We start from the raw sequence: 111,050 nt of genomic DNA, 5'->3' as shown, positions 1-111,050 counted from the left end.
CAGGGCGAGCGGTGAGATAGCCATCGTTAGCCTCTGGCTCCGTATTTCTTTTTCCACAGCACGACCAGAGAGCCGATCAGGCCGAAGACCAGCAGCACAACGGGCAGCAGCATCAGGCAGGACATCAGCTGGTCTTCATATTTCATAAAGACCGGCGTTTTACCCAGGGCATAGCCGAGCGTTGTCAGAATAAGCACCCATAACAGACCGCTCATCCAGTTAAAGAACTGGAAGCGCGCGCTACTCAGCCCCGACAGACCGGCAATGGTCGGCAACAGGGTACGTACAAACGCGATAAAGCGGCCAATCAGCAGGGCGGAAAGCCCGTGCTTATGGAAAAGGTGGTGCGCCCGCTGATGATAATGTGCAGGCAGGTGCGAGAGCCAGTTCTGGACGATCCGGGTATTGCCCAGCCATCTTCCCTGGATGTAACTCACCCAGCAGCCGAGGCTGGCCGCGACGGTCAGTAATAAAATGGTGTGCGGAAACGCCATCGCCCCTTTGGCACACAGCACGCCGACGAGCACCAGCAAACTGTCACCGGGCAGGAAGGCTGCAGGCAGCAAACCGTTCTCAAGGAACAGGATCATAAACAAGACGAAATAGAGCATGCCAATCATGGAAGGGTTGGCCAGCGTTTCAAAGTCCTGCGCCCAGAGGGCATGCAGTAGTTGGGTCAAAAGTTCCATTCAGTGTTCCTGGAAATCGGTTAACGTCACGCCTGTTATCCGGGGCAAACAGCACGGCGACATTGTTGTGATTTCATTATGGTCGCTCGCGGACACATTGCGGTGTGGCCAACACGGTTCCCTGTTAATTGGCTGGTTAGCAAGCACTAACTTACAAAATAACGAAGTGAATCCAATTGTAACAAAGCCCAACGTTCTGCGTCACAGAATTTGCAGGCGTGAGTTGATTTTGGCGTAAGCCCAGGAAGTGAGCGAGGGGATTTACAAAGGCTGACACTATATATGTTTTGCTTACCCACTGAAGCCAGAAGGCGCAGTGAGGCGCCTGCCAGCGGGAAGGTCATCTATTTTGCGGCACTGGGGGCCGTATCGAGATGAACAACGGGATTATCTGCGAAAAGATAGCGGTCAGCGTTAAATTCGAAGTCATCGCTGGTTTCATTGAACAGCATCTGCTTGGTGTTTTCCAGGTGCTGCCACATCGCCAGCTTAGCGGCATGCGGGTCTTTACGAATCAGCGCTTTAAGGATTTGGTCGTGATCGTCACACCAGTTGTCGACGGTACGGGAATCGATATGGTCGTGCAGTTTTTTCCAGTACGGGTTGTGAACGCGCTGAGTCCACATTTTCTCAACGATTGCCGCCAGCGCCGTATTCTGGGTTGCCAGGGCGACCTGGACGTGGAACTGCAGATCCCACTCTGAATCGCGGAAACATTTTTCCTTACGGGCATTCTCCTGGATTTCCATCAGCTTCATGATGTCCTGCTTGGTCACCTGCGTCGCCGCAAATTCGGCAATGTTGCTTTCAATCAGCTGGCGAGCCTGGAGCAGCTCAAACGGACCATAGCTGGCAAATTCCAGACTTTCGTCCGCGACGGGCGAGTGTTTCGGCAGATTGGAAATGACGTGAATGCCGGAGCCTTTGCGTACCTCAACGTAGCCTTCCACTTCCAGCATGATGATCGCTTCGCGCACCACGGTGCGGCTGACGCTTTTTTCATCCGCGATGAAGCGCTCGGCGGGCAGTTTATCACCGACAAGATAGACCCCTTGCTCGATGCGATCTTTCAGCTCCGCAGCAAGTTGTTGATATAAACGACGTGGTTCGGTGATTTCCATATGCGCTCCAGGCAGGGTACGGCAGATGATTTGTTATACCACTTTTGCGTGCCACTCTCCAGATTTGCCATTAAAAAAGCCGCTACTGAGCGGCCTTTAAATGCCCGGCGGCGCTTCGCTTGCACGGGCCTACGGGTTTTGTAGGCCGGGTAAGCGTAGCGCCACCCGGCGGAAAAATGGTTGCTAACTCTGCGTCGCCGGTTTCCCGAGCGACTCTTTCGCCAGCTCCTCTGCCGATTTGCTCTTCAGCACCGTCCAGATCACCACCGCGCCCAGCAGGTCGAAGATAGCCAGCACGGCGAACAGCGGGCTGAAGCCGATGGTATCTGCCAGCGCGCCGACGACCAGCGCAAACATCGTACTCGCGGTCCAGGCGGCCATCCCGGTCAGGCCGTTGGCGGTGGCCACTTCGTTACGACCAAAGACGTCAGACGAGAGCGTAATCAGCGCGCCGGACAGGGACTGGTGCGCAAAGCCACCGATGCACAGCAGGGCAATGGCGACGTACGGGCTGGTGAACAGGCCGATCATGCCCGGGCCAATCATCAGCAGGGCGCCCATGGTGACTACCATCTTACGGGAAACAATCAGGTTCACCCCAAACCAGCGCTGGAACAGCGGTGGCAGGTAGCCGCCCACGATACAGCCCAGGTCAGCGAACAGCATGGGCATCCAGGCGAACATCGCGATCTCTTTCAGGTTAAAGCCGTAGACTTTAAACATGAACAGCGGGATCCACGCGTTAAAGGTCCCCCAGGCCGGTTCTGCCAGGAAGCGCGGCAGGGCGATACCCCAGAACTGACGGGTGCCCAGGATCTGCCAGACGGTCATTTTCTTGCCGTTGTTGGTCTGATGCTGTGCTTCCTGACCACCAATGATGTACTCGCGTTCTTCTTCGGAAAGTTTTTTCTGATCGCGTGGGTGCTTATAGAAAACCAGCCACGCGATTGCCCAGGCGAAGCTCAGCACGCCGGAGATGATGAAGGCCATCTGCCAGCTGTGCATCACGATAGCCCACACCACCAGCGGTGGCGCAATCATTGCCCCGATGGACGAGCCCACGTTGAAGTAGCCAACAGCGATAGAGCGCTCTTTTGCCGGGAACCACTCGGAGCTGGCTTTCAGGCCCGCCGGGATCATCGCAGCTTCTGCCGCACCGACCGCACCGCGCGCCAGCGCCAGGCCGCCCCAGCTTCCCGCCAGCGCGGTAGCTCCGCAGAACACCGCCCAGGCGATGGCGAAGAAGGCATAACCGATTTTGGTACCGAGGATATCCAGCACATAGCCTGCAACTGGCTGCATGATGGTATACGCCGCGGAATAGGCGGCAATGATGTAGGAGTATTGCTGTGTGGAGATATGCAGCTCTTCCATTAACGTCGGCGCTGCGGCTGCCACGGTGTTACGTGTCAGGTAGCCCAGCACGGTGCCTAACGTCACCAGTGCGATCATATACCAACGTAACCCTTTAATTTTACGCATCTAAAACCTCATCGTTATGTTATGTCCGCGCCAGAGCACGGCAACTTCTCAACCGTTTCCGGGAGCAGTTGTGTAACGGGAGGGGCGTAGCCGGAAGCATGTCCCGGAACGGCCCGAACCTTGCCATAAGTAAGCGTGCATAAGTCGGTATCCGTACCGTTAAACCCGATGCCTCTCACACCGGTAATGCATTCCGTCGGCTTAGCGTTTGCGACGGCGAAAAGATAACTTGTCATACAACTTTAAAAGGTGAGTGACATCACAAATGTATGATTCTTTGTAGGGACATTAATCGCTGCACGCAAAGCCAGTAATGGCGCGGTCTGTAGAAGGGTTTACGTCTTAGAGGGTAATTTATTTGTTAGCGTTTATTGATCTCACTCACGAAAAAAGCTTCGGTGGCTGGAAATTGGTGTGATAACTTTGCAGCATATGAACATACGCTTTCTGACGCTCCCGTAATGAGGAAGACGATAATGACGCCGTTTATGACCGACGATTTTCTGTTAGATACCGAATTTGCTCGCCGCCTGTACCACGACTACGCAAAAGACCAGCCAATTTTCGACTACCACTGCCATCTGCCGCCGCAGCAGGTTGCCGAAAATTATCGCTTCAAAAACCTGTATGATATCTGGCTGAAGGGTGACCACTACAAATGGCGTGCCATGCGCACCAACGGTGTGGCGGAACGCCTGTGTACCGGTGACGCCACCGACCGCGAGAAGTTTGATGCCTGGGCGGCGACCGTCCCGCACACCATCGGTAACCCGCTCTACCACTGGACGCACCTTGAGCTGCGTCGCCCGTTTGGCATCACCGGCAAACTGCTCTCCCCAACGACCGCCGATGAAATCTGGGAGCGGTGCAATGCGCTGCTGGCGCAGGAGAACTTCTCCGCGCGCGGCATCATGAAGCAGATGAACGTGAAGATGGTAGGCACCACCGACGACCCGATCGACTCCCTGGAGCATCATGCCGTTGTCGCCAAAGACACTTCTTTTGATATCAAAGTGCTGCCAAGCTGGCGCCCGGACAAAGCTTTCAACATTGAGCAGGCCACGTTTAACGACTATATGGCGAAGCTAGCGGAAGTGTCCGATACCGACATCCGTCGTTTCGCCGATCTGCAAGCCGCGCTGACCAAACGTCTGGATCACTTCGCGGCGCACGGCTGTAAAGTCTCTGACCACGCGCTGGACGTCGTGCTGTTCGCGGAATCAAACGAGGCCGAGCTGGACAGCATTCTGGCGCGTCGCCTGTCCGGTGAATCGCTTAGCGAGCACGAAGTGGCGCAGTTCAAAACGGCGGTACTGGTGTTCCTCGGCGCGGAATACGCACGTCGCGGCTGGGTACAGCAGTACCACATCGGTGCGCTGCGCAATAACAACCAGCGCCAGTTCAAACTGATTGGTGCGGACGTGGGCTTTGACTCCATCAACGACCGTCCGCTGGCGGAAGAGCTGTCAAAACTGCTGAGCAAACAGAATGAGCAAAACCTGCTGCCGAAAACCATTCTCTACTGCCTGAACCCGCGCGATAACGAAGTGCTGGGCACGATGGTGGGCAACTTCCAGGGCGAAGGGATGCCGGGCAAGATGCAGTTCGGTTCCGGCTGGTGGTTCAACGATCAGAAAGACGGCATGGAGCGTCAGATGACGCAGCTGGCGCAGCTTGGTCTGTTGAGCCGCTTTGTCGGCATGCTGACCGACAGCCGCAGCTTCCTGTCCTATACCCGTCATGAATATTTCCGCCGCATTCTGTGCCAGATGATTGGCCGCTGGGTGTACGCAGGCGAAGCGCCGGCGGATATCCAGCTGCTGGGCGACATGGTGAGAAACATCTGCTTTAACAATGCGCGTGACTACTTCGGCATTGAACTGAACTAAGGCCGTTTGAGGTTGATATGCAATACATCAAAATCCATTCGCTGGATAACGTGGCCGTCGCGCTGACGGATCTCGCTGAAGGCGACGTGGTGACCGTTGATAACCAGAGCGTCACCCTGCGTCAGGCGATTGCACGCGGACACAAGTTTGCCGTGAAGCCTCTCGCGAAAGGGGACAACGTCATTAAGTACGGTCTTCCGATTGGGCATGCGCTGGCGGATATCGTGCCGGGTGAACATCTTCATTCCCATAATACCCGCACCAATCTGAGCGATCTGGACGAGTACAGCTATCAACCTGATTTACCCGGAGCACAAGAGCAGGCGGCGGATCGTGACGTGCAGATCTACCGCCGCGCCAGCGGCGACGTGGGGATCCGCAACGAGCTGTGGATCCTCCCGACCGTCGGCTGCGTGAACGGGATTGCGCGTCAGATCCAGACGCGCTTCCTGAAAGAGACCCACGATGCCGAAGGCACCGACGGCGTGCATCTGTTCAGCCACACCTACGGCTGCTCCCAGCTGGGGGATGACCACATTAACACCCGCACCATGCTGCAAAACATGGTGCGTCACCCGAACGCGGGCGCGGTGCTGGTGATTGGCCTGGGCTGCGAGAACAACCAGGTTGATGCCTTCCGCGACACGCTGGGCGAGTTTGATCCTGAGCGCGTGCATTTTATGGTGTGTCAGCACCAGGATGACGAAGTGGAGGCGGGCGTTGAACAGCTTCACCAGCTGTATAACGTGATGCGCCACGACAAGCGCGAGCCGGGCAAACTGAGCGAGCTGAAGTTTGGGCTGGAGTGCGGCGGGTCTGACGGCCTGTCCGGTATCACCGCCAACCCGATGCTGGGTCGCTTCTCGGACTATGTGATCGCTAACGGCGGCACGACGGTGTTGACCGAGGTGCCGGAGATGTTCGGCGCGGAACGTATTCTGATGAGCCACTGCCGCGACGAGGAGACGTTTGAAAAAACCGTCACCATGGTGAACGACTTCAAACAGTACTTCATTGCCCACAATCAGCCCATTTATGAGAACCCGTCTCCGGGTAACAAAGCGGGTGGGATCACCACGCTGGAAGAGAAATCCCTCGGCTGCACCCAGAAAGCGGGCGCGAGCCAGGTGGTTGACGTTCTGCGCTACGGTGAGCGCCTAAAAACGCACGGTCTGAACCTGCTGAGCGCGCCGGGTAACGATGCGGTCGCCACCAGCGCGCTGGCGGGAGCTGGCTGCCATATGGTGCTGTTCAGCACCGGTCGCGGCACGCCGTACGGCGGTTTTGTGCCGACGGTGAAAATCGCCACCAACAGCGAGCTGGCGGCGAAGAAAAAACACTGGATTGACTTTGATGCCGGGCAGCTTATCCACGGCAAGGCGATGCCGCAGCTGCTGACGGAATTCGTGGACGCGATTGTGGAATTTGCCAACGGCAGGCAGACCTGCAACGAGAAGAACGATTTCCGCGAGCTGGCGATCTTTAAGAGCGGTGTGACGCTTTAATCGGTGCGCCCTGATGCCCTCACCCTGGCCCTCTCCCACAGGGAGAGGGTACAAACACTAAAAACGGCAACCTCAGGGTTGCCGTTTTGCTGTTAACCTCGCAGGGCGTTCTTCGCTAAACGCGCGTCTTCCGCCTGGCACACGGCGGCGGTAAACATCACGTCGGTGGAGGAGTTGATCGCGGTTTCGCAGGAATCCTGCAGCACGCCGATGATAAAGCCTACCGCAACCACCTGCATGGCGATCTCGTTCGGGATGCCGAACATATTACATGCCAGCGGGATCAGCAGCAGGGAACCGCCCGCCACGCCGGATGCGCCGCAGGCACACAGCGAGGCTACCACGCTCAGCAGCAGCGCGGTTGGCAGATCCACCGGAATACCCAGCGTATGCACCGCGGCCAGCGTCAGCACCGTGATGGTGATGGCCGCTCCCGCCATATTGACGGTCGCACCCAGCGGAATGGATACGGAGTAGGTATCGCGGTCCAGATTCAGCTTCTCACACAGGGACATGTTGACCGGAATGTTTGCCGCCGAGCTGCGGGTGAAGAAGGCGGTCACGCCGCTTTCGCGCAGGCACATCAGCACCAGGGGGTACGGGTTACGACGGGTCTGCAGAAACACCAGCAGCGGATTAATCACCAGTGCCACGACAGCCATACAGCCAATCAGCACCAGCAGCAGCTGCGCATAGCCCCAGAGTGCGCCGAAACCGGTGGTTGCCAGCGTGGATGCCACGAGGCCAAAAATACCAATCGGCGCAAAGCGGATGACCACCGTCACGATAAAGGTCACGGCGTGAGAAAGGTCGTTAACCAGGTTTTTGGTCGTGTCGTTGCTGTGGCGCAGAGCGAAGCCCAGACCGACGGCCCATACCAGAATCCCGATGTAGTTCGCGTTAATCAGCGCATGGATCGGGTTGGCGACAATGCTCATCAGCAGGCCGTGCATCACCTCAACAATACCCGCGGGTGGCGTAATGTCGGTCGCGCCAGTGGTCAGTTGCAGCGTGGACGGGAAGATAAAGCTCACGACAACCGCCGTCAGCGCGGCCGAGAACGTCCCCAGCAGATACATCCACAGAATCGGGCGAATATTGGTTTTCTGCCCCTGCTGGTGGTTGGCGATTGAGGCCATCACCAGCGTCAAAACCAGAACCGGCGCGACCGCTTTCAGTGCGCCGACGAACAGTGTGCCGAGCAGGCCAGTGGCCTCGGCGGCAGGTTTTGAGATCAGTGCCAGCGCCACGCCGAGCACCAGTCCAACCAGTATTTGCTTAACAAGGCTGCCGCGCGACAGGCGCGCAAGCAGGCCCGATGAGGTTGTCGTCATGAGTGTTCCTTAAGTGAAATTGCGTTCCATCCCGGATGTGCTCTTAGTCACATTTATGTCCGGATGTAAGTAAATGTTTGCCTGGTCGAGTATAGGGAAAGCGTCTGCGGAGGGAAGCGTAAAATGCTGGATTTTACGTGTTGCGTCATGTTTTTTAACTATTGATTAACGAAAGTGCCGGGTGGCGCTGTGCTTACCCGGCCCACGAGGTGTCGTTGTAGGCCCGGTAAGCACAGCGCCACCGGGCAAAACGTACTAAGCCTGCTGCTTCTTATCGTGCTGGCGGTTAACCCAGGTATTGATAATCAGCGTCACGATCAGAATGCCAAACACCACGCCGAGCGAAATGGCGATCGGGATATGGTAGAAATCGACGATCAGCATTTTGATACCGATAAACACCAGGATCACCGACAGGCCGTACTTCAGCATTGAGAAGCGCTCCGCCGCGCCTGCCAGCAGGAAGTACATGGCGCGCAGGCCGAGGATGGCGAACAGGTTAGAGGTCAGGACGATGAACGGGTCGGTGGTCACCGCAAAAATGGCCGGAATGCTGTCCACGGCGAAAATCACGTCGCTCAGCTCAACCAGGATCAGCACCAGCAGCAGCGGTGTGGCAAACAGCAGGCCGTTCTTGCGTACGAAGAAGTGCTCGCTCTCGATCTTGTCGGTCATGCGCAGATGGCCGCGGATCCACTTCACCAGCGGGCGATCGCCTATCGCAGAGCCGTCCTCTTTCGCCAGCGCCATTTTGACCCCGGTGAACAGCAGGAACGCGCCGAAGACGTACAGCAGCCATTCGAACTGGGTAATCAGCCAGCTGCCGGCGAAGATCATGATGGTACGCAGGATAATCGCCCCCAGCACGCCGTAGACCAGCACGCGGCGCTGCAGGGCCGCAGGCACGGCGAAATAGCTGAACAGCATCAGCCAGACGAAGACGTTATCGACCGCCAGGGCTTTTTCAATCAGATAGCCGGTGAGGAAGGCGAGGGCCTGAGGATCGGCCACCGCACGGCCTTCGGTCGAAGCCAGATACCACCAGAAGGCGGCACAGAAGAGCAGGGAGAGGGTGACCCACACCAGCGACCAGGCCGCAGCCTGTTTCATGGTCATGCCGTGCGCGCCGCGACGCCCCTGTAAAAAGAGGTCGATCGCCAGCATGATGAGCACGACAACCGCGAATCCGCCCCACAACATGGGAGTGCCGACAGAATGCATACTATTTTCCTTACACATAAAAAACAAAAACGGCCATGGTCAGAAGACGATAGCCGTTAGCTTTTTATGCATAGACCTCGCCTTCCGGCAAGGTCTCACTTACAACCACGAGGGTTGCCCGGCGACCGGATGCGGTATTGCACGCATCGTAATGACGATCCACCGACGAAGAAGTTACTCCCCTTTGCAGGTAACAAAATATGTCAGACCATTGGTTTCGTCAATGGTCTGCGCCGTTTCATTACACAGCTTTACGCGTTAACTTCCGCGCTCACGCCGTCTGCCGGGAACACCACGCCGGTCTGACGGCGGATCTCCGTTTGCAGCTTCGCCGTGGTGCGGCTCACCGCAAGGCCTGGGTGATTCACTTCGTTGTCTTCCACCAGACGGGCGAAGACCTCTGCCTCATAGAGCATAGTGTTTATATGCTGAGGCTGCGTCAGCTCCTGAGCTTTGCCGCCGCGCGGCACAAAGCTCACCTTCTGGCACTCGGAGATCTTCTCGATAACCAGCGAGCCCGCTTCGCCCTGAATTTCGCTCGGCAGGACAGAGTCGCTCACCTTAGAGTGCTGCAGCGTGACGCTGAAATCACCGTAATCCAGCACCGCGACACCGTGCGCATCCACGCCGCTCTCCAGCAGGCTGGCGGTGGCCGTGACGCCGTGCGGCTCGCCCCACAGGGCCACGGCAGAGGCCAGGCAATAGAAACCGATATCCATAATCGAGCCGTTAGAGAAGGCCGGATTAAAGGTGTTCGGGTTCTCGCCGTCGAGATAGCGCTGGTAGCGCGACGAGTACTGGCAGTAGTTGATAAAGGCTTTACGCACTTTGCCCACCTTCGGCAGGGACTGCTGCAGCAGCAGGAAGTTCGGCAGGCTGGCGGTTTTGAAGGCTTCGAACAGCACCACCTGGTTTTCGCGGGCAAGCGCAATGGCGGCTTCGACTTCTTCGATGTTCGACGCCAGCGGCTTCTCGCAAATCACATGCTTTTTATGGCTGAGGAATAGCTTCGTTTGCGGGAAGTGCAGGGAGTTCGGGCTGGCGATATAGACCGCGTCAATGGCGTCGCTTTGCGCCATCTCATCAAGCGAGGTGAAGAGATGCTCGACGAGGTAGTCGTTGGCAAAACTCTGCGCCTGCTCAAGGCTGCGGGAATAGACTGCGGTAAGTTTCAGTTTGCCGGTTTCGTGGGCGGCGTCGACGAACTGGCGCGTAATCCAGTTCGTTCCAATGACTGCGAAACGTATCATAAACGTTTACGTACTCCGTAGCGGGGAACCTTTAGCCACTGTAGCACGTCATCATGACAATTCGCGTGCGCTATTCCGCATTACCTTTTAACGATAAATGCGTAAGCCACAGACGGGTATCAAACTCCAGCTGGTGGTATTGCGGCTCCATATGGCAGCACAGGGAATAGAACGCTTTGTCGTGCTCTTTTTCTTTCAGGTGTGCCAGCTCATGGACGACGATCATCCGCAGAAAGGCTTCCGGCGCGTTGCGGAAAACCGTCGCGACGCGGATTTCGGCCTTTGACTTCAGCTTGCCGCCTTGCACGCGGGAGACGGCGGTGTGCAGGCCGAGCGCGTTTTTCAGCACGTGGATCTTGTTGTCGTACATCACCTTGTTGATCGGCGGGGCGCTCTTCAGATACCGGTTTTTCAGATCCTGCGTATACTGCCAGAGGGCCTTATCGGTCGCGAAATCGTGGGTGCCGGGGTAGCGTTTTTCCAGCACCGCGCCCAGCTTCTGCTCAGCAATCAGGCTGCGAACCTGAGTCAGTAAATGTTCCGGGTAGCCCTGGAGATAAGTAAGTTGGTTCATCAACGCCCCAAATCGACAATAAAACGGGTATACTCACGCACCCTTTTCAGGGATACGCCAAATTTTACCATTCAGGAGGGCCGATGAGCCACTTAGACAACGGTTTCCGTTCACTCAACCTTAAACGTTTCCCGGAGACGGACGACGTTAACCCGCTTCAGGCGTGGGAAGCTGCGGATGAATATCTGCTGCAGCAGTTGGATGACACTGAAATCCGCGGCCCGGTTTTGATCCTGAATGACGCGTTTGGCGCCCTGGGCTGTGCGCTGGCGGAACACACGCCGTACAGTATCGGCGACTCCTACCTGAGCGAGCTGGCGACGCGTGAAAACCTTCGCCATAACGACATCGAAGAGTCCAGCGTGAAGTTCCTCGACAGCACCGCGGACTACCCGCAGGCGCCGGGCGTGGTGCTGATCAAAGTGCCAAAAACCATGGCGCTGCTGGAGCAGCAGCTGCGCGCGCTGCGTAAGGTCGTCACGCCAGAAACCCGCATCATCGCGGGTGCCAAAGCGCGCGATATTCATACTTCGACGCTGGAGCTGTTCGAGAAAGTCCTTGGCCCGACCACCACCACGCTGGCCTGGAAAAAAGCGCGCCTGATCAACTGTACGTTCGCCGCCCCTGAGCTGGCTGACGCGCCAGAAACGCTGAGCTGGAAGCTGGAAGGGACCGACTGGACCATCCATAACCACGCGAACGTCTTCTCCCGCACCGGTCTGGATATCGGCGCGCGCTTCTTTATGGAACATTTGCCGGAAAATCTGGAAGGTGAGATTGTCGATCTTGGCTGCGGCAACGGCGTGATTGGCCTGACGCTACTGGCGAAGAACCCGGAAGCCAGCGTGGTGTTCAGCGACGAGTCGCCGATGGCGGTGGCCTCCAGCCGTCTGAACGTAGAAACCAACCTGCCGGACGCGCTGGACCGCTGCGAGTTTATGATCAACAACGCGCTGTCGGGGGTAGAGCCGTTCCGCTTCAACGCCGTGTTCTGCAACCCGCCGTTCCACCAGAAGCACGCCCTGACGGATAACGTCGCGTGGGAGATGTTCCACCACGCGCGCCGCTGCCTGAAAATCAACGGCGAGCTGTACATCGTGGCGAATCGCCACCTGGACTACTTCCACAAGCTGAAGAAGATTTTCGGTAACTGCGTCACCATTGCGACGAACAATAAGTTTGTGGTGCTGAAGTCGGTGAAGCTGGGACGTCGTCGTTAAGATTGTTTTGCCCGGTGGCGCTTCGCTTACCGGGCCTACAATGGCCTCGGACCCGTAGGCCGTGCAAGCGCAGCGCCGCCCGGCAATGTTCTAGATCATCAGAGCTAATTTCGTCCCCTGCGCAATCGCGCGCCGCGCATCCAGCTCCATCGCCACGTCACACCCGCCAATCAGATGCACCGTTTTACCGGCCTCGCGCAGCGGATCCGCCAGATCGCGCTTTGGCTCCTGCCCGGCACATAAAATCACATGATCCACGCGCAGCAGCTGCGGCTCGCCGCCGATCGTGACGTGCAGCCCCTCGTCGTCGATCTTCTGATAGCTGACCGCCGGGATCATCTTCACCCCGCGTGAGAGCAAGGTAGCGCGGTGGATCCAGCCGGTGGTTTTGCCCAGCCCTTCGCCCGGCTTGCTGGCTTTACGCTGCAGCATCACGATCTGGCGCGGGCTTTTCGGCAGCTGCGGCCCTTCGGGGCGCAGGCCGCCGGACTGGCTGAGGCTGGTATCAATGCCCCATTCGACGCAAAACTCAGCAATGTTCTGGCTGGTCGCCTCGCCCGGCTGGCTCAAATACATAGCGGTATCAAAGCCGATCCCGCCGCAGCCGATAATCGCCACCTTCTCGCCAACCGGTACTTTGTCACGCAGCACGTCGAGATAGCTCAGCACTTTTGGATGATCGATACCCTCGATCGCAGGCGTGCGCGGTACGATCCCGCTCGCCAGGATCACCTCATCGAAATCAGTCAGATCCGCCGCGTGGACAAACTGGTTAAGCCGCAGCTCGACGCCCGTCAGCTCGATCATCCGGCGGTAGTAGCGCAGCGTTTCGTAGAACTCCTCTTTGCCGGGGATCTGTTTGGCGATATTAAACTGCCCGCCAATCTCCCCCAGCGCATCAAACAGCGTCACGCTGTGGCCGCGCGAGGCGGCATTGACCGCAAACGCCAGGCCCGCAGGCCCTGCGCCGACAACCGCCAGGCGTTTTTTCGCTGTCGCCGGGATCACCGGCATTTTGGTTTCGTGGCAGGCGCGCGGGTTGACGAGGCAGGAGGTCACTTTCCCGACGAAGATCTGATCCAGGCATGCCTGATTACAGCCGATGCAGGTGTTTATCTCATCCGCACGGCCGCTTTGCGCTTTGGACAGCAGCTCGGCATCGGCCAGGAACGGGCGCGCCATCGAGACCATGTCAGCATCGCCGCGTGAAATCACATCGTCCGCCACCTGCGGATCGTTAATGCGGTTGGTGGTGACCAGCGGAACAGACACTTTCCCTTTCAGCCTGCGCGTCACCCAACTGAACGCCGCGCGCGGCACCGGCGTGGCGATGGTCGGAATGCGCGCCTCGTGCCAGCCGATGCCGGTGTTGATAATGGTGGCCCCCGCGGTTTCTATCGCCTGCGCCAGCTGCACGGTTTCGTCAAACGTGCCGCCGCCCTCCACCAGGTCGAGCATCGACAGGCGGAAGATGATAATAAAATCCGCGCCCGCGCGTTCGCGCACGGCGCGCACGACTTCTACAGCAAAGCGCATCCGGCGGGCATAGTCGCCGCCCCATTCGTCGTCGCGCTGGTTGGTGCGGGCGGCCAGAAACTCGTTAATCAGATAGCCTTCAGACCCCATCACCTCAACGCCGTCGTAGCCCGCTTCACGCGCCAGCGCCGCGCAGCGGGCGAAGTCGTCAATCAGCGCCAGGATCTCGTCGTGGCTCAGGGCATGCGGAGTGAAGCGGTTAATCGGCGCCTGAATGGCCGATGGCGCGACCAGATTCGGCTGATAGCTGTAGCGTCCGGTGTGCAGAATTTGCAGGGCGATTTTACCGCCCTCGTTGTGTACCGCGTCGGTCACAATGCGGTGGTGTGGCAGCTGTGACGCATCGTTCAGCACCGCGCCGCCCTCCATGCCGACGCCGGAAGGGGCAGGGGCCACGCCGCCGGTGACTATCAGCGCTACCCCATGGCGGGCGCGTTCGGCATAGAAGGCTGCCAGACGCTCGGCTCCGTCCGGATGCTCCTCAAGCCCGGTGTGCATCGAGCCCATCAACACGCGGTTTTTGAGTGTGGTGAACCCCAGATCGAGGGGGGCGAATAACGACGGGTAGCGGCTCATAGTCTCTTCCAGTGTAAAATTATTGTTATGTGGTCGGATGAGTTACTAATTTAGCCAGCGGCAGCGGAAAGGTAAAAGCGGGATCGAATGATTGTGATAGATCTCAAAGAACTTCCCCTCACCCTAACCCTCTCCCCGGAGGGGAGAGGGGACTGGCCGGTGCGGCCTTAAAGAATCAACTCGATCTGGTTTTTTCCCTCTCCCCTATGGGGAGAGGGGGATGGGTTTTTACTAACCCCGGCGCCTGCCACATCGACGTCGTCAACCCGCTGTCCACCAGCCCGAGCTGGTCTGCATATACCGCCTGCCATTTCTGCATCATGCCGTCGTAAAGCTCGCGGTGCTGCGGGTTCGGCGTGAACTCTCGGCTCCACTTCACCAGCCGCTCGCCCGTCGAGGCCATATCGGCAAACAGCCCCGCGCCAGCGCCTGCCGCAATCGCGCAGCCCAGCGCCGTGGCCTCTTTCACTTCCGGCACGCGCACCGGCAGCCCGGTAACGTCGCTTAAGATTTGACTCCACAGCGCACCTTTCGAGCCCCCGCCCGCAAAGACCAGGCTTTCAAACGTCACGCCGGAGAAGTGGGAAATCTGCGCCAGGTTACAGGCCGAGACGATCGCCGCGTTCTCCTCCAGGGCGCGGAACAGCGTCGCTTTATTGCATTTTTCCGGGTCGATGGAGAGATTAATAAACGACGGCGCGGCGTGGTACCACTGCTTAAAATGCATGGCGTCGGAGAAGATTGGCATCACCCCGTGGGAGCCCGCCGGCACCCGGCTGGCCATCTCTTCCAGCAGAGAATAGGTATCCATCCCCATCCGCTCGGCAATCAGCTTTTCCTCGGCGCAGAAGGCGTCGCGGAACCAGCGCATGGTCAGCCCGGTAAAGAAGCTGATCGACTCCGCCTGCGCCATGCCAGGAATCACGTGCGGGTTCACCCGAATGTTCATGCCAGGGTCGGTGCGCACCTGCGGCAGGTTCACCACCTGCTGCCAGAAGGTCCCGCCCAGCACCGCCGTTTGTCCGGCGCGGACTACCCCCAGACCCAGAGAGCCCAGCTGCACGTCGCCGCCGCCCATGACGACCGGCGTGCCTTCGCGCAGGCCGCTTTGCTGTGCGGCCTCTCGGGTGATAGCGCCCAGCACGGTGCCGGTCTCTTTTACCGGGGAGAGAATATCGGCGCGCAGCCCGGCCATGTCCAGCAGCGCCGGACGCCAGTCGCGGGAGAAGAGATCCAGCATGCCGGTGGTGCCCGCGTTAGACGGGTCGACCGCCAGCTCGCCGGAGAGCTTCGCTGCCAGCCAGTCGCTGATCATGGTGATGGTGGCGGCGCTGCGGTAAATATCCGGACGATGGTGTGCCAGCCACAGCAGGCGCGGCATCGCGCTCAGCGCCAGCGTCTGGCCGGAGACGTCATACACTTCGGATTCAAAATGGTTGTCGTGGATCTCTTTGAGTTCGGCCACCTCGCGGCTGGCGCGGGCGTCAACGTTGGCGCAGGCCCAGATGGCCTCGCCGTTGCGGTCGTAAAGCACTATCCCTTCGCGCATGGAGCAGCAGGCGACGGACTGAATATCCGCCGCGCCCAGATTCGCGCGCGTCAGCGCCTGATGAATGCACTGGCAGGCCAGCCGCCAGTTGGTCTCGAGGTCGAACTCCATCGAGCCCGGCACGTTTTCCACGCTCAGGTGCTTCCACTCGGCCTGGCCGACGGCAATCTGGTTGCCCTGCAAATCGAAAATCACGGCGCGAACGCTGCCGGTCCCTGCATCTAACGCTAAAAGGTAACTCATGAGCTTGCCTCGCTGTTAGCGCAGGGCGGGCTCTTACTTGGCCAGAGCCAGCACCGCGCGGGCTGTCGTCTCCTCCGTCACCAGGCCATTGATACGGCGACCCTTCAGTGCGGCATAAATCGCATCGGCTTTCTCTTCCCCTCCGGCCACGCCAACGATGGTGGGCAGCTGCGCCAGCTCATCAAGCGAGACGCCGAGTAATTCTTTATGGATCTCCAGCTCCTCGACGCACTCCCCTTCGGCATTGAGGAAATAACCGAGAATATCGCCGACCGCGCCTTTGCGGGCGTACATCAGTTGTTCACCTTCGCTGATGTAGCCGGAGCGCAGGATCGTGGCATCGCGGCGCTGGTTCACTGAACCAATACCCACCACCGCGACGTCGGCGGCGGTGGCTGCGAGGATCACGTCCCGCACGCTGGTTTCGCGTTTTAAGATCCCGGCCACCTCTGCGGATGACACGCGAAGCGGGGCAGGGATCATGCTGACGCTGCAGGCCGCATCCAGCTGGCCGATACCGGTCATGTACGGCCCGACGCCGCCGGACAGCGTCACGAGGCGGATCTGCTGTGAGCTGATAAAACCGCTCAGGTGCTGCAGGCTGCTCATGGTGGTTTCACCGAACCCCACCGCCAGCAGCTGGCCGGGTTCCAGCACGCCCATCAGCGACTGCGCTGCGCCAATGCCCAGCCGCACGTTCATCGGCGGCGTATTTAAGGCAGGCATCACGCGCACCAGCTTCAGGCCAAAGCGCTGCTGCAGCTCGGTTTCCAGCGCCAGACAGCCCTCGTAGCGGGAGTTGATCTGCACGCGGATCACCCCGGACTGACGGCCTTTCTCCAGCAGACGGGAGATTTTTAATCGCGGCAGCCCGAGGCGTTCGCCGATATCGTTCTGGGTCAGCCCGTCGTGGTAGTAACACCAGGCCACGCGCGCCACCAGCTCCTCTTCCGCCAGCGCCAGCCCGGCAAACCGTCCTTCTTCCGCAGTGCGTTTATCGCTCATAGTTGAACTCTTATAAAAATTTAGATCATATGTTCGTAATGGCGCGAAGGGAAAGTGTGAGCCACGCGACAAAACGGATCATTTCGATCGTTTCTGGTTTATCTGAATCTCAATCGATAAAACTGTGATCCCTGCACGGTTGTAAATATAGTTCACCGTCTACGCTTTTGAACATTATTAAATCTAAAAATCATTTGTTCAATAGCGGAGCGATGATGACCTCACTTCTCGACGCGCGGAATATCAGCAAGCAGTTCTCAGGCGTGCCGGTTCTAAAAGGCATTGATTTCACGCTGCTTGCGGGCCAGGTGCACGCGCTGATGGGCGGAAACGGCGCGGGAAAATCGACGCTGATGAAGATCATCGCCGGGGTCGAGACGCCGGACGGCGGTGAACTTTCTGTCGAGGGGCAGTCATATGCGCGGCTGACGCCCGTGCAGGCGCACAGGCTCGGCATTTACCTCGTGCCGCAGGAGCCGCTGCTGTTCCCTAACCTGACGGTGCGGGAAAATATCCTGTTCCGCCTGCCGCGCGAACGCGATCGGGAAAAGCGGCTGGCGGAAAAACTTGAGCAGCTGCAGTGCCAGCTCAACCTCGACGCCGCCGCCAGCACCCTGGAAGTGGCGGATCAGCAGATGGTGGAGATCCTGCGCGGATTAATGCGCAACGCCCGGATCCTGATCCTCGACGAACCTACGGCCTCCCTCACGCCGGGCGAAACCGAACGGCTGTTCCGCCAGATCCGCGCCCTGCAGGCACTCGGCGTCGGGATCGTGTTTATCTCGCATAAGCTGCCGGAAATTCGCGTGCTGTCGAGCCACGTCTCGGTGATGCGCGACGGCGCGGTGGTGCTGAGCGGTGAAACCGCGCAGTTCGACGATAACGCCCTGATTGCCGCCATGACGCCGGTGAGCCGGGAGAAATCCCTGAGCGATACGCAAAAGCTGTGGCTGGCGCTGCCAGGCAACCGTCGCACCCAGCCGCAGGATTTCCCGGTGCTGCGGGTGGAGGATCTCACCGGGGAAGGGTTTATCGATCTGAGCCTTGAGATCTACGCCGGTGAGATCGTCGGCCTGGCCGGGCTGGTGGGATCCGGGCGCACCGAGTTTGCGGAAACCCTCTACGGCCTGCGGCCGGTACGCGGGGGACGCATCTGGCTGGAGAACCAGGAGATCGCCAACGAGCCGGTGCGCTCGCGACTAAACAGAGGCCTGGTCTACCTGCCGGAAGACAGGCAGGTGTCCGGCCTGTTCCTCGACGCGCCGATCCGCTGGAACACCGTGGCGCTGAACGAGCCGTCGCTCTGGCAGCAGCGCAAGCGGGAGTCTGCGGTCGTGGAGCGCTATCACCGGGCGCTGGGGATCAAGCTCAACCATGCGGATCAAACCGTGCGCACGCTCTCCGGCGGCAACCAGCAGAAAGTGCTGCTGGCGCGCTGTCTGGAGGCCAATCCTTTACTGCTGATCGTCGATGAACCGACGCGCGGCGTGGACGTCTCGGCGCGCGCCGATATCTACCAGCTCATCAAAAGCGTGGCGGCGCAGAACGTGGCGGTACTGATGATCTCAAGCGATCTTGATGAGTTTCCGGGCCTCGCGGACCGCGTGTTGGTGATGCACCAGGGCGTGCTCAGCGGCGAGCTGCCGCGCCATGCCGTCAGCCTCGATCGCATGATGGCGCTGGCGTTTGGAGGGCAAGCATGAAGATCTTACTGAAAAACCGCGAGCTGAGCGCGTTTCTCGCCATTCTGGCGCTGTTCGCCGTGCTGGTGGCGCTTAATCCCTCTTACTTCAGCCTGCAAACGCTGGGGATGATTTTCGCCAGCTCGCAGATCCTGATCCTGCTGGCTATCGGCGCGTCGCTGGTAATGCTGACCCGCAATATCGACGTCTCCGTGGGTTCAACCGTCGGGCTGTCCGCCATTGCCGTCGGCGTGGCGCTCAACAGCGGCTACAGCCTGCCCGTTTCCATTCTCTTCGCGCTCATGGTTGGCGCGCTGGCCGGGGCGTTCAACGGGTTGCTGGTGGTGGGGCTGCGCATCCCGGCGATTGTCGCCACCCTCGGCACGCTGGGGCTGTACCGTGGAGCGATGCTGCTCTGGACCGGCGGGAAGTGGATTGAGGGGCTGCCGCCGGGGCTGAAATCGCTCTCTGAGCCTGCGGCCATCGGCGTGTCGCCCCTTGGCATGGTGGTGTTGATGATCGTGGTCACCGGCGCGTGGACGCTGTCGCGCACCGCGTTCGGGCGTGATTTCTACGCGGTGGGGGATAACCTCGCCGCCGCGCGGCAGCTGGGCGTAGCGGTGAACCGCACCCGCATGATCGCCTTTACCCTCAACGGCATGCTGGCGGCCTGCGCCGGGATTGTCTTTGCCGCACAGATTGGTTTTGTGCCCAACCAGACCGGCAGCGGGCTGGAGATGAAGGCCATCGCCGCCTGCGTCCTCGGCGGTATTTCGCTGCTGGGCGGCACGGGCACGCTGATTGGCGCGTTGCTCGGTGCGTTCTTCCTCACCCAAATCGACACCGTGCTGGTGCTGTTCAGGCTTCCGGCCTGGTGGAACGACTTTATCGCCGGGCTGGTGCTGCTGGGCGTGCTGGTGCTCGACGGGCGTCTGCGCCAGGCGCTGGCGCGGCATCAGCGGGCGCTGAAGTATGGTCGCTTCCAGCCGGGTAACAAAGGGGGAAAGCACGTCACCCCCTTTCCCAAACGCAAAAAAGAGGTGGCGTAAATGAGGCTTAACTGGGAAAGCGCGCTGCTCATTTTGCTGGTGCTGGAGATCCTGCTTTTCGGCGCCATCAACCCGCGCATGCTCGACATCAACATGCTGCTGTTCAGCACCAGCGATTTTATCTGCATTGGCATCGTGGCGCTGCCGCTGACGCTGGTGATTATCAGCGGCGGGATCGACATCTCCCTCGGCTCGACCATCGGCCTGTGCGCGATTGCGCTGGGGGTGATGATGCAGGCCGGGTGGCCGATGGCGGTCGCCGTTCCACTGACGCTGCTGCTGGGACTGCTGTGCGGGCTGGTAAACGCGGCACTGATCCACTACACCGGCATCAGCCCGCTGGTGATTACCCTCGGCACGCTCTACCTCTACGGCGGTGGGGCGCTGCTGCTCTCCGGCATGGCGGGGGCCACGGGCTACGAGGGCATCGGCGGCTTCCCGGACAGCTTTACCGCCTTCGCTAACCTCACGGTATTTGGCCTGCCGATCCCATTGGTCTTGTTCGCGGCTATCACCTTCTTCTTCTGGCTCATTACCCACCGCGGGCGCTTTGGGCGCCATCTGTTCCTGATTGGGCAGAACCCGCGCGCGGCGCGCTATGCGGCGCTGTCGGTGAACGGCATGCCCTACGTGCTGTACGGCCTGGTAGGCGTAGCCTCGGCGATTGCCGCGCTGGTAATGGTCTCCTATTTCGGCTCCGCGCGTTCGGATCTGGGGCGCGATTTACTGATGCCTGCGCTCACCGCCGCCGTGCTCGGCGGGGCCAATATCTACGGCGGGTCAGGTTCGGTTGTCGGTACGGCGCTGGCGGCGCTGCTGGTGGGGTATCTGCAGCAGGGTTTACAGATGGTCGGCATCCCCAACCAGGTGTCGAGCGCGCTGTCAGGGGCGCTGCTGGTTGTGGTGGTGATGGGACGTTCGCTGAGTCTGCACCGCGAATGGGTGCGATCTCTCTTTAGAAAACTATCCGGAGCGTAAGATGAAAACAAAACTGTTCGTCCTGGCAATGGCCCTCAGCTTCGCCTCGGCGCAGGCGGCGGACCGCATTGCCTTTATCCCGAAGCTGGTGGGCGTCGGCTTCTTCACCAGCGGCGGCAACGGCGCGAAAGAGGCGGGGAAAGATCTTGGCGTGGACGTCACCTATGACGGTCCGACCGAGCCGAGCGTCTCCGGCCAGGTGCAGCTCATCAATAACTTCGTCAACCAGGGCTATAACGCCATTATCGTCTCCGCCGTGTCGCCGGACGGGTTGTGTCCGGCGCTGAAGCGCGCGATGCAGCGCGGCGTTAAGGTTCTGACCTGGGACTCAGACACCAAACCGGAGTGCCGCAGCATCTACATCAACCAGGGGACGCCGGAACAGCTGGGCGGCCTGCTGGTGGACATGGCGGGCAAGCAGGTCACTAAACCGAATGCCAAAGTGGCGTTCTTCTACTCCAGCCCGACCGTCACCGACCAGAACCAGTGGGTGAAAGAGGCGAAGGCTAAAATCGAGAAAGATCATCCGCAGTGGCAGGTCGTCACCACCCAGTTTGGCTATAACGACGCCACCAAATCGTTGCAAACCGCCGAGGGGATCTTAAAAGCGTATCCGGATCTGGATGCGATCATCGCCCCGGACGCCAACGCCCTGCCGGCCGCGGCGCAGGCGGCGGAAAACCTGAAGCGGGAAGGGGTGGCGATTGTCGGCTTCAGCACGCCAAACGTGATGCGTCCGTACGTTGAGCGCGGCACGGTGAAGGCCTTTGGCCTGTGGGACGTGGTGCAACAGGGCAAAATTGCGGTCAATGTCGCCGATCGTTTGCTGAAAAAAGGCGATCTTAACGTCGGCGACAGCGTGGACGTAAAAAACATCGGGGCGCTGAAGGTCGAGCCGAACAGCGTGCAGGGCTACCAGTATGAGGCGAAGGGCAACGGCATCGTGCTGCTGCCGGAGCGGGTGGTGTTCACCAAAGAGAACATCAACAAATACGATTTCTGACGGGGGAGCAAATGGCTGATTTAGACGATATCAAAGACGGTAAGGATTTTGGCATCGGCACGCCGCAGCAGAATGTGCCGTTCACGCTGAAGGGCTGTGGCTCGCTGGACTGGGGCATGCAGTCCCGCCTGGCGCGCATCTTTAACCCGCAGAGTAACCGTACGGTGATGCTGGCCTTTGACCATGGCTACTTTCAGGGGCCGACCACCGGCCTTGAGCGTATCGATCTCTCCATTGCGCCGCTGTTTGGTGAAACCGACGTGCTGATGTGTACCCGCGGCATCCTCAGGAGCCAGGTGCCTGCTGCGACCAATAAACCGGTCGTGCTGCGCGCCTCCGGCGGTAACTCAATCCTGGGGGAACTGTCCAACGAGTGCGTGGCGGTGGCGATGGAAGATGCCCTGCGCCTGAACGTCTGCGCGGTGGCGGCGCAGGTCTATATCGGCAGCGAGTTTGAGCATCAGTCGATTAATAACATCATCAAGCTGGTGGACGCGGGGGCGCGCTACGGCATGCCGACGCTGGCGGTGACGGGCGTGGGGAAAGAGATGGCGCGGGACGCGCGCTATTTCTCGCTGGCCAGCCGCATCGCCGCCGAAATGGGGGCGCAGTTCGTCAAAACCTACTACGTGGATGAAGGCTTTGAAAAAGTGACCGCCAGCTGTCCGGTGCCGATTGTCATCGCCGGGGGCAAAAAGCTGCCGGAGCACGAGGTGCTGGAGATGTGCTGGCGGGCGATTGACCAGGGCGCGTCGGGCGTGGACATGGGGCGCAACATCTTCCAGTCCAGCGCGCCGCTCGCCATGCTGAAGGCGGTGAAAAAAGTGGTTCACGAGAACTGGAATGCCCGCGATGCGTTCCAGTTCTGGCAGGAAGAGAAACAGGGAGAAGCAAAATGAATGTGACGCTGGTGGAGATCAACATTAAGCCCGAGCGGGTAGACGAGTTTCTGGAGGTGTTTCGCGCCAACCACGAAGGCGCAATCAAGGAGCCGGGGAACCTGCGCTTTGACGTGCTGCAGGACCCACGCGTGAAAACCCGGTTCTTTATCTACGAGGCCTACAAAGACGAAGAGGCGGTGCTGGCGCATAAGCAAACCCCGCACTACCTGGCGTGCGTGGACAAGCTTGAGGAGCTGATGTCGGAGCCGCGCAAAAAACGCAGCTTCGTCGGGCTGTTGCCGGAGTAACCTCGTGTCCGATGACGTGCTTTTGCGCGTCATCGGAAAGAAAAGCGTTCGGGCTATCCTTTGGCTTTCTGAATCGCCATGATTAATGCATCAGCAGAAACATTGCCGGACATAACGCTAATGCGCTGAATGACGGGATCTTTTTCCTGAGGCAAAACGACAAACGCTGGCATGTTGGTAAAACCGATCTGCTTCACTAGCGTCACGTTTTCCTGTAATGCTTTGTTTGCCGACCCGGCTGAAGGCAATTTTTTAAAGATAAAACGCACATCCGGATTGGCATGGATAAGCTCTTGTGTGATGTTGCAGTTCACACAGTTTTCCTCCACAAAAGCCACCACGGCGGCTTTTGCGTCAACGGGGCCGACGACGGGATCGCCGGCGGCAAGTAACCGATCGCGATGGATCACGGCATTTTGTACCATGGCTTGCTGCTGGGCTATCTGTTGACGTTGGCGAAGGCTTTCGCCCGCCGCAACCAAAAACTCAGGATGCTCGGCAAGATAGGTCGAGACAATTTCCCCTATTTTTTCAGGGTGTGCAGCGAAATAGGCTTCTGCCGCTTTTCCTGTTTGCTCGATCTGCTGGGGCGTGGCGGGCTCTGCCTGCGTTGCGGTGGAGAAAACAAGTGCCGCAGCAAGGGGGACTGAAAGGCGACAAAGGATGGTAGGGACTTTCATACTATTATTCCGTAAAAAGAGTAAGAACTGGACTACGGCAAAAGTGTTTGCATTCGAACAGGCATAATGCGGCCATAGTCATTAATCGTTTGCCAGCGTACCTGGCACAGCGCGGCGTCTTTACAGCCTTCGAGCTCGCGCTTGCTAAAAGGGGCGACAACGCCGCCGTCGGGTATGTTCTTCCCCCCGAGGCTGAGCTGATAAAGCGTGATGTAATAAGGCGTCGGGTTATACACGACGACCTTACTTTTGCTTCGCGACCAGCGTAGAGCCTGATAAGCATCATCAGGATTACCGGTGAGCCCGGCGGGGCGATAAAAAAGTTTAAAGCGTGAACGCACTGCAGTCTGAACGCCTGCGGAGTGCTTGTTCGCAGAAGGAATGGCCGAAACGCTTAACGTGAACAGCGTTTCGCGATCTTCAGGTATGACGCCTCCCGTAAATATCAGGCGAACCGTGTTTTCACGTTCAGGATGCAATGAAAACAGCTGTGGCGTGGCGACAAATGCCGATTGCAACCCGGGCGGGGTTTCAGAGCCTGCCCAGAGGCCGCCTGGCTCGACTTTGGTGTAGATCAGGTAAGAAGCGTCAGAAGGGTTACGGACAGAAAAACTGATTGATTTCTCTCGTTCCGGATAGACAAAACGTGTTCCACCGATCGTGACCCCAGCCCTTGCCTGGGGCACGGTCATCGAGAATAAAAAGAGAAGCAGCATCGTCGCCGGGAATAAACGTTCACGCATAATTAAGAATAAATGTCGTCGTCGCATTTGCCGTCCCCGTGGTGACGGTACTGGCAGTGGCAATGTAGCGGGCGTAAAAATGCAGAATGGCGTCGCTTTGATGAGGGATAATCAAGACGTCCTGGCTTTTACTTCCGATGGAAATCAGCGATTTGTCCTGATTGTAAATACCTACACCGATGCCCGTCGCATAGCCTTCACCGCCGATGAGCGTGAGCAAATCGGGGTTTACCGTGTCGGGTGTGCCATCAAAGGTAATACTGACGGAGCCTTCTGTTCCGGCACAGTTTTCCACATTAATGGCAAACGGGTGATAATCGGCCCCCATACCCGGTTGGGTGAAGTAGAGGCTTTGAACGCTGTCCATTGGGACCGTCAGCGTCTGTGAGTCAGGCGCGATAGTGCACGTCTTTTTATGGATAACGCCAGTGATATAAATTGTACCGTCGTGCGCCAGTGTACATTCAGAAAACAATGCCACCAGAAAAAGCGCGGTGAATATCATTGTTAATTTTTTTTTCATTTCCGCATCCTACTGATAGAGCAAATCAAAATACATAATGGCCGTTGCATTCCCAGGCGTAACCGCTGGCAGAGTGGATTTATACCGTAAATTAAACGTCAGGCTATTATCGCCTTGCTTTAACGGATAGATTGCTGATTCCACATTATTTATCTTGATTGGATTCAGTTCGGCATTGAGAAGCTCTACGCCAACGCCGGTCGCCATTTCGGTGGCCGTGCCTTTACCCGTGTCGCTCAGGGCTAACAGATCGGGATTATTACTATCGGGCGTACCGCTGAACCAGACTTTTGTTCCCTGGATGGCACGTGAACAATTATTCAGGTCGATGGTAAACGCTTTTTCTGGCGACGTTGTTCCCAGTACTGGAAATTCCGATGCGTCAAAGTCGCCCAGATCAACCGTTTGTTCTTTACTGTTCACATCAACATCACAAGACTCACCAATAATGGTGCCGAATATCTGGAGGTTAATTGACGCGCCATCATCCGCATAGGTGACCGGCATTCCGGAAAACAGCATCGCCAGCGGGAAAAAATAAACGATTTTCATTATTCACCCCTTACGCAAAATCGATACGTAAACATGCCAGAGCTGTGAAAACACCTTCTGCTGGAGCATTGCCTGTGGTGCTGATAGGGTAGGTTTTTAACGTTACATCGGCATGGCCCGTATCATCAGTAATAAAATCAGCGACACTGGACGTGTCGTTAGGGATCATGACGGTGCCATTTTCGTTGGTTACCACGACGCCAACATCTTTATTATCGGTTGCAAGCGCCTGGCTAACGTGCGTGTCTGCTGTTGCCACCAGTCGAAGCGTGAGATGCGCGGGTGATATCACGTCCGCATTACATTCGACAGGAACGTTAAAGGTTTTTACCGGCGCGTTATACGGCTTCTCACCGACGGTCGTGAAGGAAGAACTGTTTAGTTTTCCCAGGTCAACAGTGATCACCTGTCCCGCATTAATGACGCAGTTTTGCGGCACGGTTACGGCGCCGTTGTACGTAATTTGATAAACAATAGTATTCAGCGGGTCAGTGTTCGTTGTTGTAACATAAACATTGAACATCACTTTATTGGGGATAATCACCGTGCCAATAAACGGTTTGACAATTTTTATTCTGAACACCAGATTGGAATCATATACTGAAAAGGGTTCGTTAAGATCTTCTTTATCGACCCTCCAGTCTTTCCCCATATGGATGTAATCCGCAGGGGGATAATAATCACCAATATCAGAGTCGGTAATGCGCATCGCCCCCGCGATATAGGTTGGGTCGAGGCTCATATATTTCCACTGATCTTCTGTAAAGATAACCGGAAAGGGGCTTCGGTATGAACGATAGGTTCGAGAATCCCCGTCAGGGTGTTGCGCGCAAATGGCTTCGACGCCCACATCCTGTGACTTAATCAGTTCAACAGCCTTTCCCAGCTGGTTTTCTTCTTTGGTCAACGTCGTTGACAGATCGTAATTTACAATCGTAATGCTATTTGAAAAATTATGGCAGATCACCGCCAGGCTTTTCGCTGACGTGACAAGACTCAGTAATAAAATAAAAATACGTAATTTCACCTATCGGCACTCCGCTTTTAAACGCACGAGGGACTGCTTTGTTTCAGTTAGCTTATAGATCGCAATACACTTTTTATCGCGGGTGTCGCCCCATTGCGCCGTCAGGGTGCCTGTTGAGCCCAGCCCTGACAGATAAGCTTCGCCGTTCTCGCCTACAATCGTGTCTCCCCCTTCATCACCGCGCGTGACAATGGCACCAAAGGGCACCGGTTGACCGTTATGAATTAATGAGATCATGGCACGATTGCCGGATCGGGCTTTGAAGGTCGCGCGTACAAGGGCACCCTGGGTGGGAACAACCTGGGTAACGGCCTCGTCAATGTCCAGGTCGTCGCTCAGGGAGTTGGTATTCAGCGCCATACGGTTACGGTGGTATGCGCTGGCGTACGGCACAACGGCATAGCCTCGCCAGTCAGTGTGGATCCCGGGTCCGTCTTCAACCTTAACGTTGCTTGCGCCTGGCGCTGCGATCAGGACATTGGTATCGCCTAACGGCTGGCTCAAGGTAATGCCATTGCGGTGGGCGACAATACCGCCGCTGAGGCCATAGTTTATCTGTTGGTAGTCGCCGTTATTACTGTAGTTGTACCCCAGGTTTGCATTACCGTAGGCGCTATCATATTCCGTACTGACGCTACCGCTGGCACCGGCATGCTGATTTTGATAACCCTGCTGAACGCTGTAGCTCAGGTTATTATCCTCAAGCAGCGTTCCGTTAATGCCCGCTGTGTTGGTAACCCTACCATTATCATCGGCGCTCATGCCGTAAGTGGTATAAATGCTGTTTAAACGTTTGGTCACGTCTCCACCCGGGTGGAGCCAGAGATTAAGCGGGAATGAGAGCGTTAACGAATAAATGCGATCGCTGTTGCTCATGCCTGGCGCTTTATTGTAGTTATACGTCAGGTTATAGCTCACGCCTGCTGCCGTTCCGCTATAGCCTAGCTGCAGAAGCGTGTTTTTTTCATCGGTATGCCAGTATGTTTGCTGACTGCCGTTGAGGAAAATCGACCCGGCCTGACCCAATTGCTGGGAAATATTGGCCTGTAACTTACCGCGTTTGGTGTAGTAGAGATTGTAATAATCATTCCACACGGGCTCATGGTCTTCGGTGCCGTTATTCGGATCGTCCTGGCCGATATACCCTTTCATCTGCTTATAGGTGGTTTCATCCAGCGTATAAAAACCGGATGTTGAGTAGCGATAACCTAACAGCTGAAAGTTGGTTCCAACGTTGTTCAGCGATTTTGCATATAAAAAACGTATTGATTGCCCGCTGTGTGAGCTACCGTCGCTCAGTTCGCTTTGGGCATGGGTGAAATCGGCCGAGACAGCACCAAAGTTACCCAGGTTTACGCCGGAACCGGCGGCAAAGGCGGCGTATTTTTCCGTCAGCTGAGAACCGCCATAAACCGTAAACCCTTTGGGTAAACCCCAGATGAGCGTTCCCTGGACAAAGTTCACGTCCTCTTGCTGATCGCTGCTACTGCGATAACGGGCAGCGGTAGCGGAATATTTTACGCTACCTTCACGCTGTAAAACCGGAACCGCAGAATAGGGTACGGAGTAACTGTTGATCGTTCCGTCAGATTCTTTTACCTCGACATTCAAATCGCCGCTGGATGAGGTGGGGTAAAGATCGGTAATCGCAAATGCGCCTGGCGGGACATAGCTTTGATAGATGGTGTAACCGTTTTGTTTAACCGTCACCTGCGCATTGGATTTCGCGATCCCGCGAATGGTGGGGGCAAAACCCTTCATGCTATCCGGCAGCATGTTTTCATCCGAATTGATCTGCACTCCCCGAAACGGCAGGCTATCGAAAATATCCGACGTTGTGTAATTTTCACCTATTGTGAGCTTGCTCTTCAGTGGGATAACGGCACGTTCGACGTAGGTTTTAATGTGCTGCCAGTCTGTGTAAGTCTCTGAACCGCTGCTGCTGTAGTTCCATGTGGAAAAATCCCGCAGTCGCCAGGGACCCAGGTTAAACCCGCTGTTCATTCCTAAAAAGTAGTTGTCGGTTGTCGAACCATGATCGCCGCTATTACGGCTGTGTGAACCCGTAAAGTCGTAATTCAGCAACAGGGCATTGATCCCTTCATCCCATTGTTCTGGAGGAATATAACCACGTGCGTTATTACGCAGCGCAGCTTGCGGGATGCTGATATCCAGGCGTTGCCGTTCAAAATCAAAAAGGGTGCTGGCCGCAGGGATGGCAGAAGGTAAGTCCGCACACTGGCTCTCTTTTTCGTCTTTCAAGCCTGGAAATGCATCGACATTAACGCCCATTGCATCCAGTGATTTGAGCGATAAACAGGGCGCGAGCCCCGTATCATCATCTGTGGGTTTTGACACCTTACGAATATTAAAGGTGATGTCGCGCGTGGCGATAAAATTGTCATTCAGCCAGACGTCTACGCGGTAAACCCCGGGCGCCTGACCTGAAGTACTAAAACGGGATAAATCCGCAACCGCAGCAGGATCGCTTGAGAGGAAGGCAGGGTTGAAATAATAGTTTGCATCCGCGCTAACGGATGATAAGGCACCGAGCATGGCCAGTGTGAGAGGGGCCAAACGATGAATGACAATCCTTGTCTGATACTTACGACACTTCATTTTTCCTGCCTGCTTCAACGCGCTATGTTCGTGTTTTTTCGGGAACGTTATGCTCCAGGGCATGACTGAACAGGTGTGGTAGCACCAAAATCATTAACCGTCTGGAAACTCACCTGGCTCCCGCTTCCTGCCGGGAGATCAATGACCAGACTGTTCATGGGCGAAACCATTGTGTTTGTTAATTTCGCGCTTCCGACTTTGAGTTGAACCAGAGAAACGTAATAAGGCGATGGGTTTTTGATGGTCAGTTTGCCGTTAGCCAGCGCGCAACGCAGCGTCTTTGGCGCATCAATGGACGGCGTCGGTAACTTTTTAGGACGAATAAAAAGCTTAATAACGCTTTGGGTCGCAATCTGCAGCGTATTTCCCTGCAACTTGCTTTTATCGACCGCCGGGATGGCTTTACTGTTGAAAAAAAAGACGCTTTCTCTGTCCGTAGGCAGATCCGGTCCAGCGTACATTATTCGCACAGTGTTTTCTTTTTTTGGATGCATCACAAAAAGTGGGGGAGTAACAATAAAATCCTGAGATTTAGACTGGTCAGCATTTGCTACCCAGGATTGCACTAAAAAGGCATTGTTCTCGGAAGTATTCGTAACAGGCAACGAAATCTGCTTATCACCCTGCGGATAAATGATTCGCGTTGCGCCAAGGCCGATACCACCAGCGTGAGCCATAGTCAGCATTGAAGCGGCTAATAAGAAACAATGAGTAATCAGCTGGCTGATAAAAGTTGCTGGAGTAATTCGTGTCATTTATATTTCACTTTCTTAAATATATAACTGAATACACAGGACACCGTATTTCGTTTAATCCTCTGTATTCAATACATATAAAAATGCGTGTTTACATTGAAAAAACCTCCTTCACACCGGGGTGTGAAGGAGGTTCAACAACCTTCCGTCCAGATCAGGAATAAACCATCTGGAAAGTTGCCGTAGACGCTACGTTACCCGGTGTTGCCGCGCCAGTCGCGATATAGTCAACGCTCAGTGGAATGATATTTTCACCGTTAATCAGACCGATCGCTGAAGACGTGGTTCCCAGGTCAAGTTTTTTACCGTCAGGGCCAAACAGTTGCAGAGCAACGTTCAGCGCAGACCCTGCACCCGCAGTATTCGCCATCGCACCCGGCTGAGTGGCATCCTGCTGGGCGTTAAAAATGACGGCTGCATTTTGGCTCACGGACGTGTCGCAGTCTTCCAGCTTGATGTGGAAATCTTCTTTCTGATTGGCCAGCATTCCGCTTTCAGTCAGTTTTACGGTACGAACCTGGCTAAGAATTACGGTCTGGTCGACGGAGTCTGCAGCGACTGAACACGCTGCATTCACAACCTGACCTACGAAGTTAACGGTACCACCACTTACCGTTACCGTTGTGCTTTCCGCTTGTGCATTCATGGTTACAGCGCTTGCCATTGTGGCCGCAACAACCATTGCTAAGACATGCTTTTTCATACAAATCCTTTTAAATAAACAGTTCTCTGTCAAGTTGAAACAAAATTGTAAATACCTGAATCAAATAATGCTGGTTTAAAAGCCTTGATATACAGCATTATACAATAAATATGTTTCGCACATTCTCATGATGTTCCGGGGAATTATTTTATGCGCTGATAAATATTATATCAATCTGTTGGTTTCTCATTTTAAATTAGAAATTCTAAATGTATTTTTAACTTTATCTTTATTAATTTTTAGTATGAATTAGTACAGTAAACACTCGCCGCGGTGAAATTTTGCGGGTTTGTATCGCTGAGATTGATAATTGGAGTGTATTATTAAGTGTTGTCTTACAGTAAAGATTAAATATTTAATTTCGGGCTGAAATTACACGTCAAGGGAAGAGGCTATTCATTTTCATTATGGAATACTTGATTACAAATTGAAATGATTCGCGTCGGCGCTAAAGTCACCTCTTCTTGCGAAAGCTGTACGGTCCGGGAATGAAGTCAATATCTGTCAACTCTGTTCCCGGACCGTACAAAAGAAAAGAGGAATAATTATATTTCTTCCACTTTTACCCGCAGCGCCACCAGCGCTTTACGCGCCGCTTTCAGCACCTGCTCACACTGCTCAATCGTCAACGTCAGCGGGGGTTCCACGCGGATGGTTTTTGAGTTGTTGAGCGTGCCGGCCACCAGCACCCGCTGGCGGAACATCTCGCTCGCGAAGCTGTAGCCGATTTCGTTGTCAACAAACTCAATGGCCATCAGCAACCCTTTGCCGCGCGCATCCTGGATCAAATCCGGGAATTCACGGCCCAGCTGGCGGAAGCCATCCAGCAGCATGTCGCCTTTTTGCTCCGCCTGCGCAGGCAGGTTTTGCTCCAGCAGCACGTTGATGGTCGCCAGCGCCGCCGCACAGGCCAGCGGGTTACCGCCAAAGGTGGTGGTATGCAGGAACGGATTGTCGAACAGCACCGAGAACACCTCTTCGGTAGCCACCGTTGCGCCAATCGGCATGACGCCGCCGCCCAACGCTTTCGCCAGGCACAGAATGTCCGGTTGAACGTTCTCGTGCTCGCAGGCAAACATCTTGCCGGTACGCCCCATCCCGGTCTGGACTTCGTCGAGGATCAGCAGCGCGCCAAACTCATCGCACAGCTGACGCACGGCAGGCAGATAGCCCTGCGGAGGGAGGATGACGCCGCCTTCACCCTGAATCGGCTCCAGGATCACCGCCGCCACGTCATCGCCGGTTTTACGGCATTCGCTCAGTGCGGTGCGCATGGCGTGAATGTCACCGAACGGCACGTGGCGGAAGCCCGGCAGCAGTGGCATAAACGGTTTGCGGAAGGTGGATTTCGCGGTCGCCGACAGTGCGCCCAGGGATTTACCGTGGAACGCGCCGCTGGTGGCGATGAAAGTGAATTTCCCGCGCGGCGACTGGTACGCTTTGGCGAGCTTAATCGCCGCTTCGACCGATTCCGTGCCGCTGTTGCTAAAGAAGCTGTATTTCAGTTTGCCGGGCGTTAAGGCCGCCAGCGTTTTCGCGAGCATGGCGCGAAGCGGGTCGAGCAGTTCCTGGCTATGGAGAGGTTGTTTCGCAAGTTGATTCTGTACGGCGGAAACCACAACTGGATTACGGTGCCCCACGTTGAAAATTCCAAAACCTCCCAGGCAATCGATAAACTCCTGTCCCTGGGTGTCGACAAGCGTGTTCAGACTTCCCGCTTGCCACTCTACGGCTCCGTAATCCCCGCCGGCGGTAACAGATTTGCGATACTCCAGAAACCCTGGATTGACATGCTCTTTAAAGTAATCGATGACCTCTCGGTTAAGTTGTTTCATCTCCTCATGATCAAGCGTTCGCTTCTCAATGAGATTCAGTGCGTGCGCGGTACAGGCAAGAGCCGAGGCGCTGGAAGGTAACCTGTTCAAAATGTGCTCCCGGGGATCGCGTATCACATGATACTGGTTTAAGTATTGCAGGGATTACGCCACTTCAGATGCCTTAACGAAAATCGGGATAAACGCCAGGTTAAAATAATGTTGCACAATATTTAATCATGCCGATAGAAGCCAAACGAGATTTAGCGGTACGGGGCAGAGAGTATAAGGAAGGGGGTAAAAGCGCCGCTGCACTAAAGAAGTGCATACGCTGCGACTTAAGCGGGCATTAACGAGTCATGCTTTGTGGGTAATTTCTCTGCGAAAGTATTTGAAATCAATGGATTAAAAAATCGCACAAAAAGTATGGTTTAAGTCAAATCTGCGATCTCCATCAAGTTTAACAACTAAAGATAAATTGTTTACCGCCGAAAAAACAATGACCCACAAAATTAACATTCAAATAACCTGCAAGGGATGCACGCCATGTCCTCTCCAACCTATGTCACCCAGAATGAATATCCTCTGGACGATGACACCACCTTAATGTCTACCACAGACATCCACAGCTACATTACCCACGCCAACGACACCTTTGTGCAGGTGAGCGGTTACCAGCTCGATGAGCTGACGGGCCAGCCGCACAATATGGTGCGCCATCCCGATATGCCAAAAGCCGCGTTTGCCGATATGTGGTACACGCTGCAGCAGGGCGAGCCGTGGAGCGGGATTGTCAAAAACCGGCGCAAAAACGGTGACCACTACTGGGTGCGTGCTAACGCGGTGCCGATGGTGCGCCGTGGGCAGGTGACGGGCTATATGTCGATTCGCACCAGAGCCACAGCGGAAGAGATCGCCGCCGTGGAGCCGCTCTACCGGGCGCTGAACGACGGGCGCTGTAAAAAACGTATTCACAAAGGGCTGGTGGTGGGAAAGGGCTGGCTGGGTAAACTGCCGGCCATGCCGCTGCGCTGGCGCGTGCGCAGCGTGATGGCGGTGCTCTTTGCCGTACTCGCCGCCACGCTGGCCGCGACCTCCGCAGGCTGGACGCCGCTCGCCGCGGCCGCGGTGGTGATGCTGCTGGGAACGCTGCTGTTTGAGCAACAGATTGTCCGCCCGATCGAGAATGTGGCTCGACAGGCGCTGAAGGTCGCCACCGGCGAGCGCAATAGCGTGCAGCACCTGAACCGCAGCGACGAGCTGGGCCTGACGCTGCGCGCGGTAGGGCAGCTTGGCCTGATGTGCCGCTGGTTGATCAATGACGTGTCGAGCCAGGTGGTGAGCGTCCGTGACGGCAGCGACAGGCTGGCGCAGGGAAATGAAGATCTGAACGATCGTACGCGTCAGACCGTCGCGAACGTGCAGCAGACCGTCGCGACAATGAACCAGATGGCCGCGTCCGTTCAGAGTAACTCCGAAACCGCCGCCGAGGTGGACAAACTCTCCGTGGCCGCGAGCAGCGCGGCAACGAAAGGGGGCAATGCGATGCAGACCGTCGTTAAAACGATGGATGACATTGCCGACAGCACGCAGCGAATTGGCTCGATTACCTCTCTGATTAACGATATCGCTTTCCAGACCAATATTCTGGCGCTGAACGCGGCGGTTGAAGCGGCAAGGGCAGGCGAGCAGGGTAAAGGGTTTGCCGTGGTCGCGGGCGAAGTCCGCCATCTTGCCAGCCGCAGCGCCAGTGCGGCTAATGATATTCGTAAACTCATTGATGCCAGCGCCAGCAAGGTGCAGTCCGGCTCTGAGCAGGTACACGCTGCGGGCCGTACGATGGATGATATCGTTGTGCAGGTGAAAAACGTGACGCAGCTTATCGCCCAGATCAGCCACGCGACCTCCGAGCAGGCAACCGGATTATCAGAGTTAACCCGTGCGGTGGCTGAACTTGACAGCATCACGCAGAAAAACGCCGATCTGGTGGAGGAGAGCGCGCACATTTCTGCCATGGTGAAGCATCGCGCCGGACGTCTTAAGGATGCGGTGACCGTGCTCCATTGAGTCAGTCATGTTCCAAAAAAGCCGTTTATACCATAAGGAATAAACGGCTTTTTATTTTTCCTATTGTGACTATTAATGTGGTTTATTGTTAATTTAATATTAAATAACTAAAGAAAGTGCCTCAGTTATTTATTCCTGCCTAAGTCAGTTCTTCAGAATCCTGTTTCAAAAATACCCCGTTTGACGGTCTGGTAACGATCGATGAAGCAATATTAATAGCCTACACCTATGCATTGTGAGGGTTATGAAATAAAAAAACGATCAAAGTCATAAAGTTAGCCAATCCGTTACCGATAACAGCGATCGTCTGAGAAATAATCACATCGATGGAGTAAATATGTTCTTACATGACGTAAAGATCGGCACGAAATTATTTCTGGCGTTTGGGTTCTTTATTGTCCTGATGGCGATCAGCGCAAGTGTGTCTTTGCTGAGTCTGAACCGGGCAAATAATGGGATGCAATCCATTATTACCCATGACTATCCGACCACGGTAAAAGCGAACCAGTTAATCGATAACTTCCAGGAATTTATTAGCACTCAACAGCTGATGCTGCTGGACGAGCAGGGTACTTACACGGGGCAATCTCAGCAGCGCCTGAAAGAGATCAGCGAGCATATTACGGTGATTCTGGGCGAGCTGAACAACGCCTTGCAGGATCAAAAGTCTCAGCAGGTGCTGGCGGATATCCGCAGCGTGCGCCAGCAGTATCTGGATTCGCGCTATCGTATTTTGCAGGCAGTGCAGAACAACAACCGTGCGGGCGCCATTCAGGAGATGATGACCACCACCCTTGCCGTGCAGCAGGCTTATAAAGCGAAGGTGAAGGAGTTGATTGCCATTCAGAACAGCGAGATGCAGCGTGCGGGTACGCAGGTGGAAGGGGATTTCAGGTCTAACCGTCTACTGCTGATCCTGCTCACGCTCTTTAGCGTTGCGGCAGGCAGCCTGATTGGCTGGTTTATCGTGCGCGCTATCACCCGCCCGCTCGGTGAGGCGGTGAATTTCGCAAAAGCGATTTCAGAGGGCGATCTGACGGGCAGCATCACGCCACACGGCAAAGACGAAACGGGCCTGTTGCTGCATGCGCTGATGGAGATGAAGACGCGTCTGCTGGACATTGTGCAGCAGGTGCAGACCGGCTCGGAGAATATCTCCAGCGCAGCCGCGCAGATTGTCGCCGGTAACCAGGATCTGGCCGCACGCACGGAAGAGCAGGCCAGCTCCGTTGAACAGACTGCCGCCTCGATGGAGCAGATCACCGCGACGGTGAAAAATACCGCCTCGCATACCGGTGAAGCGACCAATCTTTCTGCCGATGCCGCCACGGTGGTCAAAAACAACGGTGAGATGATGAAGCAGGTGACCAGTAAAATGCGCCTGATTAACGAGACCTCCAACCGGATGTCCGACATTATCGACCTGATCGATGCCATTGCATTCCAGACCAACATTCTGGCGCTGAACGCGGCGGTGGAAGCGGCGCGCGCCGGTGAGCATGGCCGCGGCTTTGCGGTGGTCGCCGGGGAGGTGCGCCAGCTTGCCCAGAAGAGCGCGTCGTCTGCCAGCGAAATCCGGGAGCTGATTGAGAGCTCCACCAGCCAGACCCAGGACGGGATGAACCTGGTCGAAAAAGCGAGTGGGCTGATTAACGGCATGGTCGGCAACGTGGAGGAGATGGATGCGATCCTGCGTGAGATCCGTCAGGCCAGCCATGAGCAGACGGAGGGGATCTCGCAGATTAACAGCGCGATTGGCCTGATTGACGCCACCACCCAGCAAAACTCCGCGCTGGTGGAGGAGTCCGTCGCGGCGGCGGCATCGCTTAATGAACAGGCGATGCACCTTAAAGAGCTGGTACGCGTCTTCCGCGTGAGCGAGCACGCACCGGCTTAATCCAGTTGGGAGATCTCCAGCGCCGCGCGGTCAATCACGCCGATAATCTGCTTAAGCTGCGCGTCGCTGAGCTCTCCCTGATTTACCTTCAGGTCCAGTACCGCTTTGAAGTTATCCAGAGCCCGCTTCATCTGCGGGTTTTTGCGTAGCTGAAAGCCGACGCTGCGCGCTTTGATACGCACCTGGATCTGTTCCAGCTGTTCCTGGTTTTCATCCAGCCAGCGTTGTCCTTCAGCGGTAATCGCAATGCGCTTACGCCCGTTTTCTTCTTCCGTAATGGTGATAAATGTCTGATCCTGCAGATAATCCAGGGTTGGATAGATGACGCCCGGGCTCGGGGTGTAGTTTCCCTGCGTCAGGTTCTCGATCTCTTTGATCAGCTCGTAGCCGTGGCTTGCGCTACGGGTCAGGATATCCAGAATCACCAGCCGCAGATCGCCGTGGCCAAAAAAGCGCGGCCGACGCCCGCCGCCATCGTGTTCGTGTCGCATAATATGCCCTTCATTTTGATATATCTAAACTATATCTAAGATATATTCAGATGCAATCTAAAAGATCTTGCATTTTTCCTTATTAGTAATCATTATCATTTGAAAATTGATTTAGATATATCGTATTCACCAGAAAAGGGTCTAAAAATGGCATCTACCCGTTATCCACAGCGTGTTCGTAATGACCTGCGTTTTCGCGAACTGACGGTGCTCCGCGTTGAGCGCGTCAGCGCGGGTTTCCAGCGTATTGTGCTAGGCGGCGAGGCGCTGGAGGGCTTTAGCTCCCGCGGTTTCGACGACCATACCAAAGTCTTTTTCCCGGCACCCGGGACGACGTTTACGCCGCCGGTGGTCACCGATGAAGGCATCGACTGGGGTGACGGCGTGCGTCCGCAGGCGCGCGACTATACGCCGCTCTACGATGAGGCCCGTCATGAACTGGCGTTGGATTTCTTCATTCATGACGGCGGCATAGCCAGCGGATGGGCGCTACAAGCGAAGGTAGGCGATAAGCTGACCATCGGCGGCCCGCGCGGTTCGCTGGTGGTGCCGGAGGATTACGCCTGGCAGCTGTACGTGTGCGACGAGTCCGGCATGCCCGCGCTGCGTCGACGCTTAGAGAGCATTGCGCAACTGCCGGTTCGCCCGGACGTGCAGGCGATCGTGACGGTTGGGGATGAATCGTATAAGGACTATCTGGCGCACCTGAGCGCGTTCAACATCACCTGGGTGGTGGGCCACAGCGAGCAGGCAGTCGCGGACCATCTGGCGACGCTGACCGTTCCGGGGGACGATTACTTTATCTGGCTGACCGGGGAAGGGAAGGTGGTGAAAAGCCTGAGCCGTCAGTTTGAAGCCGACGCCATTGACCCGCAGCTGGTGCATGCCAGCGCATACTGGCACGCCAAATAATCAGGCTGCCGAATCCAGCTGCGCTTCGCTCACCTGATGTTCGAGCGAGGCGCGGACCTCGTGCAGCGCTTTCTCCTGCTGAGCAAAGTACGCTTCCATATTGCTCAGCGAGGAGACCAGCAGCCAGGACTCCTCTTTCTCCAGCTCCGCCAGCTCGTTCACTAAGGTGTCGATCTGCTCGCGGACCTGCGCCATTTTTTTGCGGATACGTTCCAGATCGTTCAGCCTGTCGCTGGCCATCAATGGCTCGAAGCCCTGCTGCAGGCGGGCCACCAGCGAGCGAATGGCTTTCACATCGCCGCGCTGCTTCGCCTGGTTAAGCTGCACCATCATGTTGTTGGCTTCTTCTTTCAGATCGTCCGCCACCAGATCCGGGTGGCAGAGCTTGCTCGCCTGCCGCCAGAGACGCTTGAGTTCGTTCTGGTCCTCTTGCGAAAGATGCTTACCTTTGCGCAGCCGCACTTCGGCATCGTGATGCTGTTCGCGATACTTCTCGTACTCTTCGTTGGCCTCGTCGCGAGCCTGACGCGCAGGCTCCTCTTCGCGCGTTAAGCCGCTCTCCAGCTCCTGCGCTTCGGCCAACAGGTTGGCAATCAGATTGCTTTGCTGCTCCAGATGCTTACGTGCCTCGGCGGCCTGGACGGAGTCAGCCGGGAGATCGCGCCAGCGCTGGGTGAGCGTCGCCAGCACCTCTACCGCCTGGGCCATATAGTGCTGGCAGCGACGGTAATCCTCCTCGCGACGACGCGCTTCCGCCTGCTGACGACGCAGGTTCAGCTCCGCCAGCGTTTTACGCAGGGCGAGGATCTGCTGCATCAGCGGCCCGAGGCGGGAGAAATAGAGATCGTTAAACTCATCAAGCTGCTGCACCCGCGCGTTGCGGCGGTCAATCAGATCGCGCAGACGCTCTTCCAGCGCCTTCAGCTCCAGCTTGCTGGCCGCCACCTGCGGATCGCGCCACGGGGTCACGGCGCGCTGGCCCTGCAGCCAGGCGGTAATGGCCGCCATGGCCGCGGTGTAGTTCTTCTCCTCAAGCGCCACGACGATTGCCTGTAGCTCATCGTCAAACGCTTCATTTTTCAGGCGTGTCAGCTGGCTCTGGATGATGTCATCATCTTCCAGCTCAATGGCATTTTTAATGATTTCTAGCCGTTTGATCGGTGTGCTCATGATGCCTTTCGCTTTGGCGCTTAAGTATTTGAGTTAAGGTTAGTTGTTGTAAAAGCCACAGGAAATAATACACACGGATGATGATCGGCGCGATGGGGGATTTCTTTAGTTTTGCAGTTTGTGAGTAAAGGAACTGGAGGGGTTGAGTTTACGGTTCCCGCTCTGCCAGTGTTACCACGCTTGAAGAGTGAGCCAACATTGGCGATTCGTTGTTCAAAGAGTATTAATAAACTCCTCAAAATCCAACGGCACGCGCATTTTTATTACACTAAACCTAAATTTATTTTTTTTAGTTGACCTTTATATCTATGAGTGATTTGTTAATAACATTCAGGGATGTTAATGCCTCGGGGTGTCTCTCTGAAAAATAAGCAAGGATATATATAAAGGTAACGGTATGCGATTTTTAAAATATATAATTATTCCAGCAATAGTGAGTCTTTCTGGCTGCAGTACTTTCTTTCCTGAGCCGAAAATGTACACGCCACCGCCGAGTAGCGAGGATGTCGCTAAGCTTCGTCTCATTGGGCCGCCGATGAGTTATGGCATCTATCAGTATGATAAATCTGGTAAAGAAACAGGTGGGTGGGTACTTAAGCACAATCGTTATTTGAACCCTTTCCTTGGGTCGACGAAAGATATTGGTCTCCCTAAAGTCACGGGGAAGAAATACGACAAAGACTATTTCGAAACGTTGATTGTGCCAGATGAAAAAACCACTATCCAGCACGCTTTATATCAGGGATGTAATGTATCGCTGACTTTCACGCCAGAAAAGAAAAAGATCTACGAAGGGCATATTAGCTATAGCGATAAAACGGGATATTGCGTGCTTTATATGAAAGAAGTCGCGCTTGATACCGTCAATGGCATTTATGTTGAAAAGGATTTTGTACAGTGAAAGCCATTAACTTTTTAGGCGTGGCGTTAGCCTGTCTCCTGAGCGCCTCATGTGCATCGAACTACGACGGAACCAAGGCGACAAGCCTGGCTCAGTATTCGGAAAAAGAGATAAAGCAGAAGCTGGTCCCAGAGGTCACGACCCGCAAAGATGTGCTGATTGCTTTTGGCGTACCAGCAAATACGGCTGACTACAATAATACGCGCCACTGGGAGTATACGTCGCAGATCATCGATCGTCGTATCTATCTCATCATTCCTCTTAATCTGGATCGCAAGCAGCACCTGTCCGTCGATTTTTCTGACAAAGGAATTCTGACTTCTTACAACTACATCGAAAAATAGCATTTAAAATCAACCAAAAGGCTGGCGAATCTCGTCAGCCTTGAATTTAGTATCCTCAGCTTACTTCGCTATAGATCCCCACCACGCGTCCCACCGTTTTTATCTCGTCGATACCGCATTCAAAGGGAACCTTGCCGCCCGCCACGTGAAGTTTTTTCCCCGGCAGCAGCGTCAGATCGCGGATGCTGGCGGTGCCTTCAATCTCAACCAGCCACAGGCCGTCGGTTAACGACGCCTCTTTTTCGATAAAGTGCAGCTTCCCCTCTGCCCGGACGGCGATGCCGCGCGTCAGCGGTTTGCTAAAGAAAGCAGCGTCGATACTCAAAATGGAATTTTCTTCCAGCCTCCCGTCACTGAGTGTGAATGTCGCAACCGAAACGGGATCGCCCGGGGCGGGGTTTCCTGCAAACTGCGCACCCTGGCCGGTCATCAGCCAGCGAAGGCTGGCGCCGGTGTCCAGCGCACACTGAACCGCAAAGTCGTAAGAGATGGTACCGCGCGCGTAGCGGTTCTGAAGCGAGCTGGCGGCGATATTAAAGTGTCGGGCCAGCTGGATTTTCTGCGTGAAACCATATACCTGACAGATTCTATCGAGCAATTCTTCATTATTCACTTGAGAATCTAGTATCAAAATATATTCCTTTGGGCGTTTACTAATACTCATTTGGGTATTAGTATCATTACAAATTCGGGCAATCAGCGGCAGACGTTGGCAAACTGAGGCTAATGATTGCAGGCATTATCAAAATGGGAATCATGCAGCATGGCTTCCGAAATCGCAATCCTCAAACGGCGGAAAAAGCCGTGCTCTGCCCGTTTTGAACGCATTAGCGTGCATACATTTACGCGAGGGGAGATATGGCGATAGAAGCTGCCCGTGCAAGGGTTCCACTAAGCGTGGGGGCGCGTCTTAGCGGGCTTAACCACATCGCTGAACTGCGCGCCCGCTACGGGAGCGATAGCGGGAAAGAGCTGGCACGGTTTATGGCTGACATGCGCGATAAGCGCGATCCCTTTTTTGAGGAGAACAGCAGGGCGCTGGCCGCTCTCTTTTTCCTGGCGAGATTACCCGTCGCCCGTCATGAGTGCGATATCAGCGAGCTGACCACAGAGGAGAAAAGAGCGCTAATTACCGCGATGAATCATTTTCGTGCTGTTGTGAGTTTATTTCCTGAACGGCTGACCATGCCGTTGTAACCCAACCCAAAAACGAATGGCGTAAACCCGCCGGGCACCCTGTTGCCTGAATTTAAGGAGAACGCGTAATGCGACACAGTGAAAACCGCCCTTATCCGATCGGAAGTGAAGAACTGCAACGCCTGCTGATGGAGGCAAAAACAGAGGAACGATGCGCGCGCGCCCTTGCGGTCTCCCTGCGTCTGGAGGCGCTGGCAAGCCAGATCTACAAAACCGGCATGAGCGGAGAAGACGTTGCCGAACTGCTGTGCCACGAGGCGGCCCGCTACGAGCGTGAATCCCAGGAGCTGCACTGATGGCCGATTTTATCGATCTTGCCCAGGCGCGCGAGCAAGAAGACAGAGAGCGCCACATTAATAGCGCCCGCAGACGACCCGCATCGCCTTCACGTTTCTTCTGCGAGGAGTGCGAGGCTCCAATACCACAGGCGCGCCGTATGGCGGTGCCCGGCGTGGCCCTGTGCGTCACCTGTCAGGAGATCGCGGAGATGAAAAATAAACACGTCCGGGGAGGGTGAGTTGGCTACGTCATTCGCTTATCCGTGGAATGCGCCGCGGTCAGCCATCGCCAGCCCTTATCTTACCCATGCCCAGCAGCAGCGTCGCGATCGCTTCTTCGCGGCGCTGCAGCAGGCAAGAATGGCCCTCTCACAGCAGCCTGACTGCGTGCGTTTTGAGGTCTGGCGCGCGGTTGACGCCCTCGAACAGCATCGTGGCAGCCCGCAGGCTAACGCCTTTTTGATCCGCTTCTGCAACAGGATATTGCCCCGCCTGCGGCGGGTCTCTGAACGCTATGCCTGCGCAGGTTTGCATGACGCAGTCTCCCGAGCCGTGTTTAAAGGCCATTTCGATACCCAGCTTCTGCAGTACCTTGCCTCGCGAATGGTTGAACTGGTTGCCCGCTATAACCGTCTGCCGGATATGTCCCGCGCGGATATCGACCTGCTGGCGGGCGATATTGCCAGCTTTATTCGCGGCGAGCTGGCAAATATTAACGATGCCGATATGGGCGAATACCAGACGCTCTTCATCTGGTATCAGCGCGCCGGACTGATCGCCCGGCAGTTCAACGTGTCGCCTCCGCACTGGGAGCGGGTGTCGAAGACATTTTTCAACAAAGACGATGTTGCCGCCGCGGTGATGCGGATGTTTTCCGAGGCGTGGTGGCGCGGGCGTTTACGTCGGATCGCGGCTGCCTGGCGCGAGCATTTGCAGATTGCTCTCGGCAACGTCAGCAAAAAGAGAATGGCGTATGCGAGCAAACGCTGCGTGACCGAGTGGCGCGAGCAGAAGCGCCGCACCCGTGAATTTCTCAAGGGCATGGAGCTGGAAGATGAAGAGGGCAACCGCATTAGCCTGATTGAAAAATACGATAGCTCGGTGGCCAACCCGGCGATACGTCGCTGTGAGCTCATGACCCGCATTCGCGGGTTTGAAAATATCTGCCAGGCGCTGGGCTATGTGGGCGAATTCTATACCTTAACCGCCCCCGCGCAGTATCACGCCACCGTGAAATCGGGCTACCCCAACGCGAAGTGGAACGGGGCCAGCCCGGCGGATACGCAAGGCTACCTCACCCGGGTGTGGGCGCGCATCCGCGCAAAGCTGCACCGGGAAGGTCGCCGTATCTTTGGTATCCGCGTCGCGGAACCCCATCACGACGGTACGCCCCACTGGCACATGCTGGTGTTTATGCGGCCGGAAGACGTCGAATGCGTTCGCCGGATTATAGGGGACTACGCCCGGGAGGAGGATGCCGCTGAGCTGCAGAGCGAAAGCGCCAGACAGGCTCGCTTTCACGCGGACGCGATCGATCCGCAGAAAGGCAGCGCTACCGGCTATATCGCCAAATACATCTCAAAGAATATCGACGGCTATGCGCTCGATGGCGAGACCGATAACGAAAGCGGCGGCCTGCTGAAGGAGACGGCGTCCGCCGTATCGGCCTGGGCAGGGCGCTGGCACATTCGCCAGTTTCAGTTCATCGGCGGCGCGCCGGTAACGGTCTACCGCGAGCTGCGCCGACTGGCAGACGCAGAGACCGCGCGTGGTCTGAGCGTCGAGTTTGCTGCCGTCCATGAAGCTGCCGACGCCGGTGACTGGGCGGGTTACGTCACTGCACAGGGCGGCCCGTTTGTGCGTCGCGATGATTTACAGGTGCGCACGCTGTATGAGCCGGGTACCGGGTTTAACCAGTACGGCGAAGAAACGGTCCGCATCCGCGGCGTGTACGATGCCGCCGTCGGCGCGGGCAGCCCGGTTTTAACCCGGCTCACGCAGTGGAAAATTGTGCCGAAGCGGGCCCAGGAGCCTGAGGATGTATCTGCGCCTTCTCGGAGTTCTGTCAATAACTGTACGCTGAGCGATCTCTCTCAACCCCTTAACCGGCGTGCGAGACGGGCATTAACCGAGCGTATCAGGCACATCCGGCCCGGCGCAGCGGCGCCCTTTATCTACGAGCGGGATCCGCAGAACGGGGTCCCGGAGAAGGTGATTGATGAGGTTTGGCTCGCCACCGGAATCGCCATCAGTCGCGCAGAGGCCCTGCATCTTATGGCGGGCGGCGTAGGCCGCTTTAACGACAAATGGTGCAGAGGCGCAGCTGACGGATCGCTCTTTCCGGCAGCGCGTTCTTATCAGCACAAGGCGCGGAAAATCCTTGAACGTATTGGGCATTTATCGGATCTGTTCGCTCTGAGAGCACGCTAATCTCCATCGATATCATGCACATACCGTGAAGAGTTCTGATTTTTCGCTTCACTCTTTTTATGAATACGTGCTACTGTATGTTTATACAGTATCTCGTGGTGGAGGTTGTGTGGACAGAGAGTTGAACGAGCAGGTCATGATTGAACGCGTCGAGATGATTGCTCGACTGACGACAGAAGGAACATGTCAGGAAAGAGATCGTGAGATTGCCCTGAATTTGATTGCTGAGATTGCGCGGGGAAATTTAATCAAAAACAACGCGTTTACCGTTGTTTTCTCAGCATCGCCTGTTCCGGAACGCATCAAAAAAGAGGGTAACGTTCGGGTGAACATTACGCTCGATAAAGACCAGCAGATTGGCCATGGCGTCGTCGAGGCCTTCCAGAACGAACTGACCCGCCGAATAAGATCCCTGTTCCCGTCATCGCGGGTGACCGTGAAAATAGGATCGATGACGGGAGTAGAGCTCCAGGGGCTCGAAGGAGAAGCCGATCGCGAGATGCTGGATAATATTCTCCGGGAAGTCTGGGAAGACGAGAGCTGGCGCTAGCCCAGCGTCATTACCCGAACGCACGCCCTCATTCTGATTTTGCGCTTTCGTTGACCCACGCTTCGCTGCATGTGGACGGTCTGTTGTGTCCGCGATTGTCCATCCGTCAGCGATAGCGAAAAGGCCGCCAGCCCGGGAAACTCTACAGTACCTGGTAACCGGATGTTGGGAGCGTCTGATGAAGATCTATGCAATGCAGGGGGACACGCTTGATGCCGTTTGCGCCCGTTATTATGGGCGCACGGCTGGCGTCGTAGAAGCCGTTCTGAAGGCCAATCCTGGCCTCGCGGAGTCAGGCGTTATCTTGCCTCACGGCACACCGGTAGAGATGCCGGAGGTAAATAGCGCCCCTACCAAAGAATCCGTAAATCTATGGGACTGAGCCTGGAGAAAATCACCACGTTTATCGCCTACTGGCTGGCCGTGGCGCTGGCCTGGTTCGGGGCGATGTCGCCTGAAAAGGTCGCGCTGTACGTGGGGAGTGTTTGCGCCATTTTTACCGCGCTGACGAACTACTGGTTTAAGCGAAAAACCTGGCGCTATCTCCAGTCGCTGGGCCTCGATAAGAAGAGCATTCGTGAACTCAATCATTAAGCGTTGCAGCGTCGCCGGCGTGCTGGCCCTGGCTGTGCTGATGCCCGACTTTCGTTTACTGAAAACGTCCCCTGAGGGGCTGGCGCTGATTGCCGATCTCGAAGGTTGTCGCCTCTCGCCCTACCGGTGCAGCGCTGGGGTATGGACGTCAGGCATTGGCCACACGGCAAACGTTGTGCCGACGCGGGACATTACCGAGCGTGAGGCCGCGGTAAATCTGGTTGCTGATGTGCTCAACGTTGAGCGACGGCTGGCGACGTGCGCGCCGGTGGAGATGCCGCCGCGGGTCTACGACGCGCTGGTGAGTTTTACCTTTAATGTTGGTGCAGGCGCCGCCTGCCGTTCGACTCTGGTGTCTTTTATTAAGCGTAAACAGTGGTCGCAGGCGTGCGAACAGCTTACCCGCTGGGTGTACGTCAACGGCGTTAAAAATACTGGTCTGGAAAATCGCCGTGTCCGCGAGAAGGCCTGGTGCATGAAGGGGCTGCCATGAGAGTCCTCATGCTGCTGCTGGCCGGGCTGCTGGCGATCGCGCTGTGGCTTCGTCATGACAACCAGACCCTGTCCCGTTCCTTAGCCACGGCCAACCGGGTCGCCAGCGAACAAAAAAATGCCCTCGCCACGCTTAACCATCAGCTGTCCCAGTCGCAACGGATGGCCAGAGCAAACGAAAACGCCCAGGTCAGGCTCCGTGAAGAGCTTGTTACTGCGGGCGAGGAGAGGGCAAGACGGGAAGCGACTATCGGGAGATTACTCAATGAAAATGAAGCATTACGCCGCTGGTATACCGCTCAGCTGCCTGATGCTGTGCGCAGGTTGCACACCCGCACCGCCTGCGCCTCCGCAGCCCATTGTTTACAACGCCTGCCCGAAGGTGAGCCGCTGCCCGATGCCGGGAAGCGAACCCGCCACTAACGGCGATCTCAGCGCCGATATACGCAGGCTTGAGTACGCCCTTATCGCCTGCGCGCTGCAGGTTGAAACCATTAAAGACTGTCAGGATAAACTCGATGCACAAACTCAAGAGCCTGCGTCAGGCATTAATTGACGCGATCCCCCAACTGAATGCCAACCCGGAGCGCCTGCAGATGTCGGTCGGCAGCGGCAATATAGACGCCCGCCTTGCCTCCTCGCTCTCCTTTGAAAAACGGTATGTGCTGAACGCGAAGGTTAGCGGTTTCACGGGCGACAGCGAGGGATTTTTTGTTCCGGTATTGGCCTGGCTGCGGGAAAACCAGCCGGACATTTTTACCCTCGATGAGGGACGCAAAAACGGATATACCTTCGCGATCGTTTTAAACGATGACGCTACGATGGATATCAGCATCAGCATGCAATTAACCGAGCGCATTCTTGTTTCCGAGGAACAGGGCGTTCTGCACGCGACCTATTCCCCGGAGCCGCCGCTGCCGGAGCCCGTCACGCGTCCGAAGGCGTTGTACATCAACGGTGAGCTGGTCAGCCAGTGGGAGGACTAAGCTCCCCACGCTGAAGGCCGCCAGCCGCCTGCTGTCTGGACCGCTTGTTGTATCATCCCGCAGAAAACCCCGTCTCGTTGCTGCCGTTCCTCCTGAACGGCATTCTCTTCTCATGAATACATTAACTTCCATGCACGGTATCGCTCGCGCGATCCGCAATCTGATTCGTATCGGTGTTGTGACCGACGTTGACCTCAACAGAGGGCTTTGTCGTGTCCAGACCGGCGGGATGAAAACCACCTGGCTGAACTGGCTAACCTGCCGTGCGGGACGTTCGCGCGTGTGGTGGGCCCCTTCCGAGGGAGAGCAGGTGCTGCTGCTGGCCATCGGCGGTGAGCTGGATACCGCCTTTGTGCTGCCCGGCATTTTCTCTGACGACCATCCGGCGCCGTCCGGGTCGCCTGACGCGTTCCACGTCGCGTTCCCTGACGGCGCGGTGATCGAGTACGAACCCGGACGCGGGGCGCTGACGGTTTCAGGCATTAAAACGGCCGACATTTCCGCTTCTGAATCGCTGACCGCCACCGTGCCGGAGGTGCGGGTGATCTCAACGTCCCGCATCACGCTGGATACGCCTGAAGTGGTGTGTACCAACAAGTTAATTACCGCCTCGCTGGAAGTGCAGAAGGGCGGGGTGATGACCGGAAATATTGAGCACTCCGGCGGTAAATTGACCTCCAACGGGGTGCAGGTGGACAACCACGCGCACGGCAGTGTGCAAAGCGGCGGAAGCTGGACTAAGGGGACACAATGACGGTGCGTTACAGGGGAATGAACAGGCAGACCGGGCTAAGCCTTTCAGAGGCTGACCACATCCGGCAGAGCGTGCGCGACATTCTGGTTACGCCGATTGGCTCGCGGGTCATGCGCCGGGATTACGGCTCGCTGCTGGCGGCGATGATCGACAGGCCGCAGAGCCCGGCGCTGCGCCTGCAGATCATGGCCGCCTGTTATTCCGCCATCCAGAAATGGGAGCCGCGGATAAGCCTGACGGCCATCACTTTCGAACGTTCGGAGAACGACGGGACGTTGTATGTCGATATTACCGGCACGCGCCCGACCTCCGGACAATCCTTTTCTATCACCATTTCACTGAGTTAAACGCTATGGCTATTGTTGATCTGAGCCAGCTCGCCGCGCCTGATGTCGTGGAGGAGGTGGATTATGAAACGCTGTTGGCAGAACGAAAGGCCACCTTTGTCTCCCTCTATCCGGAAGAGGAGCGAGAGGCGATTGCACGGACGCTGACGCTGGAATCCGAGCCGATTGTGAAGCTCCTGCAGGAGAACGCCTACCGGGAAGTTATCTGGCGCCAGCGTGTAAACGAGGCAGCACTAGCTGTGACGCTGGCCTATGCTGCCGGTCACGACCTTGATGTTATCGCGGGAAACAATAACACCGAACGCCTGATCATCACCCCGGGAGATGACACTACCATTCCGCCAACGGCGGTCGTCATGGAGTCAGATGCTGACCTTCGACTGCGCGCGCAGCAGGCATTTGAAGGATTGAGCGTCGCGGGGCCGGTTGGAGCCTATGAATATCATGGTCGAAGTGCCGACGGACGGGTCGCTGACGTTTCGGTTGAAAGCCCTCAGCCTGCACACGTGACGATTTCGGTGTTATCCCGTGAGGGTGATGGCACCGCTCGTCCTGAATTACTGGAGGTTGTTGAAAAAGCGCTTAACGCTGAAACCGTCCGCCCGGTCGGCGATCGTGTGACAGTTCAGTCAGCAGAAATTGTGCCTTACAAGATAAACGCAACGCTCTACGTTTATCCCGGACCAGAGTCTGAACCTATCAGGCAAGCAGCAGAGCAGAAACTGCAAAATTATATCAGCGCACAGCATCGCCTTGGACGCGATATCCGCCTGTCGGCCATTTATGCAGCACTTCACGTTGAAGGTGTGCAGCGCGTTGAACTGATATCTCCCCAGTCTGACATTGTGCTGACTAAGTCGCAGGCATCGAACTGTACCTCGTATCAGATAACTATCGGGGGTTCGGATGAGTGACAGGCTATTACCCGTTGGGTCCTCACCCCTGGAAATCGCCGCTGCCGCTGCGCTCTCGAATATTGAGCGTGTGCCGGTACCGCTACGCACGTTATGGAACCCCAGCGCATGCCCGGTGAATTTACTTCCCTACCTGGCATGGGCGCTGTCGGTAGACCGTTGGGATGAGGCGTGGCCAGAGAGCACAAAACGCAGCGTCATTATGTCCTCGTTTTTCGTCCATCAGCACAAAGGAACCATCAGCGCATTGCGTCGTGTGGTGGAACCGCTTGGCTTTTTGATAGAGGTGCGCGAGTGGTGGCAGCTCGATGAGGAGCCAGGCACATTCCGTCTGGTTGTCGGTGTGCTTGATAACGGCATCACTGACGAAATGTATCAGGAGCTTGAACGGCTAATTGAAGATGCCAAACCGGCAAGTAGACACATGACCGGGCTGGCTATCAGCCTGAGCTCAACGGGAGAGTTTTATGTCGGCGCAGGATGCTATCACGGCGATGCGCTGGCTGTTTACCCCTATACCACTGAGGAACTTATTGTCGGTGGTGATTATTACCCGGCCTCGGCCATCCATTTGATTGATAACCTGAGAGTGAACGCATGACCGCAAAATATTTTGCCATACTGACTAATCAGGGCGCGGCGCGGCTAGCTAACGCGACGGCACTTGGTACAAAACTCAATCTGACGCAAATGGCGGTAGGCGACGCTAACGGAACGTTGCCCACCCCCGATCCTGCGCAGACGAAGCTCGTTAACCAAAAACGCATTGCGCCGCTAAACCTGCTCGCTGTTGATCCGAACAATACCAGCCAGATCATCGCTGAGCAGATTATTCCCGAGAATGAGGGAGGGTTCTGGATCCGAGAGATCGGTCTCTATGACGACGACGGCATTCTGATCGCCGTAGCTAACTGCCCGGAAACATACAAGCCTCAGCTGCAGGAAGGAAGTGGCCGCACGCAGACCATTCGCATGATTCTGATTGTGTCTAGCACATCTTCAATTTCCCTGAAAATTGATCCGTCAATTGTGCTGGCAACGCGCCAGTATGTTGACGATAAAATTATTGAAGTGAAGAGCTATGCTGATGATCAGATGAAAAAGCACATTGCTGCTGATAATCCGCATAAACAGTACCCTTTAATCGCCAATGCGTTAAAAGAAATTGCCGATGCAGGGTTGAGTGCTGAGGTTCTCAAAAACCTTGGTTTAGGAGAAGGGTCAGCTTTGCCGGTGGGCGTCCCCGTTCCGTGGCCGTCAGCAAATCCACCGACGGGGTGGCTCAAATGCAATGGCGCGGCGTTCACCGCCTCACAGTATCCCAAGCTTGCACTGGCTTATCCTGCGCTCAGATTACCTGATTTACGTGGTGAGTTTATCCGTGGCTGGGATGACGGGCGAGGGATTGACGCTGGTCGTGGGCTGCTGTCATTCCAGGAAGGTACTATTGTTTCGGGCTTTGATGACAATGATACGGGAGATATCAGCTCAATCGGGTCTGCTGCCTATGGGTTCGGTGATGTAATGACCGCAGCACAATGGGAAAATATTAAAGGAAAAAAATGGATAGGTAGTCCGGCAAATTCGCAGCGTTACGATTGGTGGGCTTATGTTTCAGCCCGCCCCCGTAACATCGCATTTAACTACATCGTGAGGGCCGCATAATGGTGATGGCAAAATTAAACAGTGAACATATCGCCATTATGGCCGGTGAGATTACTGTGTTTAATTATGATGGGGCGACGGGAGAATATCTTTCTTCATCCGTTGAATATTTAGTGGAAGGTGTAGGCATTCCAGCCTTATCCTGTATTGATGCACCTGGAGTAGCTCTGGAAGGTTTTACTATCTGTCGCACCTCTGACTTAAGCGCATGGGAGTACCTCGCCGATCATCGCAGTGAAACTGTATACAGCACGAAGACAGGTCAACGAGTCACGATATCCCTGCCGGGTGATTATCCGAAAGACACGACTACAGAAGCCCCTGGTACGCCATATGATAAGTGGAACGGTAGCCAGTGGTTGACTGACTTGAAAGCGCTGCACGCTGCGGATGTGGTGACGGCAGAAAAGACGAAAACCGAGTTACTGGCAGAAGCAACAGCGATTATCGCTCCACTGACAGATGCTCAGACTGGAGGCTATATCGAAGATGCAGACGTGTCACGCCTGGCAGAATGGCAGCGGTACCGATACCAACTGACTAAAGTCGATATCAGTACCGCGCCTGCCATTACCCTTCCGCCGAAACCGGAGATGTAGGCCACTTGAAAGCGGGTGCCTTTGATGTATCAACACGCATCAGCAGCACCCGGTATTTTTTCCAGTCAATAAGTTGGTTTTTTTCTTCATCTGTCGCGAGATCTAGATCGAAAGCATCCTGTAATGGTGCAATGACATTCGTTGCTTGCCGTAACAAAGATGTTTTCTTGCGTTCAGCCTGGTTAATAAGTACTTCATGTGTCAGTGGTGGAGGAGCAATCGCAATTGGATTGCCCTTATCATCCGAAGTAATTATTTTCCCGGCAGATTGATCCTGCAATAATTCAAGGTATTTCTCGTCTGTGATTTCAACAGCATCATCAGGAATGTTTTTCCCGTTGATATAAGGTGTATAAAATCCGCCGGTTGATTTAGCGTAAAACATAACTCCCCCTAACATCCGATTACAAGCCAAGTATATTGAGCGTTTCCCGGTCCCAGGTTACGTATATACATTTGCGTATTACCCATTGTCCTGACCTGCCCAATATATATGGACCCTGCTGCGGGATCACCGGTGGTATTTGCGTAAGTCGTATATCCCATCAGCATAGAATGAGGAAACGCCACCGGAAATGTTACTAATGTATTTTGCTCTGAACCAAAGGTTGTTGTCAGCCCCCACTGTAAAATTAATCCACCCGGCAATTTTTGCCACCCGTTTGATGACTGCTGTGATGTGAATGAATTCATATCCGGGATCTGGTTCGCACTGGTCCCCACGCTTCTTTTAGCAGCCTCCCCTAAACCAAGGTTTTTGAAAATGCGTGTTTAACAGTTAAATGGCATGATTTTGGGTTTTAACAGGAAGAATTTACATGCTTATCGGATACATACGCGTGTCAACAAATGAACAAAACACCGCCTTACAGCGTGACGCGCTTCAGCGTTCAGGATGTGAGCTCATTTTTGAAGATAAAATCAGCGGTAAATCGACAAACAGACCGGGACTCAATCGTGCCCTCAGACAACTGAATGCGGGCGATACTCTCGTTGTATGGAAACTCGATCGGCTCGGGCGCAGTATGCGCCACCTTGTTTCAATGACCGAGGAACTACGCCAGCGAAACATTAATTTCCGCAGTTTGACTGACAGCATTGATACCTCAACGCCAATGGGGCGATTCTTCTTCCATATCATGGGGGCGCTTGCTGAAATGGAGCGTGAGCTCATTGTCGAGAGGACGTGCGCCGGGCTGGCCGCAGCGCGGGAACAGGGGCGAATTGGTGGCAGACGCCCTAAATTGACGCAGGAGGAATGGGCTCAGGCTGGAAGACTGATTGTTGCCGGAGAATCCCGGCAGCGCGTTGCGTTAATTTTTGATGTGGGTGTTTCAACGCTTTATAAAAAATTCCCCGCCACGGTAATCGGACAATCGTTGTGTCAGTCATCGCTGGACGGTGACAGTTAGCTCATAACAACTCCAGCCGCGACAATATCACTCACCAACTAACCAAGGAGTTAAACGGATGAGTGATTTTCACCACGGCGTGGAAGTTATCGAAATCAACGATGGCACCCGCACCATTTCCACCGTCTCGACGGCAATCATCGGTATGGTCTGTACGGCCAGCGACGCTGACGACAAGACATTTCCTTTAAACGAGCCCGTGCTCATTACCAACGTGCAAACTGCGATTGCGAAAGCCGGCAAGGCGGGGACGCTGTCTGCTTCTCTGCAGGCGATTGCTGACCAGTGTAAACCGGTTGTCGTTGTTGTTCGCGTGGCCGAAGGCACCGCAGAAACCCCGGAGGAGGCGCGCAAACAGACCGTTTCCAACATCATCGGTACCACCGATGAAAACGGTAAATATACCGGCCTGAAGGCGCTTCTCACGGCGAAAACGGTAACCGGCGTTAAGCCACGTATTCTCGGCGTGCCGGGGCTGGATTCTCAGGAAGTGGCAACCGCGCTGGCCGCGATGTGCCAGAGCCTGCGCGCGTTCGGCTATGTCAGCGCATGGGAATGTAAAACCATTTCTGAGGCGATCGACTACCGCAAAAACTTCAGCCAGCGCGAGCTGATGGTTATCCACCCTGATTTTCTGGCATGGGATACCACCACGAACGCAACGACGACGGCCTGGGCGACCGCCCGTGCGCTTGGCCTGCGCGCCAAAATCGACCAGACCATCGGCTGGCATAAAACCCTGTCAAACGTTGGCGTCAACGGCGTTACGGGCGTAAGCGCCTCTGTCTCCTGGGATCTGCAGGAACAGGCTACCGATGCGAACCTGCTAAACCAGGCGGGCGTCACCACGCTGATTCGCAACGACGGCTTCAAATTCTGGGGTAACCGTACCTGCTCTGACGACCCGTTATTCGTCTTTGAAAACTACACCCGTACCGCGCAGGTGCTGGCCGATACCATGGCGGAAGCGCACGCGTGGGCGATGGATAAACCCATCACCCCAACGCTTATCCGCGACATCGTTTCCGGTATTAATGCCAAGTTCCGCGAGCTGAAAACCAACGGCTATATCGTCGACGGCTCCTGCTGGTATGACCCTGAGTCGAACGACGCAACCACCCTGAAAGCGGGGAAACTGTATATCGATTACGACTACACCCCTGTCCCGCCGCTGGAAAATCTGACCCTGCGCCAGCGCATCACCGATACCTATCTGGCAGACCTGTCAGATTCGGTTAATAGCTAAGGAGCTGAAGCATGGCGTTACCACGCAAACTTAAATACCTGAATATGTTCAACGATGGCCTGAGCTATATGGGCGTTGTTGAGTCTGTGACCCTACCGAAGCTTACCCGCAAGCTGGAGAAGTATCGTGGCGGCGGTATGCCGGGCTCGGTCTCTGTCGATCTCGGTCTGGACGATGATGCCCTGGCGCTGGAGTGGACCGTTGGCGGTCTGCCGGACGCCGCGCTGTGGGCACAGTATGCCTCTCCGGGCGCGGACAGCGTGCCGCTGCGCTTTACCGGCTCTTATCAGCGCGATGATACCGGCGAAATCTCCGCCGTCGAAATCGTCATGCGCGGCCGTCATAAAGAGTTCGATGGCGGTGAAAACAAGCAGGGCGAGAGCGGCACCACCAAGATGTCCACCGAGTGCGCGTACTACCAACTGACCATTGATGGCAAAGAGATCATCGAGATCGACATCATCAACATGGTGCTCAAAGTCGACGGCGTCGATCGTCTGGCAGAACACCGTAAGGCCATCGGCCTGTAACCCTTTAACCGGCCGGGATTACCGGCCGGTGAGTTAACTTTCAGAAGAGTAACGAAATGGAAAATAGCAACGAGACCGCCATGCACGAAAGTGAAAACCCACATATCGTCACGCTTGATAGCCCCGTTCAGCGCGGTGAGCAGAAAATTGAACAGGTGACGGTGTCTAAACCCAATGCGGGGACCCTGCGCGGGGTATCGCTGGCGTCGCTGGCGCAATCTGACGTCGATGCGCTGATTAAGGTGCTGCCGCGAATGACCTCTCCGGCGCTGACCGAGCATGAGGTTGCTCGCCTGGATGCCTGCGATCTGCTCTCTTTTGCCGGTAAGGTGATCGGTTTTTTGTCACCGGCTTCGGCTCGCTGAGATTTCCTGAAAACCTGTCGGTCGACGATCTGATGGCGGATATCGCGGTGATTTTTCACTGGCCGCCGTCAGAACTGTACACCCTTAGCGTGACCGAACTCCTCTTATGGCGCGAAAAAGCGCTGCAGCGAAGCGGAAACCACCATGAGTAATAATGTCAGTCTTCAGGAGCTGCTTAAGGCAGTTGATCGTGCAAGCCGACCGCTTAACGCTCTTCAGAACGCCAGCTTGACTCTCGCGAGCGATATCCGCGATGCGCAGGTGGCGCTGGGGGGGCTCGACGAGCAGGCGGGGCGCATTAACGGCTTCAGAAAAGCAAATGCCCAGCTCGCCACGACGGAGCAGTCGCTTGCTCAGGCGAAACAGCAGGCGGCGGCGCTGGCGTTGCAGTTTAAAAACACACAAAACCCAACTCAGGCACAGGCTGATGCGCTGTCCGCTGCCCGAAAATCGGCAGCCAACCTCAAGCTTGAGTACAACAGCTTACGTTACTCGGTACAGCGTCAGCGGACTGAACTCGCTCAGGCGGGAATCAACACGCGAACGCTTTCGTCGGATGAGCGTCGTTTAAAAAGTCAGATCGGCGAAAAAACGCAGCAGCTTAACCGACAGCGGGATGCGCTGGCCCGCGTCAATCAGCAGCAGGCGCAACTGAGTACCGTTCAGAATCGCTACGAGTCAGGCAAACGCGTTGCCGCGCGGGTGCATCAGCTGGCTAATGCGGGCGTGGGCATGGCCAAAGCGGGCTTTGATCAGACGTCCCGGTTTATGGCGCCTGGCATCAGTTTTGAAAAACAGATGTCGACTATTCAGGCAAGCCTTGGTCTGGAGAAGGGCGACGCCCGGCTTGAGGCCATTCGCCAGCAGGCGCGGGAGGTCAGTGCCAGGACCGGAGTCCCCGCAGATACGGTCGTCCGTGCACAAACCGAACTGGCTCGTTCAGGCTACGACGCCGATGGGGTTATTGCTGCCACTGTACCCACGGTTAACCTCAGCCTGGCGGGGAATGTCGACGCGGCAAAAGCAGCCGATATTCTCAGCAGCACGCAGGCCGCCTATAACCTGGCCGATACGGATGCGGGACGCATCGCAGATTTACTTACCCGCGGGTTTACCTCTTCGAACACCAGTCTCGTTGAGATGGCGGCGGCCGTCACCTCCGCTGCGCCCGCTGCGGATGCGACCGGTATGGGTCTTGAAGAGACAATCGCGCAGCTTGGCGTTCTGACGGAAAAGGGAATGAACGGTGCCGCCGCCGGGGACGCGCTCAGCGCGATGCTGCGACAGCCCCAGGCTCCGGATGCACTGCGCTCAGCCGCGGGTAACGGCGCGCTTGATAAAAAACGCCAGCAGTTGCAGGGGGCAACAGGCAGTGCCGCGCTCGTGGCTTCCGTGCAGACCGACAATCTTGACGGCGATATCAGCAAATTCCAGGCCGCGTGGAGCGGGCTGAAGATTGACGTATTTGATAAAGCAGATGGCGCTTTGCGCAACCTGATAACAACCGCAACCGGCTGGCTTGGCACGGCCTCCCTGTGGGTGAATGCCAACCCTGAGCTGACGCAGACCCTTGCCAGCATTGTTGTCGGCGCGCAGGCGTTTGCTGGGGTACTGGGTGGCGTAGGCACGGTTATTGGTCCGGTTCTGACGGGCATCAATATGGTTATTACCGCGGCCGGGATGTTAGGAATGGTATTTAGCGTGGTGGGCGGCGCCATCATGACGGTGCTGGGCGCCCTTAGCTGGCCGGTGATAGCCCTTGGCGCGGCGATTGCCGCCGGTGCTTTGCTGATTTTCAAATACTGGGAGCCCATCAGCGCCTTCTTTGGTGGGGTGATGGAAGGGCTTTCAACGGCTTTCGCACCGCTGGGTGCGCTGTTCTCACCGGTGATGGCGGTATTTGACGCTATCTCGGAGAAGCTGGGCGGTATCTGGCAATGGTTCACCGACTTGATTACGCCGATCAAGGCGACGCAGGAAACGCTGGATGGCTGTAAAAACGCTGGCGTGATTTTTGGACAGGCGCTGGGTGATGCGTTAATGGCACCGCTTAATCTCTTTAACAGCCTGAGCGGCAAGGCCAGCTGGCTGCTGGAGAAACTCGGTCTTATCAAAAACGAGTCGGGTCATCTCGACGCCGCAGCGGCAAAAGCAGACGCGACATCCTCTCCTGCGGGCAGTTCGTCCATTCCGGTGGCGGGGATCTCTGGCGTCGGCCAGGGGTATCAGCCAACCCTCGTGCCGGGAGGACGCTCTTACGTCGATCAGAGTAAAAGCGAATATCACATCACGCTGCAGGGGGGCACGGCCTCCGCAACGGATCTGACGCGTCAAATCCGGGAGACAATAGATAGCATTGAACAGGATAAAGCGAGACGGCAGCAATCCAGCTTAATGTATGGTTGAGGAGAGATAAAATGTTAATGGTGCTGGGTCTGTTTGTCTTTGAACGACGAACCTTACCCTATCAGACAATGCAGTTTACAAAGGATTACCGCTGGGCGTCCAACGATCGGATCGGGAAACCTAAAGCCTGGCAGTACCTTGGCGAAGGCGAGACATCTTTTACCCTCTCCGGACTGCTTTACCCTGAGCTCACGGGAGGGCGGCTTTCCCTCAAGGCGGTTGAGCTGATGGCGAATGAGGGGCGGGCATGGCCGTTGATAGACGGTACCGGCATCATTCACGGCATGTTTATCATTGAAAAAGTCACGCATACGCATTCGGATTTTTACAGTGACGGTACCGCCCGAAAAATTAATTTTACGCTGGAACTGAAACGCGTGGACGAATCGCTGGTGACGATGTTTGGCGATCTGAGAACCCAGGCCGAAGAGCTGGTGACGAGCGCACGTAATAGCATTGGAGGGCTGGTGGGATGATCACCGAAATGAATATCCGGGCGGGTGGGAAAATCGCCCCTGATTTTATGCTTAAGCTTGACGATCGCGATGTCACACAGAATTTCAGCCACCGTCTTATCAGTCTGAGCATGATCGACAAACGTGGGCTGGAAGCCGATCAGCTGGATATTCAACTGGATGATTCCGACGGGCTACTAGACTTGCCGGCCCGGGGGGCAAGGCTCTCCTTATGGCTGGGATGGGAGGGAACCCCGCTCGAGGAGAAAGGGGACTTTACGATTGATGCGATTCAATTCCGGGGCGCGCCGGACACGCTGACCATCCGGGGATTCAGCGCAGATTTTCGTGGAAAGCTAAACGTGCGGCGCGAACAGTCGTGGCATGACACGACGATTGGCGCGATAGTCGATACCATCGCTCAGCGTAACCAGTTGACCGCCAGCGTCGCGTCGGGGCTTGCATCCATCGCCATCTCTCATATTGACCAGTCTCAGGAGACAGACGCGGCGTTCCTCTCCCGCCTTGCTGAACGTAATGGAGCATTTGTTTCAATCAAAGCCGGGAAGATTATCTTTATGAAAGCGGGCCAGGCCGTGACGGCCAGCGGCACGCCGATTCCCTTAATGATGATTGAGCGTGGGGATGGCGATAAGCACCTTTTTTCCGTCGCTGACCGTGAAAATTATTCCGGCGTGACGGCCAAATGGCTGCAAACGCGCGACCCAAAGCAACAAAATCCTCAATTGAGTATTTCACGTCAATCAGGGGGGCAGCCGACAGAAGCACTGCAGCACCCGGATGCCGTCGCACCAGTAGCGGAAACAGGAGGCAAGGAGCAGAAGCCGCAAGAGAGGCTGGTGGGATCGGCGGAAAACGTATTTGAGCTCACCACGGTCTATGCCTCTGAAGAGCAGGCGCTCAGGGCCGCAGAGGCTAAGTGGCGCGCGCTTCAGCGGGGAACCGTAGAGTTTTCCATCCAGCTTGCCCTGGGACGCGCCGATCTGTACCCCGAAACGCCGGTGCTGGTAAACGGTTTTAAACGCGTCATCGACGAGCAGGCGTGGATCATCAGCGAAGTGGTGCATAACCTCAACGATAGCGGATTTACCACGCAGCTTAAGCTTGAGCTGAACGTCAGCGACGAAAAATTTACTGTTGATAGTGAGTAATGTAGTTGCTATTGGTTTTATTTTGGGTATTATTGATTCACAAAATGTGAATTAAGTGGAGGGGTACATGTTTCATTGTCCTAAGTGCAAGCACTCTGCGCATGCGCGTACCAGTCGCTATCTAAGTGAAAATACCAAAGAGCGCTATCACCAGTGCACCAATGTGGACTGCAGCTGTACGTTCGTGACGATGGAGTCCGTGGAGCGCCTGATTGCGACCCCTGGTGCCTCTGAGCGTGTCCGAACGGCTTCGCTGAACCACGGTTAGCGGCTGCGTCATCGGTTCAAAAAACCAATAAAAAAGCCACTCAATTGAGTGGCTTAATTATATGAAGCCAGCAGCACCCACCGGAGGATTACGACCAGACACCAAAAGGCAACATCACTTTTTGAAGGCGGAAAAAAACTGCCTTTCGTCGGGTTTTGCGTAATGCTCATTTTTATGCCTGGATTTTGCTATTCAAAATTCGCGCGATAAAGTCAAAAAACCATTGTACCGTACTGAGCATTCATCATCGTTGACGAACGCTGAAGAAATGAATTCACTACGTTTGCCTTTTTTGTCCGTAAAAGTATATTTTGCCGTCACGGTCAGTACATGCCTGTCGTGATACATATTGTAATAATCATTCTCAGAAAGCCTGATATCAGCTGATTTCTCTAAATCTGCCTGGCTATCTGCAATCGCCATTTTTCTGGCGAATACATCTGACACTGGCAGCACATCAAGCACTTCCACTGTTGTTTTGCTGTACTGGATAGACGTCAGATCAATGCCGAGCTCGTTCTTAATGCTGGTTAGCAGCATACCTTCGATATAATGACCGGGTGCTGCACATTCACCACCCGTAGAAGCTGCCATTGCACACACAGGCAACAATACGATGGAAATTGCAATTATGCGGATCATCGTACAACCTCCAGCAATGCGCCTATATCATTGCTCACAAGTAGACGGGTTGAAGGACTCATAATAATACAGCCTTCAGATGCGTATCCGGGTATACCGACGCGCTTATCACCGTGCATACGGAAAGAAAGCATGTCACGCGCGTATGAATTGCCGCTAATATGTTTCAGTTTAATTGTCAGCGGTCCTTTGCTGGTGCCGGAACTACCGATTTTCCATATACCGCGTGGAATTGGCCCCATACCGCGAACATGCTCACGGTCTGGATTATTTTTAATGGTGAGGGCGCCGGAGTAACCTGTTTCAATCAGTTTTCCATCTTTAAACAGTTCGCCGGTGCTTTGCTTATAAAGCCATTTAGCCATGGTGATCTCCTTATGCTGTTTTACGGTCTTTCCAGCTATCGGCGTGCTGGATGTTGCCATCGACATAGCTCCACGTGATTTTTTCGTAACGCAGGCCTACATGCTCTATATGCCCGTGTTTTTCGAAATCGGGATCTTTGGTATCAAACATAATTGGCACAACGTGGCACACCTTCACGTTCTCCAGCACGACATTGAAATATTCTTCTTCCATGCCGTTATTATTGATGCGGTAAAGTTTGAATTCGGCTTTTGCCAGGGTCCGACCTGTAGTTAAGGCCCGGTAAAGAAGTGGGGTTGATGGGTCTATCTCTTTTTCAAATGTAAACGCCTCATGCTGTCGCGTTCCGGTTAATGCTCCACTCATGTTATCGGCAGGAATAAACAAATCGTGCTGCATACCTACTACTTCAATGCTGCCTTCCCGGCCACGAACATCAGAGCCACCTTTTATCTGCTTCCCTTCATCGTTGCAAAGCAGGAGATAAATGGGTATAGCCATGCTAATTAACTCCATTTAGTTGACAAATTAACCAAACAATACTCCTTCATTATTTTTCTGGTTGTAAGTTTTTATATCACCATTGTTACCTATATTTGTTTTTTTAATAAATGAATATAAATAATAATTTCAGTGAATCGGTTTAATTCATTCTTGATTTGAGTTATTAGTTGATTAACCGCATTACGTAAAGTCTGGTGAGCTTACGGCCACTACCAGAAGCACGCATGATTACATCCATGAAAAAACCAAAAATAACAGGCGAAAATTTCCCTCAGGGATTTTCCCTCCGAGAATTAGAGGACAGCACCTGGTAGATAATTGTGAATACGGCGTGATTTAATGACTTTTTGGCTCAATCTATCTGTGCCACCAGTAACTTTTTGCGGGGCTGAACTAACCTCATTTTGCCGTATGTTGGTTCGAATAAATTCAGTGCTAGCGTGGCTTACAGAACTGTGAACCAACTGAACCGACATTTTTTCTGTATCTATATATGCGTTTTCATTGTGTATGGACTGGCAGGTTAATTGGGAACCACAGCGCTGGAGGTAGGGGGCAGATGGTGTGGGTGGTCATAAATTAACCATAAATCACTATGGCTACTTTTCTGAAATATCCTCGGTATATCCCCGGAAAAAACAAAGGGCCAGCGCATTTAGCGCCAGCCCTTGCTGTATCTGGTGGCCCCTGCTAGACTTGAACCAGCGACCAAGCGATTATGAGAACCATATTAAAACATGTAAAATCAATGAGATAAGAAATCAATGTCCACCAAAGTTGGCCAATAACCCTAAGTTAGTGCGACACTTTTGCGACACTAGAAAGACTTTAACGCATGGTGTAGTACAAGCCTTTCTATCCTGTATTGATCTAATCCGCTATGTAATCCCGCTTGAATTAGGAGATTATCACAGACCGTTTGCACCCATTGCTTTTCATTAGCAAGATTGTTATGTGCAGCCCCCCTGTAACGCGCATTTAAGATCGAACCAACCTTACTCCATAGTTCAACAGGAAGTTTAAGCCAGTGATTAATGAAATCGGCGGGGTCAATATAATTCATAATATCTATATTAGAATATAATCCAGCTTCATTGGAAGTACCAATCAGTAACTTCTTGAAATAGTCTATATTGGTATCTAATGCTTCAAGGATTTCATTAACATAAATGGGATATCTTTTGATCTTAGCTATTTTTCTACATTTTCTTATATGGTCAACGATTTTATTAATGTAATCTCTGTATGAGTCGCTTATCCAATACATATGTGAATCTGAACGCTCGTATATATCATCGCTGAATGGATCGGGATTTAATGGTTCAGGAAGTAGTAAATCTTTTTCTAAAAGAGAGTCAATGTAATTTATTTGAGAGTTAAATAAATATTCGAAACTATATTTAATTTCATTTCTTTCAGAGAGCATATAAGACAGGCAGAAGCTATGCATTATTTCCCCTATGTTAGTCATTGTTGTTCCTTTAAATTTATCAAACATTTCAACAATGGCTGACCTTACATTTGTGCTCTCTTGATTATCAAAGTTAATTATCGTTAGCCACGGTGGGTTGTCAAATTTCTGAATAAAGAATTTTGAAACACCTAGAGACTTGACTATTTCTTCTTTCGAGTAATCACCAGTTTTAATTATTTTAGCAGTTAACTCGTAATCTAAAGTATCGCTTCTTAAATCCATGTCATTATACTTGCGATAAAATGCTATTCTTTTTTTTGTTGGTTCATCTAATTCAGGTTGGTTGACATCTTGTTGTAATATAATTGCATATTGAATATAGTCCTGTGGAATTTCTTCTATATCAACAGTGCTTATATTACCCATTTTATATTCAATGTTAACTATGCAAAAGAAATTGAAGAGCGCTTTCATTGCTATAGTGTGTTTTAAATGAACAGGCTCAAGACACTCAAGGAGTCTATGACAATCATTGATTAAATATTTCAATATCCTCAGTGACTTGCAATTGCTTTTTAAAAATGCACCAATTATTACTGGCTTTATGGCGTTGAAATTATTTAATTTGAATTTTTCACTAAAGAAAACACCTGCAGCATCATCAATTTGAGGTTCAATTTGTATTGTGTGACCGATGATTTTTTCTTTGGTTTTGATGAAATCATCATGAGTTTCTTTGTCATGAGCTAGTATGATTACTTTGCATTGATGATGCTCAATATACTGATTTATAACGCCAAATATTTCTTTGTTCGACATTGGGCAACGCTCAAGGTCATCAAAGATTATTACTTTATTCCGATCTACAGTTAGTTTGATTAGTGGACTAAGTATATTTCCGGCTAAGGAACCAGCTCCGAAGGTAACACCATTCAGTTCGGCAGATAGATCCTTTGTTATATCTAGAAACTTCTTGGCAAAGTTTTTGCCGGGAAACATTTTAGCAAATACTGTGTTATAAACTTCTTGGGATTCGCTGATTCCGAATAAACTTACATGACATTGTAATTCACGAGGTATTGCTTTCATTACTTGGAACGTCTTTCCTGAACCCCATTCACCAGTAACTAGAACAGCAAAACCCGGGGCGTCCAGTCCTAGATAATAATCTAAATATAATTCTAGGTTGCTTTTGTTCATTGAATTTCTCTTTTGTGAATATTATTTAAAGGATTTAATCTCAATGCTTCTTGTAAGTGGTTTGGCGCGAAATGAGCGTAACGCATTGTCATCTTGATATCGGTGTGTCCGAGGATTTTTTGAAGGACTAGTATGTTGCCGCCGTTCATCATAAAATGGGAAGCAAAGGTATGTCTGAGAACGTGCGTCAACTGCCCGGCCGGTAATTCAATTCCAGCTCTTTCCAGAGCAGATCTAAAAGCGTAATAACACGGACTAAAAAACGCTCCCTTCTTTTTGGGCAGTTCAGCTATGATTGCTGGGTCTAATGGTATCGTGCGGTTGTGCTTACCTTTCGTTTTTATAAATGGGACCTTCCCAGCACCGATTTGGCTGTGCTTTATTTTCTCAGCCTCTCCCCAGCGAGCGTCAGTAGACAGGCAAATTCTAACAATCATCTCCAAATCTTTAGCAGAACTGTGGCGGCTTTCTTCTAAGAGTCTGTCAATCTGCTCTCCAGTAAGAAAGGCCATCTCACTTTCTTCTGTTCTGAACTGTCGAATGTTATCTAGCGGGTTTGGCACTTCCCATTCGCCAAGTCGTTTCAATTCATTGAACACAGCGAGGAAATACGCGTGCTCTAAGTTCATGGTGCGAGGCGAAACCTGAGTGACGCGCTTAGTACGGGAAAAATGGCCATCGAGCCTTTTTGCCCGGTACGCGGTGAAAAGCTGGGCTGAGAATTCAGTAGCCAGGGGCGACCCAATGCACTGATCTGCCCAGAGCATGGTGCTTTCACGTTTCTCGCCGTCACGCAAAGTTATTTCGTGGCGCTCAAACCAGAGATGGACTAGATCCGAAAGACGACGTTTGTCTTTGCCCTGGCCTAACCAGGGCGTGTCCTCAAATTTTTGCAGTGTGTAATTTTCAAACGCCAGCGCTTCGCCTTTAGTGGCAAACTTCCTACGAACCCGCTTGCCGTCTTTACCATCAGTTCTGTCTACAGCGTAAAAATCAGCAACCCATTGGCCGTTAGCTAACTTTCTTACAGACATAAATTAACCATTCAAAATGAGTTTTTTCTGCTGCTGGAATTCTTCTTCTGTAAGAATCCCTTCTTCTTTCATTTTTGCAAGACGTTCAATTTTCGCCATTTGATCATCGAATGATTGAGTGTCTTTGGTCGGTTCTTGTTGTTGCGAGGCAGGGGAGTTCAGAGAGTTTTTTGTTTCGTTCACTAAATTTGTGAAGGGTATAACTGAGCCTTTCATGACATTTTTGATTGTGTAGTTTTGGCCGCTAGTAGAAATCATAATTTCACCAAACATAATCCCCGTCTTGCCGCCTACGCTCACAATGTTGTTGAGGTTGATGTCAACCTGCTTAACACCAAAAATCATGCCCTTATCAAGGAAAATTACGCGTTTATTTGTCAGTGTGATGAGCCAGGTGTTGCCGTCCATCATGCCACTGGCAATGGCCACCGGACGTTCGCCCGAGTTTAAAATTTCAGGGAGATGAAAGAATTCTTTTTTAGTACCAAAGGGCGTGTCAGATACAACGCCAGCTAAGCGTTTCATCTCCGCTTTGAGTTGGTCTTTTGATGCTGTTTTGTAGTCAATCATCTTCAAATCCTTATGCTTATCTTATTGTTAATACAACCCTACCAAGAATTTTTATATCTTCTATTGCACAATCAAAGGCCATGCCGACGCCACTTACTCTGACTTTCTTAATTGGGATGCGGGTAAGTGTGCGAACGCTTATTTTACCTTCAATTTCAACCAACCACTGATCGTCATAAACCTCAGTAAATAAGGGATCCACGATAAATTGGCTATTACCTTCTAGGACGCAGATTGGGGACTTAGGTAAAGGGACTGCCGGGAGGAATGAGACCTTATCCAACATGTACATGCCAGCATCGTAAAGAAGGCCATCAACGATTTTTCGACGAGGCATTTTTATAATATCGAGTTCTTCGTCGTCAAATTTCCTGCCTTGACCAGTAGCAAGCCATTCTAACGATGCGCCAGTTTCAGCTACACACCTAACTACCATGTCAGCGGGGAAGCCGCCTCGTTTGTAGCGTCCAGCCAGGCTACTCGATGCCATTCCAAAGTGATCGGCAAGCATCAGCTTAGACGTAAAGCCATAAGCATTAATCACTCTGTCGAGTACTTCACTGCTGTGGCTGATTTGTCCGTAAGAGAATTTGCCCATAATTTAGTCAGGTTTTCGCAAAATGCGATAAATCTATTGGTCTGTCGCTTAATGCGATCTAACCTCTCCTTGGTGTAGCTTTTTACGAATATAGGTTAATAACAGTGGATATTGGCGTATCCACAACAAGAGGAGTTTGCATTATGCGTCCCAACATTACAATCGTGATCCCCGATCCATACATTCCACTTGATGAATATTGCCGCCGTACTGGCATGTCGCGAAGTACTGCTGAGAATTTGATTTCCTACGGAAAACTCCCTATCAAGCCTAAAGGTGCACAGAAAAAAGGGCTGGTTGAAGTGAACATGGCCGCCTTAACCGTAATGGCGTTAAGCGAATGTGATGTTTCGCTTAACGCGTAATTCATCGTACGGATTAGGGAGGGGCTAACAATGTTTGATTATCAGACATCTAAACACGCTTATTTCGATGCAGCTTGCCGAGCGTTTGCGCTGGCGCACAATCTGGAAGATGTAGCCGCTGCCGTTGGTATGCGTTCACAGATCCTCCGCAATAAGTTGAACCCGGTTCAACCGCATCGCCTGACCTGCGATGAGCTTTTGGCTATCACCGATTACACCGAAGATGCGCGGTTACTGGATGGAATGTTGGGGCAGATTAACTGCCTCCCATCCGTTCCGATCAATAACGCCACTGAAGCCAACATGCAATTTTGCGCGTTGAGCGCCACTGTAAATATGGGGGCAATCGCTGGGGAACCCGGATAAAGACACGCCTGTTTACTCAGCTGTGCCGCTGCCGGTTCCTATGGCGGGTAATGATTCCGGGATGTTCAAGTTTCCACCCGAAGGGACACTGGTTGAAATTGCTTTTACTGGCGGAAGGCCGGATAAGCCCTTTGTGCGGCAGACCGTGCCGGAGGGAACCAGCTTGCCGGATATCCAGCCTGGCGAGCAGCTGCAACAGCAGCGTGCGGAAGTGTCACAGCGCGTCACCCAGGCGGTCGACTGGGTGAGACAGACCAGACGATCAGTGAAACATCGATGGCGCGGATGGTTAAGACCGACACGGAACAGCGGGAGCTGGTGAGCCGGGAAACTACCATTAAGGCCACGGATAAAGTTACGGTGCTGGGCACGTCCGCGCTGATGGCCGGAGCCATTCAGCAGGTATGTACAGGCGATTACAGCCAGGCAGTAAATTACCGCGTGGCGAGTATCGGCGGCAATGATGAAACGGACATAGCCAGGAGCCAGACAGTCACAACGGGTAAAGACCTGATCGAGAAAATTGGCCAGATACGTAAAAGCGTGGCGGCCGTGCAACAGCAGATTATTGCCCCAGTGGTATGGATTGGCTCTGCCACAATCAAAGTGGCACAGCTGATGCTCGACACGCTCGATGTGGTTAAAGAGCTGGCAGAGCAAACGGCAAGCCACGCACACAGCAACACGGGAGCACCGAACAACGCGGAAGCCATCCGGAGCACCGGAGCGAAAGCGGACACGCTAAACGGCAAATACTCCCCGGTGATTGGCAAGTAAACCATTCCAGAACATAACCCGCGAAAGCGGGTTTTTTTATGCCCCTCATCCCCCACCAGGAATGTCTCCTCTCTATCCTCACAAACAGACTTTACCACGCGCAACCAGCAGCGCTCTGGCGTGTTCCAGCAGCGCCATCCTGAAAGTAGATCGTATCGACAGCAGAGCGCTGGCGCGTCACAGCATGGCAAAAAAAATCTTTCGCAGACAAAAATCGCACTACACTGCACCCACCTGCGGTTTTTGGATCATAAAAATTTTTCAGTTTTATTTTTCTTCAAACCAGACCGCCAGACCGCGCCAGTGCTGGCGCCTTTGCGTAAAACCAGAACTGAAAAGAGTGAAAAGAATTTCAGTGTTTTTCAGTTTAGTGGATCTTAACAGGATCTGATTGTGAGCTTAACATCCAGAAAAATATGAATATTTTTTTAATTTTTGTGAGTTGAATGGATCAAGTTATGTTGGTGCGAGGAGGGAAATAGAAACCCGCGAAACCAAGTAGGGTGCGGGTTTGTGGACAGTAATCTGTTATATAAAAACTGAAATCTATTCTTTCTTTTTCCTCTCGTCCCATGACTCAAGAATATACAAAACAAGCGTATGAGCTGAGTTAATTGCAAGCCTTGCATGGCGAGGCAGAACCTTATAGGACTTCCTTCCTGCGCCGTGTGCTGTGCTGGCATGTGTACGAAAAGCGCCGATACCATCTACTATAGAGAACAATCCTGTGAGGATTCTGCGCAGATCATTATCTTCAATGACTTGTGGATTCATACCTGAACTATCTTTCACTACCTTCCAGACGCTCTGAAGGTCTTGTTTGGCGGGCATTTGTAAACCTTCGTCTGTAATATAAATTTTGCATACAGATTCAAGAATGTTACATGCAGCCGAAACTGATTCTTTTGGCTCTTTTTGAATGTGCTCCAGGGCTCGATTGAATTCCATTTCAATCGCAGGCATGTTTCTACCTACAATTGCCTCTTGCAATGATAGCGATGGCTTCGATCCACCAGAAGCAATAAAGCCGCCTGTCATGTAAGAAAAACCGTATTTAGCCAACATTTTATTTACGTTTTCTTTGAAGGTTGGCTCGTTTTTGTTATCTGCAAGAAAGCTGAACGGCGATGGTGTAGGGTAAGATTCCTCACTCTCCATGTACCCCTCGATCAACTTGCCGAGTACCGATAAAGGGTCTTCGCATACTTTATTAATTCTACGTAACCATTCTAAAGCTTTTACATGCTTTGAACCTTCGGGAGCATCTCCCGGAGCATCGGCATAGAAAAAAAGACTATCTAAACTAGCGTGGGTTTCTACGGATGATATGTGATCGGCTACAACTGACACTAAAGGCTGCGGAATTTTTCTTTCCATTTTCCTCTAACTCATCGTTTGAAATGTTGGTGCGTTGGCTCGCAGTGGCTAAGTCGTGCGACACTTTTGCGACACAACGGAAGAGAACAGCTAGTTTTACAAGGATTTGCGATGGATATATTACTGATACTAGAGGGAAAATTTGGTGGCCCCTGCTGGACTTGAACCAGCGACCAAGCGATTATGAGTCGCCTGCTCTAACCACTGAGCTAAGGGGCCGTGGCGGTGAATTATAAAGTAACTCCCCGCAGCAATCCAGCCATTCACACCTGCCTGCTGTTTTTATAAACAACGCATAATCAATCCTTTATACTTCCATAACGATGTATCAGCGGGAGTAAAGATGATCAACGATATTCTGGCCCCTGGCCTGCGGGTGGTGTTCTGCGGAATTAACCCGGGCAAGTCCTCGGCGCACACCGGTTTTCACTTTGCCCATCCGGGCAATCGCTTCTGGAAGGTGATCTATCAGGCCGGGTTTACCGACAGGTTACTCAAGCCTGAAGAGGAGCAGCACCTGCTGGACACGCGCTGCGGCATAACCATGCTGGTCGAGCGGCCGACGGTGCAGGCAAGCGAGGTCAACCTGCATGAACTGCGCAGCGGCGGGCGGGAGCTGGTGAAGAAGATTGAAGACTACCAGCCTGCCGCGCTGGCGATCCTCGGCAAGCAGGCCTACGAGCAAGCATTTAGCCAGCGCGGGGCTAAGTGGGGTAAGCAGAGCATCATGATTGGCGTGACGCAGGTGTGGGTGTTGCCGAACCCGAGCGGGCTCAACAGGGCGACGCTGGATAAGCTGGTAGAGGCGTATCGGGAGCTCGATGAGGCGCTGATGGTGCGGGGGCTTTAATCCTCTGCGGCCTGATGCCCTCACCCTCTCCCCACATGACTGAGGGATCCCCACAACGTTATGGCAGCACGGAACAGTCCCCTCGCCCCTCCGGGGAGAGGGTTAGGGTGAGGGGAATATACGGCCGTGGTGGTCATTCCGTTCACTTTATGTTCCTTGCTACTCTGTCACGACATGACCTGTGAACGTGCCAGGATGGCTCAGTCGCCACCACCCTGGCGACCCGCCCTCTCGGCGCATCCATGCGCCTCGCCCCGGCCTGCAGGAAACGCCTCAGCGATTTACAGCCGGACCAGAGCATCGCTGAAAGTCTTCACTCGTTCTGAAACAAGGTTATTGCTTCTGCTTATAAATTACTGGGGAGCCCACAGTCCAAAGGGAGAGGGAATAAACAAAAAAAAAGCTCCCGATTGGGAGCTTTTTCACGGTCAGGACAGGTTAGTCGTCCAGGAAGCTACGCAGTACTTCAGAGCGGCTTGGATGACGCAGCTTACGCAGCGCCTTCGCTTCGATCTGACGGATACGTTCGCGGGTCACGTCGAACTGTTTACCCACTTCTTCCAGCGTGTGGTCGGTGTTCATATCGATACCGAAACGCATACGCAGGACTTTTGCTTCACGGGCGGTCAGGCCAGCCAGGACGTCGTGCGTTGCGGCACGCAGGCTCTCGGTGGTGGCAGAGTCCAGCGGCAGCTCGAGGGTGGTATCCTCGATGAAATCACCCAGATGCGAATCTTCATCATCACCGATTGGTGTTTCCATGGAGATTGGCTCTTTGGCGATCTTCAGCACTTTACGGATCTTGTCTTCCGGCATCAGCATGCGCTCGGCCAGCTCTTCTGGCGTCGGCTCGCGGCCCATCTCCTGCAGCATCTGGCGGGAGATACGGTTGAGCTTGTTGATGGTCTCAATCATATGCACCGGAATACGGATGGTGCGCGCCTGATCCGCGATAGAGCGGGTGATAGCCTGACGGATCCACCAGGTTGCGTAGGTGGAGAACTTGTAACCACGACGGTATTCAAACTTGTCTACCGCTTTCATCAGACCGATGTTGCCTTCCTGAATCAGATCCAGGAATTGCAAACCACGGTTGGTGTATTTCTTGGCGATAGAGATAACCAGACGCAAGTTCGCTTCAACCATCTCTTTCTTCGCACGGCGGGCTTTCGCTTCCCCGATGGACATGCGACGGTTGATATCTTTAACCTGCTCGATGGTCAGGCCGGTCTCTTCTTCAATCTGCTGCAGCTTCTGCAGACCGCGATAGACATCGTCCTTCACGTCGTGCAGTTTTTCAGACCACGGCTTGTTCATCGCAATAGCCGCGTTGAACCAGGTTTCGCTGGTTTCGTTGCCAGTGAAGAGGGTGATGAAGTTCTTCTTCGGCATTTTGCACTGCTCAACGCACAGCTTCATGATGATACGTTCCTGGGTGCGTACGCGATCCATCATCACGCGCATGCTGTTCACCAGGTAGTCGAACTGTTTTGGCACCAGGCGGAACTGTTTGAACACTTCAGACAGCTTCAGGATCTCTTCCTGAGCGGCAGCGTGGCTGCGGCCTTTCGCTTTGATGGTGTCACGCGTCACTTCGTACTGGGTACGCAGCTCGGCAAACTTCTCGCGCGCCAGTTCCGGGTCGATGCTGTTGTCATCGTCCGCGGTGTCGTCGTCGCTCTCTTCCTCATCTTCGTCTTCGTCGTCATCCATCTCTTCCTGAGACAGCTCAGAACCGACGTGAGTGGCGGTAGGCGCCATATCTTCTTCAGCGTTCGGGTCGACAAAACCGGTGATCAGGTCAGACAGGCGCGCTTCTTCCGCTTCAACGCGATCGTACTGCTCCAGCAGATAGGTGATCGCTTCCGGGTATTCGGCAACAGAGCACTGAACCTGGTTGATCCCGTCTTCGATGCGTTTTGCGATGTCAATTTCGCCTTCGCGGGTCAACAGTTCAACGGTACCCATTTCGCGCATGTACATGCGGACCGGGTCAGTGGTACGCCCGATTTCAGATTCCACGCTGGACAGTACCTGTGCAGCAGCTTCTTCCGCATCTTCGTCAGTGTTGTTGGAGGTTTCAGCCAGCAACAGATCATCGGCATCCGGTGCTTCTTCCATCACCTGAATGCCCATGTCATTGATCATTTGGATGATGTCTTCGATTTGATCTGAATCGACGATATCTTCCGGCAGATGGTCATTGACCTCGGCATAGGTCAGATAGCCTTGCTCCTTACCACGTTGGACAAGAAGTTTCAGCTGTGACTGCGGGTTTTGCTCCATAAGACGGTATCCACACTTAATTCGTTTGATTGGTGTCGGCGATGGGGCTGCCAACCTTTAAAGCGAGGGCGTACTTATATTTTTGCCGCTGCCTCTCAGTGCGGCTGCCGGGGGCTTCCCGATCGATATTCGGCACTTAAGCCGTTAAATACTTGATCCTTCACGTTGTCTCTGCGTTAGCTACGTTCTCTCATCCTGGTCATGTACTTATGTACACTCCCAGGACTTCGTTCGCTTGCTGCCTTGATACAACGCGAATGATTTTGTCTTTCACTTATTTTCTTGCCAGTTCCTGGTTAATCATCCAGAGCTCCCGGCGTTCTTCGCTGCTTAAACCGTGTGTGCGCTCGCGAGCTATCAACTCTTCCTGGCGCAGCTCAAGCATCGAATCAAACATATGGTTGAGTGAGTCGGTGAACGTTTTTTCTGCAATGTCCTTATCTGCTATATCGTCCCACATCGACAATTTTTCAAGGGTAGCGGCCTCTTTTGTGCCGCGATAATGCTCTAAAAGTTGTCCGGTGGTCAGACCTGGCTGAGACAAACACGTGTTGACCAGTTCTGAAAATAAGCCAAGTCCGGGCAATTTTTCGTGGTTCAAACCCGCCAGCGACGGCACCTGTGGCGCCAGCTCGGGGTTTTGGACCAGTAACCCTATCAGTATACGCATGGTTGTGCGTTTTAGCTGAGGCGCGGGGCGAACCGTGCCGTTTTCAGCCTGTTTAGGCATTAAACGTTCAAGCTGGCTGTCATCCAGAATGCCGAGCTTGTTGCCTAGCTCCTGACGCAGGTAGATGCGCAGCGTTTCGCCGGGCACCTGACTGATTAACGGCAGCGCCAGCGTGCTGAGCTGCGCGCGCCCGTCAGGGGTACTCAAATCGACCTGCGGCATCAGGCTGTTAAACAAAAACGTGGAGAGCGGCTGAGCCTGCTCCATCCGCGCTTCAAACGCCGCTTTACCCTCTTTACGCACCAGCGTATCCGGGTCTTCACCGTCGGGCAGGAACATAAAGCGCAGCTGACGCCCGTCGGTCATATAGGGTAGCGCGGTTTCCAGCGCGCGCCAGGCGGCATCGCGTCCGGCGCGGTCTCCGTCGTAACAACAAATCACGTTGTTGGTCACGCGGAACAGCAGCTGAATGTGATCCGCTGTCGTGGACGTTCCTAACGACGCCACCGCGTAGTTGATGTTGTACTGCGCCAGCGCAACGACGTCCATATAGCCTTCGACGACCAGAAGACGCGGAGGTTCCGCGTTATCCTGCTGCGCCTCATAAAGACCGTAAAGCTGGCGGCCCTTATGGAAAATATCGGTTTCCGGGGAGTTGAGGTACTTCGGCAGGGCATCACCCAGCACGCGACCACCAAAACCAATTACCCGGCCTCGCTTGTCGCGGATTGGGAACATCACCCGTTCGCGGAAGCGGTCGTAGCTTCGTCCCTGGTCGTTGGTGACCAGCATGCCTGCATCGATGAGAGATTTACGATCTTCGCTATTGCCGCCAAAACGCTTTAACACGTTGTCCCAGCCGGGCGGGGCGTAGCCAATAGCGAAACGCGCAATGACATCGTCGCTCAGTCCGCGCTTGTTCAGATACTGACGCGCAGGCTCAGCCGCAGAGTGCTTAAGAGACTGTTGGTAAAACGAATTCAGGCCATCCATCAGTTGATACAGCGTTTGCCGTTGATGGCGCTCGATCTGACTTGGCCCACTGCCTGCTTCATACGGCACTTCAAGGTTATGCATTGCCGCCAGCTCTTCGACGGTTTCAACGAACTCGAGCTTGTCGTAGTTCATTAAAAAATCAACGGCATTACCGTGAGCACCACAGCCGAAGCAATGGTAAAACTGCTTTTCACCGTTTACGGTGAAGGAGGGGGTTTTTTCGTTATGGAACGGACAGCACGCATGGTAATTCTTGCCCTGCTTTTTCAGCTTTACCCGCGCGTCGATGAGATCGACGATGTCGGTTCTGGCGAGCAGGTCATTGATGAAAACGCGTGGGATTCTTCCGGCCATATGCCCCAAAATTTAAGCGACTTATAAACGAAAACAAGCCGCGCATTCCTTCCGGAAGCACGGCCTTACGACTATTACTCTGTCTGTCAATTGAGGGCTGAGGCCCTCAACCAATTAGTACAGACGAGTACGGCGTGCGTTTTCGCGAGCCAGTTTCTTCGCGTGACGTTTCACAGCGGAAGCTTTAGCGCGCTTACGTTCGGTCGTTGGTTTTTCATAAAACTCACGACGACGAACTTCAGCCAGAACACCTGCTTTCTCGCATGAACGTTTGAAGCGACGCAGTGCTACGTCGAACGGCTCGTTTTCACGTACTTTAATTACCGGCATGTAACTCTCACCTTTAATAAATTCGGTTTGCCGCTGGCATCAACGCCAGCTTATTTCAAAATGGTGCGGAATTTTACTGCAAATGCTGCTGCTTTGTAAAGCACCGATGCGATTTTGAAAGGGACTTTAATAAGGGTGAGGAGTATACACGAGCCTTCTTCCTGGGGCGAACAAAGTTTTACATCAACCCGCCCAGGCTCTACACTGCGCGGTATTGAAACGAGGTAAAACAAGTCATGCGTGTACTGGGTATTGAAACATCCTGCGATGAAACCGGCATCGCCATTTACGACGACGAAAAAGGGCTTCTGGCCAACCAACTGTATAGTCAGGTGAAATTGCACGCTGACTACGGCGGCGTCGTGCCTGAACTGGCCTCTCGTGACCACGTGCGTAAAACGGTTCCCCTGATTCAGGCGGCGCTGAAAGAGGCCGGGTTAAGTTCAACCGATATTGATGCCGTGGCCTATACCGCCGGTCCGGGCCTGGTCGGTGCGCTGCTGGTCGGCGCGACCGTTGGCCGTTCGCTGGCCTTCGCGTGGGACGTGCCGGCCATCCCGGTTCACCATATGGAAGGGCACCTTCTGGCGCCGATGCTGGAAGAGAATCCGCCTGAATTCCCGTTTGTGGCGCTGCTGGTCTCCGGCGGCCATACGCAGTTGATTAGCGTGACGGGCATTGGCAAGTACGAGCTGCTGGGCGAGTCGATCGACGACGCCGCCGGTGAAGCGTTCGACAAAACCGCCAAGCTGCTGGGGCTGGATTACCCAGGCGGCCCGATGCTGTCCAAAATGGCGGCGCAGGGAACGGAAGGGCGCTTTGTCTTCCCGCGTCCGATGACCGACCGTCCGGGGCTGGACTTCAGCTTCTCCGGGTTGAAAACCTTCGCAGCCAACACGATCCGCAATAACGACGACAGCGATCAGACCCGCGCCGATATCGCCCGCGCGTTTGAAGATGCAGTGGTGGATACGCTGATGATCAAGTGCAAGCGCGCGCTGGATCAGACCGGCTTTAAGCGTCTGGTGATGGCGGGCGGCGTCAGCGCCAACCGCACGCTGCGCGCGAAGCTCGCCGAGATGATGCAAAAGCGTCGCGGAGAAGTGTTCTACGCGCGTCCGGAATTCTGCACCGATAACGGGGCGATGATCGCCTACGCGGGGATGGTGCGCCTGAACGCTGGCGCAACGTCTGACCTGAGCGTGTCCGTGCGTCCGCGCTGGCCGCTGGCGGAACTGCCTGAGGCGTGAGTTTTTTTGCCCGGTGGCGCTGCGCTTACCGGGCCTACAAAACCGTAGGCCGGGTCAGGCGAAGCCGCCACCCGGCAACAAACCGCACTACACCCGCAGCATCCCTTTCTCTTCCAGAAACGCAATAATCGTCCCCAGGCCGTCCCCCGCCTTCAGGTTGGTAAACGTCCATGGACGCTCGCCGCGCATGCGGTTGGTATCGCGCTCCATCACCTCCAGCGAGGCGCCGACGTACGGCGCAAGATCGGTTTTGTTGATCACCAGAAAATCGGATTTGGTGATCCCCGGCCCGCCCTTGCGCGGAATTTTTTCCCCTTCGGCCACGTCGATCACGTAGATGGTCAGATCCGCCAGCTCCGGGCTGAACGTCGCGCTCAGGTTGTCCCCGCCGCTTTCCACGAAGATCAGGTCCAGATTACCGAATTTCTCGCTGAGCGCTTCCACCGCCGCCAGGTTCATTGAGGCATCTTCGCGGATGGCGGTATGCGGGCAGCCGCCGGTCTCCACGCCTACAATGCGCTCCGGCGCCAGCGCGCCCGCTTCGGTCAGGATGCGCTGATCCTCTTTGGTGTAGATATCGTTGGTTACCACCGCAAGATGGTAGGTATCGCGCATCGCATTGCAGAGCGCTTCCAGCAGCGCGGTTTTACCCGACCCTACCGGGCCACCCACGCCCACGCGCAGGGGATGTTTGTAATCAGCCATGTTGACTCCTCAGGAACGGAATAGTCGTGAATATTGGGTTTCGTGGCGCGCAGAGGCGATGGCGGACAGCGGCGTTGCTGCCCCCAGCGCGTCGTCGCGACGTAAAAAGGCCTGTTCAAGCCCGGCGGCAAAATGGTCGCTCAGTTCGATAATCAGCTGCTGCGCGGCCTGCTGCCCAAACGGCACCAGCTTGACGCCCGCCATGACCGCGCTCTCAATCCAGCTGTATCCCAGGCTCAGCGCCAGCTCGCGCACGTCAATGCCCCATCGCACGCCGAGCCACGCCATGCCGCAGAGCTGGCTTTGCCTGCACAGCGCCAGCCATTCTGCCGGGCAGTCCGGCTCCCAGCTTTTAATCAGGCGCGTAAAGGCCGCCCCGCGGTTGCGTTCTTCTTCACGCAGCTCTCGCGTTTCCCGGCAGGCGAGCAGGTATGCCGTCCAGCGTCTGGCCGTTGCCAGATCGTGCCGATCGCAGGCCTGACAGAGACGGTGAAACAGCGGCAGATCGACGCAGAAAAAACTCTGCTCCATCTGCTGGATCTGCCAGCGTTTAAAGGCGTCGGCGTCCGTGACCCAGCCCGCCTCAACGGCCCACTCCAACCCCTGCGACCAGGTAAACGACCCGACCGGCAGGCTGCTGCTGGAGAGCTGCATCAGGCGCAGCCTCTGACGGGCGTGCTCCATCAGCTCATCAGCGCCAGCAGGGCGGACACAATCAGCCCGCCGCCAAAGGTTTTACGCAGCCCGTCGTGACGGCGCAGCAGCAATCCTGCGGCGAAACTGGCGCACAGCACCGTGGCGCTGGCGAACATAAACCCGCTGGTGAAGAGCCAGAAGTTATGGCCGGACATCTCCACGCCGTGCGCCCAGCCGTGGAACATCGCCAGGGCAGGCACCGCCAGCAGCAGGCGATTTTTGGTTTTAAACATCATCACGCCGCTGACCGCCAGCGAGGCGATAATCAGCATCTCCATGCCGCTAAAGCCGCCGAGCAGGCTGCCCGCAACGGCGCCGACAAACATCATCCCGAGGGTGGCAAACGGCAGCAGGAGCTTGCGGCCGCTCAGCGCCGACAGCACGCCTGCACCGGTCAGCATCAGGAGATGATCGAGCCCGGTCAGCGGATGGAAAAAACCGGCCTGAAAGCTGTCGGCGCCGTGGCCGGGATGCGCGAGCGCGGGAACGGAAAAGGCCAGCAGTAACAGGGGGAGTAACTTGCGCATGATGGATCCTTAATGTGAATGGGTATGAGCGTGGCTATGGCTGTGGGCATCGCTGGCGTACGCGCCCGCTTCCGGTTCAAACGGCAGGCTGGCGTAGGTTACCTTCAGCCCAAACTGGCGCAGCATGTCGTCGAGAACGTGATCGTGGTGATAGCGCAGTTCGCCGGGCATAACCTGCAGCGGCACGTGGCGGTTGCCCAGGTGGTAGCAGGCGCGGGCGAGCAGGAACGGATCGGCGCAGCGCACCACGGAGACCGACTCCGGGGCGGCGATCACTTCGATCACTTCGCTGCCGTCGTCGGTGGTCAGCAGGTCGCCCCCGCGCAGCAGCAGGCCGCGCGGCAGCATCAGCCCGGCTTCGCGGCCGTCGTTAAGCGCCACGCGGGCGCGGCTTTTCACCCGCACGTCAATCGGCAGCGTGACGCTGGCGGTAGTCTGATGCGCATGGTCCAGGCGTTGGGTCAGATAAATCATCATCACTCCTCAAAACAGGAAATAGCGTTGCGCCATCGGCAGAACGTCAGCCGGTTCGCTGGTAATCAGTTCGCCGTCGACGCGCACCTCGTAGGTTTGCGAATCGACGGTGATGTTCGGCTGCAGAGCGTTGTGGATCATGTCGGCCTTTTTCACCGTCCGGCAGCCTTTTACCACCGCCGTGGCGCTCTGCAGGTTGAGCTGCTGGGGGATACCGTTCGCGTGAGCCGCCTGCGAGACAAACGTCAGCCGCGTGGCGTGGCGCGCGGCGCCCAGCGCGCCAAACATCGGGCGGTAATGGACCGGCTGCGGCGTGGGGATTGAAGCGTTGATGTCACCCATCGGCGCACAGGCGATCATCCCGCCTTTGACGATGGTGGCGGGTTTTACGCCGAAGAACGCCGGGGACCAGACCACCAGATCTGCCAGCTTGCCCGCCTCAATCGAGCCCACTTCATGGGCGATACCGTGGGTCAGCGCCGGGTTAATGGTGTATTTGGCGACGTAGCGCTTCACGCGGAAATTGTCGTTCTCGCCGGTCTCTTCCGGCAGCGCGCCGCGCTGGACCTTCATGCGGTGCGCCACCTGCCAGGTACGGATAATCACTTCCCCGACGCGGCCCATAGCCTGCGAGTCTGACGACGTGAGCGAGAACGCGCCGATGTCGTGCAGCACGTCTTCGGCGGCGATGGTCTCCCGACGAATGCGGGATTCGGCAAACGCCACGTCCTCGGCGATATCCGGGTCGAGGTGATGACAAACCATCAGCATGTCGAGATGCTCGTCGATGGTATTGACCGTGTAGGGCAGCGTCGGGTTGGTGGAGGAGGGCAGAATATTCGGGTGTGCGCAGGCGGTGATGATATCCGGCGCGTGGCCACCGCCCGCCCCTTCGGTGTGGAAGGTGTGGATGGTGCGTCCGCCAATGGCAGCCAGCGTATCTTCGACAAACCCGGACTCGTTCAGCGTGTCGCTGTGCAGCGCCACCTGAATGTCCATCTCTTCGGCCACCTCCAGCGAGCAGTTGATCGCCGCAGGCGTGGCGCCCCAGTCTTCGTGGATCTTAAGCCCGATGGCGCCCGCGGCAATCTGCTCGCGCAGGGCGTCCGGATTGGATCCGTTACCTTTGCCGAGCAGGCCGATGTTCACCGGCAGCGTATCGGCGGCCTGCAGCATGCGGGCGATATACCATGGCCCTGGCGTGCAGGTGGTGGCGTTGGTGCCCGCCGCGGGTCCAGTGCCGCCGCCGATCATGGTGGTGACGCCGGAGACCAGCGCCTCCTCCGCCTGCTGCGGGCAGATCCAGTGGATGTGGGTGTCGATCCCACCTGCGGTGACGATCTTCCCTTCGGCGGCGATGACTTCGGTTGCGGCACCAATTGGGATCGTCACGCCGGGCTGAATGTCCGGGTTGCCGGCTTTGCCGACGGCAAAGATCCGCCCGTTCTTGACGCCGATATCGGCTTTCACGATCCCCCAGTGATCGACGATCAGCGCGTTGGTCAGCACCAGATCCACGCAGTCGTCTGCGGTCATCTGCCCCTGGCCCATGCCGTCGCGGATCACCTTCCCGCCGCCGAACTTGACCTCTTCGCCGTAGATCGTGAGATCGTCTTCCACTTCAATCCACAGCTCGCTGTCGGCCAGCCGCACTTTATCGCCGGTAGTGGGGCCGAACATATCGGCATAGGCCTGGCGCGAAATCTCAGCCATGTTTCACCTCACCCATTACCTCGCCGCGAAAGCCGACAATGCGCTGCGCACCCGTGACCTGAACCAGCGTCACTTCGCGCTTCTGGCCGGGCTCAAAGCGCACGGCGGTGCCTGCCGGGATGTTCAGCCGGTAGCCTCGGGTCACCTCACGGTCAAACTTCAGCGCCGGGTTGACCTCGTAAAAGTGATAGTGCGATCCGACCTGGATCGGCCTGTCGCCGTGATTTTCGACAACCACGGTTTGGGTTTCGCGCCCGACGTTGATCGCAATCGCGCCGGGCTGGATCTGGTATTCGCCTGGGATCATCACGCGCTCCTTAGACGATCGGGTTGTGGACAGTGACGAGCTTGGACCCGTCCGGGAAGGTGGCTTCCACCTGAATGTCCGGGATCATCTCCGGTACGCCCTCCATCACCTGGTCGCGGGTCAGGACGTGGCGGCCTGCCTCCATCAGCGAGGCGACGGTTTCACCATCGCGCGCGCCTTCCATGATGAAGGCGCTGATCAGCGCGACCGATTCCGGGTAATTGAGCTTTACCCCGCGCGCAAGGCGGCGTTCGGCAACCAGCGCGGCGGTGAACAGCAACAGCTTGTCTTTTTCTCTGGGGGTCAGTTCCATAACGTTTCTCTTATGTCTGCCAGATACGCGGCGAACAGGCGGTTTTGGTGGTGAGAAGCGGGCGAAGCGACTGCCAGACGTCGCGCATCACCCGCTGACAAATCAGGTTATCGTGGGAGAGAAAGCGCACCGACATGAGATCGTCTGCGAGCGTGGCGCCCGCATACGTATCCAGCGGGGCGAGCAGCGCACGCGCTGCGTCGAGATGTTCTTCTCTGGCCGGGTAGAACAGCAGCGTGCCAATCCACGGATGCCCGGCGACGGGCGTGAGATCGCCGTCGGCAAGGTGCTGACGTTCAATCAGGCGTGGCTCGTCCTCAACCCAGACTTCAAGGCGGCTTTCCAGCGTGCCGTGGCTGAAGGCCTCATTGATTACCGGTCGTCCCAGGCAGTACAGCTCCCACGCCAGCAGCGTGCTGGAGGCCTTCAGGTGGAAGACGGAGCGCAGTGCGGCATTCGCACCGGGGAAGATAATGGTGTCCTGCGGCAGCCACTCCAGCGTGGATCCCTCATCGAGATAAAAGTGCTGATGCAGGCGAGCCTGCGGGCCGCTGCTGCGATAGAACTTGCTGGCGCCGGGCATGGTGATAAGCGCATGGCTTTTGGCGTCCAGACGCACGGTAATATCCAGCGTATCCCCGCCCACAACCCCGCCCGGCGGGTGCAGAAGATAGAGGTGGCAGGTCTCGCCTTCGGGATAAAATGGACGCTGAACGGTAAGCGGCCCGACGTGATGAGCGGAGTGCAGGAGGGTTTTCTCAGGGGTGTGACAAAACTGCAGGGCAAGCGACGCCTGCCAGCCTTTGTACGAATTATCAGTGACCTGAGCTGCTAACATGCTGCATCCATCTGCTCATCATCGGGTCGTTTCAGTATGCCCTGGCAGAAATGAAGGCTGTCATATGAGTCGCTTATGGATAGCGGTTAAGACGAAACAAAAAAGCACGCCCGGAGGGCGTGCTGTCTGACAAACATCGCGATGCCGTTATTTCAGGTGCTCATGCAGCGCTGCGCCAGCCTGCTCCAGGGCAACCTTGACCGTAGGCTCTTCGCTCAGTGGATTGAGCAGGCCGTAATCGTGGATCATGCCGTTATAGCGCGTGACGGTCACCGGGACGCCAGCCGCATCCAGCTTACGCCCGAATGCTTCACCTTCATCCCGCAGAACGTCCAGCTCTGCTGTCTGAATCAGCGTCTCCGGGAAGCCTTTCAACTGCGCGGCGCTGGCGCGAAGCGGAGAGGCAAGGATATTGTTGCGATCGGCCGCGTTGGTGGTGTAGTTATCCCAGAACCATTTCATCATGTTTTTCGACAGGAAATAGCCGTTCTCGAACTGGTTATACGAGGCAGTATCAAAATTCGCATCGGTCACAGGCCAGAGCATGACGTTGTAGCGAATTTTTGGCCCATTAAATTGTTTTGCCTGCAGCGCCACGGAAGCCACCATATTGCCACCCACGCTGTTACCGACCAGACCCAGACGGCTACCGTCCACGCCAATTTCCTGACCGTGCTCGGCTACCCATTTTGTCGCTTCAAAGGCCTGATGAATGGCCACCGGGAAATGGGCCTCAGGTGACGGCGTGTAATCAACGTAAACCGCTGCGGCACCTGACGCGCGAACCAGATCTCGGATTAAGCGTTCGTGAGTTGGGAAATCACCCAGCACCCAGCCGCCGCCGTGGAAGAACATAAATGCCGGGAGTGTGCCGGTCGCGTTTTCAGGTTTCACTATTTTCAGTTTGATCGCCTGACCATTTACCTGGATCGTTTTTTCTGAAACCTGAGCGGGCGGCAGTTTTGCGCCTTGCTGCGCGCCGATCAGTACCTGGCGGGCCTCCTGCGGGGTCATCTGTTCCATTGGCTTACCCTTGCCCGAATTCAGAACATTAAGAAATGCCTGTACGCCTGCGGTCGGAGTAGGGGTATTGGTGGTGTGAGCGGACGCTGCAGCAGACGCGAACACGGAAGAAACCAGGATGGCGGCTAATGTTTTCATGGTAGTACCTCTTTAAGCGAGTGTTAGACAGTGATGTTATTTAAGTAGTGCGCTATTAAGTTGTTGTTGTAATACTTGCGCGCAAGATACTTTTAGTCAAACTTTATTTATAATTTTTTTATAAAACTGACTAAGGGTTGAAAGCGAAATGAAAGAAAACAAGACGTTAGATGATTTACTTTGCTTCTCACTGTACTCAGTCACCAACGCGTTCGTTCGGCAATATCGTCCCTTATTACAGGAAATAGATCTTACCTATCCGCAATTTGTTGTTTTGATGGCGCTTTATGAGAAAGACAACATTCCACTTCGCGATCTCAGCGATAAGACGTTTTTTGATTCGGGCACATTGACCCCGCTGGTGCAAAAGCTTGAGGCAAAAGGGTTTCTCAACCGTATCGCGGTTGTGGGTGACGAAAGAATGAAAACTGTCGTTCTGACGGAGAAGGCTAACGCACTGAAAAAGCAGGTGATGGCGCTGCCGGACCAGATACGCTGCAGCATGCGGATGAATGATGAAGAGCTTGAGATGCTGAAAAAACTTTCCCGAACGCTGCTGAATGATTTGTAAGAATCCTTCGGTGGGGTTAACCCACCGAAGCGAGGTCATTATCGGTAATCCTCCGCATCCACATCATACCCCGACGGCTCCCAGCGGATCGCCAGCAGCGAGGCCAGGCCGATAAACGGCGCCAGCGCAATTACCCAGAACACGGCGGTATCCAGCGAGGCGACCAGCAGCGGGAACAGGAACAGCGACAGCGTCGAGCTGCTGCGCATCAGCGTCTGGTTAAGGCCCACGCCAACGCCGCGCAGCGAGGTCGGGTAGCTCAGCGAGGCAAACGTCATGGTATGCGCGCCCGGGCCGAAGCCCTGGCCGAACAGGAAGAGCGCCAGCATCGCCACGGCAAGCACGCCTTCGGTGGTGCCTTCCGGACGACCAATTAGCCCCAGGCCCAGCAGCGCGACCAGCTGGCAGGCGTAACCCGCCAGCGACATCCGCCAGGCGCCGAAGCGCGGCACGTAGCGTACCGCCAGCAGTCCGCCAACGAAGGCAAACAGCAGGTTAAGCGCCAGAGATATCAGGATGGTGGTCAGCATCGACTGGACAAAGAAGCTGGAGATGATCACCGGCAGACCAAACGCCACCGCGTTATAGGCGAACGAGGAGACGACGGACAGCAGCGTGGCGAGCGTGGTGCGCCGCAAGTAGATGCCGCGGAACAGGTTCAGGTAGTTGGACCATTTCGCTTTATTCACGACGGGGGCTGGCTGGCTCAGCGCATCCTGCGGCACGTGGGCATTGATGTTGTATGAGTGGCGTAAAATGGATGCTGCCTCCTTCAGGTTGCCCTGATTTGCCGCCCAGACCGGCGATTCGCTCATATAGCGGCTGCGGATGGCAATAATTACCAGCGCCGGCACGGCGCCAAAGCCGAGAATCAAACGCCACAGCCAGTCGCTGTGGCTTTCCGGCAGCACGGCGTAGAAGAAAAGCACCAGCAGGTAGGAGATACTGATGGCGGCATACCAGGTGGGGCACCACATGGCGACGCTGGAGGCCTTATTGCCGGGGCCTTTCAGCCTGGCGAACTCGCTTAAAAACGCCATCGCCACGGGAAGGTCGATCCCGACGCCAAGCCCCATGACAAAGCGGGCACCCGCCAGCACATATTCGTTCGGAGCCAGCGCACAGGCAATAGCCGCTACGACGAAGAACACCATATCAGCCATAAAGACGCGATAGCGCCCGATTTTATCCGTGAGATAACCGCCGAGCAGCGCCCCGACAATGGCGCCAAAGGTAATGGCCGAGGCCACCATGCCGGTACCGGCGGGCGTCAGGTTAAATTCGCGGGTGATGTCTTTAATACCGAAGGCCAGCGCGCCCAGATCGTAGGCATCGAGGAAAATCCCGCCCAGCGCGATACCGACCACGATACGGGCGTTGGCCCGACCCTGAGAACCGTCATTAACGAGGCGTGAGACATCCGAGGCGCTGCGCACCCACTGGATGTCGCCATCGGGGTGTTTTCCTGCCGTTGAAAGGGGAGTGGTTTCTGTGATTTCTGCCATTTTCTTCTGATGTGGTTGTGTTGTGTCATTAACAGTTACCACAGGCAGAAGGTGACCAAAATCACATTTGGCTATAAGGCATAACTAACCTTACGGGGCGTCTTTTTTCTTCCTCTTGAGCTTCGTCCAGATTTTTGTCTCCTGACGACGCCACAGGCGCTGAATATTATCGTGATGACGCAGCAGGATAAGGCAGGAGAGCATCGACACCGGGAAGGTAAACTGGGGCTTGAACCACCAGACGTAGAACGGCGCGATCAGCGCGCTGACGATGGCGCCCAGCGACGAATAGCCGCTCAGCAGAATGGTCAGTAGCCAGGTGCCGGCCATCACGCCGGTCAGGTCCCAGCCGATAGGCGCAATGGCACCAAAGGCGGTCGCCACACCTTTGCCGCCTTTAAAACCGAAGAATACGGGCCAGATGTGGCCGACACAGGCAGCAATCGCAATGAGCCCCAGCCAGAACGGCGTGACGCCCAGCGCATACGCGCCCCAGACGGGCAACATCCCTTTCAGAACATCAAAAATCAAAACCGCTACGGCTGCTCCCTTGCCGCCAATTCGTAGTACGTTGGTCGCTCCCGGATTCCCGGAACCACTTTCACGCGGGTCAGGTAACCCGGCGATGCGGCAGACCAGAATGGCGCTGGAGATTGAGCCGCAAAGATAGGCGAGGAGGATCATTCCAGGCGCGATTGCACTCATAACGCTGTTCCGTTTTGAAAATGTATCTGTATTCTCAGCATCTGTGGATAATACGCATAATTCGCCGGAAGTGGTATCCGGTTTAGCCAAAAAGCAGGCAGGTCGTGATGGATATTGTATTTATAGAGCAACTTTCGGTAATCACCACTATTGGTGTTTACGACTGGGAACAGACCATCGAGCAGAAGCTGGTGTTCGATATCGAAATGGGCTGGGATAACCGCAAGTCGGCAAAAAGTGATGACGTGAATGACTGTCTGAGCTACGCCGATATCAGTGAAACGGTCATCGACCACGTTGAAGGGCAACGTTTTGCGCTGGTCGAACGGGTGGCGGAAGAAGTCGCAGAACTGCTGCTGAAAAAATTCAACTCACCCTGGGTGCGCATCAAACTGAGCAAGCCGGGCGCGGTGGCGCGCGCCGCCAACGTTGGTGTTATCATCGAGCGTGGCACAAATCTGAAAGGCAAGATTTAACGTCATAATAGCTAAACCCTTTTAGGTTATATCTGTCTTATAGCTGTATCTTTCACGGTAGCCGTTGGGGCGACCGTTTTTTTTATATTTTTTTAGGGGTTTATAGATGAGCGATATGCACTCGCTGCTGGTGGCGGCAATACTGGGTGTGGTCGAAGGATTGACGGAGTTTTTACCGGTTTCCAGTACCGGCCATATGATTATCGTTGGCCATCTGCTGGGCTTTGAAGGCGATACCGCCAAAACGTTCGAAGTGGTTATCCAGCTGGGTTCGATTCTGGCGGTGGTGGTGATGTTCTGGCGCCGTCTGTTTGGCCTGATCGGTATCCATTTTGGCCGTCCGCCGCAGCACGAAGGGATGAGTAAAGGCCGCCTGTCGCTGATCCATATTCTGCTCGGGATGGTCCCGGCAGTGGTGCTGGGGCTGGTTTTCCACGACGCCATCAAATCGCTGTTTAACCCGATTAACGTGATGTACGCGCTGGTGGTGGGCGGCTTCCTGCTGATCGCCGCGGAAGTGCTGAAGCCAAAAACGCCGCGCGCGGAAGAGCTGGACGATATGACGTATCGTCAGGCGTTTATCATTGGCTGCTTCCAGTGTCTGGCGCTGTGGCCGGGCTTCTCACGTTCAGGCGCAACCATCTCCGGCGGGATGCTGATGGGCGTAAGCCGTTACGCCGCGTCAGAGTTCTCTTTCCTGCTGGCGGTGCCGATGATGATGGGTGCCACCGCGCTTGACCTCTATAAAAGCATCGGTTTCCTCACCACGGGCGACATTCCCATGTTCGCCGTTGGCTTCATCACCGCGTTTATCGTGGCGCTGATTGCCATCAAAACCTTCCTGCAGCTGATTAAGCGTATCTCGTTCATTCCGTTCGCGATCTACCGCTTTATCGTCGCGGCTGCCGTGTACGTGGTCTTCTTCTGATGACCAACCGCCCTCAGTCTTTCGGCTGAGGGCAATGCTTTTCCTTCCAGTCAGAGACCGCCTGAATTCGCCGTTTCGTGAGTTCTTCGCGAATTTCCGGTCCTTTGAATCCCGCCTCGACGACGTCCTTCGTCGGCACCGCTTTCGCTACCTCCCAGGCTTTACGCAGTAAACGTCCCTGCGGGTAGTCGCACGCTTCAAACCCGGTACGCCCGCGCACGTCAGCTTCGCTGGTCAGCGCGATTTGCTCCACGCGCTGGGGTTTGCGCCAGGCGTCGATGTTATCGAAAAGCTTAACGATGGTGGCCGGTTTCAGGATGGGGAAGGTGTGGATCAGATCGTGGAATTCGGCCACCAGTTTCGCCAGATCGCGGATCTCGTTCGGCACGCGCAGACGCTGGCACAGCCCCTCGACCAGCTTCACCCCGGCCGGACCGTGCCCGTGATGCCGAGGCCAGAGCTCTTTTGGCGTCAAGCCTTTGCCCAGATCGTGGCACAGGGTGGAAAAACGCACGTCCACGTCAGGGCTGAGCATGGCCGCCATGCTCAGGGTCATCAGCGTGTGCACGCCGGTATCAATTTCCGGGTGCCATTTCGCCGGAGCCGGGACGCCAAACAGCGCGTCTATTTCCGGGAACAGCACCTTCAGCGCGCCGCAGTCGCGCAGGACCTGGAAAAAGACCTGCGGGTTACGCGTGGTGAGGGCATTCTCCGTCTCTTTCCAGACGCGCTCTGGCGTCAGGTGTTCAAGCTCGCCCGCCTCGGTCATGGCGGTCATCAGCGCCATTGTCTCATCGGCAATACGGAAGCTGAGATGGGCGTAACGCGCGGCAAAACGCGCCACGCGCAGCACGCGGAGCGGATCTTCAGAAAACGCCGGGGAGACGTGGCGTAAAAGACGGTTGCGCAGATCGTCCTGGCCGCCATAAGCGTCAACAATTTGGCCATGCTCGTCCTGCGCCAGCGCGTTAATGGTCAGATCGCGACGCAGGAGATCTTCCTCCAGCGTGACGTCAGGCGCGGCATAGCAGGTGAAGCCCGTATAGCCCGAACCTGATTTCCGCTCGGTACGCGCCAGGGCATACTCTTCGCGGCTTTTCGGGTGCAGGAACACGGGAAAATCGCGGCCTACCTGCTGGTAGCCCGCGTCGAGCATCTCTTCCGGGGTGGCGCCCACCACCACCCAGTCTTTATCTTTGACCGGCAGACCTAACAACGCATCACGAACCGCACCACCGACCAGATAACTCTTCACGCCTGACACTCCCGTTTTCTCTTTTCCAGAATGATACGTAAGTCTGGCAGAGAAGACGAATTAGTTCATCCAGCGATCTTTACGCTTACGGCTTGGGATCAGGTGCGGCAGAACCAGACCCAGCACCAGACCGACGCCCAGCACGCCGCCGCCATACATAAACCACTGCATGATGATGGTGCGCTGTTTGTCATCGAGCTGCAGGTTGGCGGCATTCACTTTCTTCTGCGCGACAATCAGCTCGTTTTTCAGCTTCTGATTCTCTTCTTTCAGCCCGTTAATCACACCGTCGCTCTGCGCCACTTTCTGCTGCATTTCGGCGGTACGCTGGTTCCAGGTTCCGTCGATGTTGTTCAGCTTGTCGGTCAGGGTTTTCACCTGATTTTCCAGATCCGGCACGCGGGTGCGCAGGCTTGGCACGGTGCTCAGCTCTTTCAGCGGGATCCAGGACGTACGGCCAGAACTGTCGCGAACCTGACCGTAGTTGGTGTCCGCGTTGGTCTGTAACAGGGTGACTTCCTCGCCGGCATTGACCGTGCCCACGAGGCGATAATTATCTCCGGGGCCACTGCGTACCCAGGTGTTCAGTTCGTCAGAAACGTAACGCTTCTCTTCAGCGTGCACGGCTGTTGCGGCGCTAAAAGCGAGTAAAGTAAGTCCAATCAGGCGTAATTTAAGCATCATTAGTCGTTATTTTCATAAATAGTGGAACGATAGTAGTGGCAACAGTGTCTCTACGCAAAGCATTCGTCAGCAATCAGAATCATCTGTGTCACGACTCTGGACATTTACGCCCGACAAATTGCTCATTGCATGGCAATTTGGCGCAAAATACTATGTACTGACAAACAAATGGCGAGGAAGTTCGCCCTCATTGACGCGTCTGTGACGCCCGCAAAAGTACAAGGCTATGGCTCAGGAAATCGAATTAAAATTTATCGTCGAAAAAGACAGCGTTGACGCACTCCGCCAGCATCTGCATACGCTCTCCGGCGAACACCATGCACCGGTACAACTGCTTAATATCTATTACGAAACGCCGGACAACTGGCTGCGCCGTCACGATATGGGGCTGCGCATCCGTGGCGCGAGCGGGCGCTACGAGATGACGATGAAAATTGCCGGCCGCGTGGTCGGCGGGTTACATCAGCGTCCGGAATACAATATCGACATCAGTCAGCCAGAACTTGAGCTCGAACGCTTCCCGACGGACGTCTGGCCGGAAGGCGAGCTGCCTGCCACGCTGGCAGAGCAGGTGCAGCCGCTGTTCAGCACCGATTTCTGGCGCGAGAAATGGCTGGTGACGGAAGGTAAAAGCCGCATCGAAATCGCTCTCGATCTCGGTGAGGTGAAGGCGGGGGAGTTCCAGGAACCCATTTGTGAACTGGAGCTTGAACTGCTGGAAGGGGACGCGAATGACGTGCTGAAGCTGGCGCGCAGGCTGGTGAGCCAGTCCGGACTGCGTCAGGGAAGCCTGAGTAAAGCCGCGCGGGGTTACCATCTGGCGGCCGGAAATGCGCCGCGCGTTCTGAAAGAGACGACCATTTTGCGCGTTGCGCCGAAAGCCAGCGTTGAGCAGGGGCTGGAAGCCGCGCTGGAGCTGGCGCTTTCGCAGTGGCAGTACCACGAAGAGCTGTGGGTGCGAAATGTGAAAAACGCCAAATCCCACGTGCTCGCGGCGATAGCCCTGGTGCGCCATACCCTGGCGCTGTTCGGCGGTATCGTTCCTCGCAAAGCGAGCGCTCACTTACGTGATCTGCTGGCGCAAACCGAAACGCTGATGCTCTCGGACGTCTCGGCGCAAACGGCGATTTACAGCCCGCAAGCCGCTTCGGCAAAACTGGCGCTGACCGAGTTTCTGGTCACGCGCGGCTGGCGCGCCTTCCTGGATGCGAAAGCTGAGGCCAAAATCGCGGAAAACTTTAAGCGTTTCGCGGACATTCATCTTTCCCGTCATGCCGCTGAACTGAAGAGCACCTTTGCGTATCCGCTCGGCGATAAATATGGTGATCAGCTTCCCCGTCTTTCGCGCAACATCGACAGCATGCTGCTCCTTTCCGGTGCCTACGACGGGCCACAGGCGCAGGCGTGGCTGGAAAACTGGCAGGGGCTGAAGCATGCCATCGAAACCCGTCAACATATTGAAATTGAGCATTTCCGTAATGAGGCCATTTCGCAGGAGCCGTACTGGCTGCACAGCGGAAAACGTTAACTCTGGCAAGGAACCCCTAGAATGCCGCTTTCTTCACCGTTACAGCAGCAGTGGCAGACCGTTTGCGAACGTCTGCCTGAGTCATTACCGGCGTCATCGTTAAGCGAGCAGGCGAAAAGCGTGCTCGTCTTCAGTGATTTTGTGCAGGAAAGCATCACCGTCTACCCGGACTGGCTGACGGAGCTTGAGAACGCACCGCCGCAGGCGGACGAGTGGCGGCACTATGCCGGCTGGCTGCAGGCCGCGCTTGAAGACGTCGCGGATGAGGCGACGCTGATGCGCGTCCTGCGTCAATTCCGCCGTCGTGTGATGGTGCGCATTGCCTGGGCGCAGGCGCTAGAGCTGGTGAGTGAAGAGAGTACGCTGCAGCAGTTAAGCGAGCTGGCGCAGACGTTGATTGTCGCCGCGCGCGACTGGCTCTACGCCGCCTGCTGTAAAGAGTGGGGCACGCCGTGCAGCGAGGAAGGGGTTCCTCAGCCGCTGTTGATTCTGGGGATGGGCAAGCTGGGCGGTTGCGAACTGAACTTTTCCTCCGATATCGACCTGATTTTCGCCTGGCCTGAGAACGGCTCCACACGCGGCGGCCGTCGCGAGCTGGACAACGCCCAGTTCTTTACCCGTCTCGGTCAGCGCCTGATTAAGGCGCTGGATCAGCCGACGCAGGACGGCTTTGTTTACCGTGTGGACATGCGCCTGCGTCCGTTTGGCGACAGCGGCCCGCTGGTGCTGAGCTTTGCCGCGCTGGAGGACTACTACCAGGAGCAGGGGCGCGACTGGGAGCGTTATGCGATGGTCAAAGCGCGGATCATGGGCGACAGCGATGACGCCTACGCCAACGAGCTGCGTGCCATGCTGCGCCCGTTCGTGTTCCGTCGCTATATCGACTTCAGCGTCATCCAGTCCCTGCGCAATATGAAAGGGATGATTGCCCGTGAGGTTCGCCGTCGTGGGCTGAAGGACAACATCAAGCTTGGCGCGGGTGGTATTCGCGAAATCGAATTTATCGTCCAGGTCTTCCAGCTGATTCGCGGCGGGCGCGAGCCGTCGCTACAATCCCGCTCGCTGCTCCCGACGCTGAGCGCCATCGAGCAGCTTCACCTGCTGCCGGACGGCGACGCGCAAACTCTGCGCGAGGCCTATCTGTTCCTGCGTCGTCTGGAAAATCTGCTGCAAAGCATCAACGACGAACAGACCCAGACCCTGCCGGGGGATGACCTTAACCGGGCGCGTCTGGCCTGGGGCATGCGCGTGGATGACTGGTCAACGTTGACCGAACGGCTCGATGCCCACATGGCAGGCGTGCGCCGCATCTTTAACGAACTGATTGGTGATGATGAAAGTGAATCGCAGGACGATGCGCTTTCCGAGCACTGGCGTGAGCTGTGGCAGGACGCGCTCCAGGAAGATGACACCACCCCGGTGCTGTCGCACCTAACCGACGACGCGCGCCATCGCGTGGTGGCGCTGATTGCCGATTTCCGTCTTGAGCTGAACAAGCGCGCCATCGGCCCGCGCGGTCGACAGGTGCTGGATCACCTGATGCCGCACCTGCTGAGCGAGGTCTGCTCGCGGGCGGATGCGCCGGTGCCGCTGTCGCGCATGATGCCGCTGCTGAGCGGGATCATCACGCGCACCACGTATCTGGAGCTTTTGAGCGAGTTTCCGGGGGCACTCAAGCACCTGATTACGCTCTGCGCCGCCTCCCCGATGGTGGCCAACAAGCTGGCGCGCTATCCGCTGCTGCTGGATGAACTGCTCGACCCGAATACCCTGTATCAACCCACGGCGACGGATGCCTACCGTGACGAGCTGCGTCAGTATCTGCTGCGCGTGCCGGAAGAGGACGAAGAGCAGCAGCTGGAGGCGCTGCGCCAGTTTAAGCAGGCTCAGATGTTGCGTGTGGCGGCGGCGGACATCGCCGGAACGCTGCCGGTGATGAAAGTGAGCGATCACTTAACCTGGCTCGCGGAGGCGATCATCGACGCGGTCGTGCAGCAGGCGTGGGTGCAGATGGTGGCCCGCTACGGCCAGCCGAAGCACCTTGCTGACCGTGAGGGGCGAGGCTTTGCCGTGGTCGGTTACGGCAAGCTCGGCGGCTGGGAGCTGGGATACAGCTCCGATCTGGATTTAATCTTCCTGCACGACTGCCCGGTTGACGTGATGACCGACGGCGAGCGCGAGATTGACGGGCGTCAGTTCTATCTGCGCCTGGCCCAGCGCATTATGCACCTGTTCAGCACCCGCACCTCGTCGGGCATTTTGTATGAAGTCGATGCACGCCTGCGTCCGTCCGGCGCGGCGGGCATGCTGGTCACCTCAACGGAATCCTTCGCCGATTACCAGAAGAATGAAGCCTGGACGTGGGAGCATCAGGCGCTGGTGCGCGCCCGCGTGGTGTATGGCGATCCGCAGCTCAAAACGCAGTTCGATGCCATTCGTAAGGATGTCATGACCACCCCGCGCGAGGGCAATACGCTGCAGACCGAAGTGCGCGAGATGCGCGAGAAAATGCGCGCGCACTTGGGTAATAAACACCGCGATCGCTTTGATATCAAAGCCGACGAGGGCGGGATTACCGATATTGAGTTTATTACCCAGTATCTGGTGCTGCTCCACGCGCACGACAAGCCGAAGCTGACCCGCTGGTCCGATAACGTGCGCATTCTGGAACTGCTGGCGCAAAACGACATCATGGACGAGCAGGAGGCGCAGGCCTTAACCCGCGCCTACACGACGCTGCGCGACGAACTTCACAACCTGGCGCTGCAGGAGCAGCCGGGTCACGTGGCGCTGGACTGTTTTGTCGCAGAACGCGCTCAGGTAACGGCCAGCTGGCAGAAGTGGCTGGTGGAACCGTGCGTAACAAATCAAGTGTGATATTATCGCGCGCAAATTGTGAATCTTTCTGGAGTCAGGAATGAAAGTAACACTGCCAGAGTTTGAACGTGCTGGAGTAATGGTTGTTGGGGATGTGATGCTGGATCGCTACTGGTATGGACCGACCAGCCGCATCTCTCCGGAAGCACCGGTACCGGTGGTTAAGGTCGACACCATTGAAGAGCGTCCCGGCGGCGCGGCAAACGTGGCGATGAACATAGCCTCTCTGGGCGCGCACTCGCGTCTGGTTGGCCTGACCGGTATCGACGATGCGGCGCGCGCGCTGAGCAAGTCGCTGGCGGACGTGAACGTGAAGTGCGACTTCGTTTCGGTTCCGACCCACCCAACCATCACCAAGCTGCGCGTGCTGTCACGCAACCAGCAGCTGATCCGCCTCGACTTTGAAGAAGGGTTCGAAGGCGTTGATCCCGAGCCGCTGCACGAGCGTATTAACCAGGCGCTGGGCAATATCGGCGCGCTGGTGCTGTCCGACTATGCAAAAGGCGCGCTGGCCAGCGTGCAGACGATGATCCAGCTGGCGCGTAAGGCCAGCGTACCGGTGCTGATCGACCCGAAAGGCACCGACTTTGAGCGCTATCGCGGCGCAACCCTGCTGACGCCAAACCTCTCCGAGTTTGAAGCGGTGGCGGGCAAATGCAAAACCGAGGAAGAGCTGGTTGAGCGCGGCATGAAGATCATTGCTGACTTCGAGCTCTCTGCGCTGCTGGTGACCCGCTCCGAGCAGGGGATGACGCTGCTGCAGCCGGGCAAGGCGCCGCTGCATATGCCAACCCAGGCGCAGGAAGTGTACGACGTGACCGGTGCCGGTGATACGGTGATTGGCGTGCTGGCGGCGACGCTGGCCGCGGGTAACTCCCTGGAAGAGGCGTGCTACTTCGCTAACGCCGCGGCGGGTGTGGTCGTCGGTAAACTCGGTACCTCAACCGTGTCCCCAATCGAGCTGGAAAACGCGGTGCGCGGCCGTGCTGACACCGGTTTCGGTGTGATGACCGAAGACGAGCTTAAAGTGGCTGTCGCCGCCGCGCGCAAGCGCGGTGAGAAAGTGGTAATGACCAACGGCGTATTCGACATTCTGCACGCGGGCCATGTCTCCTATCTGGCGAATGCGCGCAAGCTGGGCGATCGTCTGATTGTGGCAGTGAACAGCGATGCGTCGACCAAACGTCTGAAGGGGGAAACCCGTCCGGTGAACCCGCTGGAGCAGCGTATGATCGTGCTCGGCGCGCTGGAAGCCGTGGACTGGGTGGTGTCGTTTGAAGAAGACACGCCGCAGCGCCTGATTGCCGGTATTCTGCCGGACCTGCTGGTGAAAGGCGGGGATTACAAGCCGGAGCAAATCGCGGGCAGCGAAGAGGTCTGGGCCAACGGCGGCGAGGTGATGGTGCTCAACTTTGAGGACGGGTGTTCCACCACCAACATCATCAAGAAGATCCAGAAAGACAGTCAGTAAAAAAAACGGGCCAGTTGGCCCGTTTTTTTATGTCGGGTGGCGGCTGCGCCTTACCCGACCTACGCGTTCATGTAGGCCCGGTAAGGCGTAGCCGCCACCGGGCACAACAGGCCGCACTTACTCCTGGTCGTCCACCGGTGGAATAGCCGGTGCCGGCTTCACTTCTTCCGGCGCATTGCGGTTTTCCAGCTCGGTCAGACGCTGTTCCAGCAGTGCCAGCTTCTCGCGGGTGCGCAGCAGAACCTGCGTCTGCACGTCAAACTCTTCGCGGCTGACTAGATCAAGGCGAACCAACTGCGCCTGCAGCGTCTGGCGGATTTTCTTCTCAACGTCATCACCAAATTCACGAATGCCTTTCGGCATAGATTCATGAACCTGACGCGCAATTTGCTCAATTTTCTTCGGGTCAATCATTGTCGTTTCCCTTGATGGAAAGGTGTCAGTGTCCATTGTAGCGCGTCATGCCCGGGGTAAACAAAATTGTTTGATGCTTATGCATTGCCCAGGATAATCAATAGCGTTATAGTTATCTCGCTTATTCTCAGGGCGGGGCGAAATTCCCCACCGGCGGTAAATCAGCTTAACGCTGAAAGCCCGCGAGCGCTTTGGGTGAATTCTCAAAGGTCAGCAGATCCGGTGTAATTCCGGGGCCGACGGTTAGAGTCCGGATGGGAGAGAGTAACGATCCAGTCGGGCATGGGCCCGCTCACGTTATCTTTTTGCCGCTTATACGGCGCTCCTAAGACTGCCCTGATTCTGGTAACCATAATGTTAATGAGGTTTTTTTACCATGAATCAGACGCTACTTTCCTCTTTTGGCACTTCAACTCAACGTGTTGAACATGCACTGGATGCACTGCGCGAAGGCCGCGGTGTGATGGTGCTTGACGATGAAAACCGTGAAAACGAAGGCGACATGATTTTCGCCGCCGAAAACATGACCGTTGAACAGATGGCGCTGACCATCCGTCACGGCAGCGGCATCGTATGCCTGTGTATTACTGAAGATCGTCGTAAGCAGCTCGAGCTGCCGATGATGGTCGAAAACAACACCAGCGCCTTTGGTACCGGATTTACCGTGACCATTGAAGCGGCGCATGGCGTGACCACCGGTGTGTCTGCGGCTGACCGTCTGACCACCGTACGTGCCGCCATTGCTGATGATGCGAAGCCCTCCGATCTGCATCGTCCAGGCCACGTCTTCCCACTGCGCGCGCAGGCTGGCGGCGTCCTGACCCGCGGCGGCCACACCGAAGCGACCATCGATCTGGTGACGCTGGCGGGCTTCAAACCTGCGGGCGTGCTGTGTGAACTGACCAACGATGACGGCACCATGGCGCGCGCGCCGGAGTGCATCACCTTTGCGCGTCTGCACAACATGCCGGTGGTCACGATTGAAGATCTGGTCGAGTACCGCCAGGCGCACGAGCGCAAAGCCAGCTGAAACTGCTGATGTGAAAAAGCCGGGGAAACCCGGCTTTTTTACGTTTAGTGGTAGTTAATTTTGAACAGCACCACGGTTTCAAATGGTCCGGACTGGATCGCCTTTCCCGGCACCGGCGTCAGCTCAGCGGTATAGGTCTGTTCGTACTGCAACGTACTGCCGGTAAAATCGGCATACTCTTCGTATCGGTTAAAGGTGTAGGGCTGCGTTCCGTTAAGGATGCGTAATTTCAGGCCGTTACCGATGAGCAGGGCGGTATCTTCTTCGCTCAGCGTCTCGTTCGTATAGAACGACGAATCCATTTTAAACCCATCGGAACACTCGGCGTCCTGTATCTTGGTCGTTCTGACCGAGAACGTGCGCGTTCGCTTTCCCTGATTCATTATGTCGCGAGCGCTGAACGTACCAAAATCAATCTCCTGATTTTCCGGATAGATGCTGAAGGTCGCCCCGCAGTCCAGCACGGTGATATTGTTCAGGCCATTAATATGATACTTCAGGTTTTTCGCGTCGGACATCTGGTTGACGCCGCCCTTGCCGTCGAACTGCACCACGATATAGTCCCCGAGCGTGCTGACGTAGCCGTGCGGCGGCATGACCTTGATTCTGACGTACAGACGAAAGCGCACGATGAACGTGCGTGAGGTGTGAATGTCGTTCGCATTGCCGGAACAGATGCGGTTCTCCCAGCCCATTTGCTGGATTTGGGCGGGGGTATAGATAGTGATCTGTTTGTTATCAAGGCACTGGGAGGTATCAACCCCGTTGGGTTGCCCCGTCGCATCGTAGTCAATCCCTTCATAGGTTACGCCGAGCTCGTAGTAGGGATCGGACGCTGACGGGTAGGGGTTAACCCAGGCGTAGATGTCCTCTTTTTCAAAATTACTGGTGGTGTTGTGGTCGCAGGTCACAGGGACTTTGATATCGTCAGATTCCCATATCTTTTCCCCCACCTGCGCGTTGCTGGGAATGGCAAAAGGGGAGATCGTTTTTGTCTCCTCGACGGGCCCGCCGGAAACGCCGAGATAGCAGTCAAGCGCCAGCGCCTCTCTGACGGGCAGCAGGGCGAACAGCAGCAAAAACAGACAATTAACGAGCTTGCGCATTGTTTTGACCCTTCCGCTCGCTGAGCTGGCATGGCGCCTTACCCGCACAGGTAACGTCCACTTTTTTCAGCGCGCCGTAATCATCAATGTAACCCACGCTGTAGTAGCTCCCGTGGTAGTCGCCGGTAGAGGTGGACGCCGTGGCAAACGGAGCAATCATCAGGCTGTCGAAGCCCGGCAGCTGGGTTTTCGCATTTTTACTCAGCCACGCGAGGGTGATGTAATAGGGCGTGGGGTTATGTACGCTGAGCCCCGTTGCGGTGGCGGTAATTTCCATGCGCATTTCGCTTTGATCACCCGGCTTTTTGGTGATGGCTTTTGGCCGCCAGAACAGCTTAATGCGGCTCTGCATGGCCACCTGCATAACGCTGCGCGCCTCGCTGGCGCCGCTTTTGGGCGGAACTTCGCGCAGGTTGAAGTAAAACAGCGACTCTCTGTCCTTCGGCAACTGCCCAACCGCCGCCTGCTTCACAATCCTGACCTGCGATGACGCGCCCGCTTCTATGCGCTGAATGGGCGGCAGCGCCATGAAGTGGCTGTCCTCTTTGCGCCCGTTTTCGTCTTCAATCCAGGAAAGCGCCAGGTAGGGTAAGGTTTTGCTCTGGTTATCGACTTTCAGGCTGCTTGCCTTGTCCACTTCGGGAAAAACGATCCGCGTGCGGTCCAGGTTAATGGCGGCATGCGCGTTCAGTGCGGTGCCGAGCAACATCAGGCTCAGGGCCTTGAGTGGGGTGAGTTTCATCATGGTTTCTTACTGGCAAGGCAGCATGAGCTGCATACTGTTTTCAAGGTGAGAAGGTAACGAGAAGCGACACTGTTGGTTGTCTCCCCACGTGACCAGGAACTGTTGCTCAGGCTGGACGGCGCCTAGCCAGACGCGGCCCTCCTCGGCGACCATGCCGACCTGCAGGCCGTTATCCTGCAGGCGGACCAGGGCGCCGAGCGGCGGTGTCCCGGAAGGCGTTCGCAAAATGCCGGCAATATCGTTACCGGCTCGGGTCGCGATTTGACGATAGCCGATGGCGCCTTCTGTCCAGGTGGAGGTGACCACCCGCGTATCGACGTCAACGCCGTCAGGCAAATTGTTCATGTTGACCCGCACGCTGGCCGGGGTATAGCTGGAAAACGACGGCAGAACGCCGATACCCGACGCGTTGGTTTCGTCATGCGATACGTTCAGCGGGATATGGCCCACGCCGTCAGTGCTGACCATGACGCGTGGCTCATTGCCGTAGCTGCGACGGTGCAGGGCAAACCCTTTCGCCGTCCCGGTAAACGATCCGTTCCAGCTGGCGCTCATTGAGCTGTACTCATTCGCCTTATAGCTGCCCGAGACGTTGAGATCCCCCAGTGAAGAATAGTGCTGATAGTTTCCGCTGAACTGTGCGCCCGCATCGGCTTTTTCGCTCTCGGTGCCAGCAGAGACGCCCCAGGTATTGTTCCGGTCAGAGGTATCGTACCAGGAGACGCTCTGGCTCAGGCTGTCGCCGTTGCGCAGGTCGTAGTTCAGGCGATGGTCAGGATCGAGCGGCACGCTCAGCGAGAGATAAAACTGGTTATCGTCCTCTTCATCATCTTCGTAATGGGTTCTGCTCAGCGACAGGGTCAGGCCAAGGTTTTTCCAGCGGCCAAGGTCGAAGTTATAGCCAGCGGTGACGCTGCCGGTCGTGGAAGGCGAGTCGTCCCACCAGGTTTGGCGCAGCATGCTCAGATAAAGGTTTAGCGAGAGGGCCGATATGTACTGACTGGCGGTGACACTGAGGGTCTGTTTTTCCGTCTGGCTGTCGCTGTTGTCGTTATCCAGATAGCGCGCATAGCTCAGGAACTGACGGTCCGAGTAGCGGTAGCTCGCCAGCGTAAGCTGGCTACCGGTGGTGTCGAATCGTTTACTGTAGTTAAAACGGTAGCTGTAGCCCGTCTGCGGATCCGCGCCCGGCAGCTGGCTGGTGGCCCGGGTGATATCAAACGAGAGCGCGCCCAGATACGCCATGTTTTGTCCCAGCCCGGCGGCCAGGGCGCGGTAGTGGTCACCATCGGCCAGCGTTCCGCCATAGAGCGAAGTTTGCGACAGCATACCCCAGGAAAACTCGCCGCTCATGAAGGTGCTGTCCTCAACGTCATGCGATGCGTCCTTTCGCGGCTTGCCTGCCGCCAGCTTGTAGCGAACCTGGCCCTGACGCGTCAGGAAGGGAACGGATTCGGCGGAGACCTGGAACGTACTCACCCGGCCATCTTCTTCCGTCACCTTCACGTCGAGCGTGCCCTGCACCGACTGGTTGAGATCCTGAATGATGAACGGGCCCGGCGGGACTTTTGTTTGATAGATGACCCTGTCGGCGAGGCTTACGGTGACCGTCGCGTTGGTTTGGGCAATACCGGAGATTTGTGGCGCATAGCCGCGCAGTGACCACGGCAGCATGCGCTCATCGCTGATAAGCGACGCGCCGGTGTAGGTGAAGGCGTCGAAAATCGACGACTGGAAATCCGTCTCGCCGAGCGTCAGCTTTGCGCCCATGGTGGGGAGGGGGCGGAACATATAAACGCGCGAGAAGCGCCCGTTATGCTCTGAACCGCCGTCCGCGTGCGTCTGGTTGTATTGATAATCGCTGCGCAGCCGCCAGGCGCCGACGTTCGCGCCCGCCGTGCCGTAAGTGTTGGCATTATCTGAACTGCTGCCGCTGTTGGGCTGGTAGTGGCTGGCAAAAAGATTGTAGTCCAGCAGGACGCCCGCCACGCCGTTATCCCAGGTTGACGGGGGCATCCAGTCGGCAGAGCGGTACTGCAGCCACGCCTGGGGAATGGACACGTTTAGCGTCTGGCTTGCTTGTTCAAAGGTAAAATGAATGTCCGGCAGCGGGGCGAAGTCTATACAGCCCTCTTTTTCAGTGAGCGATTCCCGTATTTTATCCTGCAGGCCGAACGTGTCGGCCAGTTCGGCGGGAATACAGACCTGAACTGCATCATTCACTTTTTTCCACGTTAACTGCCAGCCGTTTGTTAAGGGGGTGTCATTAATTGAAACCGTAACAAAATAACGACCGGGGACGACGGAGGCGCGATCTATAAACTGTGTTAAATCGACGCTGTTGCGCTGATCTTTATCGATGGCATTAATATTAAATTCGGTACCAGAGGCGACTTTCGTCATTAACAGGGCGGTAATGATGATTATGCATGTTGATTTATGTTTCATCATCCTGTTGCTCAAGGTAAATATAAAATGCCGACTGGCATAACGAGCCAGTCGGTAGATAACGAGGTAAATTCGAATTATTTATATGCCAGCACATAGTTTGCGGTGGCTTCAACCTGACCCGGCGTTGCCGTTTTGCCGCTCAGCACTTCCATCTGCGCCTTAAAGTGCAGCGTCTGGGTGGCGGAGCCTGCCAGCAGGGTAACTTCACTGGCGCTACCCAGGGTGATGTTCGCTTCCGCATTATCCAGCAGGCGGACGCCCACGTTCTGCGCGCCGCTGGCATACGTGTTGGTCATCAGGCTGGTATCCGTTGTATCCGTGGCGGAGCTGGTGAACGTGACGTCAACTTTGGTGATCGGGGTATCGGTTTCATCGCCTGGATCGTCCAGCTGGCAGTTTTCCAGGTTGATATCTACCGCAACGGGTGACGATTTTTTATTGGCATTAATAACGGCAGTCGTAATTTCACCCAGATCGACTTCTTTATCAACGCTATCAGGAGCAATGCTGCACGGTGCATCAATCACCACCCCTTTGAATTTGATCTTGCCTGAGCCTTGTTCTGCAGCCAATGCCGATCCAGAAATAAGCGTGGCCATTGCCACGGCTAAAAGCGCTTTTTTTCCTGTAAACATGAAAATATCCTTTTTCAGTTGAATTCATATCCTGAATATTAATCAGAATATTGCCAGGAAAGTATACCGATCTCCGGATGGGCAATGCGATTAACCACGCTTAAAAATCATTGTAGATATAATTAAAATATAAATACGGGTTATTGTAACTGGATGAATTTCAAGAAGTGTAAATTATAATGCCGGATGCATTGTTTAGTGTTATTACGCACAGTAATGTTCAATAAAAAACTTGATTTTTTTATAAGGAAGGAGGCTGAGCGTATATTCCGTAAAAAGTTATTCCTTTAACAAATAATAGGCGCCTCCGTTTCAGGAGGCGCCCGTCACGTCAGCCAATGCCTGCGGCCTGAAGTAAGACCAGACTTAGCCCCATCACCGACATCCCGCACAGGACGCCATAGCTTGGGTTGTTGTTTGGATCGATCTCTTTCGCCAGCGGCATCAGCTCGTCTACCGACAGCGCAACCATAATCCCCGCAACCGCGGCCATAATGGCAGCCATGACGACCGGCGAAACCAGGCTACCGAGGATGAGCCAGGCCAGCACGCCGCCAAGAATTTCCGCCATGCCGGAGATCCCGGCCCAGAAGATTGCCGTGCGCTTTGAGCCTGTAGCGGCATAGACCGGACCGGCCACCGCGAGTCCTTCAGGAATATTGTGCAACGCCACCGCCAGGGCGATGCCGAGGCCCATTTCCAGGTTGCTGCTGGCGGTGACATACGTCGCCACGCCTTCCGGGAAGTTGTGCAGGCTTATGCCGAGCGTCAGCAAAATGGCGGTGCGCTTAATGTTGCGCGGCGGGGGCGCTACGTTTTTTTGCATTAAGTCCTGAGGGTGCGCGTGGGGCAACATGCGGTCGAGCGCGAAGTATCCCAGCAGGCCAACGACAAACATGCCGTAGCCCAGCAGCGGAGACATGCCTTCCGTGCCCAGCGCCGCAGGGAGCATCTCCATCAGGGAGATGAGCAGCATGATCCCGGCAGCAAAGCCCAGTGAGAAGGCCAGCACGCGGTTTGATGGCTTTTGACCAAGCACGCCGAGGATCGCGCCGATGAACGTCGCGGCGCCCGCCAGTATGGTCAGGATCAGAGGGACTGACATGCATTGCTCCTTATGATAATGATTCTCATTAATATAAATGATTCATTTCTGGCAAAGCGAGGGGCCAACCCCGGCTTTACACATTCCTTACATTCAAATTTCCTGATGATGATCTTCACGCTTATCTGCGTTCATCTTTGCCGGATTGCGCGTAATGTAGCACCATTAAATTGACACCTTCTGTAAGGATATCATCATGACTTCTTCCCGTATGCCAGCCCTGTTTTTAGGCCACGGCAGCCCAATGAACGTTCTGGAAGACAACGTCTATACCCGCGCATGGCGTAGCCTGGGCGAGACGCTGCCGCGTCCAAAAGCGATTGTGGTGGTATCCGCGCACTGGTTCACCCGCGGCACAGGCGTGACCGCCATGGAGGCGCCAAAGACCATTCATGATTTTGGCGGCTTCCCGCAGGCGCTGTATGACACGCACTATCCGGCCCCCGGCTCGCCTGAGCTGGCACAAAGGCTGGTGGAACTGCTGGCGCCTGTTCCTGTTGCGCTGGATAAAGAAACCTGGGGTTTTGACCACGGCTCGTGGGGCGTGCTGATTAAAATGTATCCTGATGCGGATATCCCGATGGTGCAACTGAGCATCGACAGCACCAAACCGGCCGCCTGGCATCTGGAGTTGGGCCGTAAGCTGGCAACGCTTCGTGATGAAGGCATCATGCTGGTGGCAAGCGGCAACGTGGTGCACAACCTGCGTACGGCGCGCTGGCACGGTGAGAATACGCCTTACCCTTGGGCGACCGCTTTTAACGACTACGTTAAAGCGAATCTGACCTGGCAGGGTCCGGCTGAGGCACATCCGCTGGTGAACTATCTGGACCATGAGGGCGGTTCGCTCTCTAACCCGACGCCGGAGCATTTCCTGCCGCTGCTGTACGTGCTTGGCGCGTGGGATGGCCAGGAGCCGGTTACGATCCCGGTCGATGGGATTGAGATGGGAAGCCTGAGTATGCTGTCGGTGCAGGTGGGGTGAAAACATGCCCGGTGGCGCTACGCTTACCGGGCCTACAAAACCGTAGGCCGGGTCAGGCGAAGCCGCCACCCGGCAGATCTTACTCAACAAAAATATGCGGATAGAACCGTGACAGATCCTGCGTGATCAGCGCGCGATCTTCGCGAATGCCAATTCCGGCAGGCAGATCGTTGATCAGCCAGCTGCCAATCAGCGTATAGCTGTCGCCAAACTTCGGCAGTGGATAGAACTCCTGGACGATCATCCCTTCTTCGCCGTACGGCCCTTCAACCGCTTCCAGCGTTTTACCGTTTTCGATAATCGACACGTTCGCGCCTTCGCGGGAGAAGATCGGCTTAACGACGTATTTCTCCATCTGCGGGTAATTATCTTCCGCAAAGTACGCTGGCAGCAGGTTCGGGTGATTCGGGAACATCTCCCACAGCATCGGCAGCAGGGCCTTGTTGGAGATAATGCTTTTCCAGGCCGGTTCCAGCCAGCGTACGCCCGCGTCTTCCAGCTTGGTGGAGAACATCTCGCGCAGCATGTACTCCCACGGGTAGAGCTTGAACAGGTTGCTGATCACCTGATCCTGCATGTCCGTGAACTGACCTTTTTCACCCAGGCCGATATCCTCGATATAGAGGAACTCGGTCGCCACCTCCGCTTCGGCGGCGCAATCCTGCAGATACTGAACCGTGCCACGGTCTTCTTCCGTGTCGCGGCAGCAGGCGAGATGCAGCAGGTTAAAGCCAAACTGCTCGCGTAGCTCGGCGAAGCGCTCGATCAGCTTCTCCTGCAGGCTGTTGAACTGGTCGCTGCCTTCCGGCAGGTTGCCAGCATTGGCCTGGTCTTCCAGCCAGATCCACTGGAAGAACGCCGCCTCGTACAGGGACGTTGGGGTATCGGCGTTGTTTTCCAGCAGCTTAGGCTCGCCTTTGCCGTCCCACGCCAGATCCAGGCGAGAGTAAAGCGAAGGTTGATTCGTTTTCCACGACTGGCGGACAAAGCTCCAGGTGTGCTTTGGAATGCGGAACTTGGCCATCAGCTCGTCGCTGTCGATGACTTTTTCCACCACCTTGAGGCACATCTGGTGCAGCTCGGCCGTTACCTCTTCCAGCTTCTCAACCTGGGCCAGCGTGAGCTTGTAGTAAGCGTCTTCACACCAGTACGGCTCGCCGTACATGGTGTGGAAGTTAAAGCCGTACTCGGTGGCTTTTTCGCGCCAGTCCGGACGCTCGGTAATACTGACTCGTTCCATGATCAGCCGCCCATTGAGCGAGTAGAAGAGGTGCCTGTCGCGCTGCGCTGCATGCTGGTCTGTTTCGCCACAGACTCACCGAACCCGCCGCGGGTGATGGTGCTGGTGGTCGCAGGCTTCGGCGCCATCGCCGTTTTCGGTACCGTCACGGTGCGGCCAGGGGTGGCTGCGCCGTAGCCTTTGCCGCTGGCATCGGTATATTGACCGTAAGCCGGGCTGGCCGGGTTTTTCGAGCTAAACAGCGGCTGCTGCTGGTAGCCTGCACCGCCGCCCATCAGACGACCCATCATGTAACCGGCCATCAGCGGCATCCAGAAGCTGCCGCTGGACTGCGCCTGCGCCTGATTTTCTGGCGCAGTGCCGGCCTGAGCCGGTGCCTGCTGGCATTGACCTTCGCCAAACTCCGCTACGCAGTCTTCGCGTGAGGCATATTTCGGCGCGGTGCGTTCCGCTTCTTTCAGCGCGCTGGTGTAGGCCGTTTTACATTCGGCCGCTTTACCGGTGGCGGCAGAGCAGTCGTCCGCGTTTTGATACAGCGAAACCGTTTCATCGTTTTTTTCACAGCCTGCCAGCATAAAGACAGCGGTAACCGCCAGCGCAACAGGGGTGAGGTGACGTGCGTTCCAGCTCTTGCGGAACGACGCGTGATTGATCGTTTTTGTCCGTTTCATATTTGTCTTCCAGGACCCAGTGGTAATAACGCTCAGGATAGAGGATGAGTGGTTGAAAATGAAGCGAAGAGGGGCGGAATCAGGGGGATCTTTACGTTGGCTTACGTTCGGATGTGATTTTGCGCCGGGTGGCGCTGCGCTTACCCGGCCTACGATTCAGTAGGCCCGATAAGCGAAGCGCCATCGGGCAATGCTTAGTTACGGAACGGATTATTGCTCTTGCTGGCAGGCGCGGTAGTGCGCGCGGCAGCAGGCTGTGCAGCAGGGGTCGTGCCGTTAGCGTTGAAGTTATCAACCGCGGCAACCTGCTCCGGGTTCTCCGGCGCAACGCTGTCAGGAGAGGTAGAGACCGGCTTGCCCAGTGCGCTGTTCAGCATCTGCAGGTCTTGCTCGTTCAGCGTACCCAGAGCCTGCTTAATGTTCAGCTGGTTAATCAGGTACTGATAACGTGCGCTGGAGAGCTGCTGTTTTGCGTTGTACAGCGTGGTGGTCGCGTCGAGCACGTCAACGATAGTACGTGTACCGACGGAGTAGCCGGCTTCCATCGCGTCCAGGGAGCTTTGTGCAGACACAACGGCCTGTTTATAGGCGTTGATGCTGCTGATTGAGGCGTTCACGTTGTTGAAGGATGAACGTACGGTCTGCACCACGTTGCGGTGGGCGCTTTCCAGCTGCTCGCTCGCGCCAACAAAGTTGTACTGCGCCTGTTTCACCTGGGAGTTGACCTGACCGCCCTGATACAGCGGCAGGGAGAAGCTCAGGCCCACCTTGTTCTGGCCCATATTGCTGTCGTCATACTGGGCAGAGTTGGTCTTAGAGCCGCTGTAAGTGGTGTCAGAGATGCCGGTAGAGGCGCTCAGGCTCAGGGTTGGCAGATGCCCATCCTGCGCCTGACGAATTTGCTCGCGGGCCAGGTCCTGGCTCAGACGCGCCTGCAGCAACGTCAGGTTGCGGTTTTCCGCCTCTTTCAGCAGGGCGTTAACGGCCTGCGGCTTATCCGTTTTGAAGCTGTCGACGTTCAGGGAGGCCAGCTCAGGATAGTAATTCCCGGTAACCTGACGCAGGGATTCCAGCGCGTTGTCGAGGTTGTTACGCGCGGTCACTTCGTTGGCCAGCACGGTGTCGTACTGTGAACGGGCGTTCTGCACATCGGTGATCGCCACCAGACCCACGTTGAAGCGCTGGGTGGTTTGATCTAACTGACGGTAAATGGCCTGTTTCTGCGCTTCGGTGTAGGAGAGCGCGTCAATGGCGCTCAGCACGTTAAAGTACGCCGTGGCCGTGTTCAGGATCAGCGTCTGCTGGTCGGTCTGATAGGTCACATCCTGGATGCCTGCGCTTTTTTCCTGCAGGGTCAGGGCACGCCATTTGGACATATCAAACAGCGTCTGTGTTAATTGCAGTGAGGCGCTGGTAGCATTGGAGTTTACGCCGTTAGCGTCGCGGAAACCGTTGCTGTAAGTATAATCTGCACCTAACCCTAACTGTGGCAGCAAGGGGCTACGCGCTTCGTTAATCTTTTCAAACGCAGCATCACGATCGGCCGCTGATTTACGTAAATCAGGGTTGCCCAGACGTGCCTGCTGGTAGACCTGTAACAGGTTTTCCGCCTGGCTCATTGCACTGAAGCCCGTCAGGCTCAGGCCGATAAGGATGGGGAGCAATTTCTTCATTTGCATTCCTTGTTGTGAAGCAGTATTAGCGCTGATCTAATTAAAAAATAATTGCCGATTCTAACAGAATCATCCACACCAAAAGGTTGGCGTTACGTGCCATCTGGCGGTAATTTGCACCAATCTACCATATAGCCTTACAAACGGCAGCCAAACAGCCTTGAAATTCACAATTTCATCACCATTGCTACCAGGACTCGACTCATGCAAAAACCAGATAAGTTGCCCGTGACTTTCGCCAAAAACGATGTAGAAATTATTGCACGAGAAACGCTTTATAGCGGTTTTTTTTCAATGGATCTTTACCGTTTCAGGCATCGCCTGTTTAACGGGGAAATGAGCGGCGAAATCAGACGCGAAATTTTTGAGCGCGGGCATGCGGCAGTCTTGCTACCCTTTGACCCAGTGCGTGACGAAGTTGTGCTGGTGGAGCAGATCCGCATCGCCGCTTATGACGTCAGTGAGAGCCCGTGGCTGCTGGAGATGGTGGCCGGGATGATCGAAGAAGGCGAGTCGGTTGAGGACGTCGCCCGGCGCGAGGCGCTGGAAGAGGCGGGGCTGGTGGTCGGCCGTACCAAACCGGTGCTGAGCTATCTGGCAAGCCCGGGAGGCACCAGCGAACGCTTATCCATAATGGTGGGCGAAGTGGACGCCACGACCGCAGAAGGCATTCACGGTCTGGCTGATGAAAACGAAGATATTCGGGTTCATGTGGTAAGCCGGGAACAGGCTTACCAGTGGGTAGAAGAGGGGAAAATCGACAACGCAGCGTCTGTCATCGCCCTGCAATGGCTGCAGCTGCATTATCAGACATTACGAAACGAGTGGAAAAAATGAAGCGTTATACGCCTGACTTCCCAGAAATGATGCGCCTGTGCGAAACCAATTTCGCACAATTGCGCCGCCTGCTGCCGAGAAACGACGCACCCGGCGAAACGGTAAGCTATCAGGTGAGCAATGCGCAGTATCGATTAACGATAACAGAATCAACGCGCTACACTACGCTGGTGGAAATTGAGCAAACGGCTCCCAGCATTAGCTACTGGAGCCTGCCGTCGATGACGGTACGCCTCTATCACGACGCGATGGTCGCTGAAGTGTGTTCAAGCCAGCAGATCTTTCGCTTCAAGGCGCGGTATGATTACCCGAATAAAAAGTTGCATCAACGCGACGAAAAGCATCAAATTAACCAGTTTTTAGCCGACTGGCTAAGATATTGTTTAGCACATGGAGCAATGGCGATTCCGGTTTGTTAGCGTCATAAACCTACCTAAGGACACCATTTGGAAAGCCTGTTGAACCTGACTGTTGCTGGTGGGGCGCCAGTCAGGATATTACAAATCACCGATACCCACCTTTTTGCCGAAAAGCATGAAACGCTGCTGGGGGTGAACACCTGGGAGAGTTATCAGGCGGTACTGAGCGCCATTCACGCTGAAAACCGTGCATGCGATCTGATTGTCGCAACGGGCGATCTGGCGCAGGACCAATCTTCCGCGGCCTACCAGCATTTTGCTGAAGGCATCGCGAGCTTTAGCGTGCCCTGCGTCTGGCTGCCAGGCAACCACGATTTCCAGCCCGCCATGTACAGTTCTCTTCAGGATGCGGGGATTTCTCCGGCGAAATGTGTTTTTGCGGGTGACCAGTGGCAGATCCTGCTGTTGGACAGCCAGGTGTTTGGCGTCCCGCACGGTGAGTTAAGCGAGTTTCAGCTCGACTGGCTGGAGACCAAACTGGCTGCTGAACCTGAACGTCACACGCTGCTGTTGCTTCATCATCATCCTCTGCCGGCGGGCTGCAGCTGGCTCGATCAGCACAGTCTGCGCAACTCCGCGGCGCTGGATCGCGTGCTCGCGAAGTTCCCGCGGGTGAAAAATCTGCTGTGTGGGCATATTCACCAGGAGCAGGATCTCGACTGGAACGGGCGCCGCATGCTGGCGACGCCGTCGACCTGCGTTCAGTTTAAGCCGCACTGCGCCAACTTTACGCTGGATACCATCGCGCCAGGCTGGCGCTGGCTGGAACTGCATGCCGACGGCACGCTGACCACGGAAGTCTGCCGTTTGACCGGCGCACAATTCCGCCCGGACACCGCTTCAGAAGGCTATTGATGTCTACGCTCCTTTATCTGCACGGATTCAACAGCTCGCCGCGCTCCGCAAAAGCGACACAGTTTCGCCAGTGGCTGAGCGAGCATCACCCCGACGTTGAGATGATTATCCCTCAGCTGCCGCCTTACCCGGCAGAAGCCGCGGAGATGCTGGAATCCATTGTGCTTGCGCACGGCGGCGAAACCTTCGGCGTGGTCGGTTCATCGCTGGGCGGGTATTACGCCACCTGGCTCTCGCAATGCTTTATGCTGCCCGCCGTGGTGGTTAATCCGGCGGTACGGCCATTTGAGCTGCTGCGGGACTTTCTTGGCGAAAACGAGAACCCCTACACCGGCCAGCAATATGTGCTAGAGTCACGCCATATTTACGATCTCAAAGTTATGCAGGTCGACCCGCTCGAGGCGCCGGATCTCATCTGGCTGCTGCAGCAGACGGGAGATGAAGTGCTGGATTACCGCCAGGCAGTGGCGTATTACGCCTCCTGCCGCCAGACTATAGAAGAGGGCGGAAACCATGCTTTCACGGGCTTTGAGAATCATTTCACCCAGATTGTCGATTTTCTTGGACTGCACAGCCACTGACAATCAATGCGAATTGCTAGTTTAAATCATGACGCAAACCTATAACGCTGATGCCATTGAGGTCCTCACCGGGCTTGAGCCGGTTCGCCGCCGCCCGGGGATGTACACCGATACGACGCGCCCAAACCATCTGGGCCAGGAAGTTATTGATAACAGTGTGGACGAAGCGCTGGCGGGCCATGCCAAACGCGTTGACGTCATCCTGCACGCCGATCAGTCGCTGGAAGTCATTGACGACGGGCGCGGCATGCCGGTGGATATCCACCCGGAAGAGGGCGTCCCGGCCGTTGAGCTGATTCTCTGTCGTCTGCATGCGGGCGGTAAGTTCTCCAACAAAAACTACCAGTTCTCCGGCGGCCTGCACGGCGTGGGGATTTCCGTCGTCAACGCCCTGTCCAAACGCGTGGAAGTGAACGTCCGTCGCGATGGTCAGGTGTACAACATCGCGTTTGAAAACGGCGAGAAGGTGCAGGATCTGCAGGTTGTCGGGACGTGTGGCAAACGCAACACCGGCACCAGCGTTCACTTCTGGCCTGACGAGAGTTTCTTCGACAGCCCGCGCTTTTCCGTTTCCCGCCTGACGCACCTGCTGAAAGCCAAAGCGGTGCTGTGCCCGGGCGTGGAAATTACCTTTAAGGATAACGTCAACAACACCGAGCAGACCTGGCGCTACGAAGATGGCCTTAATGACTATCTGTGCGAAGCGGTAAACGGCCTGCCGACGCTGCCGGAAAAACCGTTCGTCGGCAATTTCACCGGCGACACCGAAGCGGTGGACTGGGCGCTGCTGTGGCTGCCGGAAGGCGGCGAGCTGCTGACCGAAAGCTACGTTAACCTGATCCCCACTATGCTCGGCGGGACCCACGTCAATGGCCTGCGTCAGGGGCTGCTGGATGCGATGCGCGAATTCTGCGAATACCGCAATATCCTGCCGCGCGGCGTGAAGCTGTCGGCGGAAGATATCTGGGACCGCTGCGCCTACGTGCTCTCCGTGAAGATGCAGGATCCGCAGTTTGCCGGTCAGACCAAAGAGCGCCTGTCGTCACGCCAGTGCGCGGCGTTCGTTTCCGGTGTGGTGAAAGATGCGTTTACCCTGTGGCTGAACCAGAACGTTCAGGCGGCAGAAATGCTGGCTGAAATGGCGATTTCCAGCGCCCAGCGTCGTCTGCGTGCCGCGAAGAAAGTGGTGCGTAAAAAGCTGACCAGCGGCCCTGCGCTGCCGGGCAAGCTGGCAGACTGTACCGCGCAGGATCTCAACCGTACCGAACTGTTCCTCGTGGAAGGGGACTCGGCGGGCGGGTCGGCCAAGCAGGCGCGCGATCGTGAATATCAGGCGATCATGCCGCTCAAGGGTAAGATCCTGAACACCTGGGAGGTCTCGTCTGATGAAGTGCTGGCCTCGCAGGAAGTCCACGATATCTCGGTCGCGATCGGCATCGATCCGGACAGCGACGATCTGAGCCAGCTGCGCTACGGCAAGATCTGTATCCTCGCGGATGCGGACTCCGATGGTCTGCACATCGCCACGCTGCTGTGCGCGCTGTTTGTGAAGCACTTCCGCACGCTGGTGAAAAACGGTCACGTCTATGTGGCGCTGCCGCCGCTGTACCGTATCGACCTCGGCAAAGAGGTGTACTACGCACTGACGGAAGAAGAGAAAGCGGGCGTGCTGGAACAGCTGAAGCGTAAGAAGGGTAAGCCTAACGTGCAGCGCTTTAAAGGGCTGGGCGAGATGAACCCGATGCAGCTGCGCGAAACGACGCTGGATCCGAACACGCGCCGTCTGGTGCAGCTGACGATCAGCGACGAAGACGAACAGCAGACCAACGCTATGATGGATATGCTCCTTGCCAAGAAACGTTCGGAAGACCGTCGTAACTGGCTGCAGGAGAAAGGCGATATGGCGGATATTGAGGCCTGATGCTGAAAAAGCCCTGCGATGCAGGGCTTTTTTTTGCCCGGTGGCGCTGCGCTTACCGGGCCTACGATCGATCCCCTCGCCCCTTTGGGGAGAGGGTTAGGGTGAGGGGAACACCCCGCACTGACATCAAAACTCCATCTTCACCGTAAACTGCACTTCGCGCGGGTCGCCAATCTGGTTGCCCAGGTTGTTGGTCGCAATGGACGACGTGTAGTAGGTCTTATCAAACAGGTTCTTCACGTTCACCTGCAGCGTCACCGGATACTGCAGCTTCATCTTATACGCCGCAAACGCATCCGCCACAAAATAGCCCGGCAGATAATAATCCGCGCCGTTGGTCGCGGAACGACGGCTCACGCCGTGCCCCCCGCCGCCCAGCGTCAGGGTATTCCCGGCAAACGCATTATGAATGTCGTAGGTCAGGAACAGTGAGCCGGTGTGGCGCGGCACGTTCGGCAACGGTTTGCCCGCGTAGTCCGGGTCTTCCAGCACCTTCGCGTCGGTATACCCGTAGCTGGCGATGATATTGGTGTTCTCGGTCAGCGATCCGGCAAGATCCACCTCCACGCCCTGGGAGCGCACGCGGCCCGCGGTTTTGGCGATGGTTTCACCCCCCACGCTTTCGTTGTACAGCACGTTGCGTTTGTGAATATCAAACAGCGCGATATTGGCCGTAACCCCGTCGAACAGGTCGAACTTCGCGCCCACTTCGTAAGCATTCGACGTTTCCGGCGGCAGGTCGCCGA

General features: G+C 55.5%; 116 protein-coding genes, 1 tRNA gene, 2 pseudogenes and 1 riboswitch (2 of these 120 running past the window's edge). Of the genes and pseudogenes, 59 read left to right on the top strand and 60 right to left on the bottom strand.

Translation table 11 applies throughout. From position 1 onward, the window contains the following. The 4 genes from mzrA to ACMGGQ_RS18045 all read right to left on the bottom strand — a co-directional run. On the bottom strand, nt 1-24 hold the 5' portion of the coding sequence (gene mzrA, locus ACMGGQ_RS18060; RefSeq protein ID WP_045910066.1) for an EnvZ/OmpR regulon moderator MzrA. 360 nt of this gene lie to the left of the window's left edge; the window shows 24 of its 384 coding nt (coding positions 1-24); the start codon lies at nt 22-24; the stop codon falls past the left edge of the window. Between the two features lie 2 nt (nt 25-26). After that, nucleotides 27-689: a DedA family general envelope maintenance protein YqjA gene (gene yqjA / locus ACMGGQ_RS18055; RefSeq protein WP_023309289.1), complete on the bottom strand. Its 663-nt coding sequence runs from the start codon at nt 687-689 to the stop codon at nt 27-29. A gap of 344 nt (nt 690-1,033) precedes the next feature. Then, nucleotides 1,034-1,810 carry a transcriptional regulator ExuR gene (gene exuR, locus ACMGGQ_RS18050; protein ID WP_023615584.1) on the bottom strand — a complete coding sequence of 259 codons (777 nt, stop codon included), beginning with the start codon at nt 1,808-1,810 and terminating at the stop codon, nt 1,034-1,036. 183 nt (nt 1,811-1,993) lie between these two features. Continuing rightward, the gene (locus tag ACMGGQ_RS18045) at nt 1,994-3,292 is read right to left on the bottom strand and encodes an MFS transporter (RefSeq protein WP_045910065.1); all 1,299 of its coding nucleotides are present in this window, start codon (nt 3,290-3,292) and stop codon (nt 1,994-1,996) included. Nucleotides 3,293-3,768: 476 nt separating this feature from the next. Here ACMGGQ_RS18045 and uxaC point away from each other — a divergent pair, with 476 nt between their 5' ends. Together uxaC and ACMGGQ_RS18035 are read left to right on the top strand one after the other, a co-directional pair. Next, the gene (gene uxaC, locus ACMGGQ_RS18040; protein WP_420290372.1) at nt 3,769-5,181 is read left to right on the top strand and encodes a glucuronate isomerase; all 1,413 of its coding nucleotides are present in this window, start codon (nt 3,769-3,771) and stop codon (nt 5,179-5,181) included. Between the two features lie 17 nt (nt 5,182-5,198). Continuing rightward, nucleotides 5,199-6,686, top strand: coding sequence for a UxaA family hydrolase (locus ACMGGQ_RS18035; protein WP_048225034.1), 1,488 nt, complete (start codon nt 5,199-5,201; stop codon nt 6,684-6,686). Between the two features lie 92 nt (nt 6,687-6,778). Here the strand turns inward: ACMGGQ_RS18035 and sstT are convergent, their stop codons facing one another. The 4 genes from sstT to ACMGGQ_RS18015 all read right to left on the bottom strand — a co-directional run bounded on the left by sstT (nt 6,779) and on the right by ACMGGQ_RS18015 (nt 11,065). Then, the gene (gene sstT, locus ACMGGQ_RS18030; RefSeq protein ID WP_061716439.1) at nt 6,779-8,020 is read right to left on the bottom strand and encodes a serine/threonine transporter SstT; all 1,242 of its coding nucleotides are present in this window, start codon (nt 8,018-8,020) and stop codon (nt 6,779-6,781) included. 255 nt (nt 8,021-8,275) lie between these two features. Next, nucleotides 8,276-9,241 carry a TerC family protein gene (locus ACMGGQ_RS18025; RefSeq protein WP_021242367.1) on the bottom strand — a complete coding sequence of 322 codons (966 nt, stop codon included), beginning with the start codon at nt 9,239-9,241 and terminating at the stop codon, nt 8,276-8,278. A gap of 251 nt (nt 9,242-9,492) precedes the next feature. Beyond that, nucleotides 9,493-10,491: a Gfo/Idh/MocA family protein gene (locus ACMGGQ_RS18020; protein ID WP_420290371.1), complete on the bottom strand. Its 999-nt coding sequence runs from the start codon at nt 10,489-10,491 to the stop codon at nt 9,493-9,495. A 70-nt stretch (nt 10,492-10,561) separates the two neighbouring features. Continuing rightward, nucleotides 10,562-11,065, bottom strand: a complete 504-nt coding sequence (locus tag ACMGGQ_RS18015) for a YgjP-like metallopeptidase domain-containing protein (RefSeq protein ID WP_111967431.1) — start codon at nt 11,063-11,065, stop codon at nt 10,562-10,564. An 83-nt stretch (nt 11,066-11,148) separates the two neighbouring features. Here ACMGGQ_RS18015 and rlmG point away from each other — a divergent pair, with 83 nt between their 5' ends. After that, nucleotides 11,149-12,285, top strand: coding sequence for a 23S rRNA (guanine(1835)-N(2))-methyltransferase RlmG (gene rlmG, locus ACMGGQ_RS18010; RefSeq protein WP_063622490.1), 1,137 nt, complete (start codon nt 11,149-11,151; stop codon nt 12,283-12,285). Between the two features lie 90 nt (nt 12,286-12,375). Here rlmG and ACMGGQ_RS18005 read toward each other — a convergent pair whose 3' ends face one another. The 3 genes from ACMGGQ_RS18005 to lsrR all read right to left on the bottom strand — a co-directional run bounded on the left by ACMGGQ_RS18005 (nt 12,376) and on the right by lsrR (nt 17,194). After that, nucleotides 12,376-14,397, bottom strand: coding sequence for an FAD-dependent oxidoreductase (locus ACMGGQ_RS18005; RefSeq protein ID WP_196352786.1), 2,022 nt, complete (start codon nt 14,395-14,397; stop codon nt 12,376-12,378). A gap of 175 nt (nt 14,398-14,572) precedes the next feature. Next, a complete protein-coding gene (gene lsrK, locus ACMGGQ_RS18000; RefSeq protein ID WP_420290370.1) occupies nt 14,573-16,189 on the bottom strand; it encodes an autoinducer-2 kinase in 1,617 nt (538 codons plus the stop codon). Nucleotides 16,190-16,222: 33 nt separating this feature from the next. Continuing rightward, a complete protein-coding gene (gene lsrR / locus ACMGGQ_RS17995; protein WP_003862617.1) occupies nt 16,223-17,194 on the bottom strand; it encodes a transcriptional regulator LsrR in 972 nt (323 codons plus the stop codon). A 215-nt stretch (nt 17,195-17,409) separates the two neighbouring features. Between lsrR and lsrA the strand changes: the two genes are divergently transcribed. The 6 genes from lsrA to lsrG are packed head-to-tail and all read left to right on the top strand — an operon-like array spanning nt 17,410 to nt 23,095. Continuing rightward, nucleotides 17,410-18,897, top strand: a complete 1,488-nt coding sequence (lsrA, locus tag ACMGGQ_RS17990) for an autoinducer 2 ABC transporter ATP-binding protein LsrA (RefSeq protein ID WP_262751694.1) — start codon at nt 17,410-17,412, stop codon at nt 18,895-18,897. Continuing rightward, the gene (gene lsrC / locus ACMGGQ_RS17985; RefSeq protein ID WP_420290369.1) at nt 18,894-19,925 is read left to right on the top strand and encodes an autoinducer 2 ABC transporter permease LsrC; all 1,032 of its coding nucleotides are present in this window, start codon (nt 18,894-18,896) and stop codon (nt 19,923-19,925) included. Before lsrA ends, lsrC begins: the two co-directional genes overlap by 4 nt. Then, nucleotides 19,926-20,903, top strand: a complete 978-nt coding sequence (gene lsrD, locus ACMGGQ_RS17980) for an autoinducer 2 ABC transporter permease LsrD (protein ID WP_334755453.1) — start codon at nt 19,926-19,928, stop codon at nt 20,901-20,903. A gap of 1 nt (nt 20,904) precedes the next feature. Beyond that, complete coding sequence (gene lsrB / locus ACMGGQ_RS17975) at nt 20,905-21,906, top strand: autoinducer 2 ABC transporter substrate-binding protein LsrB (RefSeq protein WP_420290368.1); 1,002 nt, start codon at nt 20,905-20,907, stop codon at nt 21,904-21,906. Nucleotides 21,907-21,917: 11 nt separating this feature from the next. Further along, nucleotides 21,918-22,805, top strand: coding sequence for a 3-hydroxy-5-phosphonooxypentane-2,4-dione thiolase (lsrF, locus tag ACMGGQ_RS17970; protein ID WP_420290367.1), 888 nt, complete (start codon nt 21,918-21,920; stop codon nt 22,803-22,805). Continuing rightward, a complete protein-coding gene (lsrG, locus tag ACMGGQ_RS17965; RefSeq protein WP_003862606.1) occupies nt 22,802-23,095 on the top strand; it encodes a (4S)-4-hydroxy-5-phosphonooxypentane-2,3-dione isomerase in 294 nt (97 codons plus the stop codon). Before lsrF ends, lsrG begins: the two co-directional genes overlap by 4 nt. Nucleotides 23,096-23,148: 53 nt before the next feature. Here lsrG and ACMGGQ_RS17960 read toward each other — a convergent pair whose 3' ends face one another. The 9 genes from ACMGGQ_RS17960 to ygjG form a co-directional block, all read right to left on the bottom strand. Next, a complete protein-coding gene (locus ACMGGQ_RS17960) occupies nt 23,149-23,775 on the bottom strand; it encodes a hypothetical protein (RefSeq protein WP_420290366.1) in 627 nt (208 codons plus the stop codon). 32 nt (nt 23,776-23,807) lie between these two features. Next, the gene (locus ACMGGQ_RS17955) at nt 23,808-24,545 is read right to left on the bottom strand and encodes a molecular chaperone (RefSeq protein ID WP_235830453.1); all 738 of its coding nucleotides are present in this window, start codon (nt 24,543-24,545) and stop codon (nt 23,808-23,810) included. Continuing rightward, nucleotides 24,511-25,041: a fimbrial protein gene (locus tag ACMGGQ_RS17950; protein ID WP_052714386.1), complete on the bottom strand. Its 531-nt coding sequence runs from the start codon at nt 25,039-25,041 to the stop codon at nt 24,511-24,513. Before ACMGGQ_RS17950 ends, ACMGGQ_RS17955 begins: the two co-directional genes overlap by 35 nt. Nucleotides 25,042-25,050: 9 nt before the next feature. Next, the gene (locus ACMGGQ_RS17945; RefSeq protein WP_420290365.1) at nt 25,051-25,593 is read right to left on the bottom strand and encodes a fimbrial protein; all 543 of its coding nucleotides are present in this window, start codon (nt 25,591-25,593) and stop codon (nt 25,051-25,053) included. 10 nt (nt 25,594-25,603) lie between these two features. Beyond that, a complete protein-coding gene (locus tag ACMGGQ_RS17940; protein ID WP_045910051.1) occupies nt 25,604-26,620 on the bottom strand; it encodes a fimbrial protein in 1,017 nt (338 codons plus the stop codon). Then, entirely contained in the window at nt 26,621-29,239 is a 2,619-nt protein-coding gene (locus tag ACMGGQ_RS17935; RefSeq protein ID WP_420290364.1) for a fimbrial biogenesis usher protein, read from the bottom strand. 47 nt (nt 29,240-29,286) lie between these two features. Beyond that, complete coding sequence (locus tag ACMGGQ_RS17930) at nt 29,287-29,925, bottom strand: fimbria/pilus periplasmic chaperone (protein ID WP_223540593.1); 639 nt, start codon at nt 29,923-29,925, stop codon at nt 29,287-29,289. Between the two features lie 223 nt (nt 29,926-30,148). Further along, complete coding sequence (locus ACMGGQ_RS17925) at nt 30,149-30,697, bottom strand: fimbrial protein BcfA (RefSeq protein ID WP_048028925.1); 549 nt, start codon at nt 30,695-30,697, stop codon at nt 30,149-30,151. Between the two features lie 545 nt (nt 30,698-31,242). After that, the gene (ygjG, locus tag ACMGGQ_RS17920; RefSeq protein WP_053076392.1) at nt 31,243-32,622 is read right to left on the bottom strand and encodes a putrescine aminotransferase; all 1,380 of its coding nucleotides are present in this window, start codon (nt 32,620-32,622) and stop codon (nt 31,243-31,245) included. A 435-nt stretch (nt 32,623-33,057) separates the two neighbouring features. On the opposite strand from ygjG, the gene ACMGGQ_RS17915 reads away from it, so the two are divergent. Both ACMGGQ_RS17915 and ACMGGQ_RS17910 read left to right on the top strand, forming a co-directional pair. Next, nucleotides 33,058-34,578, top strand: a complete 1,521-nt coding sequence (locus tag ACMGGQ_RS17915) for a PAS domain-containing methyl-accepting chemotaxis protein (protein WP_047072884.1) — start codon at nt 33,058-33,060, stop codon at nt 34,576-34,578. A 337-nt stretch (nt 34,579-34,915) separates the two neighbouring features. Continuing rightward, nucleotides 34,916-36,475, top strand: a complete 1,560-nt coding sequence (locus ACMGGQ_RS17910) for a methyl-accepting chemotaxis protein (RefSeq protein WP_045910045.1) — start codon at nt 34,916-34,918, stop codon at nt 36,473-36,475. Here the strand turns inward: ACMGGQ_RS17910 and ACMGGQ_RS17905 are convergent. Beyond that, nucleotides 36,472-36,966 carry a PadR family transcriptional regulator gene (locus ACMGGQ_RS17905; protein ID WP_045910044.1) on the bottom strand — a complete coding sequence of 165 codons (495 nt, stop codon included), beginning with the start codon at nt 36,964-36,966 and terminating at the stop codon, nt 36,472-36,474. The genes ACMGGQ_RS17910 and ACMGGQ_RS17905 overlap by 4 nt on opposite strands. Before the next feature lie 147 nt (nt 36,967-37,113). Between ACMGGQ_RS17905 and ACMGGQ_RS17900 the strand changes: the two genes are divergently transcribed. Further along, complete coding sequence (locus ACMGGQ_RS17900) at nt 37,114-37,878, top strand: siderophore-interacting protein (RefSeq protein WP_420290363.1); 765 nt, start codon at nt 37,114-37,116, stop codon at nt 37,876-37,878. Here the strand turns inward: ACMGGQ_RS17900 and ACMGGQ_RS17895 are convergent, their stop codons facing one another. Continuing rightward, the gene (locus ACMGGQ_RS17895; RefSeq protein ID WP_045910042.1) at nt 37,879-39,048 is read right to left on the bottom strand and encodes a DNA repair protein; all 1,170 of its coding nucleotides are present in this window, start codon (nt 39,046-39,048) and stop codon (nt 37,879-37,881) included. It abuts the gene before it with no gap. 397 nt (nt 39,049-39,445) lie between these two features. Between ACMGGQ_RS17895 and ACMGGQ_RS17890 the strand changes: the two genes are divergently transcribed. Both ACMGGQ_RS17890 and ACMGGQ_RS17885 read left to right on the top strand, forming a co-directional pair. Next, the gene (locus ACMGGQ_RS17890; protein ID WP_080347321.1) at nt 39,446-39,949 is read left to right on the top strand and encodes a hypothetical protein; all 504 of its coding nucleotides are present in this window, start codon (nt 39,446-39,448) and stop codon (nt 39,947-39,949) included. After that, complete coding sequence (locus ACMGGQ_RS17885; RefSeq protein ID WP_045910041.1) at nt 39,946-40,293, top strand: outer membrane protein assembly factor BamE; 348 nt, start codon at nt 39,946-39,948, stop codon at nt 40,291-40,293. Before ACMGGQ_RS17890 ends, ACMGGQ_RS17885 begins: the two co-directional genes overlap by 4 nt. A 55-nt stretch (nt 40,294-40,348) precedes the next feature. On the opposite strand, the gene ACMGGQ_RS17880 is transcribed toward ACMGGQ_RS17885, so the two are convergent. Next, complete coding sequence (locus tag ACMGGQ_RS17880; RefSeq protein WP_045910040.1) at nt 40,349-40,924, bottom strand: phage repressor protein CI; 576 nt, start codon at nt 40,922-40,924, stop codon at nt 40,349-40,351. A gap of 227 nt (nt 40,925-41,151) precedes the next feature. On the opposite strand from ACMGGQ_RS17880, the gene ACMGGQ_RS17875 reads away from it, so the two are divergent. The 17 genes from ACMGGQ_RS17875 (at nt 41,152) to ACMGGQ_RS17795 (ending at nt 51,099) form a co-directional block, all read left to right on the top strand. Then, the gene (locus ACMGGQ_RS17875) at nt 41,152-41,490 is read left to right on the top strand and encodes a DUF5347 domain-containing protein (RefSeq protein ID WP_023616298.1); all 339 of its coding nucleotides are present in this window, start codon (nt 41,152-41,154) and stop codon (nt 41,488-41,490) included. A 68-nt stretch (nt 41,491-41,558) separates the two neighbouring features. Beyond that, a complete protein-coding gene (locus tag ACMGGQ_RS17870; RefSeq protein ID WP_023616297.1) occupies nt 41,559-41,786 on the top strand; it encodes a DUF2732 family protein in 228 nt (75 codons plus the stop codon). Further along, nucleotides 41,786-42,007, top strand: a complete 222-nt coding sequence (locus tag ACMGGQ_RS17865) for a TraR/DksA family transcriptional regulator (protein ID WP_048028939.1) — start codon at nt 41,786-41,788, stop codon at nt 42,005-42,007. The genes ACMGGQ_RS17870 and ACMGGQ_RS17865 overlap by 1 nt, the downstream gene beginning before the upstream one ends. A gap of 1 nt (nt 42,008) precedes the next feature. Further along, complete coding sequence (locus ACMGGQ_RS17860; protein ID WP_420290362.1) at nt 42,009-44,198, top strand: replication endonuclease; 2,190 nt, start codon at nt 42,009-42,011, stop codon at nt 44,196-44,198. Nucleotides 44,199-44,307: 109 nt separating this feature from the next. Beyond that, nucleotides 44,308-44,748, top strand: coding sequence for a DinI-like family protein (locus ACMGGQ_RS17855; protein ID WP_023616189.1), 441 nt, complete (start codon nt 44,308-44,310; stop codon nt 44,746-44,748). Between the two features lie 178 nt (nt 44,749-44,926). After that, nucleotides 44,927-45,130 carry a tail protein X gene (locus ACMGGQ_RS17850; RefSeq protein WP_024906438.1) on the top strand — a complete coding sequence of 68 codons (204 nt, stop codon included), beginning with the start codon at nt 44,927-44,929 and terminating at the stop codon, nt 45,128-45,130. Next, the gene (locus ACMGGQ_RS17845; RefSeq protein ID WP_023616187.1) at nt 45,121-45,342 is read left to right on the top strand and encodes an HP1 family phage holin; all 222 of its coding nucleotides are present in this window, start codon (nt 45,121-45,123) and stop codon (nt 45,340-45,342) included. The genes ACMGGQ_RS17850 and ACMGGQ_RS17845 overlap by 10 nt, the downstream gene beginning before the upstream one ends. Then, a complete protein-coding gene (locus ACMGGQ_RS17840; protein WP_023616186.1) occupies nt 45,326-45,835 on the top strand; it encodes a lysozyme in 510 nt (169 codons plus the stop codon). The genes ACMGGQ_RS17845 and ACMGGQ_RS17840 overlap by 17 nt, the downstream gene beginning before the upstream one ends. Further along, the gene (gene lysB / locus ACMGGQ_RS17835; protein WP_045910034.1) at nt 45,832-46,257 is read left to right on the top strand and encodes an Rz-like lysis system protein LysB; all 426 of its coding nucleotides are present in this window, start codon (nt 45,832-45,834) and stop codon (nt 46,255-46,257) included. The genes ACMGGQ_RS17840 and lysB overlap by 4 nt, the downstream gene beginning before the upstream one ends. Beyond that, complete coding sequence (gene lysC / locus ACMGGQ_RS17830; protein WP_234084609.1) at nt 46,145-46,390, top strand: Rz1-like lysis system protein LysC; 246 nt, start codon at nt 46,145-46,147, stop codon at nt 46,388-46,390. The genes lysB and lysC overlap by 113 nt, the downstream gene beginning before the upstream one ends. Then, nucleotides 46,353-46,820 (top strand): phage tail protein, encoded by a 468-nt coding sequence (locus ACMGGQ_RS17825; protein WP_048224969.1) that lies wholly within the window; start codon nt 46,353-46,355, stop codon nt 46,818-46,820. The genes lysC and ACMGGQ_RS17825 overlap by 38 nt, the downstream gene beginning before the upstream one ends. Nucleotides 46,821-46,932: 112 nt before the next feature. Beyond that, nucleotides 46,933-47,574 (top strand): phage baseplate assembly protein V, encoded by a 642-nt coding sequence (locus tag ACMGGQ_RS17820; protein WP_045910032.1) that lies wholly within the window; start codon nt 46,933-46,935, stop codon nt 47,572-47,574. Then, nucleotides 47,571-47,921, top strand: a complete 351-nt coding sequence (locus ACMGGQ_RS17815) for a GPW/gp25 family protein (protein WP_023616182.1) — start codon at nt 47,571-47,573, stop codon at nt 47,919-47,921. Before ACMGGQ_RS17820 ends, ACMGGQ_RS17815 begins: the two co-directional genes overlap by 4 nt. A gap of 5 nt (nt 47,922-47,926) precedes the next feature. Then, nucleotides 47,927-48,835 (top strand): baseplate assembly protein, encoded by a 909-nt coding sequence (locus tag ACMGGQ_RS17810; RefSeq protein ID WP_420290361.1) that lies wholly within the window; start codon nt 47,927-47,929, stop codon nt 48,833-48,835. Further along, nucleotides 48,828-49,436 (top strand): phage tail protein I, encoded by a 609-nt coding sequence (locus ACMGGQ_RS17805; RefSeq protein ID WP_167213368.1) that lies wholly within the window; start codon nt 48,828-48,830, stop codon nt 49,434-49,436. The genes ACMGGQ_RS17810 and ACMGGQ_RS17805 overlap by 8 nt, the downstream gene beginning before the upstream one ends. Then, the gene (locus tag ACMGGQ_RS17800) at nt 49,433-50,500 is read left to right on the top strand and encodes a phage tail protein (RefSeq protein ID WP_420290360.1); all 1,068 of its coding nucleotides are present in this window, start codon (nt 49,433-49,435) and stop codon (nt 50,498-50,500) included. Before ACMGGQ_RS17805 ends, ACMGGQ_RS17800 begins: the two co-directional genes overlap by 4 nt. Then, nucleotides 50,500-51,099 (top strand): tail fiber assembly protein, encoded by a 600-nt coding sequence (locus ACMGGQ_RS17795; RefSeq protein WP_406915564.1) that lies wholly within the window; start codon nt 50,500-50,502, stop codon nt 51,097-51,099. Before ACMGGQ_RS17800 ends, ACMGGQ_RS17795 begins: the two co-directional genes overlap by 1 nt. Here ACMGGQ_RS17795 and ACMGGQ_RS17790 read toward each other — a convergent pair. Together ACMGGQ_RS17790 and ACMGGQ_RS17785 are read right to left on the bottom strand one after the other, a co-directional pair. After that, nucleotides 51,071-51,484, bottom strand: a complete 414-nt coding sequence (locus ACMGGQ_RS17790; RefSeq protein ID WP_406915563.1) for a tail fiber assembly protein — start codon at nt 51,482-51,484, stop codon at nt 51,071-51,073. The genes ACMGGQ_RS17795 and ACMGGQ_RS17790 overlap by 29 nt on opposite strands. A gap of 8 nt (nt 51,485-51,492) precedes the next feature. Next, the gene (locus ACMGGQ_RS17785; protein WP_406915562.1) at nt 51,493-51,792 is read right to left on the bottom strand and encodes a gp53-like domain-containing protein; all 300 of its coding nucleotides are present in this window, start codon (nt 51,790-51,792) and stop codon (nt 51,493-51,495) included. Nucleotides 51,793-51,917: 125 nt separating this feature from the next. Here ACMGGQ_RS17785 and ACMGGQ_RS17780 point away from each other — a divergent pair, with 125 nt between their 5' ends. The 9 genes from ACMGGQ_RS17780 to ACMGGQ_RS17740 all read left to right on the top strand — a co-directional run bounded on the left by ACMGGQ_RS17780 (nt 51,918) and on the right by ACMGGQ_RS17740 (nt 58,953). Beyond that, complete coding sequence (locus ACMGGQ_RS17780; RefSeq protein WP_406915561.1) at nt 51,918-52,511, top strand: recombinase family protein; 594 nt, start codon at nt 51,918-51,920, stop codon at nt 52,509-52,511. Between the two features lie 58 nt (nt 52,512-52,569). After that, entirely contained in the window at nt 52,570-53,757 is a 1,188-nt protein-coding gene (locus tag ACMGGQ_RS17775; RefSeq protein ID WP_420290359.1) for a phage tail sheath protein, read from the top strand. Between the two features lie 11 nt (nt 53,758-53,768). Then, nucleotides 53,769-54,287 carry a phage major tail tube protein gene (locus ACMGGQ_RS17770; RefSeq protein ID WP_023309235.1) on the top strand — a complete coding sequence of 173 codons (519 nt, stop codon included), beginning with the start codon at nt 53,769-53,771 and terminating at the stop codon, nt 54,285-54,287. A 56-nt stretch (nt 54,288-54,343) separates the two neighbouring features. Next, entirely contained in the window at nt 54,344-54,652 is a 309-nt protein-coding gene (locus tag ACMGGQ_RS17765; RefSeq protein WP_248272440.1) for a phage tail assembly protein, read from the top strand. A gap of 32 nt (nt 54,653-54,684) precedes the next feature. Continuing rightward, nucleotides 54,685-54,804, top strand: coding sequence for a GpE family phage tail protein (locus ACMGGQ_RS17760; protein WP_041908052.1), 120 nt, complete (start codon nt 54,685-54,687; stop codon nt 54,802-54,804). After that, nucleotides 54,797-57,058, top strand: a complete 2,262-nt coding sequence (locus ACMGGQ_RS17755) for a phage tail tape measure protein (RefSeq protein WP_420290358.1) — start codon at nt 54,797-54,799, stop codon at nt 57,056-57,058. Before ACMGGQ_RS17760 ends, ACMGGQ_RS17755 begins: the two co-directional genes overlap by 8 nt. Before the next feature lie 11 nt (nt 57,059-57,069). Further along, nucleotides 57,070-57,534 (top strand): phage tail protein, encoded by a 465-nt coding sequence (locus tag ACMGGQ_RS17750; RefSeq protein WP_045910024.1) that lies wholly within the window; start codon nt 57,070-57,072, stop codon nt 57,532-57,534. Continuing rightward, a complete protein-coding gene (locus ACMGGQ_RS17745) occupies nt 57,531-58,685 on the top strand; it encodes a phage late control D family protein (protein WP_420290357.1) in 1,155 nt (384 codons plus the stop codon). The genes ACMGGQ_RS17750 and ACMGGQ_RS17745 overlap by 4 nt, the downstream gene beginning before the upstream one ends. A 67-nt stretch (nt 58,686-58,752) precedes the next feature. Continuing rightward, the gene (locus tag ACMGGQ_RS17740) at nt 58,753-58,953 is read left to right on the top strand and encodes an ogr/Delta-like zinc finger family protein (RefSeq protein ID WP_029741756.1); all 201 of its coding nucleotides are present in this window, start codon (nt 58,753-58,755) and stop codon (nt 58,951-58,953) included. 192 nt (nt 58,954-59,145) lie between these two features. On the opposite strand, the gene ACMGGQ_RS17735 is transcribed toward ACMGGQ_RS17740, so the two are convergent. The 7 genes from ACMGGQ_RS17735 to ACMGGQ_RS17705 form a co-directional block, all read right to left on the bottom strand. Continuing rightward, complete coding sequence (locus ACMGGQ_RS17735) at nt 59,146-59,595, bottom strand: Shiga toxin A subunit (protein ID WP_167213387.1); 450 nt, start codon at nt 59,593-59,595, stop codon at nt 59,146-59,148. Beyond that, nucleotides 59,592-59,960 carry a DUF2778 domain-containing protein gene (locus tag ACMGGQ_RS17730; protein ID WP_420290356.1) on the bottom strand — a complete coding sequence of 123 codons (369 nt, stop codon included), beginning with the start codon at nt 59,958-59,960 and terminating at the stop codon, nt 59,592-59,594. Before ACMGGQ_RS17730 ends, ACMGGQ_RS17735 begins: the two co-directional genes overlap by 4 nt. Nucleotides 59,961-59,970: 10 nt before the next feature. Next, nucleotides 59,971-60,462 carry a type VI secretion system tube protein TssD gene (gene tssD, locus ACMGGQ_RS17725; RefSeq protein WP_167213393.1) on the bottom strand — a complete coding sequence of 164 codons (492 nt, stop codon included), beginning with the start codon at nt 60,460-60,462 and terminating at the stop codon, nt 59,971-59,973. Between the two features lie 820 nt (nt 60,463-61,282). Beyond that, the gene (locus ACMGGQ_RS17720) at nt 61,283-63,079 is read right to left on the bottom strand and encodes a hypothetical protein (RefSeq protein ID WP_420290355.1); all 1,797 of its coding nucleotides are present in this window, start codon (nt 63,077-63,079) and stop codon (nt 61,283-61,285) included. Beyond that, nucleotides 63,076-64,113: a phage integrase gene (locus tag ACMGGQ_RS17715; protein ID WP_420290354.1), complete on the bottom strand. Its 1,038-nt coding sequence runs from the start codon at nt 64,111-64,113 to the stop codon at nt 63,076-63,078. Before ACMGGQ_RS17715 ends, ACMGGQ_RS17720 begins: the two co-directional genes overlap by 4 nt. Before the next feature lie 3 nt (nt 64,114-64,116). Then, complete coding sequence (locus tag ACMGGQ_RS17710) at nt 64,117-64,683, bottom strand: PH domain-containing protein (protein ID WP_420290353.1); 567 nt, start codon at nt 64,681-64,683, stop codon at nt 64,117-64,119. Between the two features lie 16 nt (nt 64,684-64,699). Next, a complete protein-coding gene (locus tag ACMGGQ_RS17705) occupies nt 64,700-65,281 on the bottom strand; it encodes a phage repressor protein CI (protein ID WP_420290352.1) in 582 nt (193 codons plus the stop codon). A 143-nt stretch (nt 65,282-65,424) separates the two neighbouring features. Here ACMGGQ_RS17705 and ACMGGQ_RS17700 point away from each other — a divergent pair, with 143 nt between their 5' ends. From ACMGGQ_RS17700 to ACMGGQ_RS17685, 4 genes and pseudogenes are all read left to right on the top strand, one after another. Beyond that, nucleotides 65,425-65,646, top strand: coding sequence for a helix-turn-helix transcriptional regulator (locus tag ACMGGQ_RS17700; protein WP_015460844.1), 222 nt, complete (start codon nt 65,425-65,427; stop codon nt 65,644-65,646). A gap of 30 nt (nt 65,647-65,676) precedes the next feature. Then, a pseudogene (locus tag ACMGGQ_RS17695) lies at nt 65,677-66,003 on the top strand (phage regulatory CII family protein); the annotation flags it as partial. After that, nucleotides 65,999-66,789, top strand: a pseudogene (locus ACMGGQ_RS17690) (hypothetical protein); the annotation flags it as partial. The pseudogenes ACMGGQ_RS17695 and ACMGGQ_RS17690, both read left to right, overlap by 5 nt. Nucleotides 66,790-66,909: 120 nt before the next feature. Next, nucleotides 66,910-67,170, top strand: coding sequence for a hypothetical protein (locus ACMGGQ_RS17685; protein ID WP_420290351.1), 261 nt, complete (start codon nt 66,910-66,912; stop codon nt 67,168-67,170). A 165-nt stretch (nt 67,171-67,335) separates the two neighbouring features. Here ACMGGQ_RS17685 and ACMGGQ_RS17680 read toward each other — a convergent pair whose 3' ends face one another. Together ACMGGQ_RS17680 and ACMGGQ_RS17675 are read right to left on the bottom strand one after the other, a co-directional pair. Then, entirely contained in the window at nt 67,336-68,166 is an 831-nt protein-coding gene (locus ACMGGQ_RS17680; protein WP_420290350.1) for an abortive infection family protein, read from the bottom strand. Nucleotides 68,167-68,309: 143 nt separating this feature from the next. After that, a tRNA-Ile gene (locus ACMGGQ_RS17675) sits at nt 68,310-68,385 on the bottom strand. A gap of 124 nt (nt 68,386-68,509) precedes the next feature. On the opposite strand from ACMGGQ_RS17675, the gene mug reads away from it, so the two are divergent. After that, the gene (mug, locus tag ACMGGQ_RS17670; protein ID WP_008503183.1) at nt 68,510-69,016 is read left to right on the top strand and encodes a G/U mismatch-specific DNA glycosylase; all 507 of its coding nucleotides are present in this window, start codon (nt 68,510-68,512) and stop codon (nt 69,014-69,016) included. Nucleotides 69,017-69,454: 438 nt separating this feature from the next. On the opposite strand, the gene rpoD is transcribed toward mug, so the two are convergent. The 3 genes from rpoD to rpsU form a co-directional block, all read right to left on the bottom strand. Next, a complete protein-coding gene (gene rpoD / locus ACMGGQ_RS17665) occupies nt 69,455-71,302 on the bottom strand; it encodes an RNA polymerase sigma factor RpoD (RefSeq protein ID WP_023333459.1) in 1,848 nt (615 codons plus the stop codon). Between the two features lie 274 nt (nt 71,303-71,576). After that, nucleotides 71,577-73,322, bottom strand: coding sequence for a DNA primase (gene dnaG, locus ACMGGQ_RS17660; protein WP_420290349.1), 1,746 nt, complete (start codon nt 73,320-73,322; stop codon nt 71,577-71,579). A 114-nt stretch (nt 73,323-73,436) separates the two neighbouring features. Then, nucleotides 73,437-73,652: a 30S ribosomal protein S21 gene (gene rpsU / locus ACMGGQ_RS17655; RefSeq protein WP_001144069.1), complete on the bottom strand. Its 216-nt coding sequence runs from the start codon at nt 73,650-73,652 to the stop codon at nt 73,437-73,439. Nucleotides 73,653-73,888: 236 nt separating this feature from the next. Between rpsU and tsaD the strand changes: the two genes are divergently transcribed. Further along, entirely contained in the window at nt 73,889-74,902 is a 1,014-nt protein-coding gene (gene tsaD / locus ACMGGQ_RS17650) for a tRNA (adenosine(37)-N6)-threonylcarbamoyltransferase complex transferase subunit TsaD (protein ID WP_045909996.1), read from the top strand. Between the two features lie 87 nt (nt 74,903-74,989). Here the strand turns inward: tsaD and ureG are convergent, their stop codons facing one another. The 9 genes from ureG to ACMGGQ_RS17605 all read right to left on the bottom strand — a co-directional run bounded on the left by ureG (nt 74,990) and on the right by ACMGGQ_RS17605 (nt 81,636). Next, entirely contained in the window at nt 74,990-75,607 is a 618-nt protein-coding gene (gene ureG / locus ACMGGQ_RS17645; protein WP_420290348.1) for an urease accessory protein UreG, read from the bottom strand. A gap of 9 nt (nt 75,608-75,616) precedes the next feature. Beyond that, complete coding sequence (locus ACMGGQ_RS17640; protein ID WP_024906474.1) at nt 75,617-76,291, bottom strand: urease accessory protein UreF; 675 nt, start codon at nt 76,289-76,291, stop codon at nt 75,617-75,619. Next, nucleotides 76,291-76,830, bottom strand: a complete 540-nt coding sequence (locus ACMGGQ_RS17635) for a HupE/UreJ family protein (protein ID WP_420290347.1) — start codon at nt 76,828-76,830, stop codon at nt 76,291-76,293. Before ACMGGQ_RS17635 ends, ACMGGQ_RS17640 begins: the two co-directional genes overlap by 1 nt. A 9-nt stretch (nt 76,831-76,839) precedes the next feature. After that, nucleotides 76,840-77,304, bottom strand: coding sequence for an urease accessory protein UreE (gene ureE / locus ACMGGQ_RS17630; RefSeq protein ID WP_420290578.1), 465 nt, complete (start codon nt 77,302-77,304; stop codon nt 76,840-76,842). Nucleotides 77,305-77,313: 9 nt separating this feature from the next. Further along, on the bottom strand, nt 77,314-79,017 hold the full coding sequence (ureC, locus tag ACMGGQ_RS17625) for an urease subunit alpha (protein ID WP_024906477.1): 1,704 nt from the start codon (nt 79,015-79,017) through the stop codon (nt 77,314-77,316). After that, the gene (locus ACMGGQ_RS17620) at nt 79,010-79,324 is read right to left on the bottom strand and encodes an urease subunit beta (RefSeq protein ID WP_196346545.1); all 315 of its coding nucleotides are present in this window, start codon (nt 79,322-79,324) and stop codon (nt 79,010-79,012) included. Before ACMGGQ_RS17620 ends, ureC begins: the two co-directional genes overlap by 8 nt. Nucleotides 79,325-79,334: 10 nt before the next feature. Continuing rightward, a complete protein-coding gene (locus tag ACMGGQ_RS17615) occupies nt 79,335-79,637 on the bottom strand; it encodes an urease subunit gamma (RefSeq protein ID WP_003862556.1) in 303 nt (100 codons plus the stop codon). A gap of 10 nt (nt 79,638-79,647) precedes the next feature. Further along, nucleotides 79,648-80,475, bottom strand: coding sequence for an urease accessory protein UreD (locus ACMGGQ_RS17610; protein WP_262778803.1), 828 nt, complete (start codon nt 80,473-80,475; stop codon nt 79,648-79,650). 147 nt (nt 80,476-80,622) lie between these two features. Beyond that, the gene (locus tag ACMGGQ_RS17605) at nt 80,623-81,636 is read right to left on the bottom strand and encodes an alpha/beta hydrolase (protein WP_023617354.1); all 1,014 of its coding nucleotides are present in this window, start codon (nt 81,634-81,636) and stop codon (nt 80,623-80,625) included. Between the two features lie 148 nt (nt 81,637-81,784). On the opposite strand from ACMGGQ_RS17605, the gene ACMGGQ_RS17600 reads away from it, so the two are divergent. Then, nucleotides 81,785-82,207 carry a MarR family winged helix-turn-helix transcriptional regulator gene (locus ACMGGQ_RS17600; protein ID WP_420290346.1) on the top strand — a complete coding sequence of 141 codons (423 nt, stop codon included), beginning with the start codon at nt 81,785-81,787 and terminating at the stop codon, nt 82,205-82,207. A gap of 38 nt (nt 82,208-82,245) precedes the next feature. Here the strand turns inward: ACMGGQ_RS17600 and ACMGGQ_RS17595 are convergent, their stop codons facing one another. Together ACMGGQ_RS17595 and plsY are read right to left on the bottom strand one after the other, a co-directional pair. Next, the gene (locus ACMGGQ_RS17595) at nt 82,246-83,712 is read right to left on the bottom strand and encodes an MFS transporter (protein WP_420290345.1); all 1,467 of its coding nucleotides are present in this window, start codon (nt 83,710-83,712) and stop codon (nt 82,246-82,248) included. Between the two features lie 90 nt (nt 83,713-83,802). Next, entirely contained in the window at nt 83,803-84,417 is a 615-nt protein-coding gene (plsY, locus tag ACMGGQ_RS17590; protein ID WP_008502955.1) for a glycerol-3-phosphate 1-O-acyltransferase PlsY, read from the bottom strand. Nucleotides 84,418-84,524: 107 nt separating this feature from the next. Here plsY and folB point away from each other — a divergent pair, with 107 nt between their 5' ends. Further along, complete coding sequence (folB, locus tag ACMGGQ_RS17585) at nt 84,525-84,893, top strand: bifunctional dihydroneopterin aldolase/7,8-dihydroneopterin epimerase (protein ID WP_196365282.1); 369 nt, start codon at nt 84,525-84,527, stop codon at nt 84,891-84,893. 106 nt (nt 84,894-84,999) lie between these two features. After that, nucleotides 85,000-85,821 carry an undecaprenyl-diphosphate phosphatase gene (gene bacA, locus ACMGGQ_RS17580; RefSeq protein ID WP_420290344.1) on the top strand — a complete coding sequence of 274 codons (822 nt, stop codon included), beginning with the start codon at nt 85,000-85,002 and terminating at the stop codon, nt 85,819-85,821. A 13-nt stretch (nt 85,822-85,834) separates the two neighbouring features. On the opposite strand, the gene ACMGGQ_RS17575 is transcribed toward bacA, so the two are convergent. Then, nucleotides 85,835-87,076 carry a multifunctional CCA addition/repair protein gene (locus ACMGGQ_RS17575; RefSeq protein WP_045910159.1) on the bottom strand — a complete coding sequence of 414 codons (1,242 nt, stop codon included), beginning with the start codon at nt 87,074-87,076 and terminating at the stop codon, nt 85,835-85,837. Between the two features lie 60 nt (nt 87,077-87,136). Then, complete coding sequence (locus tag ACMGGQ_RS17570; protein WP_025912514.1) at nt 87,137-87,757, bottom strand: TIGR04211 family SH3 domain-containing protein; 621 nt, start codon at nt 87,755-87,757, stop codon at nt 87,137-87,139. Between the two features lie 229 nt (nt 87,758-87,986). Here ACMGGQ_RS17570 and ACMGGQ_RS17565 point away from each other — a divergent pair, with 229 nt between their 5' ends. The 3 genes from ACMGGQ_RS17565 to hldE are packed head-to-tail and all read left to right on the top strand — an operon-like array spanning nt 87,987 to nt 93,636. Then, a complete protein-coding gene (locus ACMGGQ_RS17565; protein WP_334755960.1) occupies nt 87,987-89,288 on the top strand; it encodes an inorganic triphosphatase in 1,302 nt (433 codons plus the stop codon). 21 nt (nt 89,289-89,309) lie between these two features. After that, nucleotides 89,310-92,165 (top strand): bifunctional [glutamate--ammonia ligase]-adenylyl-L-tyrosine phosphorylase/[glutamate--ammonia-ligase] adenylyltransferase, encoded by a 2,856-nt coding sequence (glnE, locus tag ACMGGQ_RS17560; protein ID WP_420290343.1) that lies wholly within the window; start codon nt 89,310-89,312, stop codon nt 92,163-92,165. A 40-nt stretch (nt 92,166-92,205) separates the two neighbouring features. Beyond that, nucleotides 92,206-93,636 carry a bifunctional D-glycero-beta-D-manno-heptose-7-phosphate kinase/D-glycero-beta-D-manno-heptose 1-phosphate adenylyltransferase HldE gene (gene hldE, locus ACMGGQ_RS17555; protein WP_003862540.1) on the top strand — a complete coding sequence of 477 codons (1,431 nt, stop codon included), beginning with the start codon at nt 92,206-92,208 and terminating at the stop codon, nt 93,634-93,636. Nucleotides 93,637-93,753: 117 nt separating this feature from the next. On the opposite strand, the gene ubiK is transcribed toward hldE, so the two are convergent. Next, a complete protein-coding gene (gene ubiK, locus ACMGGQ_RS17550) occupies nt 93,754-94,050 on the bottom strand; it encodes a ubiquinone biosynthesis accessory factor UbiK (protein ID WP_014071796.1) in 297 nt (98 codons plus the stop codon). Between the two features lie 119 nt (nt 94,051-94,169). Further along, a riboswitch (FMN riboswitch) is annotated at nt 94,170-94,320 on the top strand. 106 nt (nt 94,321-94,426) lie between these two features. Between ubiK and ribB the strand changes: the two genes are divergently transcribed. Continuing rightward, nucleotides 94,427-95,080 carry a 3,4-dihydroxy-2-butanone-4-phosphate synthase gene (ribB, locus tag ACMGGQ_RS17545; protein WP_028017147.1) on the top strand — a complete coding sequence of 218 codons (654 nt, stop codon included), beginning with the start codon at nt 94,427-94,429 and terminating at the stop codon, nt 95,078-95,080. A 44-nt stretch (nt 95,081-95,124) separates the two neighbouring features. Here ribB and ACMGGQ_RS17540 read toward each other — a convergent pair whose 3' ends face one another. From ACMGGQ_RS17540 to zupT, 5 genes are all read right to left on the bottom strand, one after another. Continuing rightward, nucleotides 95,125-96,186: a type 1 fimbrial protein gene (locus ACMGGQ_RS17540; RefSeq protein ID WP_048224920.1), complete on the bottom strand. Its 1,062-nt coding sequence runs from the start codon at nt 96,184-96,186 to the stop codon at nt 95,125-95,127. Continuing rightward, nucleotides 96,170-96,928, bottom strand: a complete 759-nt coding sequence (locus tag ACMGGQ_RS17535; RefSeq protein WP_128301354.1) for a molecular chaperone — start codon at nt 96,926-96,928, stop codon at nt 96,170-96,172. The genes ACMGGQ_RS17540 and ACMGGQ_RS17535 overlap by 17 nt, the downstream gene beginning before the upstream one ends. A gap of 9 nt (nt 96,929-96,937) precedes the next feature. Next, nucleotides 96,938-99,382 (bottom strand): fimbria/pilus outer membrane usher protein, encoded by a 2,445-nt coding sequence (locus ACMGGQ_RS17530; protein WP_420290342.1) that lies wholly within the window; start codon nt 99,380-99,382, stop codon nt 96,938-96,940. A gap of 74 nt (nt 99,383-99,456) precedes the next feature. Then, nucleotides 99,457-100,017 (bottom strand): fimbrial protein, encoded by a 561-nt coding sequence (locus ACMGGQ_RS17525; RefSeq protein WP_045909983.1) that lies wholly within the window; start codon nt 100,015-100,017, stop codon nt 99,457-99,459. A 331-nt stretch (nt 100,018-100,348) separates the two neighbouring features. Continuing rightward, a complete protein-coding gene (zupT, locus tag ACMGGQ_RS17520) occupies nt 100,349-101,122 on the bottom strand; it encodes a zinc transporter ZupT (RefSeq protein ID WP_420290341.1) in 774 nt (257 codons plus the stop codon). A 196-nt stretch (nt 101,123-101,318) separates the two neighbouring features. Here zupT and ygiD point away from each other — a divergent pair, with 196 nt between their 5' ends. Continuing rightward, a complete protein-coding gene (gene ygiD / locus ACMGGQ_RS17515; RefSeq protein WP_420290340.1) occupies nt 101,319-102,107 on the top strand; it encodes a 4,5-DOPA dioxygenase extradiol in 789 nt (262 codons plus the stop codon). 79 nt (nt 102,108-102,186) lie between these two features. Here ygiD and ACMGGQ_RS17510 read toward each other — a convergent pair whose 3' ends face one another. The 3 genes from ACMGGQ_RS17510 to tolC all read right to left on the bottom strand — a co-directional run bounded on the left by ACMGGQ_RS17510 (nt 102,187) and on the right by tolC (nt 105,691). Continuing rightward, the gene (locus ACMGGQ_RS17510; RefSeq protein WP_045909981.1) at nt 102,187-103,347 is read right to left on the bottom strand and encodes a glutathionylspermidine synthase family protein; all 1,161 of its coding nucleotides are present in this window, start codon (nt 103,345-103,347) and stop codon (nt 102,187-102,189) included. A 2-nt stretch (nt 103,348-103,349) separates the two neighbouring features. After that, on the bottom strand, nt 103,350-104,018 hold the full coding sequence (locus ACMGGQ_RS17505) for a DUF1190 family protein (protein WP_048028997.1): 669 nt from the start codon (nt 104,016-104,018) through the stop codon (nt 103,350-103,352). Between the two features lie 194 nt (nt 104,019-104,212). Then, nucleotides 104,213-105,691: an outer membrane channel protein TolC gene (gene tolC, locus ACMGGQ_RS17500; protein ID WP_045909979.1), complete on the bottom strand. Its 1,479-nt coding sequence runs from the start codon at nt 105,689-105,691 to the stop codon at nt 104,213-104,215. Nucleotides 105,692-105,895: 204 nt separating this feature from the next. On the opposite strand from tolC, the gene nudF reads away from it, so the two are divergent. The 5 genes from nudF to parE are packed head-to-tail and all read left to right on the top strand — an operon-like array spanning nt 105,896 to nt 110,304. Beyond that, nucleotides 105,896-106,528 carry an ADP-ribose diphosphatase gene (gene nudF / locus ACMGGQ_RS17495; RefSeq protein ID WP_024906492.1) on the top strand — a complete coding sequence of 211 codons (633 nt, stop codon included), beginning with the start codon at nt 105,896-105,898 and terminating at the stop codon, nt 106,526-106,528. Next, on the top strand, nt 106,525-106,947 hold the full coding sequence (locus ACMGGQ_RS17490; RefSeq protein WP_003862516.1) for a DUF1249 family protein: 423 nt from the start codon (nt 106,525-106,527) through the stop codon (nt 106,945-106,947). The genes nudF and ACMGGQ_RS17490 overlap by 4 nt, the downstream gene beginning before the upstream one ends. 27 nt (nt 106,948-106,974) lie before the next feature. Then, nucleotides 106,975-107,802, top strand: coding sequence for a 3',5'-cyclic-AMP phosphodiesterase (gene cpdA / locus ACMGGQ_RS17485; protein WP_045909978.1), 828 nt, complete (start codon nt 106,975-106,977; stop codon nt 107,800-107,802). Continuing rightward, nucleotides 107,802-108,383 (top strand): esterase YqiA, encoded by a 582-nt coding sequence (gene yqiA / locus ACMGGQ_RS17480; protein ID WP_008502976.1) that lies wholly within the window; start codon nt 107,802-107,804, stop codon nt 108,381-108,383. The genes cpdA and yqiA overlap by 1 nt, the downstream gene beginning before the upstream one ends. 28 nt (nt 108,384-108,411) lie before the next feature. Further along, nucleotides 108,412-110,304, top strand: coding sequence for a DNA topoisomerase IV subunit B (parE, locus tag ACMGGQ_RS17475; protein WP_014833290.1), 1,893 nt, complete (start codon nt 108,412-108,414; stop codon nt 110,302-110,304). A 126-nt stretch (nt 110,305-110,430) separates the two neighbouring features. Here parE and ACMGGQ_RS17470 read toward each other — a convergent pair whose 3' ends face one another. Next, nucleotides 110,431-111,050, bottom strand: the 3' portion of a protein-coding gene (locus ACMGGQ_RS17470; protein WP_420290339.1) for a TonB-dependent siderophore receptor. 1,522 nt of this gene lie beyond the right edge of the window; 620 of the gene's 2,142 nt are visible here — the last part of the coding sequence; the start codon falls outside the window, past its right edge; the stop codon is at nt 110,431-110,433.

This window comes from Enterobacter sp. BNK-13 (assembly GCF_048685015.1).
Taxonomy (GTDB): domain Bacteria; phylum Pseudomonadota; class Gammaproteobacteria; order Enterobacterales; family Enterobacteriaceae; genus Enterobacter; species Enterobacter quasiroggenkampii.
Note: the sequence above shows the minus strand (reverse complement) of the source record. Positions and strands in the feature narration are given on the sequence as shown.

Bases quoted from the DNA above. Each gene is read 5' to 3' on its own strand.
- ACMGGQ_RS17935 (WP_420290364.1), bottom strand. From the start codon at position 29,239: ATGAAGTGTCGTAAGTATCAGACAAGGATTGTCATTCATCGTTTGGCC.
- ACMGGQ_RS17770 (WP_023309235.1), top strand. From the start codon at position 53,769: ATGGCGTTACCACGCAAACTTAAATACCTGAATATGTTCAACGATGGC.
- ACMGGQ_RS17790 (WP_406915563.1), bottom strand. From the start codon at position 51,484: ATGTTTTACGCTAAATCAACCGGCGGATTTTATACACCTTATATCAAC.
- ACMGGQ_RS17640 (WP_024906474.1), bottom strand. From the start codon at position 76,291: ATGGAGCACGCCCGTCAGAGGCTGCGCCTGATGCAGCTCTCCAGCAGC.
- hldE (WP_003862540.1), top strand. From the start codon at position 92,206: ATGAAAGTAACACTGCCAGAGTTTGAACGTGCTGGAGTAATGGTTGTT.
- ACMGGQ_RS17525 (WP_045909983.1), bottom strand. From the start codon at position 100,017: ATGTTTACAGGAAAAAAAGCGCTTTTAGCCGTGGCAATGGCCACGCTT.
- ACMGGQ_RS17730 (WP_420290356.1), bottom strand. From the start codon at position 59,960: ATGGCTAAATGGCTTTATAAGCAAAGCACCGGCGAACTGTTTAAAGAT.
- folB (WP_196365282.1), top strand. From the start codon at position 84,525: ATGGATATTGTATTTATAGAGCAACTTTCGGTAATCACCACTATTGGT.
- ACMGGQ_RS17905 (WP_045910044.1), bottom strand. From the start codon at position 36,966: ATGCGACACGAACACGATGGCGGCGGGCGTCGGCCGCGCTTTTTTGGC.
- ACMGGQ_RS17715 (WP_420290354.1), bottom strand. From the start codon at position 64,113: ATGTCTGTAAGAAAGTTAGCTAACGGCCAATGGGTTGCTGATTTTTAC.
- ACMGGQ_RS17700 (WP_015460844.1), top strand. From the start codon at position 65,425: ATGCGTCCCAACATTACAATCGTGATCCCCGATCCATACATTCCACTT.
- ACMGGQ_RS17620 (WP_196346545.1), bottom strand. From the start codon at position 79,324: ATGATCCCAGGCGAATACCAGATCCAGCCCGGCGCGATTGCGATCAAC.
- ribB (WP_028017147.1), top strand. From the start codon at position 94,427: ATGAATCAGACGCTACTTTCCTCTTTTGGCACTTCAACTCAACGTGTT.
- ACMGGQ_RS17600 (WP_420290346.1), top strand. From the start codon at position 81,785: ATGAAAGAAAACAAGACGTTAGATGATTTACTTTGCTTCTCACTGTAC.
- ACMGGQ_RS17610 (WP_262778803.1), bottom strand. From the start codon at position 80,475: ATGTTAGCAGCTCAGGTCACTGATAATTCGTACAAAGGCTGGCAGGCG.
- lsrC (WP_420290369.1), top strand. From the start codon at position 18,894: ATGAAGATCTTACTGAAAAACCGCGAGCTGAGCGCGTTTCTCGCCATT.
- ACMGGQ_RS17635 (WP_420290347.1), bottom strand. From the start codon at position 76,830: ATGCGCAAGTTACTCCCCCTGTTACTGCTGGCCTTTTCCGTTCCCGCG.
- lsrA (WP_262751694.1), top strand. From the start codon at position 17,410: ATGACCTCACTTCTCGACGCGCGGAATATCAGCAAGCAGTTCTCAGGC.
- ygiD (WP_420290340.1), top strand. From the start codon at position 101,319: ATGACTTCTTCCCGTATGCCAGCCCTGTTTTTAGGCCACGGCAGCCCA.
- lysB (WP_045910034.1), top strand. From the start codon at position 45,832: ATGAGAGTCCTCATGCTGCTGCTGGCCGGGCTGCTGGCGATCGCGCTG.
- ACMGGQ_RS17765 (WP_248272440.1), top strand. From the start codon at position 54,344: ATGGAAAATAGCAACGAGACCGCCATGCACGAAAGTGAAAACCCACAT.
- ureE (WP_420290578.1), bottom strand. From the start codon at position 77,304: ATGATTTATCTGACCCAACGCCTGGACCATGCGCATCAGACTACCGCC.
- ACMGGQ_RS17755 (WP_420290358.1), top strand. From the start codon at position 54,797: ATGAGTAATAATGTCAGTCTTCAGGAGCTGCTTAAGGCAGTTGATCGT.
- plsY (WP_008502955.1), bottom strand. From the start codon at position 84,417: ATGAGTGCAATCGCGCCTGGAATGATCCTCCTCGCCTATCTTTGCGGC.
- ACMGGQ_RS17950 (WP_052714386.1), bottom strand. From the start codon at position 25,041: ATGAAAAAAAAATTAACAATGATATTCACCGCGCTTTTTCTGGTGGCA.
- yqiA (WP_008502976.1), top strand. From the start codon at position 107,802: ATGTCTACGCTCCTTTATCTGCACGGATTCAACAGCTCGCCGCGCTCC.
- lsrF (WP_420290367.1), top strand. From the start codon at position 21,918: ATGGCTGATTTAGACGATATCAAAGACGGTAAGGATTTTGGCATCGGC.
- ACMGGQ_RS17605 (WP_023617354.1), bottom strand. From the start codon at position 81,636: ATGAAAACATTAGCCGCCATCCTGGTTTCTTCCGTGTTCGCGTCTGCT.
- lsrD (WP_334755453.1), top strand. From the start codon at position 19,926: ATGAGGCTTAACTGGGAAAGCGCGCTGCTCATTTTGCTGGTGCTGGAG.
- ACMGGQ_RS17800 (WP_420290360.1), top strand. From the start codon at position 49,433: ATGACCGCAAAATATTTTGCCATACTGACTAATCAGGGCGCGGCGCGG.
- tolC (WP_045909979.1), bottom strand. From the start codon at position 105,691: ATGAAGAAATTGCTCCCCATCCTTATCGGCCTGAGCCTGACGGGCTTC.
- ubiK (WP_014071796.1), bottom strand. From the start codon at position 94,050: ATGATTGACCCGAAGAAAATTGAGCAAATTGCGCGTCAGGTTCATGAA.
- ACMGGQ_RS17820 (WP_045910032.1), top strand. From the start codon at position 46,933: ATGAATACATTAACTTCCATGCACGGTATCGCTCGCGCGATCCGCAAT.
- nudF (WP_024906492.1), top strand. From the start codon at position 105,896: ATGCAAAAACCAGATAAGTTGCCCGTGACTTTCGCCAAAAACGATGTA.
- lsrR (WP_003862617.1), bottom strand. From the start codon at position 17,194: ATGAGCGATAAACGCACTGCGGAAGAAGGACGGTTTGCCGGGCTGGCG.
- ACMGGQ_RS17910 (WP_045910045.1), top strand. From the start codon at position 34,916: ATGTTCTTACATGACGTAAAGATCGGCACGAAATTATTTCTGGCGTTT.
- ACMGGQ_RS17890 (WP_080347321.1), top strand. From the start codon at position 39,446: ATGCGATTTTTAAAATATATAATTATTCCAGCAATAGTGAGTCTTTCT.
- lsrK (WP_420290370.1), bottom strand. From the start codon at position 16,189: ATGAGTTACCTTTTAGCGTTAGATGCAGGGACCGGCAGCGTTCGCGCC.
- dnaG (WP_420290349.1), bottom strand. From the start codon at position 73,322: ATGGCCGGAAGAATCCCACGCGTTTTCATCAATGACCTGCTCGCCAGA.
- tssD (WP_167213393.1), bottom strand. From the start codon at position 60,462: ATGGCTATACCCATTTATCTCCTGCTTTGCAACGATGAAGGGAAGCAG.
- ACMGGQ_RS17745 (WP_420290357.1), top strand. From the start codon at position 57,531: ATGATCACCGAAATGAATATCCGGGCGGGTGGGAAAATCGCCCCTGAT.
- ACMGGQ_RS17810 (WP_420290361.1), top strand. From the start codon at position 47,927: ATGGCTATTGTTGATCTGAGCCAGCTCGCCGCGCCTGATGTCGTGGAG.
- ACMGGQ_RS17850 (WP_024906438.1), top strand. From the start codon at position 44,927: ATGAAGATCTATGCAATGCAGGGGGACACGCTTGATGCCGTTTGCGCC.
- ACMGGQ_RS17945 (WP_420290365.1), bottom strand. From the start codon at position 25,593: ATGAAAATCGTTTATTTTTTCCCGCTGGCGATGCTGTTTTCCGGAATG.
- ACMGGQ_RS18045 (WP_045910065.1), bottom strand. From the start codon at position 3,292: ATGCGTAAAATTAAAGGGTTACGTTGGTATATGATCGCACTGGTGACG.
- ACMGGQ_RS17870 (WP_023616297.1), top strand. From the start codon at position 41,559: ATGCGACACAGTGAAAACCGCCCTTATCCGATCGGAAGTGAAGAACTG.
- rpsU (WP_001144069.1), bottom strand. From the start codon at position 73,652: ATGCCGGTAATTAAAGTACGTGAAAACGAGCCGTTCGACGTAGCACTG.
- zupT (WP_420290341.1), bottom strand. From the start codon at position 101,122: ATGTCAGTCCCTCTGATCCTGACCATACTGGCGGGCGCCGCGACGTTC.
- ACMGGQ_RS17760 (WP_041908052.1), top strand. From the start codon at position 54,685: ATGGCGGATATCGCGGTGATTTTTCACTGGCCGCCGTCAGAACTGTAC.
- parE (WP_014833290.1), top strand. From the start codon at position 108,412: ATGACGCAAACCTATAACGCTGATGCCATTGAGGTCCTCACCGGGCTT.
- ACMGGQ_RS17845 (WP_023616187.1), top strand. From the start codon at position 45,121: ATGGGACTGAGCCTGGAGAAAATCACCACGTTTATCGCCTACTGGCTG.
- ACMGGQ_RS17535 (WP_128301354.1), bottom strand. From the start codon at position 96,928: ATGAAACTCACCCCACTCAAGGCCCTGAGCCTGATGTTGCTCGGCACC.
- rpoD (WP_023333459.1), bottom strand. From the start codon at position 71,302: ATGGAGCAAAACCCGCAGTCACAGCTGAAACTTCTTGTCCAACGTGGT.
- tsaD (WP_045909996.1), top strand. From the start codon at position 73,889: ATGCGTGTACTGGGTATTGAAACATCCTGCGATGAAACCGGCATCGCC.
- ACMGGQ_RS17865 (WP_048028939.1), top strand. From the start codon at position 41,786: ATGGCCGATTTTATCGATCTTGCCCAGGCGCGCGAGCAAGAAGACAGA.
- ACMGGQ_RS17750 (WP_045910024.1), top strand. From the start codon at position 57,070: ATGTTAATGGTGCTGGGTCTGTTTGTCTTTGAACGACGAACCTTACCC.
- ACMGGQ_RS17780 (WP_406915561.1), top strand. From the start codon at position 51,918: ATGCTTATCGGATACATACGCGTGTCAACAAATGAACAAAACACCGCC.
- ACMGGQ_RS17785 (WP_406915562.1), bottom strand. From the start codon at position 51,792: ATGAATTCATTCACATCACAGCAGTCATCAAACGGGTGGCAAAAATTG.
- ACMGGQ_RS17540 (WP_048224920.1), bottom strand. From the start codon at position 96,186: ATGCGCAAGCTCGTTAATTGTCTGTTTTTGCTGCTGTTCGCCCTGCTG.
- ACMGGQ_RS17530 (WP_420290342.1), bottom strand. From the start codon at position 99,382: ATGATGAAACATAAATCAACATGCATAATCATCATTACCGCCCTGTTA.
- ACMGGQ_RS17895 (WP_045910042.1), bottom strand. From the start codon at position 39,048: ATGAGCACACCGATCAAACGGCTAGAAATCATTAAAAATGCCATTGAG.
- lysC (WP_234084609.1), top strand. From the start codon at position 46,145: ATGCTGTGCGCAGGTTGCACACCCGCACCGCCTGCGCCTCCGCAGCCC.
- bacA (WP_420290344.1), top strand. From the start codon at position 85,000: ATGAGCGATATGCACTCGCTGCTGGTGGCGGCAATACTGGGTGTGGTC.
- ACMGGQ_RS17875 (WP_023616298.1), top strand. From the start codon at position 41,152: ATGGCGATAGAAGCTGCCCGTGCAAGGGTTCCACTAAGCGTGGGGGCG.
- ACMGGQ_RS17955 (WP_235830453.1), bottom strand. From the start codon at position 24,545: ATGCGACGACGACATTTATTCTTAATTATGCGTGAACGTTTATTCCCG.
- ACMGGQ_RS17740 (WP_029741756.1), top strand. From the start codon at position 58,753: ATGTTTCATTGTCCTAAGTGCAAGCACTCTGCGCATGCGCGTACCAGT.
- ACMGGQ_RS17825 (WP_048224969.1), top strand. From the start codon at position 46,353: ATGCACAAACTCAAGAGCCTGCGTCAGGCATTAATTGACGCGATCCCC.
- glnE (WP_420290343.1), top strand. From the start codon at position 89,310: ATGCCGCTTTCTTCACCGTTACAGCAGCAGTGGCAGACCGTTTGCGAA.
- ACMGGQ_RS18025 (WP_021242367.1), bottom strand. From the start codon at position 9,241: ATGCATTCTGTCGGCACTCCCATGTTGTGGGGCGGATTCGCGGTTGTC.
- ACMGGQ_RS17615 (WP_003862556.1), bottom strand. From the start codon at position 79,637: ATGGAACTGACCCCCAGAGAAAAAGACAAGCTGTTGCTGTTCACCGCC.
- ACMGGQ_RS18035 (WP_048225034.1), top strand. From the start codon at position 5,199: ATGCAATACATCAAAATCCATTCGCTGGATAACGTGGCCGTCGCGCTG.
- ACMGGQ_RS17720 (WP_420290355.1), bottom strand. From the start codon at position 63,079: ATGAACAAAAGCAACCTAGAATTATATTTAGATTATTATCTAGGACTG.
- ACMGGQ_RS17775 (WP_420290359.1), top strand. From the start codon at position 52,570: ATGAGTGATTTTCACCACGGCGTGGAAGTTATCGAAATCAACGATGGC.
- exuR (WP_023615584.1), bottom strand. From the start codon at position 1,810: ATGGAAATCACCGAACCACGTCGTTTATATCAACAACTTGCTGCGGAG.
- ACMGGQ_RS17805 (WP_167213368.1), top strand. From the start codon at position 48,828: ATGAGTGACAGGCTATTACCCGTTGGGTCCTCACCCCTGGAAATCGCC.
- ureC (WP_024906477.1), bottom strand. From the start codon at position 79,017: ATGGCTGAGATTTCGCGCCAGGCCTATGCCGATATGTTCGGCCCCACT.
- ACMGGQ_RS17565 (WP_334755960.1), top strand. From the start codon at position 87,987: ATGGCTCAGGAAATCGAATTAAAATTTATCGTCGAAAAAGACAGCGTT.
- ACMGGQ_RS17570 (WP_025912514.1), bottom strand. From the start codon at position 87,757: ATGCTTAAATTACGCCTGATTGGACTTACTTTACTCGCTTTTAGCGCC.
- ACMGGQ_RS17735 (WP_167213387.1), bottom strand. From the start codon at position 59,595: ATGATCCGCATAATTGCAATTTCCATCGTATTGTTGCCTGTGTGTGCA.
- ACMGGQ_RS17900 (WP_420290363.1), top strand. From the start codon at position 37,114: ATGGCATCTACCCGTTATCCACAGCGTGTTCGTAATGACCTGCGTTTT.
- yqjA (WP_023309289.1), bottom strand. From the start codon at position 689: ATGGAACTTTTGACCCAACTACTGCATGCCCTCTGGGCGCAGGACTTT.
- rlmG (WP_063622490.1), top strand. From the start codon at position 11,149: ATGAGCCACTTAGACAACGGTTTCCGTTCACTCAACCTTAAACGTTTC.
- ACMGGQ_RS17505 (WP_048028997.1), bottom strand. From the start codon at position 104,018: ATGAAACGGACAAAAACGATCAATCACGCGTCGTTCCGCAAGAGCTGG.
- ACMGGQ_RS17710 (WP_420290353.1), bottom strand. From the start codon at position 64,683: ATGATTGACTACAAAACAGCATCAAAAGACCAACTCAAAGCGGAGATG.
- ACMGGQ_RS17915 (WP_047072884.1), top strand. From the start codon at position 33,058: ATGTCCTCTCCAACCTATGTCACCCAGAATGAATATCCTCTGGACGAT.
- ACMGGQ_RS17680 (WP_420290350.1), bottom strand. From the start codon at position 68,166: ATGGAAAGAAAAATTCCGCAGCCTTTAGTGTCAGTTGTAGCCGATCAC.
- uxaC (WP_420290372.1), top strand. From the start codon at position 3,769: ATGACGCCGTTTATGACCGACGATTTTCTGTTAGATACCGAATTTGCT.
- lsrB (WP_420290368.1), top strand. From the start codon at position 20,905: ATGAAAACAAAACTGTTCGTCCTGGCAATGGCCCTCAGCTTCGCCTCG.
- ACMGGQ_RS18015 (WP_111967431.1), bottom strand. From the start codon at position 11,065: ATGAACCAACTTACTTATCTCCAGGGCTACCCGGAACATTTACTGACT.
- ACMGGQ_RS17510 (WP_045909981.1), bottom strand. From the start codon at position 103,347: ATGGAACGAGTCAGTATTACCGAGCGTCCGGACTGGCGCGAAAAAGCC.
- ureG (WP_420290348.1), bottom strand. From the start codon at position 75,607: ATGGCTGATTACAAACATCCCCTGCGCGTGGGCGTGGGTGGCCCGGTA.
- ACMGGQ_RS17705 (WP_420290352.1), bottom strand. From the start codon at position 65,281: ATGGGCAAATTCTCTTACGGACAAATCAGCCACAGCAGTGAAGTACTC.
- ACMGGQ_RS18020 (WP_420290371.1), bottom strand. From the start codon at position 10,491: ATGATACGTTTCGCAGTCATTGGAACGAACTGGATTACGCGCCAGTTC.
- mug (WP_008503183.1), top strand. From the start codon at position 68,510: ATGATCAACGATATTCTGGCCCCTGGCCTGCGGGTGGTGTTCTGCGGA.
- ACMGGQ_RS18005 (WP_196352786.1), bottom strand. From the start codon at position 14,397: ATGAGCCGCTACCCGTCGTTATTCGCCCCCCTCGATCTGGGGTTCACC.
- ACMGGQ_RS17925 (WP_048028925.1), bottom strand. From the start codon at position 30,697: ATGAAAAAGCATGTCTTAGCAATGGTTGTTGCGGCCACAATGGCAAGC.
- ACMGGQ_RS17595 (WP_420290345.1), bottom strand. From the start codon at position 83,712: ATGGCAGAAATCACAGAAACCACTCCCCTTTCAACGGCAGGAAAACAC.
- ACMGGQ_RS17960 (WP_420290366.1), bottom strand. From the start codon at position 23,775: ATGAAAGTCCCTACCATCCTTTGTCGCCTTTCAGTCCCCCTTGCTGCG.
- lsrG (WP_003862606.1), top strand. From the start codon at position 22,802: ATGAATGTGACGCTGGTGGAGATCAACATTAAGCCCGAGCGGGTAGAC.
- ACMGGQ_RS17490 (WP_003862516.1), top strand. From the start codon at position 106,525: ATGAAGCGTTATACGCCTGACTTCCCAGAAATGATGCGCCTGTGCGAA.
- ACMGGQ_RS17815 (WP_023616182.1), top strand. From the start codon at position 47,571: ATGACGGTGCGTTACAGGGGAATGAACAGGCAGACCGGGCTAAGCCTT.
- sstT (WP_061716439.1), bottom strand. From the start codon at position 8,020: ATGACGACAACCTCATCGGGCCTGCTTGCGCGCCTGTCGCGCGGCAGC.
- ACMGGQ_RS17930 (WP_223540593.1), bottom strand. From the start codon at position 29,925: ATGCTGACTATGGCTCACGCTGGTGGTATCGGCCTTGGCGCAACGCGA.
- ACMGGQ_RS17795 (WP_406915564.1), top strand. From the start codon at position 50,500: ATGGTGATGGCAAAATTAAACAGTGAACATATCGCCATTATGGCCGGT.